Origin of the sequence: Streptomyces sp. NBC_00400 (assembly GCF_036048035.1) — a bacterium.
Taxonomy (GTDB): Bacteria; Actinomycetota; Actinomycetes; order Streptomycetales; family Streptomycetaceae; genus Streptomyces.
On the sequence record NZ_CP107940.1, the window covers coordinates 4656454 to 4769686 of the forward strand.

The 113233-nt window shown below is 70.1% G+C and carries 113 protein-coding genes, 1 tRNA gene and 2 pseudogenes (1 of these 116 cut by a window edge); 91 read left to right on the top strand and 25 right to left on the bottom strand.

Going from position 1 to position 113233, the window contains the following annotated elements; all coding sequences use genetic code 11:
• Positions 1-714: the 5' portion of an adenosine deaminase gene (locus OHS81_RS20335; RefSeq protein WP_328386136.1), read on the bottom strand. The gene continues 330 nt to the left of window position 1, outside the view; only the first 714 of its 1044 coding nucleotides appear in the window; its start codon is at positions 712-714; its stop codon lies off the left edge, out of view.
• Between the two features lie 139 nt (positions 715-853).
• Positions 854-2089: a pyridoxal phosphate-dependent aminotransferase gene (locus OHS81_RS20340; protein WP_311623462.1), complete on the bottom strand. Its 1236-nt coding sequence runs from the start codon at positions 2087-2089 to the stop codon at positions 854-856.
• Positions 2090-2282: 193 nt separating this feature from the next.
• On the opposite strand from OHS81_RS20340, the gene OHS81_RS20345 reads away from it, so the two are divergent.
• The 15 genes from OHS81_RS20345 (at position 2283) to tuf (ending at position 21049) form a co-directional block, all read left to right on the top strand.
• Positions 2283-2355, top strand: a tRNA-Trp gene (locus tag OHS81_RS20345).
• 107 nt (positions 2356-2462) lie between these two features.
• A complete protein-coding gene (gene secE / locus OHS81_RS20350; protein ID WP_042155825.1) occupies positions 2463-2759 on the top strand; it encodes a preprotein translocase subunit SecE in 297 nt (98 codons plus the stop codon).
• Positions 2760-2832: 73 nt separating this feature from the next.
• Entirely contained in the window at positions 2833-3699 is an 867-nt protein-coding gene (nusG, locus tag OHS81_RS20355) for a transcription termination/antitermination protein NusG (RefSeq protein ID WP_328386137.1), read from the top strand.
• Positions 3700-3867: 168 nt separating this feature from the next.
• Entirely contained in the window at positions 3868-4302 is a 435-nt protein-coding gene (gene rplK / locus OHS81_RS20360; RefSeq protein ID WP_030074757.1) for a 50S ribosomal protein L11, read from the top strand.
• Between the two features lie 82 nt (positions 4303-4384).
• On the top strand, positions 4385-5101 hold the full coding sequence (gene rplA, locus OHS81_RS20365; protein WP_030074759.1) for a 50S ribosomal protein L1: 717 nt from the start codon (positions 4385-4387) through the stop codon (positions 5099-5101).
• A 148-nt stretch (positions 5102-5249) separates the two neighbouring features.
• Positions 5250-6122 carry a hypothetical protein gene (locus OHS81_RS20370; protein WP_328386138.1) on the top strand — a complete coding sequence of 291 codons (873 nt, stop codon included), beginning with the start codon at positions 5250-5252 and terminating at the stop codon, positions 6120-6122.
• A 320-nt stretch (positions 6123-6442) separates the two neighbouring features.
• Complete coding sequence (rplJ, locus tag OHS81_RS20375) at positions 6443-6994, top strand: 50S ribosomal protein L10 (protein ID WP_328386139.1); 552 nt, start codon at positions 6443-6445, stop codon at positions 6992-6994.
• Positions 6995-7078: 84 nt separating this feature from the next.
• Entirely contained in the window at positions 7079-7462 is a 384-nt protein-coding gene (gene rplL, locus OHS81_RS20380; protein WP_328386140.1) for a 50S ribosomal protein L7/L12, read from the top strand.
• A gap of 627 nt (positions 7463-8089) precedes the next feature.
• Positions 8090-11575: a DNA-directed RNA polymerase subunit beta gene (gene rpoB, locus OHS81_RS20385; protein WP_328386141.1), complete on the top strand. Its 3486-nt coding sequence runs from the start codon at positions 8090-8092 to the stop codon at positions 11573-11575.
• Positions 11576-11675: 100 nt separating this feature from the next.
• Complete coding sequence (locus OHS81_RS20390; RefSeq protein WP_328386142.1) at positions 11676-15575, top strand: DNA-directed RNA polymerase subunit beta'; 3900 nt, start codon at positions 11676-11678, stop codon at positions 15573-15575.
• Positions 15576-15804: 229 nt separating this feature from the next.
• Positions 15805-16293, top strand: a complete 489-nt coding sequence (locus tag OHS81_RS20395) for a DUF1707 and DUF4190 domain-containing protein (protein ID WP_328386143.1) — start codon at positions 15805-15807, stop codon at positions 16291-16293.
• A 402-nt stretch (positions 16294-16695) separates the two neighbouring features.
• Positions 16696-17067 (top strand): 30S ribosomal protein S12, encoded by a 372-nt coding sequence (rpsL, locus tag OHS81_RS20400; protein ID WP_003948652.1) that lies wholly within the window; start codon positions 16696-16698, stop codon positions 17065-17067.
• Positions 17068-17069: 2 nt separating this feature from the next.
• Positions 17070-17540 (top strand): 30S ribosomal protein S7, encoded by a 471-nt coding sequence (gene rpsG, locus OHS81_RS20405; protein ID WP_085925683.1) that lies wholly within the window; start codon positions 17070-17072, stop codon positions 17538-17540.
• 39 nt (positions 17541-17579) lie between these two features.
• Positions 17580-19700, top strand: coding sequence for an elongation factor G (gene fusA / locus OHS81_RS20410; protein ID WP_328386144.1), 2121 nt, complete (start codon positions 17580-17582; stop codon positions 19698-19700).
• Between the two features lie 155 nt (positions 19701-19855).
• Positions 19856-21049, top strand: a complete 1194-nt coding sequence (gene tuf / locus OHS81_RS20415) for an elongation factor Tu (RefSeq protein WP_159481495.1) — start codon at positions 19856-19858, stop codon at positions 21047-21049.
• Positions 21050-21223: 174 nt separating this feature from the next.
• On the opposite strand, the pseudogene OHS81_RS37470 reads toward tuf, so the two are convergent.
• Positions 21224-21643: pseudogene (locus OHS81_RS37470) on the bottom strand (SUKH-3 domain-containing protein); the annotation flags it as partial.
• Positions 21644-22312: 669 nt separating this feature from the next.
• Between OHS81_RS37470 and rpsJ the strand changes: the two are divergent.
• The 32 genes from rpsJ (at position 22313) to truA (ending at position 40327) form a co-directional block, all read left to right on the top strand.
• Positions 22313-22621: a 30S ribosomal protein S10 gene (rpsJ, locus tag OHS81_RS20420; protein ID WP_014054162.1), complete on the top strand. Its 309-nt coding sequence runs from the start codon at positions 22313-22315 to the stop codon at positions 22619-22621.
• Between the two features lie 14 nt (positions 22622-22635).
• Positions 22636-23280 (top strand): 50S ribosomal protein L3, encoded by a 645-nt coding sequence (rplC, locus tag OHS81_RS20425; protein WP_018090903.1) that lies wholly within the window; start codon positions 22636-22638, stop codon positions 23278-23280.
• 8 nt (positions 23281-23288) lie between these two features.
• Positions 23289-23942: a 50S ribosomal protein L4 gene (rplD, locus tag OHS81_RS20430; RefSeq protein ID WP_328386145.1), complete on the top strand. Its 654-nt coding sequence runs from the start codon at positions 23289-23291 to the stop codon at positions 23940-23942.
• Positions 23942-24265, top strand: a complete 324-nt coding sequence (gene rplW / locus OHS81_RS20435) for a 50S ribosomal protein L23 (RefSeq protein WP_085925686.1) — start codon at positions 23942-23944, stop codon at positions 24263-24265. The genes rplD and rplW overlap by 1 nt, the downstream gene beginning before the upstream one ends.
• Positions 24266-24304: 39 nt before the next feature.
• Positions 24305-25141 carry a 50S ribosomal protein L2 gene (rplB, locus tag OHS81_RS20440; protein WP_088798407.1) on the top strand — a complete coding sequence of 279 codons (837 nt, stop codon included), beginning with the start codon at positions 24305-24307 and terminating at the stop codon, positions 25139-25141.
• 12 nt (positions 25142-25153) lie between these two features.
• Positions 25154-25435, top strand: coding sequence for a 30S ribosomal protein S19 (gene rpsS, locus OHS81_RS20445; RefSeq protein ID WP_018090899.1), 282 nt, complete (start codon positions 25154-25156; stop codon positions 25433-25435).
• 43 nt (positions 25436-25478) lie between these two features.
• Positions 25479-25826 carry a 50S ribosomal protein L22 gene (gene rplV, locus OHS81_RS20450; protein WP_037839423.1) on the top strand — a complete coding sequence of 116 codons (348 nt, stop codon included), beginning with the start codon at positions 25479-25481 and terminating at the stop codon, positions 25824-25826.
• Positions 25826-26653 carry a 30S ribosomal protein S3 gene (gene rpsC, locus OHS81_RS20455; protein WP_030986147.1) on the top strand — a complete coding sequence of 276 codons (828 nt, stop codon included), beginning with the start codon at positions 25826-25828 and terminating at the stop codon, positions 26651-26653. The genes rplV and rpsC overlap by 1 nt, the downstream gene beginning before the upstream one ends.
• A gap of 5 nt (positions 26654-26658) precedes the next feature.
• A complete protein-coding gene (rplP, locus tag OHS81_RS20460) occupies positions 26659-27078 on the top strand; it encodes a 50S ribosomal protein L16 (RefSeq protein ID WP_006604880.1) in 420 nt (139 codons plus the stop codon).
• The gene (rpmC, locus tag OHS81_RS20465) at positions 27078-27302 is read left to right on the top strand and encodes a 50S ribosomal protein L29 (protein ID WP_030074787.1); all 225 of its coding nucleotides are present in this window, start codon (positions 27078-27080) and stop codon (positions 27300-27302) included. Before rplP ends, rpmC begins: the two co-directional genes overlap by 1 nt.
• Positions 27302-27583, top strand: a complete 282-nt coding sequence (rpsQ, locus tag OHS81_RS20470; RefSeq protein ID WP_006604882.1) for a 30S ribosomal protein S17 — start codon at positions 27302-27304, stop codon at positions 27581-27583. The genes rpmC and rpsQ overlap by 1 nt, the downstream gene beginning before the upstream one ends.
• A gap of 107 nt (positions 27584-27690) precedes the next feature.
• Positions 27691-28059 (top strand): 50S ribosomal protein L14, encoded by a 369-nt coding sequence (rplN, locus tag OHS81_RS20475; RefSeq protein ID WP_003992364.1) that lies wholly within the window; start codon positions 27691-27693, stop codon positions 28057-28059.
• A gap of 3 nt (positions 28060-28062) precedes the next feature.
• Positions 28063-28386, top strand: coding sequence for a 50S ribosomal protein L24 (gene rplX / locus OHS81_RS20480; RefSeq protein WP_006604883.1), 324 nt, complete (start codon positions 28063-28065; stop codon positions 28384-28386).
• The gene (rplE, locus tag OHS81_RS20485; RefSeq protein ID WP_086717611.1) at positions 28386-28946 is read left to right on the top strand and encodes a 50S ribosomal protein L5; all 561 of its coding nucleotides are present in this window, start codon (positions 28386-28388) and stop codon (positions 28944-28946) included. The genes rplX and rplE overlap by 1 nt, the downstream gene beginning before the upstream one ends.
• 2 nt (positions 28947-28948) lie before the next feature.
• Positions 28949-29134 (top strand): type Z 30S ribosomal protein S14, encoded by a 186-nt coding sequence (locus tag OHS81_RS20490; RefSeq protein ID WP_004571834.1) that lies wholly within the window; start codon positions 28949-28951, stop codon positions 29132-29134.
• A 239-nt stretch (positions 29135-29373) separates the two neighbouring features.
• The gene (rpsH, locus tag OHS81_RS20495) at positions 29374-29772 is read left to right on the top strand and encodes a 30S ribosomal protein S8 (RefSeq protein ID WP_006604885.1); all 399 of its coding nucleotides are present in this window, start codon (positions 29374-29376) and stop codon (positions 29770-29772) included.
• Positions 29773-29794: 22 nt separating this feature from the next.
• The gene (rplF, locus tag OHS81_RS20500; RefSeq protein ID WP_129295747.1) at positions 29795-30334 is read left to right on the top strand and encodes a 50S ribosomal protein L6; all 540 of its coding nucleotides are present in this window, start codon (positions 29795-29797) and stop codon (positions 30332-30334) included.
• Positions 30335-30337: 3 nt separating this feature from the next.
• Entirely contained in the window at positions 30338-30721 is a 384-nt protein-coding gene (gene rplR / locus OHS81_RS20505; protein ID WP_327156251.1) for a 50S ribosomal protein L18, read from the top strand.
• Positions 30722-30767: 46 nt separating this feature from the next.
• Positions 30768-31370, top strand: a complete 603-nt coding sequence (rpsE, locus tag OHS81_RS20510; protein WP_006604888.1) for a 30S ribosomal protein S5 — start codon at positions 30768-30770, stop codon at positions 31368-31370.
• Entirely contained in the window at positions 31370-31552 is a 183-nt protein-coding gene (rpmD, locus tag OHS81_RS20515) for a 50S ribosomal protein L30 (protein WP_030074796.1), read from the top strand. The genes rpsE and rpmD overlap by 1 nt, the downstream gene beginning before the upstream one ends.
• A 1-nt stretch (position 31553) precedes the next feature.
• Positions 31554-32009: a 50S ribosomal protein L15 gene (gene rplO / locus OHS81_RS20520; protein WP_328386146.1), complete on the top strand. Its 456-nt coding sequence runs from the start codon at positions 31554-31556 to the stop codon at positions 32007-32009.
• Between the two features lie 226 nt (positions 32010-32235).
• On the top strand, positions 32236-33549 hold the full coding sequence (secY, locus tag OHS81_RS20525; protein WP_088798401.1) for a preprotein translocase subunit SecY: 1314 nt from the start codon (positions 32236-32238) through the stop codon (positions 33547-33549).
• Positions 33549-34205, top strand: a complete 657-nt coding sequence (locus tag OHS81_RS20530; protein WP_328386147.1) for an adenylate kinase — start codon at positions 33549-33551, stop codon at positions 34203-34205. Before secY ends, OHS81_RS20530 begins: the two co-directional genes overlap by 1 nt.
• A 125-nt stretch (positions 34206-34330) precedes the next feature.
• Positions 34331-35173 carry a type I methionyl aminopeptidase gene (gene map / locus OHS81_RS20535; protein WP_328386148.1) on the top strand — a complete coding sequence of 281 codons (843 nt, stop codon included), beginning with the start codon at positions 34331-34333 and terminating at the stop codon, positions 35171-35173.
• A 272-nt stretch (positions 35174-35445) separates the two neighbouring features.
• On the top strand, positions 35446-35667 hold the full coding sequence (gene infA, locus OHS81_RS20540; RefSeq protein WP_003956442.1) for a translation initiation factor IF-1: 222 nt from the start codon (positions 35446-35448) through the stop codon (positions 35665-35667).
• A 60-nt stretch (positions 35668-35727) separates the two neighbouring features.
• The gene (rpmJ, locus tag OHS81_RS20545) at positions 35728-35841 is read left to right on the top strand and encodes a 50S ribosomal protein L36 (protein WP_003956441.1); all 114 of its coding nucleotides are present in this window, start codon (positions 35728-35730) and stop codon (positions 35839-35841) included.
• A gap of 198 nt (positions 35842-36039) precedes the next feature.
• Positions 36040-36420 (top strand): 30S ribosomal protein S13, encoded by a 381-nt coding sequence (rpsM, locus tag OHS81_RS20550; protein WP_129295752.1) that lies wholly within the window; start codon positions 36040-36042, stop codon positions 36418-36420.
• Between the two features lie 97 nt (positions 36421-36517).
• Positions 36518-36922 carry a 30S ribosomal protein S11 gene (gene rpsK / locus OHS81_RS20555; protein ID WP_004571845.1) on the top strand — a complete coding sequence of 135 codons (405 nt, stop codon included), beginning with the start codon at positions 36518-36520 and terminating at the stop codon, positions 36920-36922.
• Between the two features lie 26 nt (positions 36923-36948).
• On the top strand, positions 36949-37575 hold the full coding sequence (gene rpsD, locus OHS81_RS20560; RefSeq protein ID WP_311623450.1) for a 30S ribosomal protein S4: 627 nt from the start codon (positions 36949-36951) through the stop codon (positions 37573-37575).
• 108 nt (positions 37576-37683) lie between these two features.
• Positions 37684-38706 carry a DNA-directed RNA polymerase subunit alpha gene (locus tag OHS81_RS20565; protein WP_003956430.1) on the top strand — a complete coding sequence of 341 codons (1023 nt, stop codon included), beginning with the start codon at positions 37684-37686 and terminating at the stop codon, positions 38704-38706.
• 126 nt (positions 38707-38832) lie between these two features.
• Positions 38833-39300: a 50S ribosomal protein L17 gene (rplQ, locus tag OHS81_RS20570; RefSeq protein WP_328386149.1), complete on the top strand. Its 468-nt coding sequence runs from the start codon at positions 38833-38835 to the stop codon at positions 39298-39300.
• A 160-nt stretch (positions 39301-39460) separates the two neighbouring features.
• Positions 39461-40327, top strand: a complete 867-nt coding sequence (truA, locus tag OHS81_RS20575; protein WP_328386150.1) for a tRNA pseudouridine(38-40) synthase TruA — start codon at positions 39461-39463, stop codon at positions 40325-40327.
• A 98-nt stretch (positions 40328-40425) separates the two neighbouring features.
• Here the strand turns inward: truA and OHS81_RS20580 are convergent, their stop codons facing one another.
• Complete coding sequence (locus OHS81_RS20580; RefSeq protein WP_328386151.1) at positions 40426-41298, bottom strand: hypothetical protein; 873 nt, start codon at positions 41296-41298, stop codon at positions 40426-40428.
• Between the two features lie 56 nt (positions 41299-41354).
• Here OHS81_RS20580 and OHS81_RS20585 point away from each other — a divergent pair, with 56 nt between their 5' ends.
• The 4 genes from OHS81_RS20585 (at position 41355) to glmM (ending at position 45853) form a co-directional block, all read left to right on the top strand.
• Positions 41355-42989, top strand: coding sequence for an ABC-F family ATP-binding cassette domain-containing protein (locus tag OHS81_RS20585; RefSeq protein WP_328386152.1), 1635 nt, complete (start codon positions 41355-41357; stop codon positions 42987-42989).
• Between the two features lie 362 nt (positions 42990-43351).
• The gene (gene rplM, locus OHS81_RS20590; RefSeq protein WP_006604900.1) at positions 43352-43795 is read left to right on the top strand and encodes a 50S ribosomal protein L13; all 444 of its coding nucleotides are present in this window, start codon (positions 43352-43354) and stop codon (positions 43793-43795) included.
• 43 nt (positions 43796-43838) lie between these two features.
• Positions 43839-44351: a 30S ribosomal protein S9 gene (rpsI, locus tag OHS81_RS20595; RefSeq protein WP_018090882.1), complete on the top strand. Its 513-nt coding sequence runs from the start codon at positions 43839-43841 to the stop codon at positions 44349-44351.
• A gap of 143 nt (positions 44352-44494) precedes the next feature.
• Complete coding sequence (glmM, locus tag OHS81_RS20600; RefSeq protein ID WP_328386153.1) at positions 44495-45853, top strand: phosphoglucosamine mutase; 1359 nt, start codon at positions 44495-44497, stop codon at positions 45851-45853.
• Between the two features lie 30 nt (positions 45854-45883).
• Here glmM and OHS81_RS20605 read toward each other — a convergent pair whose 3' ends face one another.
• Entirely contained in the window at positions 45884-46822 is a 939-nt protein-coding gene (locus OHS81_RS20605) for a DUF389 domain-containing protein (protein WP_328386154.1), read from the bottom strand.
• Between the two features lie 12 nt (positions 46823-46834).
• Positions 46835-47818, bottom strand: coding sequence for a type I pantothenate kinase (gene coaA, locus OHS81_RS20610; RefSeq protein WP_328386155.1), 984 nt, complete (start codon positions 47816-47818; stop codon positions 46835-46837).
• 276 nt (positions 47819-48094) lie between these two features.
• Here coaA and OHS81_RS20615 point away from each other — a divergent pair, with 276 nt between their 5' ends.
• Positions 48095-48328: a hypothetical protein gene (locus OHS81_RS20615; RefSeq protein WP_328386156.1), complete on the top strand. Its 234-nt coding sequence runs from the start codon at positions 48095-48097 to the stop codon at positions 48326-48328.
• Positions 48329-48508: 180 nt separating this feature from the next.
• On the opposite strand, the gene OHS81_RS20620 is transcribed toward OHS81_RS20615, so the two are convergent.
• Positions 48509-48913, bottom strand: a complete 405-nt coding sequence (locus OHS81_RS20620) for an ATP-binding protein (RefSeq protein WP_328386157.1) — start codon at positions 48911-48913, stop codon at positions 48509-48511.
• Positions 48914-49123: 210 nt separating this feature from the next.
• On the opposite strand from OHS81_RS20620, the gene OHS81_RS20625 reads away from it, so the two are divergent.
• The 12 genes and pseudogenes from OHS81_RS20625 (at position 49124) to OHS81_RS20680 (ending at position 59233) form a co-directional block, all read left to right on the top strand.
• Positions 49124-50002, top strand: a complete 879-nt coding sequence (locus OHS81_RS20625; RefSeq protein WP_328386158.1) for a helix-turn-helix domain-containing protein — start codon at positions 49124-49126, stop codon at positions 50000-50002.
• Entirely contained in the window at positions 49999-50205 is a 207-nt protein-coding gene (locus OHS81_RS20630) for a DUF397 domain-containing protein (RefSeq protein ID WP_328386159.1), read from the top strand. The genes OHS81_RS20625 and OHS81_RS20630 overlap by 4 nt, the downstream gene beginning before the upstream one ends.
• A 10-nt stretch (positions 50206-50215) precedes the next feature.
• Positions 50216-50419: pseudogene (locus tag OHS81_RS20635) on the top strand (Scr1 family TA system antitoxin-like transcriptional regulator); the annotation flags it as partial.
• Positions 50420-50424: 5 nt separating this feature from the next.
• Complete coding sequence (locus OHS81_RS20640; RefSeq protein ID WP_328391292.1) at positions 50425-50631, top strand: DUF397 domain-containing protein; 207 nt, start codon at positions 50425-50427, stop codon at positions 50629-50631.
• 54 nt (positions 50632-50685) lie between these two features.
• Positions 50686-52533 (top strand): glutamine--fructose-6-phosphate transaminase (isomerizing), encoded by a 1848-nt coding sequence (glmS, locus tag OHS81_RS20645; RefSeq protein ID WP_328386160.1) that lies wholly within the window; start codon positions 50686-50688, stop codon positions 52531-52533.
• The gene (locus OHS81_RS20650) at positions 52530-52898 is read left to right on the top strand and encodes a holo-ACP synthase (RefSeq protein ID WP_328386161.1); all 369 of its coding nucleotides are present in this window, start codon (positions 52530-52532) and stop codon (positions 52896-52898) included. The genes glmS and OHS81_RS20650 overlap by 4 nt, the downstream gene beginning before the upstream one ends.
• 141 nt (positions 52899-53039) lie before the next feature.
• The gene (locus OHS81_RS20655; RefSeq protein ID WP_328386162.1) at positions 53040-54464 is read left to right on the top strand and encodes an NAD(P)H-hydrate dehydratase; all 1425 of its coding nucleotides are present in this window, start codon (positions 53040-53042) and stop codon (positions 54462-54464) included.
• Positions 54465-54682: 218 nt separating this feature from the next.
• Positions 54683-55525: a L,D-transpeptidase gene (locus tag OHS81_RS20660; protein WP_328386163.1), complete on the top strand. Its 843-nt coding sequence runs from the start codon at positions 54683-54685 to the stop codon at positions 55523-55525.
• 59 nt (positions 55526-55584) lie between these two features.
• A complete protein-coding gene (gene alr / locus OHS81_RS20665) occupies positions 55585-56772 on the top strand; it encodes an alanine racemase (RefSeq protein ID WP_328386164.1) in 1188 nt (395 codons plus the stop codon).
• The gene (locus tag OHS81_RS20670; RefSeq protein ID WP_328386165.1) at positions 56769-58103 is read left to right on the top strand and encodes an alpha/beta fold hydrolase; all 1335 of its coding nucleotides are present in this window, start codon (positions 56769-56771) and stop codon (positions 58101-58103) included. Before alr ends, OHS81_RS20670 begins: the two co-directional genes overlap by 4 nt.
• Positions 58104-58212: 109 nt before the next feature.
• The gene (gene tsaE / locus OHS81_RS20675; protein ID WP_159481471.1) at positions 58213-58749 is read left to right on the top strand and encodes a tRNA (adenosine(37)-N6)-threonylcarbamoyltransferase complex ATPase subunit type 1 TsaE; all 537 of its coding nucleotides are present in this window, start codon (positions 58213-58215) and stop codon (positions 58747-58749) included.
• A 220-nt stretch (positions 58750-58969) separates the two neighbouring features.
• Positions 58970-59233, top strand: a complete 264-nt coding sequence (locus tag OHS81_RS20680; RefSeq protein ID WP_328386166.1) for a hypothetical protein — start codon at positions 58970-58972, stop codon at positions 59231-59233.
• 49 nt (positions 59234-59282) lie between these two features.
• On the opposite strand, the gene OHS81_RS20685 is transcribed toward OHS81_RS20680, so the two are convergent.
• Positions 59283-59852, bottom strand: coding sequence for a L,D-transpeptidase (locus OHS81_RS20685; protein WP_328386167.1), 570 nt, complete (start codon positions 59850-59852; stop codon positions 59283-59285).
• Positions 59853-59992: 140 nt separating this feature from the next.
• Here OHS81_RS20685 and tsaB point away from each other — a divergent pair, with 140 nt between their 5' ends.
• The 4 genes from tsaB (at position 59993) to OHS81_RS20705 (ending at position 62878) form a co-directional block, all read left to right on the top strand.
• Positions 59993-60652, top strand: coding sequence for a tRNA (adenosine(37)-N6)-threonylcarbamoyltransferase complex dimerization subunit type 1 TsaB (gene tsaB, locus OHS81_RS20690; protein ID WP_328386168.1), 660 nt, complete (start codon positions 59993-59995; stop codon positions 60650-60652).
• Positions 60649-61248, top strand: a complete 600-nt coding sequence (locus OHS81_RS20695) for a GNAT family N-acetyltransferase (RefSeq protein ID WP_443058735.1) — start codon at positions 60649-60651, stop codon at positions 61246-61248. Before tsaB ends, OHS81_RS20695 begins: the two co-directional genes overlap by 4 nt.
• 5 nt (positions 61249-61253) lie before the next feature.
• Complete coding sequence (gene tsaD, locus OHS81_RS20700; RefSeq protein WP_328386169.1) at positions 61254-62390, top strand: tRNA (adenosine(37)-N6)-threonylcarbamoyltransferase complex transferase subunit TsaD; 1137 nt, start codon at positions 61254-61256, stop codon at positions 62388-62390.
• Between the two features lie 122 nt (positions 62391-62512).
• Positions 62513-62878 carry a hypothetical protein gene (locus OHS81_RS20705; RefSeq protein WP_328386170.1) on the top strand — a complete coding sequence of 122 codons (366 nt, stop codon included), beginning with the start codon at positions 62513-62515 and terminating at the stop codon, positions 62876-62878.
• Between the two features lie 30 nt (positions 62879-62908).
• On the opposite strand, the gene OHS81_RS20710 is transcribed toward OHS81_RS20705, so the two are convergent.
• Both OHS81_RS20710 and OHS81_RS20715 read right to left on the bottom strand, forming a co-directional pair.
• A complete protein-coding gene (locus OHS81_RS20710; protein ID WP_328386171.1) occupies positions 62909-64132 on the bottom strand; it encodes a class I SAM-dependent methyltransferase in 1224 nt (407 codons plus the stop codon).
• Between the two features lie 724 nt (positions 64133-64856).
• Positions 64857-66215, bottom strand: coding sequence for an FtsW/RodA/SpoVE family cell cycle protein (locus OHS81_RS20715; protein WP_328391296.1), 1359 nt, complete (start codon positions 66213-66215; stop codon positions 64857-64859).
• A 567-nt stretch (positions 66216-66782) separates the two neighbouring features.
• Between OHS81_RS20715 and groES the strand changes: the two genes are divergently transcribed.
• Together groES and groL are read left to right on the top strand one after the other, a co-directional pair.
• Positions 66783-67091 carry a co-chaperone GroES gene (gene groES, locus OHS81_RS20720; RefSeq protein WP_030089482.1) on the top strand — a complete coding sequence of 103 codons (309 nt, stop codon included), beginning with the start codon at positions 66783-66785 and terminating at the stop codon, positions 67089-67091.
• Positions 67092-67226: 135 nt separating this feature from the next.
• A complete protein-coding gene (gene groL, locus OHS81_RS20725) occupies positions 67227-68852 on the top strand; it encodes a chaperonin GroEL (protein ID WP_328391298.1) in 1626 nt (541 codons plus the stop codon).
• 171 nt (positions 68853-69023) lie between these two features.
• On the opposite strand, the gene OHS81_RS20730 is transcribed toward groL, so the two are convergent.
• A complete protein-coding gene (locus tag OHS81_RS20730) occupies positions 69024-70010 on the bottom strand; it encodes a hydroxyacid dehydrogenase (RefSeq protein ID WP_328391300.1) in 987 nt (328 codons plus the stop codon).
• 260 nt (positions 70011-70270) lie between these two features.
• Between OHS81_RS20730 and OHS81_RS20735 the strand changes: the two genes are divergently transcribed.
• Positions 70271-72346 carry a DUF2264 domain-containing protein gene (locus OHS81_RS20735; protein ID WP_328386172.1) on the top strand — a complete coding sequence of 692 codons (2076 nt, stop codon included), beginning with the start codon at positions 70271-70273 and terminating at the stop codon, positions 72344-72346.
• Positions 72347-72381: 35 nt separating this feature from the next.
• Here OHS81_RS20735 and OHS81_RS20740 read toward each other — a convergent pair whose 3' ends face one another.
• Both OHS81_RS20740 and OHS81_RS20745 read right to left on the bottom strand, forming a co-directional pair.
• Entirely contained in the window at positions 72382-73155 is a 774-nt protein-coding gene (locus tag OHS81_RS20740) for an SDR family NAD(P)-dependent oxidoreductase (protein ID WP_328386173.1), read from the bottom strand.
• Positions 73156-73376: 221 nt separating this feature from the next.
• Complete coding sequence (locus OHS81_RS20745; RefSeq protein WP_328386174.1) at positions 73377-74042, bottom strand: MOSC domain-containing protein; 666 nt, start codon at positions 74040-74042, stop codon at positions 73377-73379.
• Between the two features lie 177 nt (positions 74043-74219).
• Between OHS81_RS20745 and OHS81_RS20750 the strand changes: the two genes are divergently transcribed.
• Positions 74220-75131, top strand: coding sequence for a LysR family transcriptional regulator (locus tag OHS81_RS20750; protein WP_328386175.1), 912 nt, complete (start codon positions 74220-74222; stop codon positions 75129-75131).
• Between the two features lie 79 nt (positions 75132-75210).
• On the opposite strand, the gene OHS81_RS20755 is transcribed toward OHS81_RS20750, so the two are convergent.
• Positions 75211-75543 carry a WhiB family transcriptional regulator gene (locus OHS81_RS20755; RefSeq protein WP_088798371.1) on the bottom strand — a complete coding sequence of 111 codons (333 nt, stop codon included), beginning with the start codon at positions 75541-75543 and terminating at the stop codon, positions 75211-75213.
• Positions 75544-75922: 379 nt separating this feature from the next.
• Here OHS81_RS20755 and OHS81_RS20760 point away from each other — a divergent pair, with 379 nt between their 5' ends.
• From OHS81_RS20760 to OHS81_RS20775, 4 genes are all read left to right on the top strand, one after another.
• Entirely contained in the window at positions 75923-76534 is a 612-nt protein-coding gene (locus OHS81_RS20760) for a response regulator transcription factor (protein WP_003948568.1), read from the top strand.
• Positions 76535-76813: 279 nt separating this feature from the next.
• On the top strand, positions 76814-77389 hold the full coding sequence (locus OHS81_RS20765) for a sigma-70 family RNA polymerase sigma factor (protein WP_043264857.1): 576 nt from the start codon (positions 76814-76816) through the stop codon (positions 77387-77389).
• Between the two features lie 139 nt (positions 77390-77528).
• Positions 77529-79031, top strand: coding sequence for an IMP dehydrogenase (guaB, locus tag OHS81_RS20770; RefSeq protein ID WP_030086061.1), 1503 nt, complete (start codon positions 77529-77531; stop codon positions 79029-79031).
• Positions 79032-79184: 153 nt separating this feature from the next.
• Positions 79185-80312, top strand: a complete 1128-nt coding sequence (locus OHS81_RS20775; protein WP_085925724.1) for a GuaB3 family IMP dehydrogenase-related protein — start codon at positions 79185-79187, stop codon at positions 80310-80312.
• A 510-nt stretch (positions 80313-80822) separates the two neighbouring features.
• Here the strand turns inward: OHS81_RS20775 and OHS81_RS20780 are convergent.
• The gene (locus OHS81_RS20780; protein WP_328386176.1) at positions 80823-82070 is read right to left on the bottom strand and encodes a nucleotide sugar dehydrogenase; all 1248 of its coding nucleotides are present in this window, start codon (positions 82068-82070) and stop codon (positions 80823-80825) included.
• Positions 82071-82294: 224 nt separating this feature from the next.
• Here OHS81_RS20780 and OHS81_RS20785 point away from each other — a divergent pair, with 224 nt between their 5' ends.
• Entirely contained in the window at positions 82295-84001 is a 1707-nt protein-coding gene (locus tag OHS81_RS20785; protein ID WP_328386177.1) for a glycerol-3-phosphate dehydrogenase/oxidase, read from the top strand.
• A gap of 14 nt (positions 84002-84015) precedes the next feature.
• Here the strand turns inward: OHS81_RS20785 and OHS81_RS20790 are convergent, their stop codons facing one another.
• On the bottom strand, positions 84016-85251 hold the full coding sequence (locus tag OHS81_RS20790) for a serine hydrolase domain-containing protein (RefSeq protein WP_443058736.1): 1236 nt from the start codon (positions 85249-85251) through the stop codon (positions 84016-84018).
• 207 nt (positions 85252-85458) lie between these two features.
• Here OHS81_RS20790 and OHS81_RS20795 point away from each other — a divergent pair, with 207 nt between their 5' ends.
• Both OHS81_RS20795 and OHS81_RS20800 read left to right on the top strand, forming a co-directional pair.
• Entirely contained in the window at positions 85459-87714 is a 2256-nt protein-coding gene (locus tag OHS81_RS20795; RefSeq protein ID WP_443058861.1) for a serine/threonine-protein kinase, read from the top strand.
• Between the two features lie 285 nt (positions 87715-87999).
• Positions 88000-90429 carry a protein kinase gene (locus OHS81_RS20800; RefSeq protein ID WP_328386180.1) on the top strand — a complete coding sequence of 810 codons (2430 nt, stop codon included), beginning with the start codon at positions 88000-88002 and terminating at the stop codon, positions 90427-90429.
• A 53-nt stretch (positions 90430-90482) separates the two neighbouring features.
• Here the strand turns inward: OHS81_RS20800 and OHS81_RS20805 are convergent, their stop codons facing one another.
• Together OHS81_RS20805 and OHS81_RS20810 are read right to left on the bottom strand one after the other, a co-directional pair.
• On the bottom strand, positions 90483-91670 hold the full coding sequence (locus OHS81_RS20805) for a winged helix DNA-binding domain-containing protein (RefSeq protein ID WP_328386181.1): 1188 nt from the start codon (positions 91668-91670) through the stop codon (positions 90483-90485).
• A gap of 227 nt (positions 91671-91897) precedes the next feature.
• Positions 91898-93433, bottom strand: coding sequence for a class I adenylate-forming enzyme family protein (locus OHS81_RS20810; protein ID WP_328386182.1), 1536 nt, complete (start codon positions 93431-93433; stop codon positions 91898-91900).
• A gap of 331 nt (positions 93434-93764) precedes the next feature.
• On the opposite strand from OHS81_RS20810, the gene OHS81_RS20815 reads away from it, so the two are divergent.
• The 3 genes from OHS81_RS20815 to OHS81_RS20825 all read left to right on the top strand — a co-directional run bounded on the left by OHS81_RS20815 (position 93765) and on the right by OHS81_RS20825 (position 97004).
• Positions 93765-94949 (top strand): acyl-CoA dehydrogenase family protein, encoded by a 1185-nt coding sequence (locus OHS81_RS20815; protein ID WP_328386183.1) that lies wholly within the window; start codon positions 93765-93767, stop codon positions 94947-94949.
• A gap of 7 nt (positions 94950-94956) precedes the next feature.
• Positions 94957-95994 (top strand): acyl-CoA dehydrogenase family protein, encoded by a 1038-nt coding sequence (locus OHS81_RS20820; protein WP_328386184.1) that lies wholly within the window; start codon positions 94957-94959, stop codon positions 95992-95994.
• A gap of 524 nt (positions 95995-96518) precedes the next feature.
• Positions 96519-97004, top strand: a complete 486-nt coding sequence (locus tag OHS81_RS20825) for an ATP-binding protein (RefSeq protein ID WP_328386185.1) — start codon at positions 96519-96521, stop codon at positions 97002-97004.
• A 409-nt stretch (positions 97005-97413) separates the two neighbouring features.
• On the opposite strand, the gene OHS81_RS20830 is transcribed toward OHS81_RS20825, so the two are convergent.
• Positions 97414-98340, bottom strand: coding sequence for a cyclase family protein (locus OHS81_RS20830; RefSeq protein ID WP_328386186.1), 927 nt, complete (start codon positions 98338-98340; stop codon positions 97414-97416).
• Between the two features lie 107 nt (positions 98341-98447).
• On the opposite strand from OHS81_RS20830, the gene OHS81_RS20835 reads away from it, so the two are divergent.
• The 3 genes from OHS81_RS20835 to OHS81_RS20845 all read left to right on the top strand — a co-directional run bounded on the left by OHS81_RS20835 (position 98448) and on the right by OHS81_RS20845 (position 101863).
• Entirely contained in the window at positions 98448-99356 is a 909-nt protein-coding gene (locus OHS81_RS20835; protein WP_328386187.1) for an SDR family oxidoreductase, read from the top strand.
• A gap of 246 nt (positions 99357-99602) precedes the next feature.
• Positions 99603-100796, top strand: coding sequence for an acyl-CoA dehydrogenase family protein (locus tag OHS81_RS20840; RefSeq protein ID WP_328386188.1), 1194 nt, complete (start codon positions 99603-99605; stop codon positions 100794-100796).
• Positions 100793-101863 (top strand): Zn-dependent alcohol dehydrogenase, encoded by a 1071-nt coding sequence (locus OHS81_RS20845; protein WP_328386189.1) that lies wholly within the window; start codon positions 100793-100795, stop codon positions 101861-101863. The genes OHS81_RS20840 and OHS81_RS20845 overlap by 4 nt, the downstream gene beginning before the upstream one ends.
• Before the next feature lie 110 nt (positions 101864-101973).
• Here the strand turns inward: OHS81_RS20845 and OHS81_RS20850 are convergent, their stop codons facing one another.
• Positions 101974-102699, bottom strand: a complete 726-nt coding sequence (locus OHS81_RS20850; RefSeq protein WP_328386190.1) for a dienelactone hydrolase family protein — start codon at positions 102697-102699, stop codon at positions 101974-101976.
• Between the two features lie 119 nt (positions 102700-102818).
• Positions 102819-103433 (bottom strand): flavin reductase family protein, encoded by a 615-nt coding sequence (locus OHS81_RS20855; protein ID WP_328391302.1) that lies wholly within the window; start codon positions 103431-103433, stop codon positions 102819-102821.
• A gap of 221 nt (positions 103434-103654) precedes the next feature.
• On the opposite strand from OHS81_RS20855, the gene OHS81_RS20860 reads away from it, so the two are divergent.
• Both OHS81_RS20860 and OHS81_RS20865 read left to right on the top strand, forming a co-directional pair.
• Positions 103655-104248 (top strand): RNA polymerase sigma factor, encoded by a 594-nt coding sequence (locus OHS81_RS20860; protein WP_328386191.1) that lies wholly within the window; start codon positions 103655-103657, stop codon positions 104246-104248.
• An 8-nt stretch (positions 104249-104256) separates the two neighbouring features.
• A complete protein-coding gene (locus OHS81_RS20865; RefSeq protein WP_328386192.1) occupies positions 104257-104910 on the top strand; it encodes a hypothetical protein in 654 nt (217 codons plus the stop codon).
• A 94-nt stretch (positions 104911-105004) separates the two neighbouring features.
• On the opposite strand, the gene OHS81_RS20870 is transcribed toward OHS81_RS20865, so the two are convergent.
• The 3 genes from OHS81_RS20870 to OHS81_RS20880 form a co-directional block, all read right to left on the bottom strand.
• A complete protein-coding gene (locus tag OHS81_RS20870) occupies positions 105005-105922 on the bottom strand; it encodes an enoyl-CoA hydratase/isomerase family protein (protein WP_328386193.1) in 918 nt (305 codons plus the stop codon).
• Between the two features lie 148 nt (positions 105923-106070).
• Complete coding sequence (locus tag OHS81_RS20875) at positions 106071-108326, bottom strand: acetate--CoA ligase family protein (RefSeq protein WP_328386194.1); 2256 nt, start codon at positions 108324-108326, stop codon at positions 106071-106073.
• A 151-nt stretch (positions 108327-108477) separates the two neighbouring features.
• The gene (locus OHS81_RS20880) at positions 108478-109542 is read right to left on the bottom strand and encodes an aldo/keto reductase (RefSeq protein ID WP_328386195.1); all 1065 of its coding nucleotides are present in this window, start codon (positions 109540-109542) and stop codon (positions 108478-108480) included.
• Between the two features lie 123 nt (positions 109543-109665).
• On the opposite strand from OHS81_RS20880, the gene OHS81_RS20885 reads away from it, so the two are divergent.
• From OHS81_RS20885 to OHS81_RS20900, 4 genes are all read left to right on the top strand, one after another.
• Positions 109666-110499 carry a helix-turn-helix transcriptional regulator gene (locus OHS81_RS20885; protein WP_328386196.1) on the top strand — a complete coding sequence of 278 codons (834 nt, stop codon included), beginning with the start codon at positions 109666-109668 and terminating at the stop codon, positions 110497-110499.
• A gap of 154 nt (positions 110500-110653) precedes the next feature.
• Positions 110654-111055 (top strand): GNAT family N-acetyltransferase, encoded by a 402-nt coding sequence (locus OHS81_RS20890; RefSeq protein WP_328386197.1) that lies wholly within the window; start codon positions 110654-110656, stop codon positions 111053-111055.
• A 113-nt stretch (positions 111056-111168) separates the two neighbouring features.
• Positions 111169-111642, top strand: coding sequence for a Zn-ribbon domain-containing OB-fold protein (locus OHS81_RS20895; protein ID WP_328386198.1), 474 nt, complete (start codon positions 111169-111171; stop codon positions 111640-111642).
• A gap of 181 nt (positions 111643-111823) precedes the next feature.
• Entirely contained in the window at positions 111824-112312 is a 489-nt protein-coding gene (locus OHS81_RS20900) for a GNAT family N-acetyltransferase (RefSeq protein WP_328386199.1), read from the top strand.
• 28 nt (positions 112313-112340) lie between these two features.
• Here OHS81_RS20900 and OHS81_RS20905 read toward each other — a convergent pair whose 3' ends face one another.
• Positions 112341-113102, bottom strand: coding sequence for a pyridoxine/pyridoxamine 5'-phosphate oxidase (locus tag OHS81_RS20905; RefSeq protein ID WP_328386200.1), 762 nt, complete (start codon positions 113100-113102; stop codon positions 112341-112343).
• Positions 113103-113233 lie beyond the last annotated feature (131 nt).

The following is a 113233-nucleotide window of genomic DNA, read 5'->3' on the forward strand; positions in this document are numbered from 1 at the left end:
CTCCGCGGCCCGTACGCCGTGCCCCACCCGGCCGGCGTGCAGATCGTCCAGGCAGTCCCGGACGCTGGCCGGCCCCGACAGCTCGCCGCCGTGCGGTGCCGCCAGCAGTCCGCCCTCCCGGGCGATGGCGAAGGCACGGTCGAAGTCCCGGGCGAAACCGCGGCGTTCGTCGTTGGACAGCCCGAAACCGATCACCCCCCGGTCGGCGTAGCGCACCGCGAGACGCGCCAGCGTGCGGGCGTCCAGCGGGTGCTTCATGCGGTTCGCTGCGACCACGACACGGATACCGAGCCCGGTGTCACGGGAGGCGCCGTGCACCGCGTCCAGGATGATCTCCAGGGCCGGGATCAGCCCGCCCAGCCGCGGTGCGTACGAGGTCGGGTCGACCTGGATCTCCAGCCAGCGCGACCCGTCGCGGACATCCTCCTCGGCGGCCTCGCGGACCAGCCGCCGGATGTCCTCGGGTTCCCGCAGGCACGACCGCGCGATGTCGTAGAGCCGCTGGAAGCGGAACCAGCCGCGCTCGTCCGTGGCCCTCAGCCGGGGCGGTTCACCGCTCCGCAGCGCCTCGGGCAGATGGACGCCGTACTTGTCGGCGAGCTCCAGCAGGGTCGCGGACCGCATCGAACCGGTGAAGTGCAGGTGCAGATGGGCCTTCGGCAGTCGGCGCAGGTCTCGAAGTGCGGCTCCGCCGCGGGCACGAACGCTCTCCATCCCAAGATCTTGCCGTATGGGGGCGGTGCGCCGGTAGGGCCTTTCCCGAAGGGGTGTCCCCGGGAACGCGCGAACGGGCGCCCGGAAGACTCCGGACGCCCGCCGCTGGGCACCTACGAAAATTCGTAAGTGGATCGGATCACTTCGCCTCGGCCAGCAGCTTCTGCAGCCGCGACACGCCCTCGACCAGGTCCTCGTCGCCCAGCGCGTAGGAAAGCCGCAGGTAGCCGGGGGTGCCGAAGGCCTCACCCGGGACGACGGCGACCTCCGCCTCCTCCAGGATCAGCCCGGCCAGCTCGACGCTGGTCTGCGGGCGCTTGCCGCGGATCTCCTTGCCCAGGAGCTCCTTGACCGACGGGTACGCGTAGAACGCGCCCTCCGGCTCCGGGCACAGCACGCCGTCGATCTCGTTGAGCATCCGCACGATCGTGCGACGGCGGCGGTCGAAGGCGACCTTCATCTCCTCGACGGCCGTCAGATCGCCGGAGACCGCCGCGATGGCCGCGGCCTGCGCGACGTTGGAGACGTTGGACGTGGCGTGCGACTGGAGGTTCGCGGCGGCCTTGATGACGTCCTTGGGGCCGATCGCCCAGCCCACCCGCCAGCCGGTCATCGCGTAGGTCTTCGCCACGCCGTTGACGATGATGCACTTGTCGCGCAGCTCCGGCACGACCACGGGCAGCGACGAGAACTCGGCGTCGCCGTAGACCAGGTGCTCGTAGATCTCGTCGGTCAGCACCCACAGGCCGTGCTCGGCGGCCCAGCGGCCGACCGCCTCGACCTGCTCGCGGGTGTAGACCGCACCGGTCGGGTTCGACGGCGACACGAAGAGCAGCACCTTGGTGCGCTCCGTACGGGCCGCCTCCAACTGCTCGACGGTCACGCGGTAGCCGGTGGTCTCGTCGGCGACCACATCGACCGGGACACCGCCCGCGAGCCGGATCGACTCCGGGTAGGTGGTCCAGTACGGGGCGGGGACGATGACCTCGTCGCCCGGGTCGAGGATCGCCGCGAACGCCTCGTAGATGGCCTGCTTGCCGCCGTTCGTCACCAGGACGTTCGCGGCCTCGATCTCGTAGCCGGAGTCACGCAGCGTCTTCGCGGCGATCGCGGTCTTGAGCTCGGGGAGGCCGCCGGCCGGGGTGTAGCGGTGGTACTTCGGGTTGCGGCAGGCCTCGATCGCCGCCTCGACGATGTAGTCGGGCGTGGGGAAGTCGGGCTCACCGGCGCCGAAGCCGATCACCGGGCGTCCGGCCGCCTTGAGGGCCTTCGCCTTGGCGTCGACGGCGAGGGTGGCGGACTCGGAGATCGAACCGACGCGGGCCGAGACCCGGCGGTCGGTGGGGGACGATGCGGAAGGGGTTGCAGCGCTCATATATGCATCGTTGCAGACCTCTGAGGAGCCCGTTGCACGGGTTTGCGGGCACCACCCGGGAGGACCCGGGGGGATCCTGTTCGACGCCTGGCTCCGAACCACGTACACTCGCTGACCGTTGGCTCCGAACAGGCCGCCGCGGCGCACGCACTTAGTGCAGTCGACCGCATGCGGTAGGTTGGGGGAACCACAAAGGGTCGTAGCTCAATTGGTAGAGCACTGGTCTCCAAAACCAGCGGTTGGGGGTTCAAGTCCCTCCGGCCCTGCTACACGCACTCTCCACCGCAGTGCGTGCACGCGTACGTATGAAATGCACCGCCGTGCGGCTCAACCGGGCGCGGCACGGCCACGACCCGGATTCAGGTGAGGACGAGTGACGGACGCCCTGGGCTCCATCGACATGCCTGAGCGCGGTCGTTCCGAGGACGACACCGCGGAATCCCAGAAGAAGCCCCGCCGTGGCGGCAAGCGCGGCAAGAAGGGCCCCTTCGCGCGGCTCGCGCTTTTCTACCGCCAGGTCGTGGCGGAGCTCCGCAAGGTCGTCTGGCCCACGCGTAGCCAGCTGTCGACGTACACCAGTGTGGTGATCGTCTTCGTTGTCATCATCATCGGTCTCGTAACCGTGATTGACTTGGGAATCAACCGAGTCGTCGGGTACGTCTTCGGCTGATCCCGCGGAGGGCGCCTCAGCGGGCGCCCCTTTCGCATGTTCAACCCCTTGAAGCCAGGAAGAAGCAGCCACCGTGTCTGACCCGAACCTGAACGACGCCGCCGACTCCGCAGAGCCGGCAGCGGCCGACGTTGACGCGGCTGCCTCGGCCGAGGTCGAGGGCGACGACACCGCGCTTGAGATCGTCGAGGCCGCCGACGAGGCCGACGAGCTCGACTCCGAGGACGCCGCCGCCGGCGAGCCCGCCGAAGAGGCTGCGGTGCACGTCGAAGAGGACGCCGAGGCCGCCGCCGAGGTCGCCGAGGACGAGGAGCAGGAGCCGGTCGACCCGGTGGCCGCCCTCCGTGACGAGCTCCGTGGCCTGCCCGGCGAGTGGTACGTCATCCACACCTACGCCGGTTACGAGAACCGCGTGAAGACCAACCTCGAACAGCGTGCCGTCTCGCTGAACGTCGAGGACTTCATCTTCCAGGCCGAGGTGCCGCAGGAAGAGGTCGCGCAGATCAAGAACGGCGAGCGCAAGACCATCCGCCAGAACAAGCTCCCGGGCTACGTTCTCGTGCGCATGGACCTGACGAACGAGTCCTGGGGCGTCGTCCGCAACACCCCGGGCGTCACCGGCTTCGTCGGCAACGCCTACGACCCCTACCCGCTGACGCTGGACGAGATCGTCAAGATGCTCGCCCCGGAGGCTGAGGAGAAGGCCGCCAAGGAGGCCGCCGCGGCCGAGGGCAGGCCGGCGCCGTCGCGCAAGGTCGAGGTCCAGGTGCTGGACTTCGAGGTGGGCGACTCCGTCACCGTCACCGACGGCCCGTTCGCGACGCTGCAGGCGACGATCAACGAGATCAACGCCGACTCGAAGAAGGTCAAGGGCCTCGTCGAGATCTTCGGCCGCGAGACCCCGGTCGAGCTGAGCTTCGACCAGATCCAGAAGAACTAGGTTCTTCCGGAACACCAGCCAAACCGATCAGGTCAGACGGGCTCACAGCCGGTCTGACCTGCTCGGTTTTTGGCCGCACGACTATACCCGTTATCGTTGTGCGGTATGCCTCCATCCGGATGACCGGGTGGATTGGCGAAACACCTCTCACTAGGACCCGGAGAGAGCATGCCTCCCAAGAAGAAGAAGGTCACGGGGCTCATCAAGCTCCAGATCAGCGCCGGCGCCGCAAACCCGGCCCCGCCGGTCGGCCCCGCGCTGGGCCAGCACGGCGTCAACATCATGGAGTTCTGCAAGGCCTACAACGCCGCGACCGAGTCGCAGCGTGGCATGGTCGTGCCGGTGGAGATCACGGTCTACGAAGACCGTTCCTTCACCTTCATCACCAAGACCCCGCCGGCCGCGAAGCTCATCCTGAAGGCCGCGGGCGTGGAGAAGGGCTCCGGCGAGCCGCACAAGACCAAGGTCGCCAAGATCACGCGCGACCAGGTCCGTGACATCGCCACCACCAAGATGCCCGACCTGAACGCCAACGACCTGGACGCCGCCGAGAAGATCATCGCCGGCACCGCCCGTTCCATGGGCATCACGGTCGAGGGCTGATCTCAGCCCCGCAGGCACCACCCGTGGCAGGACCAGGCGCTGGTCCGCACCACGACTCCACCCCACTGCATCAGGAGCAGAAGTGAAGCGCAGCAAGACTCTTCGCACCGCGGACGCGAAGATCGACCGGGAGCGCGTGTACGCCCCCCTCGAGGCCGTCCGTCTCGCCAAGGACACCACGTCCGTCAAGTTCGACGCGACCGTCGAGGTCGCCATGCGTCTGGGTGTCGACCCGCGCAAGGCCGACCAGATGGTCCGTGGCACCGTGAACCTCCCGCACGGCACCGGTAAGACCGCCCGGGTCCTGGTCTTCGCGACCGGTGACCGTGCTGCGGCCGCGGAAGCCGCCGGCGCCGACATCGTCGGCTCGGACGAACTGATCGACGAGGTCTCCAAGGGCCGTCTGGACTTCGACGCCGTCGTCGCCACCCCGGACCTCATGGGCAAGGTCGGCCGCCTCGGCCGCGTGCTCGGTCCGCGTGGTCTGATGCCGAACCCGAAGACCGGCACCGTCACCCCGGATGTCGCCAAGGCTGTCACCGACATCAAGGGCGGCAAGATCGAGTTCCGCGTGGACAAGCACGCGAACCTCCACTTCATCATCGGCAAGGTCTCCTTCGACGAGACCAAGCTGGTGGAGAACTACGCCGCGGCGCTCGAGGAGATCAACCGCCTCAAGCCGTCCGCCGCCAAGGGCCGCTACATCAAGAAGGCCACCATCACCACCACGATGGGCCCCGGCATCCCGCTGGACGCCAACCGCACCCGCAACCTCCTCGTCGAGGACGAGGCCGTCTGATCTTCCTGATCGACGCCTTGTAGCGCGTGATTCGTGCGTCAGGCCCCGTTTCTCCCTGTGGAGAGACGGGGCCTGACGCATGTGCGGTCAGTGGCCTGCACTACAGTCGCCCCGAGGTCGACAAAGCTGATCCAAGGGGGAGCCTCACATGCGTAGCACGCGTATAGCCGCCGCCGTGGCGGGTGCCGTGATTCTGGTGGGCGGTCTGAGCGCCTGCAACAACAACGACGGGGGCAAGGCGTCCGGGGGCGGGAGCAGCAGCACCGGCGGCAGCGACGCGGGCGGGAAGCAGGACCCGGCGCAGAATCCGGCGGACGCGCTGAAGGCGGCCCAGCAGGCGACCAAGGCCAAGAAGACCGCGAAGATCGACGCCTCCACGACCTCGACCCTGCTCGGCAAGCAGATGAAGCAGTCCACCAAGGGCGAGCTGGACTGGTCGCAGGGCATGCGGATGAACGTGGAAAACACCATGGACGTCGGCGGGAGCTCCGGTAGGCCGAGCAAGCCGAGCAAGGCGATCTACGCCGAGGACGCCGTGTACATGAACCTGGGCGCCGCCATGCCGGGTGCCGGCGGCAAGCCCTGGACGAAGTACCCGTACTCCCTCCTGTCGAAGAGGCTGGGCGGCTCGGGCGCCATGCTCCAGGAAGCGCTGCAGAACGCCGACCCGAGTCAGCCGATCGAGCTGCTGGCCGCCTCCGGCTCGGCCAAGGCCGTCGGCAAGGAGGACGTCAACGGTGTCCAGGCGACGCACTACACCGGCACCATCACGCCGGATCAGCTGAGCGGCAAGCTCGGCAAAGACCTCGGTGACATGATCCGCAAGCAGTTCGAGAAGAGCGGCGCAAAGAGCGAGCAGCTCGACGTCTGGATCGACTCGAACAACCTGCTGGTCAAGAAGCGGGAGAAGCTCGGCGGCAAGCAGCCCAGCGACTCCACCGCGCTCTACACGGGCTACGGCACCAAGGCCGACGTGGCGCCGCCGCCGGCGAGCCAGACGACGACCGCGCCCGGCGCCTGAACCGGTACCGCGCACGCGTGACGGCGTGGCCGGGGGCTCTGCGATGTCCCCGCCCACGCCGATTTGCCTGACCGCATCCTGCTCCCGTATCTTTTCCCGGAAGCCAAAGACCGCTGGTTGTCTCTGCGCGTCCGGTCCCGGACGTGTGGTGGCCGAAGGATCCGCTAGCTGCGGACGGCCTGCGCAGGTGTGTATGGATGAACTCCCGGCCGGATTCCGATCCGACCCGGTCGAGTACGCCCCGTGCGCCTGCGCCGGGGCGTTTGTTTTGCCCAGCCCCTTCTGCGCGGTCCTCATCACCCGGAAGGAGGCCGAGGCTCATGGCGACGTCTGACAAGAACGCAGCTGTTGCGGAGATCACTGAGAAGCTCCGTGACTCCAACGCAGCTGTTGTGACTTCTTACACCGGACTGACTGTGGCGCAGCTCAAGGAGCTGCGTCGTTCTCTCGGCGAGAACGCTCAGTACCGTGTGGTGAAGAACACGCTGACCAAGATCGCGGCCAAGGAGGCCGGGATTCAGCTGGACGAGCACCTCAAGGGCTCGACCGCTGTTGCCTTCGTGACCGGTGACCCGGTCACGGCGGCGAAGGGTCTTCGTGACTTCGCCAAGGAAAACCCCGCTCTCGTCATCAAGGGCGGTGTCCTTGACGGCAAGGCGCTGTCCGCCGACGAGATCAAGAAGCTTGCGGACCTCGAGTCCCGTGAGGTTCTGCTCGCCAAGCTGGCGGGTGGCATGAAGGCGTCCATGGTCAAGGCCGCGGCGACCTTCCAGGCCCCCCTCACGAAGTTCGCCCGCACCGCGGACGCGCTTCGCAGCAAGGTCGAGCAGGGCGGTGCCGGTACGCCGGCTCCCGCCGAGGCTGCCGAGTAACCACTCGGACGCCCAGCGGGCCCGTAGTACGCCCGCCAGACATGTACATCCGGCACCAGCCGAATTAGTGGAAGGACCGCCACCATGGCGAAGCTCAGCCAGGAAGACCTGCTCGCGCAGTTCGAGGGCATGACCCTCATCGAGCTCTCCGAGTTCGTGAAGGCGTTCGAGGACAAGTTCGACGTCGAGGCTGCTGCCCCGGTCGCCGTTGCCGCCGCCGGCGTTCCCGGCGCCCCGGCCGCCGAGGTCGAGGAGCAGGACGAGTTCGACGTCATCCTCACCGGTGCGGGCGACAAGAAGATCCAGGTCATCAAGGTCGTGCGTGAGCTGACCTCCCTGGGTCTGAAGGAGGCCAAGGACCTCGTCGACGGCACCCCGAAGCCGGTCCTCGAGAAGGTCGCCAAGGAAGCCGCCGAGAAGGCCGCCGAGTCCCTCAAGGGCGCCGGTGCCTCCGTCGAGGTCAAGTGACCCCACTGAGTCTCTGACTCACGTCCACGGCGCCTGAGGCGCCACGGACACCAGCCAAGGGCGATCACCCATGCGGGTGGTCGCCCTTCGGCGTGCTCGCCACGGCTGCATTCTCTCGCGCCTGCGTGCGAGTATGGTGATCATCGTTGCCCGGACGTGCCCCCATGTGACGATCTCCCAGAGGTGGGGGGCCTTGACGAACCGGACGCGGCGCGCAATTCTCGGGACGCGACGCAGAAGCGATCCAGGGTTCGAGGCATGGATCGCCGACGAAGAGGGAAGCATCGGTGTGCGCCACTGGCGCAGGGCTTTCGGCAGGCGCAGGGCAATGGGCGTAGAGAAGAACAACGAGGAGTTCCTCCGGTGCGGAGGACACGACCTCCCGGAGGGAGAAGATCGGTATCACGGCGTTGAACCGGTCTCCGGAAACTCGCTCTGGACATCAGTGTGCCAAGTGGCTACACTGACCCTTTGCGCTGCCTGTTAGCTGCTCCCTGCCCGTCACCAGGGGCATACCCGAGCCCGAGCAAAGCTGAATGATCTGCCCTGACCTGGGCTTTCCCTCAGTCTGTTCGGTTCGGGACCGGTACGCGCGTAGTGAGTCCGAGCCCTCGGAAGGACCCCCTCTTGGCCGCCTCGCGCAACGCCTCGACTGCCAATACGAACAACGGCGACAGCACCGCCCCGCTGCGCATCTCTTTTGCGAAGATCAAGGAGCCCCTCGGGGTTCCGAACCTCCTTGCGCTGCAGACCGAAAGCTTCGACTGGCTGCTCGGCAATGCCGCATGGAAGGGTCGCGTCGAGGCTGCGCTGGAGAGTGGGCAGGAAGTCCCCACCAAGTCCGGTCTGGAAGAGATCTTCGAAGAGATCTCCCCGATCGAGGACTTCTCCGGGTCGATGTCGCTGACGTTCCGCGACCACCGCTTCGAGCCCCCGAAGAACTCCATCGACGAGTGCAAGGAGCGCGACTTCACGTACGCGGCTCCGCTCTTCGTCACCGCTGAGTTCACGAACAACGAGACCGGCGAGATCAAGTCCCAGACGGTCTTCATGGGCGACTTCCCGCTCATGACGAACAAGGGCACCTTCTGCATCAACGGCACCGAGCGTGTCGTCGTCTCGCAGCTGGTGCGCTCGCCGGGCGTGTACTTCGACAGCTCCATCGACAAGACGTCCGACAAGGACATCTTCTCCGCCAAGATCATCCCGTCCCGGGGTGCCTGGCTGGAGATGGAGATCGACAAGCGCGACATGGTCGGTGTGCGCATCGACCGCAAGCGCAAGCAGTCCGTGACCGTTCTGCTCAAGGCTCTCGGTTGGACGACCGAGCAGATCCTCGAGGAGTTCGGCGAGTACGAGTCGATGCGCGCCACCCTGGAGAAGGACCACACCCAGGGCCAGGACGACGCGCTGCTCGACATCTACCGCAAGCTGCGTCCGGGCGAGCCGCCGACCCGTGAGGCCGCGCAGACGCTGCTCGAGAACCTGTACTTCAACCCCAAGCGCTACGACCTCGCGAAGGTCGGCCGCTACAAGGTCAACAAGAAGCTCGGCGGCGACGAGCCGCTGGACGCCGGTGTGCTGACCACCGATGACGTCATCGCCACGATCAAGTACCTGGTCAAGCTGCACGCCGGCGAGACCGAGACGATCGGCGAGAACGGCACGGAGATCGTCGTCGAGACCGACGACATCGACCACTTCGGCAACCGTCGTCTGCGCAACGTCGGCGAGCTCATTCAGAACCAGGTCCGTACGGGTCTCGCCCGTATGGAGCGCGTCGTGCGCGAGCGCATGACCACCCAGGACGTCGAGGCGATCACGCCGCAGACCCTGATCAACATCCGGCCGGTCGTCGCCTCCATCAAGGAGTTCTTCGGCACCAGCCAGCTGTCCCAGTTCATGGACCAGACCAACCCGCTGTCGGGTCTGACCCACAAGCGTCGTCTGTCGGCGCTGGGCCCGGGTGGTCTCTCCCGTGAGCGGGCCGGCCTGGACGTCCGTGACGTGCACCCCTCGCACTACGGCCGCATGTGCCCGATTGAGACCCCCGAAGGTCCCAACATCGGTCTGATCGGCTCGCTGGCCTCCTACGGCCGGGTCAACGTCTTCGGCTTCATCGAGACGCCCTACCGCAAGGTCGTCGACGGCCAGGTCACGGAGGAGGTGGACTACCTCACCGCTGATGAGGAGGACCGCTTCCTGATCGCCCAGGCCAACGCCAAGCTCAGCGAGGACATGCGGTTCTCCGAGCAGCGTGTGCTGGTCCGCCGTCGTGGCGGCGAGGTCGACCTGGTCCCCGCCGACGAGGTCGACTTCATGGATGTCTCGCCGCGCCAGATGGTGTCGGCCGCGACCGCCATGATCCCGTTCCTCGAGCACGACGACGCCAACCGTGCGCTCATGGGCTCGAACATGATGCGCCAGGCCGTTCCGCTGATCAAGGCGGAGTCGCCGCTGGTCGGCACCGGCATGGAGTACCGCTGTGCGGTCGACGCCGGTGACGTCATCAAGGCGGAGAAGGACGGTGTGGTCCAGGAGGTCTCCGCGGACTACATCACCGTCGCCAACGACGACGGCACGTACACCACGTACCGCGTCGCCAAGTTCACCCGCTCCAACCAGGGCACCTCCTTCAACCAGAAGGTCGTCGTGGACGAGGGCGCGCGGGTCATCGAGGGCCAGGTCCTCGCCGACGGCCCGTCCACCGAAGAGGGCGAGATGGCCCTCGGCAAGAACCTGCTCGTGGCGTTCATGCCGTGGGAGGGTCACAACTACGAGGACGCGATCATCCTGTCGCAGCGCCTCGTGCAGGACGACGTCCTCTCCTCGATCCACATCGAGGAGCACGAGGTCGACGCCCGTGACACCAAGCTGGGCCCCGAGGAGATCACCCGGGACATCCCGAACGTCTCCGAGGAGGTCCTCTCCGACCTCGACGAGCGCGGCATCATCCGTATCGGTGCCGAGGTCGTCGCCGGCGACATCCTCGTCGGCAAGGTCACGCCCAAGGGTGAGACCGAGCTGACCCCCGAGGAGCGCCTGCTCCGCGCGATCTTCGGTGAGAAGGCGCGCGAGGTGCGCGACACCTCGCTGAAGGTGCCGCACGGTGAGATCGGCAAGGTCATCGGCGTCCGCGTCTTCGACCGCGAAGAGGGCGACGAGCTGCCCCCGGGCGTGAACCAGCTGGTCCGCGTCTACGTCGCCCAGAAGCGCAAGATCACCGACGGTGACAAGCTCGCCGGCCGTCACGGCAACAAGGGCGTCATCTCGAAGATCCTGCCGGTCGAGGACATGCCGTTCCTCGAGGACGGCACCCCGGTCGACATCATCCTCAACCCGCTGGGTGTCCCGTCCCGAATGAACCCGGGACAGGTCCTGGAGATCCACCTCGGCTGGCTCGCCAGCCAGGGCTGGAAGGTCGAGGGCGTCGAGGAGGAGTGGAAGAAGCGTCTCCACTCGATCTCCGCCGACGAGGTCGCCCCCGGCTCCAACGTCGCCACCCCGGTGTTCGACGGTGCGCGCGAGGACGAGATCTCCGGTCTCTTCGAGTCGACGATCCCCAACCGCGACGGCGAGCGGATGGTCAAGGGCTCCGGCAAGGCGCGGCTGTTCGACGGCCGCTCCGGTGAGCCGTTCCCGGACCCGATCTCGATCGGGTACATGTACATCCTCAAGCTGCACCACCTGGTCGACGACAAGCTCCACGCGCGTTCGACCGGTCCGTACTCGATGATCACCCAGCAGCCGCTGGGTGGTAAGGCTCAGTTCGGTGGCCAGCGGTTCGGTGAGATGGAGGTGTGGGCGCTGGAGGCATACGGCGCCGCCTACGCCCTCCAGGAGCTGCTGACGATCAAGTCCGACGACGTGACCGGCCGCGTGAAGGTCTACGAGGCCATCGTCAAGGGCGAGAACATCCCCGAGCCCGGCATTCCCGAGTCCTTCAAGGTGCTCATCAAGGAAATGCAGTCCCTGTGCCTCAACGTGGAGGTGCTGTCCTCGGACGGCATGTCCATCGAGATGCGCGACACCGACGAGGACGTCTTCCGCGCAGCGGAGGAGCTCGGCATCGACCTGTCCCGGCGCGAGCCGAGCAGCGTCGAAGAGGTCTGACGGGAGTCCGGCCGGGGAGTCAGCGATGGCTCCCCCGGCCGGCCCCAGGACCCCCGTTTCAGACCCCAAGACTTACAACCCTGAGAGGGATTGACGCATAGTGCTCGACGTCAACTTCTTCGATGAGCTCCGGATCGGTCTGGCCACCGCTGACGACATCCGTCAGTGGAGCCACGGCGAGGTCAAGAAGCCCGAGACCATCAACTACCGCACCCTCAAGCCCGAAAAGGACGGACTCTTCTGCGAGAAGATCTTCGGTCCGACCCGGGACTGGGAGTGCTACTGCGGTAAGTACAAGCGCGTCCGCTTCAAGGGCATCATCTGCGAGCGCTGTGGCGTCGAGGTCACTCGCGCCAAGGTGCGTCGTGAGCGGATGGGCCACATCGAGCTGGCCGCTCCCGTGACCCACATCTGGTACTTCAAGGGCGTGCCGAGCCGGCTGGGCTACCTGCTGGACCTCGCGCCCAAGGACCTCGAGAAGGTCATCTACTTCGCCGCCTACATGATCACGTGGGTGGACGAGGAGCGCCGTACGCGCGACCTGCCCTCGCTGGAGGCGCACGTCTCCGTCGAGCGCCAGCAGATCGAGCAGCGCCGCGACTCCGACCTGGAGGCCCGTGCCAAGAAGCTCGAGACCGACCTGGCCGAGCTGGAGGCCGAGGGCGCCAAGGCGGACGTGCGCCGCAAGGTGCGCGAGGGCGCCGAGCGTGAGATGAAGCAGCTGCGCGACCGTGCGCAGCGCGAGATCGACCGTCTCGACGAGGTCTGGAACCGCTTCAAGAACCTCAAGGTCCAGGACCTCGAGGGCGACGAGCTGCTCTACCGCGAGCTGCGGGACCGCTTCGGCACGTACTTCGACGGCTCCATGGGTGCTGCTGCCCTGCAGAAGCGCCTGGAGACCTTCGACCTCGACGAGGAGGCCGAGCGCCTCCGCGAGATCATCCGTACCGGCAAGGGCCAGAAGAAGACCCGTGCGCTCAAGCGCCTCAAGGTCGTCTCCGCCTTCCTGCAGACCCGCAACAGCCCCAAGGGCATGGTGCTGGACTGCATCCCGGTGATCCCGCCGGACCTGCGTCCGATGGTGCAGCTGGACGGTGGCCGCTTCGCGACCTCCGACCTGAACGACCTGTACCGCCGTGTGATCAACCGCAACAACCGCCTCAAGCGGCTTCTCGACCTCGGCGCGCCCGAGATCATCGTGAACAACGAGAAGCGGATGCTGCAGGAGGCCGTCGACGCGCTGTTCGACAACGGCCGCCGCGGCCGCCCGGTCACCGGTCCCGGTAACCGCCCGCTGAAGTCCCTCAGCGACATGCTGAAGGGCAAGCAGGGCCGCTTCCGTCAGAACCTGCTCGGTAAGCGAGTCGACTACTCGGCGCGTTCCGTCATCGTCGTCGGCCCGCAGCTCAAGCTGCACCAGTGCGGTCTGCCCAAGGCCATGGCGCTGGAGCTCTTCAAGCCGTTCGTGATGAAGCGCCTGGTGGACCTCAACCACGCGCAGAACATCAAGAGCGCCAAGCGCATGGTCGAGCGCGGACGCACGGTCGTCTACGACGTGCTCGAAGAGGTCATCGCCGAGCACCCGGTGCTGCTGAACCGTGCACCCACCCTGCACCGTCTGGGCATCCAGGCCTTCGAGCCGCAGCTGGTCGAGGGCAAGGCCATTCAGATTCACCCGCTCGTCTGCACCGCGTTCAACGCGGACTTCGACGGTGACCAGATGGCCGTCCACCTCCCGCTGTCCGCGGAGGCCCAGGCCGAGGCCCGCATCCTGATGCTGTCCTCGAACAACATCCTCAAGCCGGCCGACGGCCGTCCGGTCACCATGCCGACCCAGGACATGGTGCTCGGTCTCTTCTTCCTCACCACGGATGAAGAGGAGCGCAAGGTCATCGGTGAGGGCCGGGCGTTCGGCTCGACCGCCGAAGCGATCATGGCGTTCGACGCCAAGGAGCTCTCGCTCCAGGCGAAGGTCGACATCCGCTTCCCGATCGGCACCGTCCCGCCCCGCGGCTGGACCCCGCCGGTTCCGGAGGAGGACGAGCCCGAGTGGCAGCAGGGTGACAGCTTCCGCCTGCGGACGACCCTGGGCCGCGCGCTCTTCAACGAGCTGCTGCCCGAGGACTACCCGTTCGTCGACTACTCGGTGGGCAAGAAGCAGCTCTCCGCGATCGTCAACGACCTGGCCGAGCGCTACCCCAAGGTCATCGTGGCGGCGACGCTCGACAACCTGAAGGCGGCCGGCTTCCACTGGGCGACCCGTTCCGGCGTCACCGTCGCCGTCTCGGACATCGTCGTGCCGGAGGCCAAGAAGGCCATCGTCGCGGGCTACGAGGCCCAGGACGAGAAGGTCCAGAAGCAGTACGAGCGCGGTCTGATCACCAAGGACGAGCGCACGCAGGAACTCATCAACATCTGGACCAAGGCGACCAACGAGGTCTCCGAGGCGATGAATGAGAACTTCCCCAAGACGAACCCCATCTTCATGATGGTTGACTCGGGTGCCCGAGGAAACATGATGCAGATGCGGCAGATCGCCGGTATGCGTGGTCTGGTGTCGAACGCCAAGAACGAGACCATCCCGCGTCCGATCAAGGCGTCGTTCCGCGAGGGTCTGTCCGTGCTGGAGTACTTCATCTCCACCCACGGTGCCCGTAAGGGTCTGGCGGACACCGCTCTGCGTACCGCCGACTCCGGTTACCTCACCCGTCGTCTGGTCGACGTCTCCCAGGACGTCATCATTCGCGAGGAGGACTGCGGCACCGAGCGCGGTCTCAAGCTGCGGATCGCCTCGAAGGACGCCGCGGGTGTCCTGCGCAAGGCGGACGACGTCGAGTCCAGCGTCTACGCCCGGATGCTCGCCGAGGACGTCGTCGTCGACGGCAAGGTCGTCGCGCCGGCCAACGTCGACCTCGGTGACGTGCTCATCGACGCGCTGGTCAACGCGGGCGTCGAGGAGGTCAAGACCCGCTCGGTCCTGACCTGTGAGTCCGCGGTCGGCACCTGTGCCTTCTGCTACGGCCGTTCGCTGGCCACCGGCAAGCTGGTCGACATCGGTGAGGCGGTCGGCATCATCGCCGCCCAGTCCATCGGTGAGCCCGGCACCCAGCTGACGATGCGTACCTTCCACACCGGTGGTGTGGCCGGTGACGACATCACCCTGGGTCTGCCGCGTGTCGTCGAGCTCTTCGAGGCCCGTACGCCCAAGGGTGTCGCCCCGATCTCGGAGGCGGCCGGCCGCGTCCGGATCGAGGAGACCGAGAAGACCAAGAAGGTCGTCGTCACCCCGGACGACGGCAGCGACGAGATGGCGTACGGCGTCTCCAAGCGTGCCCGTCTCCTGGTGGGCGAGGGCGACCACGTCACGGTCGGCCAGCCGATGACCGTGGGTGCCGTCAACCCGCACGACGTGCTGCGGATCCTCGGCCAGCGTGCCGTCCAGGTCCACCTGGTCGGCGAGGTCCAGAAGGTCTACAACAGCCAGGGCGTGGCGATCCACGACAAGCACATCGAGATCATCATCCGGCAGATGCTGCGCCGTGTGACGATCATCGAGTCCGGCGACGCGGAGCTGCTGCCGGGCGAGCTGGTGGAGCGCACGAAGTTCGAGGGTGAGAACCGTCGGGTCGTGGCGGAGGGTGGCCACCCGGCCTCCGGCCGTCCGCAGCTGATGGGTATCACCAAGGCGTCGCTGGCCACCGAGTCGTGGCTGTCGGCGGCGTCCTTCCAGGAGACGACCAGGGTCCTGACCGACGCGGCGATCAACGCCAAGTCGGACTCCCTGATCGGCCTCAAGGAGAACGTCATCATCGGTAAGCTCATCCCGGCCGGTACGGGCCTGTCCCGCTACCGCAACATCCGGGTCGAGCCCACCGAGGAGGCGAAGGCCGCGATGTACTCGGCCGTCGGTTACGACGACATCGACTACTCGCCCTTCGGCACCGGCTCCGGCCAGGCGGTCCCGCTGGAGGACTACGACTACGGTCCGTACAACCAGTAAGCCTGGTCCGTACGACAGCAACAGGGCGGCCATCCCTCGCGGGGTGGCCGCCCTGCGGCGTTGTCCGGCCCGCCCGCAGGTTAGGGGCCGCGCGGGGGAACTTGTCCTCCCATTGCTGCGTCTGTGATGAGAAGATGGGGAGAACTGTCGAGCGGGGGAGGTTCGCGAAGTGGCATTCCAGCCGTGGCAGGGCGGGCAGCCGGCTCAGCCGGCGCATCAGGTGCCGGCGATGCGCGCCTCGCACGCTGATCGCGAGCGGGCGGTCGATGTGCTCAAGGCAGGTTTCGCCGAGGGGCGGCTGCAGCAGCCGGAGTACGAGCAGCGGATAGGGCGGGCCTACAAGGCGCAGACCCACGCCGAGCTGCAGATGCTGGTCGCGGATCTTCCACAGGGGCCGGTACCGCAGGCGCAGTTCCAGCCACAGCGGCCCATGGTTCCGGCGACGTTCATGCCGATGCCCATGCAGATGCCGGCGCCGGTGCATACCAACTCCTCGGCGACGGGCGCGCTGGTCTGCGGGCTCATGACGCCGGTGACCTGGGGGCTGACGGCGATCCCGGCGGTGATCCTGGGGCACAAGGCGCGTGCCGAGATCCGCCGCTCGGGGGAGCGCGGGGACGGCCAGGCCATCGCGGGGCTGGTGCTGGGCTGGCTGGGGATCGGCGGCTGGGCGCTGTTTCTGCTGGTCTTCATCCTGTCGGCGGCGGCCAACCTCTGAGTGGTCCGCGGCCCGGGCGGCAGGCGGCCGCGGCGGTGGCACAGCGGCCGTGGTAGCGGGGCGGCGCCTTCTTCCGTACGGTCGTCGAGCGCACTACGGTGGCCGCAACGCCGTGAGGAGTCCGGCGTGTCCTTCGCGTGTGCATTTGTTTTGACCGCAGCCCATGCGGTAGGTACGCTCTGACCTTGTGCCTGGGGTGTCCCTGGGCTGTCGTGCGCGCAATTCTCCGCAGGCTCTGGCCTGGAGAGTCACAGCACGGAAGCCGGGTTCTGACACCGCAATCTGCCGCCACGCTCGTTCCAGCGAGGGTTCGGACTGCAGTATTCGACACACCCGACCGCGTGGGTCGGGGAAGTTCCAGGTTAGCTTTACCGAGACTGGCACACAGAAACCGGAGAAACGGTGCCTACGATCCAGCAGCTGGTCCGCAAGGGCCGGCAGGACAAGGTCGAGAAGAACAAGACGCCCGCGCTCGAGGGTTCCCCCCAGCGCCGTGGCGTCTGCACGCGTGTTTTCACGACCACCCCGAAGAAGCCGAACTCGGCCCTGCGTAAGGTCGCGCGTGTGCGTCTGACCAGCGGGATCGAGGTCACCGCTTACATTCCGGGTGAGGGCCACAACCTGCAGGAGCACTCGATCGTGCTCGTGCGTGGTGGTCGTGTGAAGGACCTGCCGGGTGTTCGGTACAAGATCATCCGCGGCTCCCTCGACACGCAGGGCGTCAAGAACCGCAAGCAGGCTCGCAGCCGCTACGGCGCCAAGAAGGAGAAGTAAGAATGCCTCGTAAGGGCCCCGCCCCGAAGCGCCCGGTCATCATCGACCCGGTCTACGGTTCTCCTCTGGTGACCTCCCTCATCAACAAGGTGCTGCTGAACGGAAAGCGCTCCACCGCCGAGCGCATCGTTTACGGCGCCATGGAGGGTCTGCGCGAGAAGACCGGCAACGACCCGGTCATCACGCTCAAGCGCGCGCTCGAGAACATCAAGCCGACCCTTGAGGTCAAGTCCCGCCGTGTCGGTGGCGCGACCTACCAGGTCCCGGTCGAGGTCAAGCCCGGCCGCGCCGGCACCCTCTCGCTGCGCTGGCTCGTGGGCTACTCCCGCGCCCGCCGCGAGAAGACCATGACCGAGCGCCTCATGAACGAACTGCTCGACGCCTCCAACGGCCTCGGCGCTTCGGTCAAGAAGCGTGAGGACACGCACAAGATGGCCGAGTCCAACAAGGCCTTCGCGCACTACCGCTGGTAGTCGCAACCCACATCGAGACCGAGAGAAGATTGAGCCACTATGGCCACCACTTCGCTTGACCTGGCCAAGGTCCGCAACATTGGGATCATGGCCCACATCGACGCGGGCAAGACGACCACCACCGAGCGGATCCTGTTCTACACCGGTGTTTCGTACAAGATCGGTGAGGTCCACGACGGCGCTGCCACGATGGACTGGATGGAGCAGGAGCAGGAGCGCGGCATCACCATCACGTCTGCCGCGACGACCTGCCACTGGCCGCTGGAAGACGTCGACAACACCATCAACATCATCGACACCCCGGGCCACGTCGACTTCACGGTCGAGGTGGAGCGCTCGCTGCGCGTCCTGGACGGTGCGGTGACGGTGTTCGACGGCGTTGCCGGTGTCGAGCCCCAGTCCGAGACCGTCTGGCGTCAGGCGGACCGCTACGGCGTGCCGCGTATCTGCTTCGTCAACAAGCTCGACCGCACGGGCGCCGAGTTCCACCGCTGCGTCGACATGATCGTGGACCGCCTGGGCGCGACCCCGATCGTGATGCAGCTCCCGATCGGCACCGAGGCGGACTTCAAGGGCGTCGTCGACCTCGTCACCATGAAGGCCCTGGTCTGGTCGGCCGAGGCTGCCAAGGGCGAGATGTACGACACCGTCGACATCCCGGACACGCACATCGAGGCTGCCGACGAATGGCGCGGCAAGCTGCTCGAGGCCGTTGCCGAGAACGATGAAGAGATCATGGAGCTGTACCTGGAGGGCCAGGAGCCCACCGTGGAGCAGCTCTACGCGGCGATCCGCCGGATCACCATCGCTTCGGGCAAGGCCGAGAACACCACCGTCACCCCGGTGTTCTGCGGTACCGCGTTCAAGAACAAGGGTGTCCAGCCCCTGCTCGACGCGGTCGTGCGCTACCTCCCCTCCCCCCTCGACGTCGAGGCCATCGAAGGCCACTCCGTCAAGGACCCGGAAGAGGTCATCAAGCGCCAGCCGTCCGAGAGCGAGCCGCTGGCCGCTCTGGCGTTCAAGATTGCGAGCGACCCCCACCTGGGCAAGCTCACCTTCATCCGCATCTACTCGGGCCGCCTCGAGGCCGGCTCGCAGGTGCAGAACTCGGTGAAGGGCAAGAAGGAGCGCATCGGCAAGATCTACCGGATGCACGCGAACAAGCGTGAGGAGATCGAGTCGGTGGGTGCCGGTGACATCGTCGCCGTCATGGGCCTGAAGCAGACCACCACCGGTGAGACCCTCTGCGACGCTGCCAACCCGGTCATCCTTGAGTCGATGGAGTTCCCGGCCCCGGTCATCCAGGTCGCCATTGAGCCCAAGTCCAAGGGTGACCAGGAGAAGCTGGGTGTCGCCATCCAGCGCCTCGCCGAAGAGGACCCCTCGTTCCAGGTGCACACCGACGAGGAGACCGGCCAGACCATCATCGCGGGTATGGGCGAGCTGCACCTCGACGTGCTGGTCGACCGTATGAAGCGTGAGTTCCGGGTCGAGGCCAACGTCGGCAAGCCGCAGGTCGCCTACCGCGAGACCCTGCGCAAGGCCGTCGAGCGTCTCGACTACACGCACAAGAAGCAGACCGGTGGTTCCGGTCAGTTCGCCAAGGTGCAGATCGCGATCGCGCCGCTCGAGGGCGACGGGTACGAGTTCGAGAACAAGGTCACCGGTGGCCGTATCCCGCGGGAGTACATCCCGTCCGTGGACGCGGGCTGCCAGGAGGCCATGGAGTTCGGTGTTCTCGCCGGCTACCCGCTGACGGGCGTCAAGGTCACCCTGCTCGACGGTGCGTTCCACGAGGTCGACTCGTCGGAAATGGCCTTCAAGATCGCCGGTTCGATGGCCTTCAAGGAGGCCGCGCGCAAGGCCTCCCCGGCCCTGCTCGAGCCGATGATGAAGGTCGAGGTCACCACGCCCGAGGACTACATGGGCGACGTGATCGGCGACATCAACTCCCGCCGTGGTCAGATCCAGTCCATGGAGGAGCGCAGCGGCGCCAAGCTCGTCACGGGCCTGGTCCCCCTGTCGGAGATGTTCGGCTACGTCGGAGACCTCCGCAGCAAGACGTCGGGTCGCGCGAGCTACTCGATGCAGTTCGACTCCTACGCCGAGGTTCCCCGGAACGTCGCCGAGGAGATCATCGCGAAGGCCAAGGGCGAGTAGGTCCGTCTCCCGAGAGCCGGAACACGCTTTAGGCTTGACACCGTCTGATGGGGTAATCCCCGCAAACCGTGAGGATTGCCCCGTCAGCCGGCATCCCAGCAAAGATCACCTGGCGCCGATGAGTAAGGCGTACAGAACCACTTCAGGAGGAACCAGTGGCGAAGGCGAAGTTCGAGCGGACTAAGCCGCACGTCAACATCGGCACCATCGGTCACATTGACCACGGTAAGACGACCCTCACGGCCGCCATTACCAAGGTGCTGCACGACGCGTACCCGGACCTGAACGAGGCCTCGGCCTTCGACCAGATCGACAAGGCTCCTGAGGAGCGCCAGCGCGGTATCACGATTTCGATCGCGCACGTCGAGTACCAGACGGAGAACCGTCACTACGCCCACGTCGACTGCCCCGGTCACGCGGACTACATCAAGAACATGATCACGGGTGCGGCGCAGATGGACGGCGCCATCCTCGTGGTTGCCGCCACCGACGGCCCGATGCCGCAGACCAAGGAGCACGTGCTCCTGGCCCGCCAGGTCGGCGTTCCGTACATCGTTGTCGCCCTGAACAAGGCCGACATGGTGGACGACGAGGAGATCCTGGAGCTCGTCGAGCTCGAGGTCCGTGAGCTCCTCTCCGAGTACGAGTTCCCCGGCGACGACGTTCCGGTCGTCAAGGTCTCGGCGCTCAAGGCGCTCGAGGGCGACAAGGAGTGGGGCGACTCCGTCCTCAAGCTCATGGCCGCCGTCGACGAGTCGATCCCGCAGCCCGAGCGTGACGTCGACAAGCCGTTCCTGATGCCGATCGAGGACGTCTTCACGATCACCGGCCGTGGCACCGTTGTCACCGGTCGTATCGAGCGTGGTGTCCTCAAGGTCAACGAGACCGTCGACATCATCGGCATCAAGACCGAGAAGACCACCACCACGGTCACCGGTATCGAGATGTTCCGGAAGCTCCTCGACGAGGGCCAGGCCGGTGAGAACGTCGGTCTGCTGCTTCGCGGTATCAAGCGCGAGGACGTCGAGCGCGGCCAGGTCATCATCAAGCCGGGTTCGGTCACGCCGCACACCTCGTTCGAGGCCCAGGCCTACATCCTGTCGAAGGACGAGGGTGGCCGCCACACCCCGTTCTTCAACAACTACCGCCCGCAGTTCTACTTCCGTACCACGGACGTGACCGGCGTCGTGACCCTCCCCGAGGGCACCGAGATGGTCATGCCGGGCGACAACACCGAGATGTCGGTCGAGCTGATCCAGCCGGTCGCCATGGAGGAGGGCCTGAAGTTCGCCATCCGTGAGGGTGGCCGGACCGTCGGCGCCGGCCAGGTCACCAAGATCAACAAGTAATTCTGTTGATCCGGTTGATCCGGTTGATCCGGTCGTAGCTCCCCGGAGCTCACAAGGAGCCCCGCTCACCGTCAGGTGGGCGGGGCTCCTTGGCATTCGGGTGGGGGCTTGGGCGGGTCGGCAGAGGTATTCCTCGATGGGCTGAAGGTGCACGGTACGCGGATTGGAAAATGCTTCGTGCATTCCTGTTCCTGCGAAGTAGGCGCCGGGGTGGTGCAGGTAATACATCCGATTATTGGGGTCCATTACCACGAGCCCATTCTCGATTCTTTCCCATCCGATGGGAAATACTGGTTGTTGCGTATCGTCCATGGTTTCAGAGATCTGCTCGGCCTTATTGCTGCAGAATCTTGCGCAGGTGTTGAAGCGGTCTGTGTGCCCGGCGGCAGGGAAGAAGGGCACGTCCAAGAACCCGTACGAGCGCAGGAAGGCCTCCGCTTCCGGGAAGAGTCTGACCTGGCAACCGTGTGCTGCCAGGTCGGCAATGACGAACTCCGCCAATTCCCCGACTCTTTCGGAGACGTCGCGATCGGGGCGCCATCCCGCGTTGGTGAAGAGCTGATCTATCTCTTCCCGTGTCGGCGCGATCACCATATTCAAGCCCCTTTATGCTGTGGATCCGTGGTGCCTGTGAGGCCTGCTGCCCGGCCTGGAGAACAGTGGTCTGCGGGTGCAAGGAGGGTGTTTTCGGCGTGCTCATGTTCCGCTTCGCCGGTATCGACGACCGACCCCGTCGATCCCGGCGAGGGGGAGGAGCGACGGACCGCGGAACACGGAAGCGTCACCGCCGGCCCGATGAGTCACCATCCGGTGCGCGCAGCCCACGGGCCGCCGGTGTGAAGTGAGTTCAGGGTGGTGGCGGCCGAGGGAGCACCCGTTCAGCCCGGTGGTCGGGTAGTGTCTCCCGCTTCAGTTGGCCAGCCCCGTGGCCTGTATGGCACACTGTCCAGGTTGCTCGGTTGAGTGCCGATGTTGCGCGCCTCCCGCCGGGAGGACCGGAAGCGAGTCCCAGGTATTCGTCGTCCCTTCTCAGGGTCGGAAATACGGGAATCTTTCGGGAAGCGTCAGCGGGGTGCCTCAGCCAGGCGCCCGGTGGGTGTCCTACCCCCACGCATTCCTTCCAGAGGGATCCTCCTTGTGGGGATTTACCGGAAGGGGCGCGACACGCCCGACCGCGGGGGTCGGAGGTAGGGCGGTGCTTCTCACGGAGCACAGCACGCCGGGTCCCAGAGCGTTTACGAGAGACAGGACTACGAAGTAGCCATGGCGGGACAGAAGATCCGCATCCGGCTCAAGGCCTACGACCACGAGGTCATCGACTCTTCGGCGAAGAAGATCGTCGAGACGGTGACCCGTACTGGTGCGTCGGTCGCGGGCCCGGTGCCGCTGCCCACTGAGAAGAACGTGTACTGCGTCATCAAGTCGCCGCACAAGTACAAGGACGCGCGCGAGCACTTCGAGATGCGTACGCACAAGCGCCTGATCGACATCCTCGACCCGACGCCCAAGACCGTTGACTCGCTGATGCGCCTGGACCTTCCGGCCGGCGTTGACATCGAGATCAAGCTCTGAGAGGCGCGGAAGAGATGGCTAAGCAGATCAAGGGCATCCTGGGCGAGAAGCTCGGCATGACCCAGGTCTGGGACGAGAACAACCGTGTCGTCCCGGTGACCGTGGTGAAGGCCGGCCCCTGTGTCGTTACCCAGGTGCGCACCAATGACCAGGACGGTTACGACTCCGTCCAGATCGCCTTCGGCGAGATCGACCCGCGCAAGGTGAACAAGCCCCTCAAGGGCCACTTCGCGAAGGCCGACGTCACCCCCCGTCGTCACCTCGTCGAGGTCCGTACCACCGACGCCGGTGAGTACACCCTCGGCCAGGAGCTGACCGCTGAGACCTTCGAGTCCGGCGTCAAGGTGGACGTGACCGGCAAGAGCAAGGGCAAGGGCTTCGCCGGTGTCATGAAGCGTCACGGCTTCCATGGCGGCAAGGCCTCCCACGGTGCCCACCGCGTGCACCGTAAGCCTGGCTCCATCGGTGGCTGCGCCACCCCGGGCCGCGTGTTCAAGGGCATGCGGATGGCCGGCCGTATGGGCAATGAGCGGGTCACCACCCAGAACCTGACCGTCCATGCCGTTGACGCGGAGAAGGGCCTGCTGCTCATCAAGGGCGCAGTTCCTGGTCCGAACGGCGGCCTCGTCCTGGTCCGTACCGCGGCCAAGGGGGCCTGAGGTAACCGATGAGCACCATTGACATCCTTTCGCCGGCAGGCGACAAGGCCGGTAGCGTCGAGCTCCCCACGGAGATCTTCGACGCCAAGGTCAGCGTTCCGCTGATCCACCAGGTCGTTGTCGCGCAGCTGGCCGCGGCCCGTCAGGGCACGCACAAGACCAAGACTCGCGGCGAGGTCCGCGGCGGTGGCAAGAAGCCGTACCGCCAGAAGGGCACCGGCCGTGCGCGTCAGGGTTCGACCCGTGCGCCGCAGTTCGCCGGCGGTGGCGTCGTCCACGGCCCGCAGCCGCGTGACTACTCGCAGCGGACGCCCAAGAAGATGAAGGTTGCCGCCCTGCGCGGTGCCCTCACCGACCGGGCCCGCAACAGCCGTATCCACGTCGTTGCCGGCGTGGTCGAGGGCGACATCTCCACCAAGGCCGCCAAGACTCTCCTCGGCAAGGTCAGCGAGCGAAAGCACGTGCTCCTGGTCGCCGAGCGCAGCGACGAGGCCGCGTGGCTGTCCGCCCGCAACCTGCCCCAGGTGCACATCCTGGAGCCGGGCCAGCTGAACACGTACGACGTGCTCGTCTCCGACGACGTGGTCTTCACCAAGGCCGCCTTCGAGTCCTTCGTGTCTGGCCCCAAGGCCAACGCTGAGACCGAAGGGAGCGACGCCTGATGAGTGAGGCCGTCGTCACCAGCAAGACCTTCTCGGACCCGCGCGACGTGCTCGTCAAGCCGGTTGTCTCGGAGAAGAGCTACGCCCTGCTGGACGAGAACAAGTACACGTTCATCGTCGCGCCGGGCTCGAACAAGACCCAGATCAAGCAGGCCGTCGAGGCGGTCTTCTCGGTCAAGGTCACCGGGGTCAACACGATCAACCGGCAGGGCAAGCGCAAGCGCACCCGCACCGGTTACGGCAAGCGCGCAGACACCAAGCGCGCCATCGTGACCCTCGCCGAGGGCGACCGTATCGACATCTTCGGCGGCCCGGTCTCCTAACGGAGTCCGAGTCGTCCGGAATCGGACGAGGACTGAGAAATGGGTATCCGCAAGTACAAGCCGACGACCCCGGGCCGTCGTGGCTCCAGCGTCGCCGACTTTGTCGAGATCACGCGGTCCACGCCGGAGAAGTCGCTGGTCCGCCCGCTGCACAGCAAGGGCGGCCGTAACAACGCCGGTCGTGTGACCGTTCGCCACCAGGGCGGTGGCCACAAGCGCGCCTACCGAGTGATCGACTTCCGTCGTCACGACAAGGACGGCGTGCCGGCCAAGGTCGCGCACATCGAGTACGACCCGAACCGCACCGCGCGCATCGCGCTCCTGCACTACGCAGACGGCGAGAAGCGCTACATCATCGCGCCCCGTGGCCTGGTCCAGGGTGCTCGGATTGAGAACGGCGCTGGCGCCGACATCAAGCCGGGCAACAACCTGCCGCTGCGCCACATCCCCGTGGGTACGACGATCCACGCGATCGAGCTGCGTCCGGGCGGCGGTGCGAAGTTCGCCCGCTCGGCCGGTGCCTCCGTGCAGCTGCTGGCGAAGGAGGGCCGCATGGCTCACCTTCGTATGCCGTCCGGTGAGATCCGCCTGGTCGACGTGCGCTGCCGCGCCACCGTCGGCGAGGTCGGCAACGCCGAGCAGTCGAACATCAACTGGGGTAAGGCCGGCCGCATGCGCTGGAAGGGCGTCCGCCCGACCGTGCGTGGTGTCGTGATGAACCCCGTCGACCACCCGCACGGTGGTGGTGAAGGCAAGACTTCCGGTGGTCGCCACCCGGTCTCGCCGTGGGGTCAGAAGGAGGGTCGTACTCGTTCGCCGAAGAAGGCGAGCAACAAGTACATCGTCCGCCGCCGCAAGACGAACAAGAAGCGCTAGGAGCGGGTTTAGATGCCGCGCAGTCTCAAGAAGGGGCCCTTCGTCGACGACCACCTTTCCAAGAAGGTGGATGTTCAGAACGATGCCGGCACCAAGAACGTCATCAAGACCTGGTCCCGCCGCTCCATGATCGTCCCGGCCATGCTCGGCCACACGATCGCGGTGCACGACGGCCGCAAGCACGTCCCGGTGTTCGTCACCGAGTCGATGGTCGGCCACAAGCTCGGCGAGTTTGCGCCGACCCGCACCTTCCGCGGCCACGAGAAGGACGACCGCAAGTCGCGGCGTCGTTGATCGGCGGAGTGCGAAGACTATGACTGACACCGAAGGGACAACCATGGAAGCCAGGGCCCAGGCGCGGTACATCCGCGTCACGCCCATGAAGGCCCGCCGCGTGGTGGACCTTATCCGTGGCATGAATGCCACGGAGGCTCAGGCGGTCCTGCGTTTCGCCCCGCAGGCCGCGAGCGTGCCGGTGGGCAAGGTGCTGGACAGCGCCATTGCCAACGCCGCGCACAACTACGACCACACCGACGCCGGCAGCCTCGTCATCTCCGAGGCATATGTCGACGAGGGCCCGACCCTGAAGCGGTTCCGTCCGCGCGCCCAGGGCCGTGCCTACCGGATCCGCAAGCGGACCAGCCACATCACCGTGGTCGTCAGCAGCAAGGAAGGAACCCGGTAATGGGCCAGAAGGTTAACCCGCACGGGTTCCGGCTCGGCATCACCACCGACTTCAAGTCGCGTTGGTACGCCGACAAGCTGTACAAGGACTACGTCAAGGAAGACGTCGCCATTCGTCGCATGATGACGAAGGGCATGGAGCGCGCCGGTATCTCCAAGGTGGAGATCGAGCGCACCCGTGAGCGCGTCCGCGTTGACATCCACACCGCTCGTCCGGGCATCGTCATCGGCCGCCGCGGCGCCGAGGCGGACCGCATCCGCGGCGAGCTGGAGAAGCTGACCGGCAAGCAGGTCCAGCTGAACATCCTCGAGGTCAAGAACCCCGAGACCGATGCTCAGCTGGTGGCCCAGGCCGTCGCCGAGCAGCTGTCCTCCCGCGTCTCCTTCCGTCGCGCCATGCGTAAGAGCATGCAGTCGACGATGAAGGCCGGCGCCAAGGGCATCAAGATCCAGTGTGGTGGCCGTCTCGGCGGCGCCGAGATGTCCCGCTCGGAGTTCTACCGCGAGGGCCGTGTGCCCCTGCACACGCTCCGTGCGAACGTCGACTACGGCTTCTTCGAGGCCAAGACCACCTTCGGCCGTATCGGTGTGAAGGTCTGGATCTACAAGGGCGACGTCAAGAACATCGCCGAGGTGCGTGCCGAGAACGCTGCCGCCCGTGCGGGTAACCGCCCGGCCCGCGGTGGCGGCAACGACCGCCCGCGCCGCGGTGGCGAGCGTGGCGGCCGCGGTGGCCGCAAGCCGCAGCAGCAGACCGCCGCTGCCGAGGCCCCCAAGGCCGAGGCCGCAGCCGCTGCTCCGGCGGAGACCCCCGGAACGGAGGCCTGACCGACATGCTGATCCCTCGCAGGGTCAAGCACCGCAAGCAGCACCACCCGAAGCGCAGCGGTATGGCCAAGGGTGGCACCGAGCTGGCCTTCGGTGAGTACGGCATCCAGGCCGTCACCCCGGCTTACGTGACGAACCGTCAGATCGAGTCCGCTCGTATCGCGATGACCCGTCACATCAAGCGTGGCGGCAAGGTCTGGATCAACATTTACCCGGACCGCCCGCTCACGAAGAAGCCGGCCGAAACCCGCATGGGTTCCGGTAAGGGTTCTCCCGAGTGGTGGGTCGCGAACGTCAAGCCCGGTCGGGTGATGTTCGAGCTGTCCTTCCCGAACGAAAAGGTTGCCAAGGAGGCGCTGACCCGCGCCGCCCACAAGCTTCCGATGAAGTGCCGCATTGTGCGGCGCGAGGCAGGTGAGTCGTGATGGCGGCCGGTATCAAGGCGACCGAGCTGCGCGAGCTGAATGACGAGGACCTCGTCGGCAAGCTTCGTGAGGCCAAGGAGGAGCTGTTCAACCTCCGCTTCCAGGCGGCGACCGGACAGCTCGAGAACCACGGTCGGCTCAAGTCCGTCCGTAAGGACATCGCCCGGATCTACACCCTGATGCGTGAGCGCGAGCTGGGCATCGAGACGGTGGAGAGCGCCTGATGAGCGAGAAGAATGTGACTGAGACGAACGAGCGCGGTTTCCGCAAGACCCGTGAGGGTCTCGTCGTCAGCGACAAGATGGACAAGACCGTCGTCGTCGCTGTCGAGGACCGTGTCAAGCACGCGCTGTACGGCAAGGTCATCCGCCGTACCAACAAGCTCAAGGCGCACGACGAGCAGAACGCTGCCGGTGTCGGCGACCGCGTCCTCCTGATGGAGACCCGGCCGCTGTCCGCCACGAAGCGCTGGCGCATCGTCGAGATCCTCGAGAAGGCCAAGTAATCCCTCCTAGGGGGACCCCCTAGGAACAGTTCCGCCAGGCTCGGCAGGGGCTTCGTCTCGTACGAGGCGGCCCCTGCCGGGAACCGGCAGACACACAGGAGATAGACGTGATCCAGCAGGAGTCGCGACTTCGGGTCGCCGACAACACTGGTGCGAAGGAGATCCTTTGCATCCGTGTTCTCGGTGGTTCCGGTCGCCGCTACGCGGGCATCGGTGACGTCATCGTCGCCACCGTGAAGGATGCGATCCCCGGTGGCAACGTGAAGAAGGGTGACGTCATCAAGGCGGTCATCGTTCGGACCGTCAAGGAGCGCCGCCGTCCGGACGGCTCGTACATCCGCTTCGACGAGAACGCGGCCGTCATCCTCAAGAACGATGGCGACCCCCGCGGCACCCGCATCTTCGGCCCCGTGGGCCGGGAGCTGCGCGAGAAGAAGTTCATGAAGATCATCTCGCTCGCGCCGGAGGTGCTGTAACCGATGAAGATCAAGAAGGGCGACCTGGTCCAGGTCATCACCGGTAAGGACAAGGGCAAGCAGGGCAAGGTCATCCAGGCCTTCCCCCGCGAGGACCGTGTCCTGGTCGAGGGTGTCAACCGGGTCAAGAAGCACACCAAGGCCGGACAGACCGCTCGTGGTTCGAAGACCGGCGGCATCGTGACGACCGAAGCCCCTGTCCACGTGAGCAACGTTCAGCTCGTGGTGGAGAAGGACGGCAACAAGGTCGTCACCCGCGTCGGATACCGCTTCGACGACGAGGGCAACAAGATCCGCGTTGCCAAGCGGACCGGTGAGGACATCTGATGACTGCCACCACCAACGCGCCGCGTCTCAAGACGCGCTACCGCGAAGAGATCGCCGGGAAGCTGAAGGACGAGTTCTCGCTCGAGAACGTCATGCAGATCCCCGGTCTGACCAAGATCGTGGTCAACATGGGTGTGGGCGACGCCGCCCGCGACTCCAAGCTGATCGAGGGCGCCATCCGCGACCTCACCACGATCACCGGACAGAAGCCGGCCGTCACCAAGGCCCGTAAGTCCATCGCGCAGTTCAAGCTGCGTGAGGGCCAGCCGATCGGTGCCCACGTCACCCTCCGCGGTGACCGCATGTGGGAGTTCCTGGACCGCCTGCTGTCGCTGGCGCTGCCGCGCATCCGCGACTTCCGTGGTCTGTCCCCGAAGCAGTTCGACGGTCGGGGCAACTACACCTTCGGTCTCACGGAGCAGGTCATGTTCCACGAGATCGACCAGGACAAGATCGACCGGACGCGGGGCATGGACATCACCGTGGTCACCACGGCGTCCAACGACGATGAGGGCCGCGCCCTGCTTCGTCACCTCGGCTTCCCGTTCAAGGAGAACTGACCGTGGCGAAGAAGGCTCTGATCGCTAAGGCGGCTCGTAAGCCGAAGTTTGCTGTCCGCGCGTACACGCGTTGCCAGCGCTGCGGCCGTCCGCACTCCGTCTACCGCAAGTTCGGCCTGTGCCGCGTGTGCCTTCGTGAGATGGCTCACCGTGGCGAGCTGCCGGGCGTGACCAAGAGCTCCTGGTAATCCCCTAGTTGGGATGACCAGAAGCTCTCGGTAAGCATTCGGCCGGCGGGCGCCCGCCCCCCTTTTCCCGTAGGGTAGAAGGGTTTGGGCGCCCCGCCGTCCGAGACCGACCGCGGGCCGAGCCCGCATAAAGTCGCTTACTACGCCGTAGGTCCCCGCGCCGCACCCGTCCCGACTCTGATCGGGGAGAGGGATGGCGCACATAGGAAACCCCGGCGAGAGAGGCCGAAGGCCAATTCATGACCATGACTGATCCCATCGCAGACATGCTGACCCGTCTGCGGAACGCGAACTCGGCATACCACGACACCGTCGTGATGCCGCACAGCAAGATCAAGTCGCACATCGCGGAGATCCTCCAGCAGGAGGGTTACATCACCGGCTGGCGCGTCGAGGACGCCGAGGTTGGCAAGAACCTCGTCCTCGAGCTGAAGTTCGGCCCGAACCGCGAGCGCTCGATCGCCGGCATCAAGCGGATCTCGAAGCCGGGCCTGCGGGTCTACGCAAAGTCCACCAACCTGCCGAAGGTCCTCGGCGGCCTGGGCGTGGCGATCATCTCCACGTCCCACGGTCTCCTGACCGGTCAGCAGGCCAGCAAGAAGGGCGTGGGTGGGGAAGTCCTCGCCTACGTCTGGTAACCAGGGAACGGAGGAATAGCTAATGTCGCGTATTGGCAAGCTGCCCATCCAGGTTCCCGCTGGTGTGGACGTCACCATCGATGGCCGTACGGTCGCGGTGAAGGGCCCCAAGGGTTCCCTCTCGCACACCGTCGCGGCGCCCATCGAGGTCGCCAAGGGTGAGGACGGCGTCATCAACGTCTCCCGCCCGAACGACGAGCGTCAGAACAAGGCCCTGCACGGCCTGTCCCGCACGCTGGTGGCGAACATGATCACCGGCGTGACCCAGGGATTCAGCAAGGCGCTCGAGATCAGCGGTGTCGGTTACCGCGTCCAGGCGAAGGGCTCCAACCTGGAGTTCTCCCTGGGCTACAGCCACCCGATCCTGATCGAGGCCCCCGAGGGCATCTCCTTCAAGGTCGAGTCCCCGACCAAGCTCAGCGTCGAGGGCATCGACAAGCAGAAGGTCGGCGAGGTTGCGGCGAACATCCGCAAGCTGCGCAAGCCTGACCCGTACAAGGCCAAGGGCGTCAAGTACGCCGGCGAGGTCATCCGCCGCAAGGTCGGAAAGGCTGGTAAGTAAGCCATGGCATACGGTGTGAAGATCGCCAAGGGCGACGCTTACAAGCGGGCCGCCGCGAAGCGGCGCCACATCCGCATCCGTAAGCGGATTTCGGGTACCCCGGACCGTCCGCGTCTGGTGGTGACGCGGTCCAACCGTGGCATCACCGCTCAGGTCATCGACGACATCGCGGGCCACACGCTGGCCTCGGCGTCGAGCCTGGACGCGTCGATCCGTGGTGGCGAGGGCGACAAGAGCGCTCAGGCCAAGCAGGTCGGTTCCCTGGTCGCCGAGCGTGCCAAGGCCGCCGGTGTCGAGGCCGTCGTGTTCGACCGTGGTGGCAAGCAGTACGCCGGGCGGATTGCCGCTCTGGCCGACGCCGCCCGCGAAGCCGGGCTGAAGTTCTAAGCCCCGGTTCCGGAGCTAGCGGACGTAACAGAGAGAGGTAAATCCAATGGCTGGACCCCAGCGCCGCGGGAGCGGTGCCGGTGGCGGCGAGCGGCGGGACCGGAAGGGTCGCGACGGTGGCGCTGCCGCCGAGAAGACCGCATACGTTGAGCGCGTTGTCGCGATCAACCGTGTCGCCAAGGTTGTCAAGGGTGGCCGTCGCTTCAGCTTCACCGCGCTGGTCGTGGTGGGCGACGGTGACGGCACCGTAGGTGTCGGTTACGGCAAGGCCAAGGAAGTTCCGGCTGCCATCGCCAAGGGCGTGGAAGAGGCCAAGAAGAACTTCTTCAAGGTCCCCCGTATCCAGGGCACCATCCCTCACCCCATCCAGGGCGAGAAGGCTGCGGGCGTCGTCCTGCTCAAGCCGGCTTCCCCCGGTACCGGTGTGATCGCCGGTGGCCCCGTGCGTGCCGTTCTGGAGTGCGCGGGCATCCACGACGTGCTGAGCAAGTCGCTCGGTTCGTCGAACCCGATCAACATCGTGCACGCCACGGTGACCGCGCTTCAGGGCCTTCAGCGCCCCGAGGAGATCGCGGCCCGTCGTGGCCTGCCGCTGGAGGACGTTGCTCCCGCCGCTCTGCTGCGGGCGCGTGCCGGGGTGACCGCGTAATGGCGCACCTCAAGATCACGCAGACGAAGTCCTTCATCGGTAGCAAGCAGAACCACCGCGACACCCTCCGTTCGCTGGGCCTCAAGCGGCTCAACGACGTGGTTGTCAAGGAGGACCGCCCCGAGTTCCGCGGAATGGTGCACACCGTCCGCCACCTCGTGACGGTTGAGGAGGTCGACTGACATGGCGGAGACCAACCCGCTGAAGGTCCACAACCTCCGGCCCGCCCCGGGCGCCAAGACCGCCAAGACCCGTGTCGGTCGTGGTGAGGCGTCCAAGGGTAAGACCGCTGGTCGTGGTACCAAGGGCACGAAGGCCCGTTACCAGGTTCCGGAGCGCTTCGAGGGCGGGCAGATGCCCCTCCACATGCGCCTCCCGAAGCTGAAGGGCTTCAAGAACCCCGCCCACAAGCAGTTCCAGGTCGTGAACCTGGACAAGCTGGCCGCGCTCTACCCGCAGGGTGGCGAGGTCACGGTGACCGACCTGGTCGCCAAGGGCGCGGTGCGCAAGAACGAGCTCGTCAAGGTGCTCGGCGCCGGCGAGATCTCCGTGGCGCTGCAGGTGACGGTTGACGCCGTTTCCGGCTCCGCCAAGGAGAAGATCGCCGCTGCCGGCGGCACCGTCACCGAACTCATCTGAGTTCGCTGACTCAACTGACCGGGGATGCCCATCGTTTGGGGCATCCCCGGTTGGTCGTTCCACGGGGGTATGGTCGCCGGTAAGGTGGGATGGACTGTTGTTTTCCGGGCTCTGGCCCGGACCCCCGCCGCGCGGGCCGTGTCCGCGCGGTTTTTGCCCGCTCCGTATTCGTCGATCCTCAAGACCGTCACCTCTCGCACTCAAGGCGGGAGGCGCAGGAGGCACCGTGCTCACCGCGTTCGCCCGAGCGTTCAAGACGCCCGACCTGCGCAAGAAGCTGCTGTTCACATTGGGCATCATCGTGCTCTACCGGATCGGCGCACACGTCCCGGTCCCCGGGGTCAACTATGCGAACGTCGAGACCTGCATGAAGCAGGCCGGCGGGAGCAGCGGGTTGTTCGCCCTGGTGAACATGTTCAGCGGTGGTGCGCTGCTGCAGATCACGATCTTCGCGCTGGGAATCATGCCGTACATCACGGCGAGCATCATCCTCCAGCTGCTGACCGTGGTGATCCCGCGGCTGGAAGCCCTCAAGAAAGAGGGCCAGTCCGGGCAGGCGAAGATCACCCAGTACACCCGCTATCTGACCGTGGCGCTCGCCATCCTGCAGGGCACCGGCCTGGTGGCCACGGCCCGCAGTGGTGCGCTCTTCCAGAGCTGCCCGGTCGCCAGCGAGATCGTCCCCAGCGACTCGATCTTCACCACGATCACCATGGTCATCACGATGACCGCCGGCACCGGCCTGATCATGTGGCTCGGTGAGCTCGTCACCGACCGCGGTATCGGCAACGGCATGTCGATCCTGATGTTCATCTCGATCGCAGCCGGCTTCCCGGGCGCGCTGTGGCAGATCAAGCTCACCGGCAAGCTGGCCGACGGCTGGATCGAGTTCTTCGCGGTGATCGCGGTGGGCCTGGCGATGGTCGCCCTGGTGGTCTTCGTCGAGCAGGCCCAGCGGCGTATCCCGGTGCAGTACGCGAAGCGGATGATCGGCCGCCGGTCCTATGGCGGAACGTCCACTTACATCCCGCTCAAGGTGAACCAGGCGGGTGTGATTCCCGTCATCTTCGCGTCATCGCTGCTCTACATTCCAGCCCTCATTGCACAGTTCAGCGGGTCGAAGGCGGCATGGGCGACGTGGATCGCCACCAACTTCACCAAGGGAAATCACCCGGTTTACATCGTTACGTACTTCCTGCTGATCGTGTTCTTCGCCTTCTTCTACGTCGCCATCAGCTTCAACCCCGAAGAAGTTGCCGACAACATGAAGAAGTATGGTGGCTTCATCCCGGGTATCCGGGCTGGTCGCCCGACGGCCGAGTACCTCAGCTACGTGCTCAACCGGATCACGTGGCCGGGCTCGCTGTACCTGGGGCTGATCGCGCTCGTACCAACAGTGGCGTTGGTGCTTTTCAACGCGAACCAGAACTTCCCGTTCGGCGGGACGAGCATCCTGATCATCGTGGGTGTGGGTCTGGAGACCGTGAAGCAGATCGAGAGCCAGCTTCAGCAGCGCAACTACGAAGGGTTCCTCCGCTGATGCGAATCGTCCTCGTCGGACCCCCGGGGGCCGGCAAGGGTACGCAGGCTGCGTACCTTGCCAAGAACCTCGAGATCCCGCACATCTCCACGGGGGACCTGTTCCGCGCCAACATCAGCCAGGGCACGCCCCTCGGCCGCGAGGCGAAGTCGTACATGGACGCCGGCAACCTGGTGCCCGACTCGGTCACCATTGCGATGGCCGAGGACCGTATGGAGCAGCCCGACGCGGCAGGCGGTTTCCTCCTGGACGGCTTCCCGCGCAACCTTGGCCAGGCCAAGGCGCTGGACGAGTACCTCAAGGACAAGAACCTCAAGCTGGACGCCGTCCTGGACCTGGAGGTTCCGGAGGACGAGGTCGTCAAGCGGATCGCCGGCCGGCGCATCTGCCGCAACGACTCCAGCCACGTCTTCCACGCGGAGTACAACCAGCCGAAGGCCGAGGGCGTCTGCGACGTCTGCGGCGGCGAGCTGTACCAGCGGGACGACGACCGCGAGGAGACCGTCCGCAAGCGGCTGGAGGTCTACCACACGGAGACCGAGCCGATCATCGACTACTACAAGGACCAGGACCTGGTCGTCACCATCCCCGCGATGGGGAAGGTCGACGAGGTCACCCGGCGCTCCATGGCGGCCCTGCCGTCGCGGGACGCGTAGCAGCAGACGGTTCATCCGATACGGCCGCGGTGCCCGCAAGGGGTACCGCGGCCGTATCGTGTACGGGGCGGTCGTGCAGACCGCCGGATATGCGTTGCAGTCGGTTCAGGAAGGCGCCAGCCGTCATGGTGGAGATCAAGACCCCCGAGCAGATCGCGAAGATGCGCGAGGCGGGGCTGGTGGTCGCCGCCATTCACGCGGCGACCCGGGAGGCCGCGGTGCCCGGCGCCACGACCAAGGACCTGGACGACGCGGCACGCAAGGTGCTCGCCGAGCACGGAGCGAAGTCGAACTTCCTCGGTTACGGCGGCTTCCCCGCGACGATCTGCACCTCGGTCAACGATGTCGTGGTCCACGGCATCCCCGACACCGAGACGGTGCTGCAGGACGGCGACATCATCTCCATCGACTGCGGCGCGATCATCGACGGCTGGCACGGCGACGCGGCGTACACCGCCTTCGTCGGCTCCGGCCACTCCGCGGAGCTGGTCGAGCTGAGCCGGGTCACCGAGGAGTCGATGTGGGCCGGTATCGCGGCGGTCGCCAAGGGCAACCGGCTGGTCGACATCTCCAAGGCGATCGAGGGCTACATCCGCCGCCAGCCGCGCCCCAGCAGCGGTAAGTACGGCATCGTCGAGGACTACGGCGGCCACGGCATCGGCTCGCAGATGCACATGGACCCGCATCTGCTGAACTACGTCGACCGCAAGCGCGGCCGCGGCCCCAAGCTGGTGCCCGGCTTCTGCATCGCCATCGAGCCGATGGTCAATCTCGGCACGGCCAAGACCCACGTCCTCGACGACGACTGGACGGTCAAGTCGAACGACGGCAGCTGGTCCTCACACTGGGAGCACTCGGTCGCGCTGACCGAGGACGGCCCGCTGGTGCTGACCGCGCCGGACGGCGGCAAGGCCAAGCTCGCCGAGCTGGGGATCACCGCGGCGCCCGACCCTTCCCCAAGGTCTTAAGGGTCAGGGGGAGACCCCTTCGCCCGACCCGCCCCGGCGCCCTGACACGCCCTGCGCCGGCGCCCTGACATGCCCCGCGCCGGCCGCCTTGACGCGCCCGGGCGACCGGCCCCGGGCGTAAGGATCTCCCCGGGTGGGCAATAATCCTGGATTCGTCTTTTGCTGGGCGCTGACGTAGACTAACGCGTCGGCTCTCGTGCATCCGTATGCCCTCTTGGTCGAGGGTGTGGTGCGGGATAGTCGATCAAGGTAGCCGATTCGAAGGGCGAAGCGTGGCCAAGAAGCAAGGTGCCATCGAGATCGAGGGCACCGTGATCGAGTCCCTCCCGAACGCCATGTTCAAGGTGGAGCTCCAGAACGGTCACAAGGTCCTCGCGCACATCAGCGGAAAGATGCGGATGCACTACATCCGTATCCTCCCGGATGACCGGGTCGTCGTGGAGCTCTCTCCCTACGACCTGACGCGTGGCCGGATCGTCTACCGCTACAAGTAGATCTTGTCGGCGCCCCGCTCCCGTGGGGTGACGGCACTGACCCGGAGAACCTCACATCCCATGAAGGTCAAGCCGAGCGTCAAGAAGATCTGCGACAAGTGCAAGGTGATCCGCCGCCACGGCCGGGTCATGGTCATCTGCGACAACCTGCGCCACAAGCAGCGCCAGGGCTGACGCACGCCGACCACCTGCATTTCGCAGTTTTCGCGCGACGCAAGCACATACGTACATACGCAGTCACCCGACCCCCGCATCACTCGCGTGGGGACGACACCCCCGGCTCGGAGGCCGGGGACCCGGCTCGTAATTCTGCAGAGTCTTACGGGAACGGTGCTGCGGAAGACCTCCGAATAGCCCTCAGGAGCCACATCAATGGCACGCCTCGCAGGCGTTGATCTCCCGCGCGAAAAGCGTGTGGAGGTCGCCCTCACCTACGTCTTCGGTATCGGGCGGACGCTGTCGCAGCAGACCCTCGCCGCCACCGGCGTGGACCCGAACACCCGTGTTCGCGATCTTGCCGAGGAAGACCTCATCAAGATCCGCGAGTTCGTGGACAACAATCTCAAGACCGAGGGTGACCTCCGTCGCGAGATCCAGGCCGACATCCGCCGCAAGGTCGAGATCGGCTGCTACCAGGGTCTGCGTCACCGTCGCGGTCTGCCGGTGCACGGTCAGCGCACCAGCACGAACGCCCGTACCCGCAAGGGTCCGCGTCGCGCGATCGCCGGCAAGAAGAAGCCGGGCAAGAAGTAGTCCTCAGCAGGACGCACTGTGTGCTCCGGGGGACGCCCCCCCGGACCCCTGCAAGCGGTCTTCGCTGTAGGACCGACCACCTCCACGGGAGTAATGAATGCCTCCGAAGGGCCGTACGGCCGGCGCCAAGAAGGTGCGCCGCAAGGAGAAGAAGAACGTTGCCCACGGGCACGCTCACATCAAGAGCACGTTCAACAACACGATCGTTTCGATCACCGACCCCACGGGCAACGTGATCTCTTGGGCCTCTGCCGGCCACGTCGGCTTCAAGGGCTCGCGCAAGTCCACCCCCTTCGCCGCGCAGATGGCCGCCGAGTCGGCCGCCCGCCGCGCGCAGGAGCACGGCATGCGCAAGGTCGACGTCTTCGTCAAGGGTCCCGGCTCCGGCCGTGAGACCGCGATCCGCTCCCTCCAGGCCACCGGCCTCGAGGTGGGTTCGATCCAGGACGTCACCCCCACTCCGCACAACGGATGCCGCCCGCCCAAGCGCCGCCGCGTCTGACCAGCTGAAGTAGGAGACAAAACAATATGGCGCGTTACACCGGGGCCGACTGCAAGCGTTGCCGTCGGGAGAAGCAGAAGCTCTTCCTCAAGGGGAGCAAGTGCGAGAGCGCAAAGTGCCCGATCGAGATCCGTCCTTACCCCCCGGGTGAGCACGGTCGCGGGCGCACCAAGGACAGCGAGTACCTGCTGCAGCTTCGTGAGAAGCAGAAGTGCAGCCGTATCTACGGTGTCCTGGAGAAGCAGTTCGTGAACTACTACAAGGAAGCGAACCAGAAGACCGGCAAGACCGGTGAGAACCTTCTGCGCATCCTTGAGACGCGTCTCGACAACGTGGTCTACCGGGCCGGCTTTGCCAAGTCCCGCGACCACGCGCGTCAGCTGGTCCGTCACGGACACATCACGGTGAACGGCCGCAAGACCGACATTCCGTCAGCTCGCGTGGCCGTGAACGACATCGTCGAGGTCCGCCAGGGCTCTCGGAACCTGACCCCGTTCGCGGTGGCGCAGGCCGAGGCCGGCGAGAGGACCGTTCCGGCCTGGCTGGAAGCGATCCCCTCGAACCTGCGGATCCTCGTGCACAGCATGCCCGAGCGCCAGGTGATCGACACCCAGGTGCAGGAGCAGCTGATCGTTGAGCTCTACTCCAAGTAAGAGCTGACCGGTGGGGGCGGTACGGAGCCGATGGCGCCGTGCCGCCCGTACCCTTGTCAGTACAGCGGGCGTCAAATAGCGGGCGTCCACGACTGAAGGATCAAAACCATGCTGATTGCTCAGCGTCCCTCGTTGACCGAAGAGGTCGTCGACGAATACCGCTCCCGGTTCGTGATCGAGCCGCTGGAGCCGGGCTTCGGTTACACCCTCGGCAACTCCCTGCGTCGGACCCTCCTGTCCTCGATCCCGGGTGCGGCGGTCACGTCCATCCGCATCGACGGTGTCCTGCACGAGTTCACCACCGTGCCGGGCGTCAAGGAGGACGTCACCGACCTCATCCTCAACATCAAGCAGCTGGTCGTCTCCTCGGAGCACGACGAGCCGGTCGTGATGTACCTGCGCAAGCAGGGCCCCGGCCTGGTCACCGCCGCGGACATCGCCCCGCCGGCCGGTGTCGAGGTGCACAACCCGGACCTGGTTCTCGCCACGCTCAACGGCAAGGGCAAGCTGGAGATGGAGCTGACCGTCGAGCGCGGTCGCGGCTACGTCTCCGCCGTCCAGAACAAGCAGGTGGGCCAGGAGATCGGCCGTATCCCGGTCGACTCCATCTACTCGCCGGTGCTCAAGGTCACGTACAAGGTCGAGGCGACCCGTGTCGAGCAGCGCACCGACTTCGACAAGCTGATCGTCGACGTCGAGACCAAGCAGGCCATGCGCCCGCGTGACGCCATGGCGTCCGCCGGCAAGACCCTGGTCGAGCTGTTCGGTCTGGCGCGTGAGCTCAACATCGACGCCGAGGGCATCGACATGGGCCCGTCCCCGACGGACGCCGCCCTCGCCGCCGACCTGGCGCTGCCGATCGAGGAGCTGGAGCTCACGGTCCGCTCGTACAACTGCCTCAAGCGTGAGGGCATCCACTCCGTGGGTGAGCTCGTGGCGCGCTCCGAGGCCGACCTGCTCGACATCCGCAACTTCGGTGCGAAGTCGATCGACGAGGTCAAGGCGAAGCTGGCCGGCATGGGCCTGGCCCTCAAGGACAGCCCGCCCGGATTCGACCCGACCGCCGCCGCCGACGCGTTCGGCGCGGACGACGACGCGGACGCCGGGTTCGTGGAGACCGAGCAGTACTGAGTTCGACCGTCTGTGGTCCGGGGCGCGCCTCGGACCACAGACGTGTGATCTTCCATGGGGCGGCCGCCTCGTGGGAACTGACACCGGTACCTGATACGGCCGGTGCAGCTATGAAGGAGATACACCATGCCGAAGCCCGCCAAGGGTGCCCGTCTGGGCGGCAGCGCTGCGCACGAGCGCCTGATGCTGCGTAACCTGGCCACCTCGCTCTTCGAGCACGGCCGCATCACGACGACCGAGGCCAAGGCCCGTCGTCTGCGTCCGTACGCGGAGCGTCTGGTGACCAAGGCGAAGAAGGGCGACCTTCACAACCGCCGTCAGGTCATGCAGCTGATCTCGGACAAGAGCATCGTGCACACGCTCTTCACGGAGATCGGCCCGCGGTTCGAGAACCGCCCGGGTGGCTACACCCGCATCACCAAGATCGGTAACCGCCGTGGCGACAACGCGCCCATGGCCGTCATCGAGCTGGTGGAGGCGCTGACCGTGGCCCAGCAGGCCACCGGTGAGGCCGAGGCCGCGACGAAGCGTGCGGCCAAGGACGCGGAGGCGGCCCCGGCTGCCGAGGCGGCCGAGGAGTCGAAGGACGCCTGAGTCCTGACCGACGTGTGAGCGGGTCCGCCCTTCGGGGCGGGCCCGCTTTCGCATGCGCGGGCGGGCGGTGGCGGGGGCGGTCCACCGTGCCCCGGACGTCGTGCCCGGGGGAGGGGCCCGTGCGGAACGGCTGCCCGTGGCGTGAGGGAGGATTGCTGTCGTGAGTGACGAAGTGGAGCCCGGGTTCGTCCGGGTGCGGATGGACCTTTCCTACGACGGAAAGGACTTCTCCGGGTGGGCGAAGCAGGCCGGTGGCCGGCGGACCGTGCAGGGGGAGATCGAGGACGCGCTGCGGACCGTGACCCGGTCCGGACAGACCTATGAGCTCACCGTGGCGGGGCGGACGGATGCGGGGGTGCATGCGCGGGGGCAGGTGGCGCACGTGGACCTGCCCGCGGCGGTGTGGGCCGAGCATCAGGACAAGCTGCTGCGGCGGCTGGCGGGGCGGCTGCCCAAGGACGTACGGGTGTGGCGGCTGGCCGAGGCGCCGTACGGGTTCAATGCGCGGTTCTCGGCGATCTGGCGGCGGTATGCGTACCGGGTGACCGATCACCACGGGGGCGTGGATCCGCTGCTGCGCGGCCATGTGCTGTGGCACGACTGGGAGCTGGACGTCGAGGCGATGAACGAGGCCTCGCGGCCGCTGCTGGGGGAGCACGACTTCGCGGCGTACTGCAAGCGGCGGGAGGGCGCGACGACGATCCGCACGCTGCAGGAGCTGAGCTGGGTGCGCGGGGCGGACGGGGTCATCACGGCTGCCGTGCGGGCGGACGCCTTCTGCCACAACATGGTGCGGTCGCTGGTGGGGGCGATGCTGTTCGTCGGCGACGGGCACCGGCCGGTGGAGTGGCCCGGGAAGGTGCTGGCCGCCGGGGTGCGGGACTCCGCCGTCCATGTCGTACGGCCGCACGGGCTGACGCTGGAGGAGGTCGGCTATCCGGCCGACGAGCTGCTGATGGCGCGCAACCAGGAGGCGCGGAACAAGCGGACGCTGCCCGGGGCCGGCGGCGGGGGCGGCTGCTGCTGAGGGGTGGCTCGTGGAGCCTTGCGGTGGCTCGTGGAGCCTTGCGGTGAACCGTGGAGCCTTCGGGGCGCCGCCGGGAAGGGCGGCGCCACCGGAAACGGTCAGGACTTGCCGGCCTTCTTCTGGGCGTCCTTGAGCTGCTGTTCGGCAGCCTTGGCGGCCTGGTCCTTGCCGCGCTGGGTGATCTGGCTGAACGCGTAGGCGCCGCCGTCCCGGGCGATCTGGCGGGCCTTGGTCTCCGCGGCGGTGACGTCCTTGCCGTTGAGGTAGCCGGCGATCGTGAAGTAGACGTAGCGGCCGGTGGCATTGGTCGCCATCCGGCACTTCGTGCCCTGGCAGAAGTCCGAGGGGACCGCGCCGCCGGGCAGCGGCATCAGGTTGGCCTTGTTCTCGTTCATGACCTTGGCGGCCCGGTCGGGCGAGTCGAAGACCGCGATGCCGAGGGTGACCGCGACGCCGCCCTTGGCGTAGGTGGCACGCAGCAGCTGCTTGCAGCCGTTGTGGGACAGCGAGGAGACCAGCGGCCCCTGGGCGGCGGCGGTGCAGTCCTTGGTGGTGGCGGTCTTGGTGCGCGGGTAGGTGTGCGCGCCGACGACCATGCTCTTCTGCGCGAAGAGGGTGGCCGGGGTGAGCGGCGCCCGGTCCTTCTTGGGGTCGGAGATGTAGTCCCGCGGGTTGGGCGGGGGCGGCACGGAGACGTCGGGGAAGGACGGCTGGTCGTCCGGCGCCGCGGCCTGGTCGGACGCCGTGGGCGACGCCGTCGGGTTGCCGCCCGGCGAGCCACTGCCGCCGGCTATGACGGCGAAGGTGACGATGCCGGCCACCGCGAGGGCCGCCAGCGCTCCGCCGCCGATCCACAGCCGGCGTTTGCGGCGGGTCTGTGCCTCGCTCTCCTCGGCGAGTGCACCCCAGTCCGGAGTGGACGACGAAGAACCCCCGGGGCCGTCGAACGGCCCCCCTTGCCCAAAGCTCATGCCGCGCATCCTAATGGGGTTGGTGGAACGCGCGGAGGCCGGTCACAATCCCGCTCATGGGACATCTTGAGGCCGGACATCTGGAGTACTACCTGCCGGACGGGAGGGTCCTGCTGGGAGACGTGTCCTTCCGGGTGGGGGAGGGCGCGTCGGTCGCGCTGGTGGGAGCCAACGGCGCCGGAAAGACGACACTGCTGCGGCTGATCGCGGGGGAGCTCCAGCCGCACGGCGGGGCGGTGACGGTCAGCGGCGGGCTGGGCGTGATGCCGCAGTTCGTGGGCTCCGTACGGGACGAGCGCACGGTGCGCGACCTGCTGGTCTCCGTGGCGCAGCCGCGGATCAGGGCGGCGGCAGCGGCGGTGGACGCCGCCGAGCTGGCGATGATGAGTGCCGAGGGCGACGACGAGGCCGCGCAGATGGCCTATGCCCAGGCGCTCAGCGACTGGGCCGAGGCGCGCGGCTACGAGGCCGAGACGGCCTGGGACATCTGCACGACGGCGGCCCTGGGGATGCCGTACGAGAAGGCGCAGTGGCGGCAGGTGCGCACGCTGTCCGGGGGTGAGCAGAAGCGGCTGGTGCTGGAGTCGCTGCTGCGCGGCACGGACGAGGTGCTGCTGCTGGACGAGCCGGACAACTACCTGGACGTCCCCGGCAAGCGCTGGCTGGAGGAACAGCTCCGGCAGACCCGTAAGACGGTGCTGTTCGTCTCGCACGACCGGGAGCTGCTGGCCCGGGCCGCGGAGAAGATCGTCAGCGTGGAGCCGGGCCCCGCGGGCTCCGACGTCTGGGTGCACGGCGGCGGCTTCGACACCTACCACCAGGCGCGCAAGGAGCGCTTCGCCCGCTTCGAGGAGCTGCGGCGGCGCTGGGACGAGAAGCATGCGCAGCTCAAGAAGCTGGTGGTCTCGCTGCGCCAGGCGGCCTCGGTCAGCCATGAGCTGGCCTCGCGCTATGCGGCGGCGCAGACCCGGCTGAAGAAGTTCGAGGAGGCCGGGCCGCCGCCGGAGCCGCCGCGCGAGCAGGACATCACCATGCGGCTGCGCGGCGGGCGCACCGGGGTGCGGGCGGTCACCTGCGAGGGGCTGGAGCTGACCGGCCTCATGAAGCCTTTCTCCCTGGAGATCTTCTACGGGGAGCGGGTCGCGGTCCTGGGCTCCAACGGGTCGGGCAAGTCCCACTTCCTGCGGCTGCTGGCCGGGGACGAGCAGAACCCCGTTCCGCACACCGGCAGCTGGAAGCTGGGCGCCCGGGTGGTCCCCGGCCACTTCGCCCAGACCCACGCCCACCCCGAGCTGATGGGCCGCACCCTGCTCGACATCCTGTGGACCGAGCACGCCAAGAACAAGGGCCAGGCCATGTCGGCGCTGCGCCGCTACGAGCTGGAGCAGCAGGCCGAGCAGCGCTTCGAACGGCTCTCCGGCGGCCAGCAGGCGCGCTTCCAGATCCTGCTGCTGGAGCTGTCCGGCACGACCGCGCTGCTGCTCGACGAGCCGACGGACAACCTGGACCTGGAGTCGGCCGAGGCGCTGCAGGAGGGGCTGGAGGCGTACGAGGGGACGGTGGTGGCGGTGACCCACGACCGGTGGTTCGCGCGGTCCTTCGACCGGTTCCTGGTGTTCGGCTCGGACGGGCTGGTGCGGGAGACGGCGGAGCCGGTGTGGGACGAGCGGCGGGTGGTGCGGGAGCGGTAGGCCTGTGCGGAGGCGCCGCTGTGGTGCCGGTGCCGGCGCCGGGGGAGCGTAGGGCGGCCGGCACGCACGGTGACCGTGAGGGGGGCGAAGGCCGGTGCCGCGCGCCGGTCCGGGGGGCGTTTTGACCCCACCGGGGCCGGGCCGGTATTCTGCCTGTTCGTTATGCGTATTGGCTTGCTCTATCTCACGTGAGGGGGCCCTTACGCGGTCCACCGGGCCGATGACCAGCGACGGACGATCGGGTTGCGTCACCCGTAGCGCCGCTCCTGCTGGTGTGATCGGCAGCGGTGACCAGTACAGGACCCGTCCCCGAGGCCTCAGGCCCTGGGGATACCCCACCTCTGAAGAAGCGAAGGCTAACCGTGCGTACGTTCAGCCCCAAGCCCGGCGATGTCCAGCGCCAGTGGCACATCATTGACGCGCAGGACGTTGTCCTGGGCCGTCTGGCCACCCAGGCCGCGTCCCTCCTGCGGGGTAAGCACAAGCCCGTCTACGCGCCGCACGTTGACATGGGTGACTTCGTCATCATCGTCAACGCCGACAAGGTGCACCTGTCCGGCAACAAGCGGACCCAGAAGATGGCCTACCGCCACTCGGGCTTCCCGGGCGGTCTGCGCTCCGTCCGCTACGACGAGCTGCTCGACAAGAACCCCGAGAAGGCCGTCGAGAAGGCCATCAAGGGCATGCTCCCCAAGAACACCCTCGGCCGTCAGATGCTCTCGAAGCTGAAGGTCTACGCGGGCGCCGAGCACCCGCACGCTGCGCAGCAGCCGGTCCCGTTCGAGATCACCCAGGTCGCGCAGTAGTTCCGGCCACCCCCTAAGACGACAGAGAATTCTGAGGAGCATCGTGGCCGAGACCACTCCCGAGACCGTCATCGAGAACGACGACGCCGTCGAGGAATACACCACTGAGACCGAGGTCGTGGAGTCGGAGTACACCTCCGAGTCCCTCGCCTCCCGCTTCGGCGACCCGCAGCCGGCCGCCGGCCTGGGCCGTCGCAAGAACGCCATCGCCCGCGTCCGGATCGTTCCGGGCACCGGCCAGTGGAAGATCAACGGTCGCACCCTTGAGGGCTACTTCCCCAACAAGGTGCACCAGCAGGAAGTCAACGAGCCCTTCAAGGTGCTCGAGCTCGACAACCGCTACGACGTGGTTGCCCGCATCTCCGGCGGCGGCATCTCCGGCCAGGCCGGTGCGCTGCGCCTGGGCGTGGCCCGTGCGCTGAACGAGGCGGACGTGGACAACAACCGCGGCGCGCTGAAGAAGGCCGGGTTCCTCAAGCGTGACGACCGTGCGGTCGAGCGCAAGAAGGCCGGTCTGAAGAAGGCCCGTAAGGCGCCGCAGTACAGCAAGCGCTAATCCGCGCTCGCTGCGACATGCAGCACTTGGCGAACGCCCCGGTGGCACGGATTCGTGCTGCCGGGGCGTTCGGCTATCCAGGACCCGGGGCGTATACCTGGACTTAATGCTCTGGTCCAAGCTCATCTACTCGGAGGACACCAGTGGGACGACTCTTCGGCACGGACGGTGTGCGCGGCGTCGCCAATGCGGATCTGACGGCGGAGCTGGCGCTCGGTCTGTCGGTCGCTGCGGCGCATGTACTCGCGGAAGCGGGCACCTTCGAAGGTCACCGGCCGGTGGCGGTGGTCGGACGCGATCCACGCGCGTCCGGGGAGTTCCTGGAGGCCGCGGTCGTCGCGGGCCTGGCCAGCGCCGGTGTGGACGTGCTGCGGGTGGGGGTGCTCCCGACCCCGGCGGTCGCCTATCTGACCGGCTCGCTCGGTGCGGACCTCGGCGTGATGCTCTCCGCCAGTCACAACCCGATGCCCGACAACGGCATCAAGTTCTTCGCCCGCGGCGGTCACAAGCTCGCCGACGAGCTGGAGAACCGGATCGAGCAGACCTACCGCGCCCACAGCGCCGGTGAGCCGTGGGAGCGGCCGACCGGTGCCGGCGTCGGCCGGGTCACCGTCTACGACGAGGGCTTCGACAACTACGTCGCGCATCTCGTCGGCGTCCTGCCCAACCGCCTGGACGGGCTGAAGATCGTCATCGATGGCGCCCACGGTGCGGCGGCGCGGGTCTCGCCCGAGGCGTTCGCGCGGGCCGGCGCCGATGTCATCACGATCGGCACCGACCCCGACGGCCTGAACATCAACGACGGCTGTGGCTCCACCCACCTCCAACTGCTGCGTGCGGCCGTCGTCGAGCACGGCGCCGACCTGGGTGTCGCCCACGACGGCGACGCGGACCGGTGCCTGGCCGTGGACCGCGAGGGCAACGAGGTCGACGGCGACCAGATCCTGGCCGTCCTGGCGCTCGGGATGCGCGAGGCGGGGACGCTGCGCAAGAACACCGTCGTCGCCACCGTGATGTCCAACCTGGGTTTCAAGCTCGCCATGGAGCGCGAGGGCATCGACCTCGTCCAGACCGCGGTCGGCGACCGGTACGTCCTGGAGGAGATGAAGGCACACGGCTTCGCGCTGGGCGGTGAGCAGTCCGGGCACGTGATCGTGCTGGACCACGCCACCACCGGCGACGGCACGCTGACCGGGCTGATGCTGGGTGCCCGGGTCGCCGCGACCGGCCGTCCGCTGGCCGACCTGGTGGGCGTCATGGAGCGGCTGCCGCAGATCCTCATCAACGTCCCCGACGTCGACAGGTCGCGGGTGACCACTTCCCCCGAGCTGACCGCGGCGGTCGCCGAGGCGGAGCGGGAGCTGGGCGCGACCGGCCGGGTGCTGCTGCGGCCGTCCGGCACGGAGCCGCTGGTGCGGGTGATGGTGGAGGCCGCGGACATCGAGCAGGCGCGGGCGGTGGCCGAGCGGCTGGCCGACGCGGTCAAGTCGGCGTTGGGCTGAGCGCTTTCGCCGATTTCCGGGCCTGTCCTCCTAGCGGAGGGCGGGCCCGGTGTCATGCCGGGCCCACAGCAGCTTCTGTGCCGCCAGGGTGAGCGTGCCGGCCAGGACGATGCCCGCCAGGTTCAGCAGCAACTGCTCCATGGAGTGCCAGGCCTGGCCGTACTCCTGGTAGCCGAGCGCCACCGCGGCGTTGGCGGCGGCCGGGACGGTGGTGACGGAGATCGCCACGCCCACCAGGGCGCCAGATTTGGCGGACGTCAGGGACAGCACCCCGGCGATTCCGGCGAGCACGGCGACGACGAAGGAGAACCAGTCGGGCCGGTAGATGAAGTGGGTGTTCGGGCGCGCGGCGTCCAGATCTTCGATGTGGAAGAGGCCCACCGCGTCCATGAAGAGGCTGAAGCCCACGGTGACCGCCATCGCCACCACGAAGCCCACGAGCAGCGCCACCAGGGAGCGCCAGGCCAGCCGTGGGGCCCGCCGGACGAGCGCGGTGCAGATACCGGCCAGCGGCCCGAACTCCGGCCCCACGGCCATCGCGCCGACGATCAGGATCGCGTTGTCGAGGACCACACCGCAGGCCGCGATCATCGTGGCGACCGTCAGGAACGCCAGATAGGTCGCGGAGAGCGTCGACTCCTCGTGGGTGGCGTCGGCCAGCGACTCCCACAGCACGGCGTCGGCGCCCTCGCCCGGTGCCTCGTCCTCCGCCCGGTCCGCCCGGTGGGACAGTGACAGGTCGATGTTCTCGATCGCGATGGAACCGGTCCTGTCCAGGTCCATCGCCCGCAGCCGGGCCAGTAGCCCGTCACCGGCCTCCCGCGCGACATCGCACATCACCACGTCGCCCTGCGGGTCGCGGGCCGCCCCGCTCAGCACCACCAGGTGGGTCACTCCGACGGTGCTCTCCAGCAGCCGGAGGACCTCGTCCGTGTGGTGGGCGGGGACGATCAGGCGTAGATGCAGCACGGTGTGCGACTCCTAGAGCTTGCGCAACGACAGCCGCTGCACCTTGTGGTCAGGACCCTTGCGCAGCACCAGGTTGGCGCGGCCGCGCGTCGGGGCCACATTTTGTTGCAGGTTGGGCTTGTTGATGGTCCGCCACATCTTGCGGGCGTAGTCGAGGGCTTCGTCCTCGGAGACCTGGGTGTACTTGCGGAAGTACGAGAACGGGTTCTGGAACGCCGTCTCGCGCAGCTTGCGGAAGCGGCCGAGGTACCACTTCTCGATGTCCTCGGTGCGGGCGTCGACGTAGACGGAGAAGTCGAAGAAGTCGGCGAGCCCGAGGCGGGTGCGGCCGTCCTTGCCGGGCAACGCCGGCTGCAGGACGTTCAGGCCCTCGACGATGAGGATGTCCGGGCGGTGCACGGTCAGCCGCTCGCCGGGCACGATGTCGTAGATCAGGTGGGAGTAGACCGGCGCGGTCACCTCGGCCTTGCCGGCCTTCACATCCGCGACGAAGCGGGTCAGCGCCCGCCGGTCGTAGGACTCGGGGAAACCCTTACGGGACATCAGGCCGCGGCGGTGCAGCTCGGCGTTGGGAAACAGGAAGCCGTCGGTGGTGACCAGCTCGACGCGCGGGTGCTCGGGCCAGCGGGCCAGCAGCGCCTGCAGCAGCCGGGCCGTGGTGGACTTCCCGACCGCCACACTGCCCGCGACCCCGATGACGAACGGGGTGCCGGGCTGGGGGCCGCCGCCCACATCGCCGAGGAAGGTGTTCAGCGCGCCGCGCAGGTTGCTGGTGGCGCCGACATAGAGGTTGAGGAGCCGGGACAGCGGGAGGTAGACGTCGCGCACCTCGTCGAGGTCGATGACATCGCCCAGGCCCCGCAGCCGTTCGACCTCGTCGGCGGTCAGGGGCAGTGGGGTCTTCTCCCGCAGGGCGCTCCACTGTGCGCGCGTCAGATCGACGTACGGAGAGCTGTCGGCGCGGCGTCGTTGCTGCGGATCGGTCGTCAGGGGCACGCGCCCATTGTGCGCAGCCGCCACCCGCCGTTCATATCGGGGTGTCCGGCGGGGCACCCGGAGATGAACGTCCGGGGTACCCCGGAGGCCGGTCTTGTGGACGTCGGGGCGGTCTTGGGGCTTCTCTGCCCGGGTGTCTGTACCCGAGGGTTTTTGCCCGGTACGGTCGGTAGCGGGGAGAGGCCCGGCTTCGGGCCGAGTTCGATTCAGGGGGTGCGTGTGGGAGCGCGTAGGGCCGGCCTGCTGGGACAGTGGCCGTGGGGGAGGACCGCGAGCGTGACCGGGGGCCGGGCGGCGGATGCCGCTTCGGACGCCGCATCGGACGGATTTGCCGCGCGGGTGTACGCGGAGCTGGCGGAGGAACTGCCGGACGAGGATCTGGGCGAGGATTTAGGCGATTTCCTGGAGCGCCACGAGCCGGGCAGCGAGCTCGGGGCGGACGCGGAGGCGGACGAAGAGTTCCTGGAGACGGTGCGGGAGGCGCACGCGCGGATAGCGCGGGGGTTTTGAGGGCGTTGTGGTCGCGTCGTCGCGTTGTCGTCGCACGGTGCTACCGGTTCGACCGGGCGGGCCGAGCCCGCGCGTTGCTGTTGTGGTAGGCCGTGGTGACCGCTGAGGCGCCTGGGGTGTGAGTGATGAACTCGCAGCCCCACGCGGGCCGGACGACGTGCTTGGGGCGATGAAGCAGGCTCATGGCTGTTCCGGGCGGTTGATCGCCAGGTGTGCCCACACCGTCTTGCCGGGGTCGCGCGGCCGTACGCCCCAGTGCTGGGAGAGGGCGTCCACGATGAGCAGGCCGCGGCCGGAGGGGTCGTCCGGGCCGGGCTTGCGGAGTTCCGGCATGCGCCACTGGTAGGAGTCGGCCACCTCCAGGACCAGGATGCCGCTGCGGCGGCGTAAGGCCAGTTCGAAGTAGTCGCCCGTTCCCTTGGCGTGGGAGACGGCGTTGGTGGTCAGTTCGCTGGTGATGAGGACGCTGTCCTCGATGAGGCCGCCGAGTTTCCAGTCGGTCAGGGTCGTCCTGACGTGGAGTCGAGCGGCGGCGACGGAGTCCTTCCGGACCCGGAACCTCTTGATGCGTGTACGCCCGGACATGTGTCCCCCAAGGGTGTGGGCAGGCGGAACGGGGATCACTTGGCGTTCCCGCCTGGCCACGTCGAGTGACGAAGCCAAGCTAGAGCGAGACTCGGCGCTTATGCAACGCGTCGCGTAGCGGGAATTTGCATGCGACTGTTAGCTCTCAACCACCTGGCGTGTAGCGTCCGTTGCCGTGCAGACTGGTCACACGGGGTAAGAGGAGGGGACATGCCCGCAGGTGGACGGCCTACTGTGCGCAGTAGGCGGCTTGGTGGGGCGCTCAGGAGGTATCGCGAGGCGGCGAAGCTCGATCAGCAGCATGCCGCCGACCACATCGCGGGCTCGAAGGCCAAGATCAGCCGCATCGAGACCGGGCAAGTGACGGCGCGGCCGGGAGACGTGCGGTTGCTGCTGGAGCTCTACGGGGTGGAAGACCGGGAGGTCTATCGCCAGCTTGAGCAGCTTGCCCGGGATTCCAACAAGCGTGGTTGGTGGGTCAATTATCCGTGGGCGTTGGATCCGCAGTACGCCGACTACATCACACTGGAGTCCGACGCTACGTACATCCGCACCTGGCAACCGCTCTTCATGCCGGGGCTCCTGCAGACAGATGGCTACATCCAGGCGCTGCTGGAAGCCGGCGTGACCGCTCCTGAGGCGGAGGCGATTGAAAGGGCGACAACGGGCCGACGGGAGCGCAGGAAGGCGATCGAGGAGGGTGGTGCGCGGTACGCGGCAGTCGTCTGGGAGCCGGTGATCACTGCGCCTATGCCGTCGATGGAGGTGCATCGTGATCAGCTGATGCACCTTACGGACGTTGCTCAGAGGCGGAACGTAAGTCTTCAGGTGCTTCCGCTCTCGGAGTGGCAAGCGGCCCACAGGGCGTCGCATTTCGTCATGTTCAGTTTTGGTGCCGAGCCTGCACCCGAAGCGGTCGCTTTCGACAGTACGACAAGCACGATCTTTGTCGAGGAGCTCGAAGACATGGCGAAGCACTCGGAGATCTTCGAGGAGCTCAGGTCAGCGGCTCTGACGCCTACGCAGACGCTGTCATTCCTGCGCGATCAGCTCGCCGGTCTGCCTGATAGCGAGAAGGACGCGGAATGAAAAGCCAGGAAATAGTCACGCAGTTCAAGAAGTCCAGCTTTTCGCAAGGGGACCAACAGGAGTGCGTGGAGGTCGCCGAGGTTGCCGGCGGCGGGCGGGCTGTCCGGGACAGCAAGGAACCTGACCGGGGGACGCAGTTCCACGCGCCCGGAGCTTGGGCCGCGTTTGTCGGCGCCGTGAAGGCGGGCACGTTCGGCGGATGACGCGCCGTTCTCCACCTTCTCGTTCGGGCCGGAGCCCGCGCCGGAAGCCGTCGCGTTCGACAGTACGACCAGCACGGTGATCATTGAGGATCTGGACGATGTCGCCAAGCATGCCCGCATCTTTGAAGCGCTCCGGTCTGCGGCGCTGAGCCGTAAGCAGAGCCTCACGTTCCTCGACAAAGCGATAGCGAACATGCCGGAGGGTGAGAAGTGACCTCGATAGAGAGCCGTGAGATCGTCACCGGGTTCGTCAAGGCCCGAGCCTCGCAGGGGATCAACCAGGAGTGCGTGGAGGTCGCCCACACCGCCGACGGCGGCCGCGCCGTCCGGGACAGCAAGGACCGTGAGGGCGGGACGCAGTTTCACGCGCCCGGTGCGTGGGCGGCGTTCGTCGGTGCTGTGAAGGCCGGATTCTTCGGCTGGTGACTCGCCGGTACATGCCGCCGCCGGTCGCTCAGGCGCCCGGCGTACCCTGCCCCCATGTGCGGAATCGTGGGATATGTGGGCGGGCAGAGCGCCCTTGACGTCGTCCTGGCCGGGCTGAAGCGGCTGGAGTACCGCGGCTATGACTCGGCGGGTATCGCCGTGCTGGCCGACGGCGGGCTGGCAGCGGCCAAGAAGGCCGGCAAGCTCGCCAATCTGGAGAAGGAGCTGGCCGACCGTCCGTTGCCGGCCGGCTCGACCGGTATCGGGCACACCCGGTGGGCCACCCACGGCGGGCCCACCGACGGGAACGCCCATCCCCATATGGACAACGCCGGCCGGGTCTCCGTCGTGCACAACGGCATCATCGAGAACTTCGCCGGGCTGCGCGCGGAACTCACCGACCGCGGGCACGAGTTGACGTCCGAGACGGATACCGAGGTCGTGGCGCATCTGCTGGCCGAGGCCTACTCGTCCTGCGGGGAGCTGGCCGAGGCGATGCGGCAGGTCTGCCGGCAGCTGGAGGGGGCGTTCACGCTGGTCGCGGTGCATGCCGACGAGCCGGACGTGGTGGTCGGGGCGCGCCGTAACTCGCCGCTGGTGGTGGGCGTCGGGGACGGGGAGGCCTTCCTCGCGTCGGATGTGGCGGCGTTCATCGCGCACACCCGGGAGGCGATCGAGCTGGGGCAGGACCAGGTGGTGGAGCTGCGCCGGGAAGCGGTGACGGTCACCGGCTTCGACGGGGCGCCCGCCGAGGTGCGCGAGTACCACATCGACTGGGACGCCTCGGCCGCCGAGAAGGGCGGCTACGACTACTTCATGCTGAAGGAGATCGCGGAGCAGCCGAAGGCCGTTGCCGACACGCTGCTGGGGCGGATCGACGCCTCGGGGGTGCTGTCCCTGGACGAGGTGCGGATCCCGCCCGCCGAGCTGCGCGAGGTCGACAAGGTCGTCATCGTGGCCTGCGGGACGGCGTACCACGCGGGGATGATCGCCAAGTACGCGATCGAGCACTGGACGCGGATTCCGTGCGAGACGGAGCTGGCGAGCGAATTCCGCTACCGCGACCCGATCCTGGACCGGCGGACGCTGGTCATCGCGATCAGCCAGTCCGGCGAGACCATGGACACCCTGATGGCGCTGCGCCATGCGCGCGAGCAGGGCGCGAAGGTGCTCGCCATCTGCAACACGAACGGCTCGACCATCCCGCGGGAGTCGGACGCGGTGCTGTACACGCACGCCGGGCCCGAGGTCGCGGTGGCGTCGACCAAGGCGTTCCTGACGCAGCTGGTGGCCTGCTACCTGGTGGCGCTGTACGTCGCGCAGGTGCGGGGCACGAAGTGGGGCGACGAGATCCGGGACGTGGTGCGCGAACTGGCGGCCATCGGCACCCAGGTCGAGCAGGTGCTCGGCACGATGGAGCCGGTACGGGAGCTGGCGCGCTCCCTCGCCGACAAGAACACCGTGCTGTTCCTCGGCCGGCACGTGGGCTATCCGGTGGCGCTGGAGGGTGCGCTCAAGCTCAAGGAACTCGCGTACATGCACGCGGAGGGCTTTGCGGCCGGGGAGCTCAAACACGGGCCGATCGCGTTGATCGAGGACGATCTGCCGGTGGTCGTCGTGGTGCCGTCGCCGCGCGGGCGGTCCGTGCTCCACGACAAGATCGTGTCGAACATCCAGGAGATCCGGGCCCGGGGGGCGCGGACGATCGTGATCGCGGAGGAGGGGGACGAGACGGTGGTGCCCTACGCCGACCACCTCGTACGGATTCCGCGGACGCCGGTGCTGCTGCAGCCGCTGGTCTCCACGATCCCGCTGCAGGTGTTCGCCTGCGAGCTGGCCACCGCCCGCGGCAACGAGGTCGACCAGCCGCGCAACCTCGCCAAGTCGGTGACGGTCGAATGATCATCGGGGTCGGGATCGATGTCGCCGAGATCGAGCGCTTCGGCGAGGCGCTGGAGCGTACGCCGGAGCTGGCGCAGCGGCTGTTCCTCGATGAGGAGCTGATACTGCCCAGCGGTGAGCGCCGCGGCATCGCCTCGCTGGCGGCCCGGTTCGCCGCCAAGGAGGCGCTGGCCAAGGCGCTCGGGGCACCGGGCGGGCTGCACTGGAGCGATGCCGAGGTGTATGTCGAGGACAGCGGCCGGCCGCGGCTGCGGGTACGGGGCACCGTCGAGGCCCGGGCGAAGGAGCTCGGGGTCCGGTCGTGGCATGTGTCGCTGAGCCATGACGCGGGGGTCGCCTCCGCCGTGGTGATCGCCGAGGGATGAGGACCGCTGCGGCGCCCGCCCCCCGTTCGTCGGTGGGCGGGCGCCGTCTTTGCGGGAGGAGCCCCGCGAGAGGAAATCCCCCGCGAGGGCCCGCGGGAGAAATGCCGCGTACCCCGTGGGCGAGGGGTGAGACTTGTCGGCATGAGGACTGCCTACAGCGTGGAGACCGTGCGGGCCGCGGAGCGAGAGCTCATGGCCCGGGTGCCCGAAGGGGCCCTGATGCAGCGGGCGGCGGCCGGACTGGCCACGGCGTGCGCGGAGTTGCTGGGGCGGGTGTACGGAGCCCGGGTGGTGCTGCTGGTGGGCAGCGGCGACAACGGCGGGGACGCGCTGTACGCCGGTGCCCGGCTGGCGCGGCGGGGGGCCGGGGTGGCGGCGGTGCTGCTCTCACCCGAAAAGGCGCACCAGGGCGGGCTGGCCGCGCTGCGGGCCGCCGGGGGGCGTGTCTCGGCCGACGCCCGGCGGGACATCGCACGGGCCGCGCTGGTCGTGGACGGGATCGTCGGGATCGGCGGACGGGGCGGGCTGCGCCCGGAGGCCGCCGAACTCGCCCGGGAGGCATGGGAGTCGGCGCCGGTGGTGGCGGTGGACCTGCCCAGCGGAGTGGACGCGGACAGCGGTGAGGTCGCCGGGGACGCCGTACGGGCCGACGCCACGGTGACCTTCGGCGCGTACAAGCCCGGGCTGCTGATCGATCCGGCGCACGAGCGGGCGGGCGCGCTGCGGCTGGTGGACATCGGGCTCACGCTGCCGCCGGAGGCCGACGCCGAGGCCTTGCAGCACGTGGACGTGGCCGGACTGCTGCCGCGTCCGGCGCCCGAGAGCGACAAGTACCGGCGGGGTGTGGTCGGGGTGGTCGCCGGGTCCGCGCGGTATCCGGGGGCGGCGGTGCTCGCGGTGGCGGGCGCGTTGCGGGGCGGCGCGGGGGCGGTGCGCTATGTCGGGCCGGCCGCCGAGGCGGTGCTGGCGCACTTCCCGGAGACGCTGGTGCACGCCGGGCCGCCGGACAAGGCGGGCCGGGTGCAGTCGTGGGTGATCGGCCCCGGCATCGGCGAGGAATTGGACGCCCTGGAGGACGTCCTGGCGGCGGAGGTTCCGGTGCTGGTGGACGCGGACGGGCTGCGGTTCCTGACGCCGCGCCGGGTCGCCGAGCGCCCGGCCCCGACCCTGCTGACGCCGCATGCGGGGGAGGCCGCCGCGCTGCTCGGACGCGGGCGCGAGGAGGTCGAGGCGGCCCGGCTGGCCTCGGTACGGGAGCTGGCGGCGCACTACGGCGCCACGGTGCTGCTCAAGGGCTCGACGACGCTGGTGGCGGAGGCGGACGGACCGGTGCGGGTCAATCCCACGGGCAGCAGCTGGCTGGCGACGGCCGGGAGCGGGGATGTGCTGTCGGGGCTGACGGGCTCGTTGCTCGCCGCGGGGCTCACGGCGCGGGACGCGGGATCGGTCGGTGCGTATCTGCACGGGCTGGCGGCCCGCCGGGCGACCGGACCGGCCGGCGCCCCGATCCTCGCCTCGGAGGTCGCGGACCATCTGGCGGCGGCCTGGCGAGATGTGACGGACTGACAGCACGAGCGACGGCCGGCGGCGGATGACGGGCCGGCAGCGGCCACGGGCCGGCGGCGGACGACGGACCGGCCGCGGACGACGGACCGGCCGCGGACGGCCGGCTGACGGCACGCAACGGACCGGCGTTACGCCCCGCGGGGGAATGGGGCGGGCACCAGGGCGAACCTGGCGTCCGGCGGGCCGAACGGCCGCGGCGCCACGGCATGCGTGAGGGCATGAAACGCACTCTTCCGGCGCTGCTGGTCTGCGCCTCGTTGCTCGTTGTCGCCGGGCCGCCCGCGGTGGCCGTGGCACCGTCGCCCACCGTGGCCGTGAGGCATGCGTCCGCGAGGGCCGTGACGCAGCCGTCCGCCGTGTACGGACCGTCCGACCTGGTCCCCGGTGTCCCGCGCACGGTGCGGGTGCCGGGGCGGCAGCTGCACATCGAGTACGTGCCGCGGTCCGAGGCGCAGCGCCCCGGCACCCGGGCGCTGCGCTGCAGTGCCGCCACCGGGCCCTACCAGCGGCAGGCCGAGCGCTATCTGGGGCGCGAGGTCGACGGGCGGCAGAGTGCGGGGGACTGCCGGGCGATCCGGCGGTTCCAGCAGGCGCACCGCATTGCGCCGGCGTCCGGCTTCGCGGGGCCGGTCACGGGGGCGATGGTGCAGGTGATGCGGGCCAAGAAGGACCCCAACCGGGCCGGTCACTGTCCCGACCGGGCCGAGCGGACCGTGTGCGTCGACCTGAACCGGCAGCTGATGTGGGTGCAGCAGGACGGGCGGGTGATCTTCGACCCGGTGGCGATCCGCTCCGGTGCGCCGACGATGGAGACCCGTACCGGTACGTACCGGATCTATCTGCGGCACCGCCGGCACATCTCCAACCTGTACGGCACCTCCATGCCGTACGCCCAGTTCTTCGACCGCGGGGAGGCGCTGCACGGCGTCTACGAGGACATCTTCTCCGGGGCCGGCTCGCACGGCTGCGTCAACCTCACCATGACGGACGCGCGCAGGGCCTGGGAAGTGCTCGACAAGGGCGACATCGTGCACGTCTGGGGGCGGAAACCCGGCGTGTGAGCACGGTTTTCCCGCCCGTCCCCCGGGGCTGCGCAATGTCGCCTGCGACACTGAGGGGGATGAACGAGACAGTGAAGCGTGCCCGTGCCGCCATCGACGTCGCCGCCGTGCGGTCGAACGTCCGTGCGCTGCGGGACCGTGCACCCCGGGCAGAGCTGATGGCCGTGGTCAAGTCCGACGGCTACGGGCACGGGGCGGTGCGCTGCGCGCGCGCCGCCCGCGAGGCCGGTGCGGGCTGGCTGGGCACGGCACTGCCCGAGGAGGCGTTCGCGCTGCGGGCGGCCGGTGACACCGGGCGGCTGCTGTGCTGGCTGTGGACGCCCGGCGGCCCCTGGGGGCGGGCGATCGAGCAGGACATCGACGTCGCGGTGAGCGGGCTGTGGGCGCTCGACGAGGTGCGGGCGGCGGCCCGGGCGTGCGGCCGCACCGCCCGCGTCCAGCTCAAGGTCGACACCGGCCTGGGCCGCAATGGCTGCCCGCCCGCCGCCTGGCCGGAACTGACCGCCGCGGCCCGTGCCGCCGAGGCCGAGGGCACGGTGAGAGTCACCGGCGTCTGGTCGCACTTCGCCTGCGCCGATGAGCCCGGACACCCCTCGATCGCCGCCCAGCTGGACGTCTTTCACGCAGCGCTGAAGACCGCCGAGACGGCCGGGCTGCGCCCCGAGGTGCGGCATATCGCCAACACCCCGGCGCTGCTGACGCTGCCCGAGGCGCACTTCGACCTGGTCCGCACCGGCATCGGCATCTACGGCATCTCGCCCAGCCCCGAGGTCGGCACCTCCCAGGACTTCGGGCTGCGGCCGGCGATGACCCTGGAGGCCTCGCTCGCGTCGGTCAAGCGCGTCCCGGGCGGTCACGGCGTGTCGTACGGGCACCACTACACGACGTCCGGCGAGACCACCCTGGCGCTGGTCCCGCTCGGCTACGCCGACGGCATCCCGCGGCACGCCTCCGGGGTCGGCCCCGTGCTGGTCGCCGGTGCGTGGCGGACGGTCGCCGGGCGGATCGCGATGGACCAGTTCGTGGTCGACCTGGGCGGCGCGCATGCCGAGCCGGGCGATCCGGCCGTGCTGTTCGGCCCCGGGGACCGCGGTGAGCCGACCGCCGAGGACTGGGCCCGCGTGGCCGGAACCATCGGGTATGAGATCGTCACCCGGATCGGATCCCGGGTGCCACGCGTCTATGTGGACAACGGCACGGGGAGCGAAGCCGAAGGAGACAGCGCGCTCACGGGGGGTACGGCATGACCGAGGGACAGGAAGCCGCCGCGCAGGCGGTCGAGACCGCGGCCGAGGTGGCCGGCAACTGGGCGAAGGCGGGCCGGCACGCGGGTGTCGCCGGCGCCGCGATCGGCGTGGTCGCGGCGGGCGCCGCGGCCGGTGTGGCGATAGAGCGGCTGACGGTCGGCCGCGGGATGCGGCGCCGCGCCCGGCTCGCGCTGGACGCCGCGGGCCCGTACGGCACGCTGCGCGGCACCCCGGGCGCCGCGGTCGCCGAGGACGGCACCGAGCTGTACTACGAGGTCGACGAGCCGGGCCCGCCGGAGAAGGACGACGTGGCGGCCAAGGGCGCGGTGAACGGCAAGCACGGCAAGCACGGCAAGAACGACCGGTCCGCCAAGCCGGTCCGCGGCAAGGAGGCCCGCGCCGCACAGGAGGCCCACGGCGGTCTGCGCAAGCGGCTGACGGCGGCGCTGGGCCGGCGCTCGCCGGCCCCCACGGTCGTCTTCAGCCACGGCTACTGCCTGAGCCAGGACTCCTGGCACTTCCAGCGCTCCGCGCTGCGCGGCACGGTGCGCACCGTCCACTGGGACCAGCGCAGCCACGGCCGCTCCTCGCGCGGCCACGGCCAGATCGACGGCACGGAACCGGTCACCATCGACCTGCTGGGCCGGGACCTGAAGGCGGTGCTGGACGCCGCGGTCCCCGAGGGGCCGATCGTGCTGGTCGGGCACTCCATGGGCGGGATGACGGTGATGGCGCTGGCCGACCAGTTCCCCGAGTACGTCGCGCAGCGGGTGGTCGGGGTGGCCCTGATCGGCACCTCGGCGGGCCGGCTCAGCGAGGTCGGCTTCGGGCTGCCGTCCATGGGCGTCAAGGCCTTCCACTGGCTCGCGCCGGGCGTCCTCAAGGCGCTGGGCTGGCAGCGCGAGATCGTCGAGCGCGGACGGCGGGCCACCGCCGACCTCTTCGCGGGGCTGGTCAAGCGCTACTCGTTCGGGACGCCGGAGAAGGTGGACCCGGGGATCGCCCGCTTCGGCGAGCGGCTGATCGAGGCGACCCCGATCGATGTGGTCGCCGAGTTCTTCCCGGCGTTCGCGGTGCACGACAAGACCGAGGCGCTGGTGGCGTACGACGCGGTGCCCGCGCTGGTGCTCGCCGGGGAGAGCGATCTGATCACCCCGGCCGACCACAGCCGGACGATCGCCGAGGTGCTGCCCGACGCGGAGCTGGTGTGTGTCCCCGGCGCCGGGCATCTGGTGATGCTGGAGCGGCCCGAGCTGGTCAATGAACATCTGGTGTCGCTGGTGGAACGGGCGAGCGTGGCGGCCCGCAGCTCGCGGCACGCCCGCGCCTGAGGCGCCCGGGACCTGGCGCCGGCCGGGCGGCAGGGCACAGCCTGCCGCCCCGCGGCGGCATCACCGAGGGGCGGTGGCCGGGCGACGGGCGGGACGTACCATTTGCGGCATGAGCACCACCGGAGCGATTGCGCATGTCACCGTCAAGTCCCCCGACCAGATGCAGGAGTTGGGCCGCCGGCTGGCCCCGCTGCTGCGCCCCGGCGACCTGGTACTGCTCACCGGTGAGCTGGGCGCCGGCAAGACGACGCTGACCCGTGGCCTGGGCGAGGGGCTGGGCGTCCGCGGCGCCGTGACCTCGCCCACCTTCGTCATCGCCCGGGTGCACCCCTCGCTGACCGGCGGCCCCGCGCTGGTGCATGTCGACGCGTACCGGCTCGGCGGCGGGCTGGACGAGATGGAGGACCTGGACCTCGATGTCTCGCTGCCGGAGTCGGTGGTGGTCGTGGAGTGGGGCGACGGCAAGGTCGAGGAGCTTTCCGAGGACCGGCTGCACGTGGTCATCGGGCGCGCCGTGGGTGCGGATGCGCCCGGTGGTGCGGGCGGGCATCCCGAGGACGACGTGGACGATGTGCGCGAGGTGACGGTCACCGGCCTCGGCGCACGCTGGGCGGACGCCGGCCTGCCCGCGCTGGAGACCTGCTGACGGCCGTCCCGGGAGCCGTCGGCGGCGGTGGCGGGCCAGTCGGCGGCGGACCGGCGGGCGCCGATCCGGACAACACCGCCCGGTAGTTTCCGACAAGCCGTCGGTAAGATGTTGCGTACCCGGTACCGGGCGTGGTGACATGGGAGGAGACCCCAGTTAGGTCAGCCTAAGTAGCGAGCCTAGCTTCTGTCGCTCGTCCCAGGAGCCCCGGGAGGCGTCCATGTCGGCCCACCAGCCCTCCACCACGCCTGAAGGGCGCGGGGGCACCCCCGTCGCGGCGGCCGCGTGCGCCGCGGCCGAGACGCCGACCATGAATGAACTGCTGGCGGCCGGTGCCGCGGCCAGCGCCGTCTCCACACCCCCCGACGCTGCCGAGGAAGCCCGCCGGGACAAGCCCGCGGAGCCGTCCGGCGCGCCCGAAGCGGAGGACGAGGACCAGGACGGGCCCCGGGCCGCGTCCACCCCGGGCCGCGATGCGGCGTAGCCCGTAGGGGCGAATGCGGCGGCCTGCGGAACCGGGCCGGGCCGTGCGGTCAGGAGACCACGACGACCTTGGTGCCGTGCAGGGCGAAGTCCCACATCGCCTTGCCGTCGGTCCGCGACTCACGGATGCCACCGGTCCGCTTCCCCGAGCCCGGGTCGGGCATGGAGCCGTCGACGGCCGCGCTGAAGCCGACGGTGACGCCTTCCACACTCGCGAACCGCACCACATGCTCGATCGCGATGCCGTCCGAGCCCGTGACGCTCACCGAACGCGAGGCGACGGCGTACGCGCCCAGCGGCGGGCCGACCGTGCTCGGCGTGACCGGGTACGTACGCACCGCCTTGCCGTCCGCGCCGACCAGCCAGACCCGCTTGGCGTCCAGCGAGTAGACGATCCGCCGGCCCTTGCCGGACGAGGGCGGGACCGGGGCCACGGCCGGGGCCTTGTCCTTCTTGCCGCCGTGCTCCGGCGGGCTCTTGGGCACGCTGTGGCGGGGGTCCTTGCGGGTCTGGGTGAGGGTGTCCGGAGCGGACGCCGCGGCCTGGTAGCCGAGCACACCGACCACGACCACGGCAGCCGTGGTCAGCGCGGTGACGATCGTGCTGCTCTTAGCGGGCACCGCTGTGCACCTTTCCTCCCTCTCCCTGCCCGGTGGCGGGGAGCCCCGGACCTGGGAATGCCGGGCTGCTTGCTGCTGGGCTACGGGGGCGACGGTAGCACCGCGACAGGTACCTCCGGCCGAGCCGTAGTCTTAAGGACGTGCTGCTGCTAGCTCTTGACACCGCCACCCCCGCCGTCACCGTCGCGCTCCACGACGGCACCCGGGTCCTCGCCGAGTCCCGCCAGGTGGACGCACGCCGCCACGGCGAGCTGCTGCTGCCCGCCGTCGACCGGGTGCTGGCCGAGGCGGGGCTGAAGCTCGATGCCGTCAGCGACATCGTGGTCGGCGTGGGCCCGGGCCCGTACACCGGGCTGCGGGTCGGCCTGGTGACCGCCGCGACCTTCGGGGCGGCCCTCGGCATCCCCGTCCACGGTCTGTGCTCCCTGGACGGCCTCGCCTACGCCTCCGGGCTCACCGAGCCCTTCGTCGTGGCCACCGACGCCCGCCGCAAGGAGGTCTACTGGGCGCGCTATGGCGATGCCCGTACCCGCCTGACCGAGCCCGCCGTCGACCGTCCCGCGGACATCGCCGGCCAGGTGGCCGGCGTCCCCGCGGTGGGCGCGGGCGCGGTGCTCTACGACACGGTCTTCACCGGTCTGCGGCGCGAGGCCCCCGAGCACCAGTCCGCCGGGGCGCTGGCCGCGCTGGCCGCGGACAAGCTGGCCGCCGGCGAGGAGCTGCCGCCCCCGCAGCCGCTGTACCTGCGCCGTCCGGACGCCCAGGTGCCCGCCAATTACAAGGTGGTCACTCCCCGGTGACCACCCGCCCGTCGCCCGACCGGAGCCCCGCGGCGCCCCCGCCGCCCGGCGGGGCCCCTGAGTCCGGCGCGGCGCTGCGCGAGATGCGCTGGTGGGACATCGCGCCGGTGCTGGAGCTGGAACGGGAGCTCTTCCCCGAGGACGCCTGGTCGCCGGGCATGTTCTGGTCCGAGCTGGCCCATGCGCGCGGCCCGTACGCCACCCGCCGCTACCTCGTCGCCGAGCTGGAGGTGCCGCCGCGCAGTGGCGACGATGAGGGGCGGCGGGCAGGCCGGCTGGTCGGCTACGGCGGGCTGGCCGCCGTCGACGGCACCGGCGACATCCAGACCATCGCCACCGCCCGCGAGATGTGGGGCACCGGCCTCGGCGCCCGGCTGCTGACCGAACTCCTCGGTGCCGCGACGGACTTCGAATGCCACGAGGTGCTGCTGGAGGTGAGGGTCGACAACCTACGCGCCCAACGCCTCTACGAGCGCTTCGGCTTCGAGCCGATCGGTTTCCGCCGCGGCTACTACCAGCCCGGCAACGTCGACGCCCTGGTCATGCGGCGCACCACCCAGACCTCCTCCGAAGCACCCTCCGTACAAGGAACTTGACACTCATGGCTGACTCACGCGGCGGACCGCTCGTCCTCGGCATCGAGACCTCCTGCGACGAGACCGGTGTCGGCATCGTCCACGGCCACACCCTGCTCGCCGACGCGGTCGCCTCCAGCGTCGACGAGCACGCCCGCTACGGCGGTGTGGTGCCGGAGGTGGCCTCGCGCGCCCACCTGGAGGCGATGGTCCCCACCATCCAGCGCGCACTGAAGGACGCCGGGGTCGCGGCGTCCGACCTGGACGGGATCGCGGTCACCGCGGGACCGGGCCTGGCCGGTGCGCTGCTGGTCGGCGTCTCGGCCGCCAAGGCGTACGCCTACGCCCTGGGCAAGCCGCTCTACGGCGTCAACCACCTCGCCTCGCACATCTGCGTCGACCAGCTGGAGCACGGCCCGCTGCCCGAGCCGACGATGGCCCTGCTGGTGTCCGGTGGCCACTCCTCCCTCCTGCTGGCCCCGGACATCACCTCCGACGTGCGGCCGCTGGGCTCGACGATCGACGACGCGGCGGGCGAGGCCTTCGACAAGATCGCGCGGGTGCTGAACCTCGGCTTCCCGGGCGGCCCGGTCATCGACCGCTACGCCCGCGAGGGCAACCCCGACGCGATCCGCTTCCCGCGCGGACTGACCGGCCCCCGCGACCCGGTCTACGACTTCTCCTTCTCCGGCCTGAAGACGGCCGTCGCCCGCTGGATCGAGGCCAAGCGGGCGGCCGGCGAGGAGGTGCCGGTGGCGGATGTCTCGGCGTCCTTCCAGGAGGCCGTGGTGGACGTGCTGACCCGTAAGGCCGTCCGGGCCTGCAAGGACAACGGCGTGGACCACCTGATGATCGGCGGCGGGGTCGCGGCCAACACCCGGCTGCGGGCGATGGCCGAGCGCCGCTGCGAGGACGCCGGGATCACCCTGCGGGTGCCGCGGCCCAAGCTGTGCACCGACAACGGCGCGATGGTCGCCGCCCTGGGCGCCGAGATGGTGGCGCGGGGCAGGTCCGCCTCCGCCTGGGACCTCTCCGCCGACTCGTCCCTGCCGGTCACCGAACCGCATGTGCCCGGGGAGACCGGCGAGGAGCCGCCCGCCGTCCCGCACCACCACGACCACGACCACGTCCACGAGATGAGCAAGCACAACCTCTACTCCTGAGGCCGCCGCGAGGGCTCGTTTTGTCGTGTCGCGAGTCCTCGCGCCGTCCCCGGCCCGAGCTCCGGCCATAGGTCTTACCCTGGCAGGCAGCACCGGGCGCGCACGTGGGGAGGCGGCAGGCTGTGGACTGGTTCTGGTGGGTCTTCATCTTCTTCATGGCGGGCGGCTTCGCGAAGGTCGCCGACATCGCCCGCACGGCGCTGCGCACGCGCCACGAACGCAAGATGGAGCGGCTGGAGACCGCCCGTCAGGAGCGGCAGGAGCTGGCCGCCGCGCACCAGCCGCCGCAGCCGGTGTGCGGCTGCACCCACCACCTCGCCAAGCATGACAAAAAGGGCAAATGTCATGAGCTGGTGGAAGTCGCGGTCGCCTGGGACGCCGACCACAAGCCGGTGCAGTACGAGGCGGGCCAGTGCACCTGCCAGCAGTACATCGGCCCGCAGCCGCTCTCCCAGATCTACGCCGAGGACCTCACCGACCTGGCGTGAGCGCCGGCACCGGCCCGGCGTGAGCGCCGGTCAGCAGGCGTCCGCCGCCGGGTGCCCCAGCAGCATCGTCGGGGCGCCGGCGACCCGGGTCAGGAAGATCGTGCAGGAGTTGCGGCCGCCGCCGAGCTTCAGCTTCCTGCGCAGCTCCTCCGGCTCCACCGCCGAGCCGCGCTTCTTGATCACCGCGATGCCGACCTCGCGCTCCCGCAGCAGCGCCTTGAGCCTCTTCATATGGAACGGCAGCACATCGGTGATCGCGTAGGCGGTCGCGTAGGGCGTTTCGGTCAGTCGGTCCGCGGTCAGGTACGCGATCGTCGGATCGATCAGCCGCCCGCCGATCTGCCGGGCGACATCCGCGACCAGATGGGCGCGGATCACCGCCCCGTCCGGCTCGTACAGCCAGTCCCCGACCGGCCCCGGCTCGGGGTCCGGCAGCCCCGCGCCCAGCAGCGAGTCCCCGGCCGGGAGCAGCGTGGCCCGGCGGCCGCCGGGCGTGATGCGGCCCGCCCCGCACTCCGCCGCGTCCTCTGCCGCGCCGAACCACACCACGGCCTCCTTGACGTCGCCCCCGTCCGAGATCCACTCCGTCTCGGCGTCCTCGGGCAGCGCCTCGTGCGGCACCCCCGGCGCGATCTTCAACGCCGCGACGGGAGCCTTGCGGGCCGCCTCGATCGCCCATGACAGCGGCGGCGAGTACGCCTCGGGGTCGAAGATCCGGCCGCCCCTGGCTTTGCCGCGCCGCGCCGGATCCACGAACACCGCGTCATATCCCGCCGTGTCGACCTCCGTCACGTCCGCACAGCGCACCTCGATCAGCTCCGCGAGCCCCAGCGCCTCGGCGTTGGCCCGGGCCGCCGCACAGGCCAGCGGGTCACGGTCGACGGCCAGCACCCGGATCCCGGCCCGGGCCAGCGCGATCGCGTCACCGCCGATACCGCAGCACAGGTCCGCCAGCGTCCGCACGCCCAGCGCCGCGAGCCGCGCGGCGCGGTGGGCGGCGACCGTGGCCCGGGTGGACTGCTCCACGCCGTTCGGCGTGAAGTACATCCGGCCCGCGTCCGCCCCGAACTTCGCTGCCGCGCGCTGTCGCAGCCGCGCCTGCCCGAGCGCGGCGGAGACCAGCGACGCGGGGTGGTCACGGCGCAGCCGGGTGGCTGCCGCCAGCTCGTCCGACGGGGTGTGGTCCCGCAGCTCGGCCAGCAGCGATTGCCCCTCCGGGGCGAGGAGGCCGGCGAAAGCGTCTAGGTCGTTCACGGTGTCATTGTCCTCCCACGTTTTCGGCTTTCCCGCCGTGGGGGCTGCTCGCCGTTTCGCTGCGCTTTGCCTCGGCCCGTTTTCGGCTGTCCCTCCGTGGGGGTTTCTCGCCGTTTCGCCTGGCGGCGGGCGGGGTCCGCTGCGCGGGGCTGTGGGTGCGGTGACGGGCCTGCGGGGCAGGGGTGTGGGACTGCTTCGCTTTACGTCCCACACCCCTGCCCCTCCGGCCCGTCCCCTCCCGTGGGTGAGTAAGTGAACGTGGGTGGGGGCGGGCCACGGGCGTGGCCGTTTTCCCGTGCCGACGAGGTGCGCCGGACCACTCAGGTTCACCCCCACCGGCCTTTTCCCACCCTCCAGCGGGAGGTGACGGGCCGGAGCGGGTGGGGTGCCGGACGTAAAGCGAAGCAGTCCGGCACCCCACCCGCGCAGGCCCGTCACCGCACCCCGACAGCCCCGCGCAGCGGACCCCGCCCCGCGCAGCGGACCCCGCCCCGCGCAGCGGACCCGCCCCGCGCAGCGGACCCGCCCCGCGCAGCGGACCCGCCCCGCGCAGCGGACCCGCCCCGCGCAGCGGACCCGCCCCGCGCAGCGGACCCCGCCCGCCGCAGGCGCAACGGCGGGAAAGCCCAAAGCGGGGCGGAGGCAAAGCGCAGCGGATCGGCCCGCCGCCAGGCGCAACGGCGAGAAACCCCCACGGCGGGACAGCCGAAAACGTGGGAAAAGATCAAGCCGGCTCCCGCCGGCGCTGCGCATGGTCGCTGATCCGCAACAGCAAGGCCACCATGACCCAGTTCGCGACCAGGGAGGAGCCCCCCTTGGCGAGGAAGGGGAGGGCCTTGCCGGTCAGCGGGATGAGGCCGGTGACGCCGCCGGCGACGACGAAGACCTGGAGCAGGAGCGCTCCGGAGAGCCCGACCGCGAGGAGTTTGCCGAACGGGTCGCGGGCGGTCAGTGCCACCCGCAGCCCGCGCTGCGCCAGCAGCACGTACAGCATGATCACGACCATCACCCCGGCCAGCCCCATCTCCTCGCCGACGGTGGTGAGGATGAAGTCGCTGTTGCCGGCGAAGCCGACCAGCTCCGGGTGGCCCTGGCCGAGGCCGCTGCCCGAGATGCCGCCGCTGCCGAAGCTGAACAGCGACTGCGCGGCCTGCTCGGAGATCAGCCCCGGCGGTCGCTGCTTCTCCGGCAGGAAGATGTCCATCGGGTGCAGCCAGGCCATGATCCGGCCCTTGACGTGGGGTTCCGTGGAGCCGACGACCGTGGCGCCGACCGCGGCCATGGCCAGGCCGCAGAGCACCCAACTGGTGCGCTCGGTCGCCATGTACAGCATGATCACGAAGACGCCGAAGAAGATCAGCGAGGTGCCCAGGTCCCGTTCGAAGACCAGCACCAGCAGGCTGATCACCCAGATGGTGAAGATCGGTGCGAGCTGTCGCCCCGGGGGCAGTTGGACGCCCAGGACGCGGCGTCCGGCCAGTGCCAGGGCGTCGCGGTTGACGGTGAGATAGCCCGCGAAGAACACCGAGATCATGATCTTCACGAACTCGCCGGGCTGCAGCGACAGCGGCCCGAGCAGGATCCAGCGCTTGGCGCCGTACATATCGGCGCCGAAGAAGGCCGGGGCCATCAGCAGCACCAGCGCGACCACCATCGTCAGATAGATGTAGCGCTGCAGAATGCGGTGGTCGCGCAGCACCAGCAGGATCGCGATACACACCGCCACCCCGATCACCGTCCACACCAGCTGTCCGCTCGCCGCCTCGGCGATCTTCAGCCGGGGCGTCTGCGCATAGGTGATGTCCAAGCGGTGCAGCAGCACCAGGCCGAGCCCGGTCAGCAGCGTCGCCAGCGGCAGGATCAGCGGATCGGCGCGGGGCGCGAAGCGGCGCAGGACCAGGTGCGGGACCAGCGCCACGAAGAACATGCTGATGGCGAAGCCGGCCAGCCCGCCGGGCAGCCGTCCGGTCATCGACAGGCCGGTGCAGGCGTACCCGAAGTCCGCGATCAGCACGGCGAGGGCGAGCAGCCATGCCTCGGTCCGCCGGCGGTCCGGTGCCTGGGCCAGCGCGGCGAACGTCATGGTGCGCTCGGCGTCGCTCTCCCGCTGCCGGGCCGCACGGGGAACGCTGGTCTGTCCACGCACGGGTTTCCTCCGCCACTGATCGTCGAGGCCGCGGGCCGGCCGGGATGTGCCCGGTTCGTCGGTCGGCAGTCGGGGAGGTAGACGAGGCAGCCGGTGGCGTGGTTGCGAGGGAAGGGGAAGGTGTGTCCGATTTGATGAGAACGTGGCCGTGATTCGGCTTCTGTCCCGTCCCGGCCCCGCCCTGGTCCCCTCCCGGCCCCGCCCCGGTCCCGTCCTGATCCCGCCCCGGTCCCGCCGCGGAAGGCCTGGCCGGCCGGGGTGCGGCCCGTCGTCGGCCGCGGCTCGGGACGGTCCGTCAACCGGAACGGAGGCAAGCGCACCCCGCCGCGCTGGCACTCCGCTTGACCGAGTGCTAACCGCGTCATAGTCTCGGCGTTGGCACTCTCCAGTGGGGAGTGCCAGACACACAGCGACGGGCAGGTCCGGCACCCGCGACGACGGATCGACCTGGTCGCCACCTCAGACAGTTAACCCCGTGAGATCTCCGAAGGGGGAGGTCGGATCGTGACGACCACCAGCTCCAAGGTTGCCATCAAGCCGCTTGAGGACCGCATTGTGGTCCAGCCGCTCGACGCCGAGCAGACCACGGCCTCGGGCCTGGTCATTCCGGACACCGCCAAGGAGAAGCCCCAGGAGGGCGTCGTCCTGGCCGTGGGCCCGGGCCGTGTCGAGGACGGCAAGCGCGTCGAGCTCGACGTCAACGTCGGCGACGTCGTGCTCTACAGCAAGTACGGCGGCACCGAGGTGAAGTACAACAACGAGGACTACCTCGTTCTCTCGGCTCGCGACGTGCTCGCGATCGTCGAGAAGTAAGTCACCCAGTTTTGCCGTGATCTGCGCCCCTGGTTCCCGCGTCTAAACAACCCGGGGCAGGGGCGCAGTTCGTTTGAGCGACAGCGGTCCCCACGTCGTGGCCGAGGATCGCAATGAGAGGACTTGAAGCAACCCATGGCGAAGATCCTGAAGTTCGACGAGGACGCCCGTCGCGCCCTTGAGCGCGGCGTCAACAAGCTTGCCGACACGGTCAAGGTGACGATCGGCCCCAAGGGCCGCAACGTCGTCATCGACAAGAAGTTCGGCGCGCCCACGATCACCAACGACGGTGTCACCATCGCGCGTGAGGTCGAGGTCGACGACCCGTACGAGAACCTGGGCGCCCAGCTCGTCAAGGAGGTGGCGACCAAGACCAACGACATCGCGGGTGACGGCACCACCACCGCCACCGTGCTGGCCCAGGCGCTGGTCCGCGAGGGTCTGCGCAACGTCGCCGCCGGCGCCTCCCCGGCCGCCCTGAAGAAGGGCATCGACGCCGCCGTCAAGGCCGTCTCCGACGAGCTCCTGGCGACCGCCCGCCCGATCGACGACAAGACCGACATCGCCGCCGTGGCCGGCCTGTCCGCGCAGGACAAGCAGGTCGGCGAGCTCATCGCCGAGGCGATGGACAAGGTCGGCAAGGACGGTGTCATCACCGTCGAGGAGTCCAACACCTTCGGTCTGGAGCTGGACTTCACCGAGGGCATGGCCTTCGACAAGGGCTACCTGTCGCCGTACATGGTCACCGACCAGGAGCGGATGGAGGCCGTCCTCGAGGACCCGTACATCCTGATCCACCAGGGCAAGATCGCCTCGATCCAGGACCTGCTGCCGCTGCTGGAGAAGGTCATCCAGGCCGGTGCCTCCAAGCCGCTGCTGATCATCGCCGAGGACGTCGAGGGCGAGGCCCTGTCGACCCTGGTCGTCAACAAGATCCGTGGCACCTTCAACGCCGTGGCCGTCAAGGCCCCCGGCTTCGGTGACCGCCGCAAGGCCATGCTCGGCGACATCGCCACCCTCACCGGTGCGACCGTCATCGCCGAGGAGGTCGGCCTCAAGCTCGACCAGGCCGGTCTGGACGTGCTCGGCACCGCCCGCCGGGTGACCGTCACCAAGGACGACACCACCATCGTCGACGGTGGCGGCAACTCCGAGGACGTCACCGGTCGCGTCGCGCAGATCAAGGCCGAGATCGAGTCCACCGACTCCGACTGGGACCGCGAGAAGCTCCAGGAGCGCCTCGCCAAGCTCGCCGGTGGCGTGTGCGTCATCCGCGTGGGTGCGGCCACCGAGGTCGAGCTCAAGGAGAAGAAGCACCGTCTGGAGGACGCCATCTCCGCGACCCGCGCCGCGGTCGAGGAGGGCATCGTCTCCGGTGGTGGCTCCGCTCTGGTCCACGCCGCCAAGGTGCTGGAGGGCTCCCTCGGCAAGGAGGGCGACGAGGCCACCGGTGTCGCCGTCGTCCGCCGCGCCGTCGTCGAGCCGCTGCGCTGGATCGCGGAGAACGCCGGCCTCGAGGGCTACGTCATCACCGCGAAGGTCGCCGAGCAGGACAAGGGCAACGGCTTCAACGCCGCCACCGGCGAGTACGGCGACCTGGTCAAGGCCGGCGTCATCGACCCGGTGAAGGTCACCCGCTCCGCCCTGGAGAACGCCGCGTCGATCGCCTCGCTGCTGCTGACGACCGAGACCCTGGTCGTCGAGAAGCCCGCGGAGGACGACGCTGCCGAGGCCGGTCACGGCCACGGGCACGCGCACTGACGCACAGCGCCGGGCAGTTCGCTGCCTGACGTACGAGACCCGGTCCCTGCCGTGTGCGGGGGCCGGGTCTTCCGTTTGTGCGGGGCCGGGGCGTGCGTTTGCGCGGGGAGGAACCTCAGGGCCGGGCGGCCCTCCTTTTGGCCGTCGGGGCCGCTTTGGCCCGGGCGGCGGTCAGGCCGAATGGGGCAGCTGCTCCGGCCGTACGGGATCGGTGAACGGCCGTCCCTGGGCATAGCGTTCGAGCTCGTCCAGGGCGTGATCGGCCAGGCGGTGGAGTTCGGTGCCCAGTGACCCCGCCACGTGCGGGGTGAGCAGGACATTCGGCAGCTCGTACAACGGAGAGCCGGCGGCCGGGAGTTCGGGTTCGGTGACGTCGAGGACGGCGTGCAGACGGCCGGAGACCAGCTCGGGGAGCAGGGCCGCCCCGTCGACCAGCGAGCCGCGGGCGGTATTGACCAACGTCGCGCCGTCGGGCAGCAGGGCCAGTTCGCGGGCGCCCAGCAGATGGCGGGTGGCGGGCAGCTGGGGGGCGTGCACGGTGACGATGTCGCTGCCGGCGCAGAGGGCGTCGAGGGGGACCGGCCGTACGCCGAGCCGGGTGGCGTCGGCGTCGGTCACGTAGGGGTCGTGCAGCAGGACGTGCAGATCGAACGGGCGCAGCAGCTCGATGACGCGGCGGCCGGTACGGGAGGCGCCGATGACGCCGACGGTGCGGCGGTAGTTGCCGGCGGCGCCGAGTTCCCGGTGCCAGTCGTGGGCGGTGCGCAGGCCGCGGTAGCGGTGGGCGGCGTGCAGTACGCGTTTGTTGGCGAAGAGGATCGCGGCGAGGGTGTATTCGGCGACCGGGAGGGCGTTGGCGGCGGCGGCCGAGGCGACGGCGATACCGCGCTCCCAGCAGGCGTCGGTGAGGTGGTGTTTGACCGAGCCGGCGGCGTGCACGACGGCGCGCAGCCGCGGGGCCGCGTCCAGCACCGGGCCGGTGAGCCGCGGGGCGCCCCAGCAGGTGAGCAGCACCTCGGCGTCGGCGAGGGCGGCGGCGACCGCGGGGGTGGGGTCGGCCAGCTCGTGTGCGACGAGGTGGGGGTCGGTACGGGCGAGGACCGCGAGACGGGTGTGGTGGCGGGGGTCGAGGAGCCGTTCGGCGATGCCGGGGCCCATCGCCAGGAGCACCGTGGGCCGGTGCGCTGCGCCGGGCGTGCTCACTGCCTCTGCGGCCTGCCCGTTGTGGTGGTGTGCCGGTGGGGTCATGCGCTCTCCTCCTCCGTGTTCCCTGGACGTGCGGCGTTCGTTCGGCGTGCGGCGTGCCCTTGACGGGCGGCGTGCCCTTGACGGGCGGTCAGCCGCACCTGAAGGATTCCCGGCGGCCGGCCGTCTTCCGCCGTCCCGGCCGGCCGTCATCCTCCGCTCCAGGGGACGCCATGCCCGAGCACCCCCGCCATCGTCCCCACCCCCACCCCTTCCCGCTCCCGCCCGAGGACCGCCGCCGCAGTGCGTACACCGGCTGGACCCGCGCCCACTGGGAGGCGGTGGCCGACGGGCTGCTGCACGCCACCGCCCCCTACGCCTCCCCGCGCCACGGCCTGATCACCCTGCCGGGACCCCGCCCCAGCTCCTCAGGACCCCGCTCGGACGGCCTCGAAGGCTTCGCCCGTACGTTCCTGCTCGCCGCCCTCCGCGTCGCCGGCAGCAACGGACAGGACCCGCACGCCCACCTCTCCCGTTACGCCGAGGGCCTGGCAGCGGGCACCCGGCGTCCCACCGACGCACGGGAGCTGACGTCCGCGGACCCCGACTCCTGGCCGCGTATCGGCACCATCCGCCAGGCCCGTGTCGAAGCCGCCTCGCTCGCCCTCGGCCTGCGTCTGACCCGCCCCTGGCTGTGGGACACCCTCGACGAGGGGGTCCGCGCCCGCGTTGCCGACTGGCTGCTGCCCGCCCTCGGCCCGTCCCCCGTGGACAACAACTGGTGGCTCTTCGGCCTCACCGTCGGCGGCTTCCTGCGCGCGGCGGGCATCGAGACCGTCCGCGCGCAGGCCGCCATCGACCGCGCGCTGACCCGTATCGAGGACTGGTACCGCGGCGACGGCTGGTACGCGGACGGCGACAACCGCGCATTCGACCACTACAACGCCTGGGCGATGCACTTCTACCCGGTCCTGCACGCCCACCTCTGCGCCGACCGGACGCTCCTGGCCGCCTACGGAGCCCGCCTGCACGCCCAACTGGACGACTACACCCGCCTCTTCGACGCCAACGGCGCGCCCCTGCCGTTCGGCCGCTCCCTCACCTACCGCTTCGCCGCCACCGCCGCCCCGTGGCTGGGCGCTCTCACCGGCCACACCCCGCTCACCCCCGGCGCCACCCGCCGCCTCGCCTCCGGGACCCTGCGCCACTTCCTGGACCGGGGAGCCGTCACCCAAGACGGCCTGCTACCGCTCGGCTGGTACGGCCCCTACGTGCCGATGCTCCAGCACTACTCGGGTCCGGCCTCCCCCTACTGGGCGGCCAAGGGCTTCCTCGGCCTCCTGCTCCCCGCCGGCCACCCCGCCTGGACCGACCCCGAGGACCCTCTCCCCGCCGAAACCGCGGACACCGCCCGCCCCCTCGGCCCCACCGGTCTGCTCCTGCAGTCCACCGCCTCCGACGGCCTGGTCCGCCTCCACAACCACGGCAGCAACTCCACCGCCGCCGCCCCCGACCCCTACTACGCCCGCTTCGCCTACTCCACCCGCACCGGCCCGACCGCCGACGGCCGGATCCCGCCCGACGCCACCGCCCACGGCCGGCGCCTGTCTGACAGCCGGCCCCTGCGCGACAGCCGGCCCCTGCCCGGCGACCAGCCTCCGTCCGCCGACCGGCCCCCGCCTGAGGACCGGCCCCTGCCCGAAGGACGGCCCCTGCCCGTCGAACAGCCCCTGCCCGACAACCACTTCGGTCTGCTCCTCGGCGGCCGCCTCACCACCCGCGGCCCCGCCACCCCGCACACCACCGGCCCTGACCGGGCCTCCTCCACCCACACACCCCGCCACGCCGACGGCAGTGACCTCCCGGGCATCCGGATCCTGTCCGTCACCCTCGTCCACGGCCGCGCCGAACTCCGCGTGCACCTGGTCACCGGAGCCGCCCCCGGCACCCGCGTATGCCAGACGGGCTGGGCCACCACGCCCGACGGCCCCACCGCGCAACTCCACCCCGTCCACGGCTACGACACCCCGCCCTGCCGCACCCCGACGGGGAGCACCCTCATCGGCCCCGGCACCCGCACCGCCGTCCTGGAGGGCAGCACCGCCTCAGGCCCCGGGGGCACCCTCTTCGCAGCCCTGGCATCCCTGACGGGGGACCCGGATCCCGCCCCCGTACACACCCTGGCGACCACACACTTCACGGGCCACGGCATCCAGGTCACCTGGCACGACGGCACCCGTGCCCACCTGGCCCTGCCCCGCCCGCCCTCGGGAGAGGACGGGCGGGAGGGGCCGGGGCCCGGGAGCTGAGAGGCCGGCCCCGGCCCGCACGACGTCACACCGTGTCAGCGGGGCCCGTACTTCCGGCCCGTACGGGACGTCAGGCCGCCCAGCACGCCACGGGGCGCCAGCTTCACGGCGCCCATGAGCGCCTTGTACCGCGGGTCCGGAACGGAAAGGGACTTGCCCCGCGTCAGATCCTTCATCGCGGCGTCGACCAGCTTGTCCGCGTCCAGCCACATCCACCCGGGGATGTTGTCGGTGCCCATCCCGGCCCGCTGGTGGAACTCGGTCCGCACGAACCCCGGGCACAGCGCCATCAGCCGGACGCCGCTGCCCGCCAGATCCCGCGCGGCGCCCTGGGTGAACTGCACGACCCACGCCTTGCTCGCGCCGTAGGTGCCGCGCGGCACGAACGCCGCCACCGACGCCACATTGACCACCGCGCCCCGCCGGCGGTCCCGCATCCCGCGCACCGCGGCCGTGGTCAGCCGCAGCACCGCCTCGCAGTGCACCTTCAGCATCGTCAGCTCGTCGGCCATCGAGACCTCGAGGTATTCGCCCTTGTTGCCGAACCCGGCGTTGTTCACCAGCAGGTCCACCGGGTGCTTGGGGTCCGAGAGCCGCGCCTCGACGGCGGCGATGCCCTCCTCGGTGGCCAGATCGGCGCTCAGCACCTCGGCCTCGATGCCGTGCCGGTCGTGCAACTCGGTGGCCTGCTCGCGCAGTCGCTTCTCGTCGCGCGCGACCAGCACCACGCTGTGGCCGTCACTCGCGAGCCGCCGGGCGAACGCCGCCCCGATGCCCGCCGTCGCTCCCGTGATCAATGCAGTCGTCATACGGGCACGCTATCCGCCCGGGGCACGCCGCCCGGGCCCCTCCCCCCGGCGACGCGGCTCGCCCGCGCGGACGAGCAACCCGCCCTCCGGCAACCGGGCCGAAGGGCCCGCCGCTCCCGGCCCGCACGGCCCGCTGCCGCCCGGCGCCCCGAGCCCTGCTCCCGGCTCCTGCTCCCGGGACCCCGTCCTGCCCCCACGGCCACCCCGCACCGCCCCCGTGGTCAACCGCCCTGCCGCTCGACGTACTTCAGCGCCTTCCCCCGGGCCTCCTCCCCGAGCGCCCCACCCGCCTCGAGCAGCCGCGGCAGCAGCTCCCGCCGGATGGTCAGCGCCTGGAATGCCAGCCCGATCGTCACCGCGTGATCCGGGCGGTGCACCACCTCCACCGCGTCCCCCGCGCAGATCTCGCCCTCCTCGATCACCCGGAGGAACGCGCCGGGCACCGCGGCCTGGGTGAACCGTTTGGTCCAGCCGTGCTCGCCCATCCACCCGTGGAACGTACGGCAGGGGATCCGCGGTGCACTGACCTCCAGCAGCAGCCGCGGGCCGACCCGCCAGCGTTCGCCGATGAGGGCGCCGGTGACCTCGACGCCCGACGTGGTGAGGTTCTCCCCGAAGTACCCGTTGGCCAGCTCGCGGCCCAGCTCCCGCTCCCACCCGTCCAGGTCCTCGCGCGCGTAGGCGTACACGGCCTGGTCGTCGCCGCCGTGAAAGCGCAGGTCGACCACCGCGTCACCGGCCAGCCCGCTGCCCCCGGTGCCCCGGGGGCCGGGAGCGGTCACCCTCACCGGGCCGTCCACGGGCCTCTTGTCGATGCCCGTGCCGCTCTCGGCACTGGTGTGCTCGGACGGGGCGGGCCGTCCCACATTGACGGTCAGCAGCTTCATACGGTGCTCCGTTGCTCGATCGGCGTGGTGCAGGCGAAAGGAAAAGGAAAGGGAACGGGCCGCCGGGGGCGTCCCCTCCTCACGCATGCCCTCGGTCCGGGGCGGCGCCGGTCCACCCGTCCAAAAGCATGAACTCTTTTTTCCCCGGTCAATCCAAGACTCGCTTATGCTCGAAACATGATCGAGGCCCGTCATCTCCGCGTGCTGCGTGCCGTCGCCACGACCGGCTCCTTCTCCGCCGCCGCGCGCGAGCTGGGCTGCACCCAGCCGGCCGTCAGCCAGCAGATGAAGGCCCTGGAGCAGTCCGCGGGCACCCCGCTGCTGGTCCGGGCGGGCCGCGAGATGAGGCTGACCCAGGCGGGTGAGGCGCTCGTACGCCACGCCGTGGGCATCCTGGCCGGGCTCACCGCCGCCGAGGAGGAGATCGCGGCCATCGCGGGCCTGCGCGCGGGACGGGTGCGGCTGGTGTCCTTCCCCTCCGGCAGCTCGACGCTGGTGCCGACCGCCCTCGCGAAGATGCGCGCCGCCCACCCCGGTACCCGGGTCTCGCTGGTCGAAGCCGAGCCACCGCGCTCCATCGAGATGCTGCGCAACGGCGACTGCGAGATCGCGCTGGCCTTCCGCTACCCGGAGGTGCGCGGCGCGGACCCGGCGGCCGGGGCGGAGTGGGACGACCTGGTGGTCCGGCCGATCCTGGCGGACCGGCTGATCGGCCTGGTGCCGGACGGCCACCGGCTGGCGAAGGCGGGCACCGCGCGGTTCGCCGACCTGGCCGACGAGGCCTGGATCGCGGGCTGTCCCCGCTGCCGCAGGCATCTCGTGGAGGTCTGTGAGAGTGCGGGCTTCACCCCGCGCATCGATTTCGCGACGGACGACTACCCGGCGGTGATCGGCCTGGTCGGCGCGGGCCTGGGGGTCGCCGCGCTGCCGGAGCTCACCCTGGAGTCGGTACGCCCCAAGGGGGCCACGGCGATACGGATGGAGCCCGCCGTGCACCGCGAGATCGTCGCGCTCACGCTGCCGGATCTGGCGAAGGTCCCCGCCGTCGGGGCGACCCTTGACCGGCTGGCGGATGCCGCGGGGCGCTGAGGGAACCGAGCGCGCCCCGCCCGGTCGTCGCCGCCGGGCATGCAGAAACGTTTCTTCAGGGACGGTGCGTTCCTGAAGGTCAGGCGCCGGAGACGCCCGCGGGGCCGGTCATGGAGGACGCGGGGACCAGCCGGTGGCGGGCCCGGCCCATCAGTTCCTCGCGTTCGTCCTCCGTCAGGCCGCCCCACACCCCGTAGGGCTCACGGACGGCCAGCGCATGCGCCGCGCACTCGGCCCGTACCGGGCAGCGCATGCAGACCTCCTTCGCCGATGTCTCACGCGCGCTGCGGGCCGCTCCGCGTTCACCCTCGGGATGGAAGAAGAGGGAGCTGTCCACGCCGCGGCAGGCGGCGAGCAGCTGCCAGTCCCAGAGGTCTGCGTTCGGGCCCGGGAGGCGGGAGAAATCTGCCATTGCTTGTCCCCTCGAAGCGGTGCTGATTCGGCCTCGGTGCTCACGACGGTACATCTACTGTCGAAGTAGATGTAAATATGACTCATTGCGAATCTAGTCATAGTCACCATGAAAATGGAAGAAAGAGAGCCAAATAGGGCATAGGGTGCACGCGCGGATGCCGGTCGCCCGATGAGTCGTCTGCGTATCCGGCTCCTTACGGAGCGTGCTGAACTCGGTCGCCGAAGCCGTAACTCTTTCGGGTGACCGTCGTTGAGAGTGCGGAGGCGATTGGCAGAGGTAGCCGTCGGGCAGATGTCCGAGGCCGCCAATCGCACAGGTGACGATACGTACCAGCCTGGAGGCTCAAGGTGACGCGCATCAGCTGCGGAGGGCGGTCATGACATCCGTCCTCGTCTGCGACGACTCCCCGCTTGCCCGAGAGGCGCTCCGTCGGGCGGTGGCAACCGTGCCCGGCGTCGAGCGTGTGACGACCGCGGCCAACGGCGAGGAAGTCCTCCGCCGCTGGGGTGCCGATCGCTCGGATCTGATTTTGATGGACGTACGGATGCCCGGTCTCGGCGGTGTCGAGACCGTGCGCCGACTGCTGTCCGCCGACCCCGGCGCCCGGATCATCATGCTCACGGTGGCCGAGGACCTGGACGGTGTCGCGCTCGCGGTCGCCGCCGGCGCCCGCGGCTATCTGCACAAGGACGCCTCGCGCGCCGAGCTGCGGGCGACGGTGACCCAGGCGCTCGCCGACCCGACGTGGCGGCTCGCCCCGCGCCGGCTGCGGTCCGCCGAGATGGGTGCCGCGCCGACGCTGACCGCGCGCGAGATCCAGGTGCTGGAGGGCATGAGCCACGGCCGCTCGAACGCCGAGATCGGCCGTGAGCTGTTCCTGTCGGAGGACACCGTCAAGACCCACGCGCGGCGCCTTTTCAAGAAACTCGGCGCCTCCGACCGGGCGCATGCGGTGGCGCTGGGCTTCCGCTGGGGACTGGTCCGCTAAGGCGTTGTGACGTGCAGCGATGCGGGGGAGTGAAGATCCCCGCCCGCCCTGCGGCGGGCGGGGCCGTGGGATGCCCCGCAGGCCGCCGCGTCCTGTGGCGGTCCGATTCCCCGCGCGGTGCCGCATCCTTGAGGTATGGAGTTCCTCGGGGACGGGTCGGTCGGGCACGAGGGGAGGGCGCAGGACATGACAGCCGGCGCACCTGCCGCGCATAACGCTTCGGCGCACAAGTTCGGACCTGATGCCGCGGATCGTGCGGCGCCAAGGCACCATGGTCCGATGCGTGATGACGGGAAGCAGGAAATCGGCGCTCTCGTCGCACGTGCCGTCGAGGGTGACCAGCGGGCCACCCACGATCTGCTGGCTCATGTGCACCCCCTCGCCCTGCGCTACTGCCGCACCCGGCTGTCGAGGCTGCCGGGTGACGCACGGCACTTCGTCGAGGACCTGGCGCAGGAAGTCTGTGTCGCGGTGCTCTGCGCACTGCCGCGCTACCGCGACACCGGCAAGCCCTTCGAGGCGTTCGTCTTCGCCATCGCCGGCCACAAGGTCGCCGATCTGCAGCGCGCCGCGATGCGGCATCCGGGCAGCACGGCCGTGCCGTCCGACGAGATGCCCGAGCAGCCGGACGACTCCCTCGGCCCCGAGGAGCGGGCGCTGCTGAGCAGCGACGCCGAGTGGGCCAAGAAGCTGCTGGCGAATCTTCCGGAGAACCAGCGAGAGCTGGTCCTGCTGCGGGTCGCCGTCGGGCTGACGGCCGAGGAGACCGGGCAGATGCTGGGGATGTCGCCCGGTGCGGTGCGGGTCGCCCAGCACCGGGCGCTGAGCAGGCTGCGGGCGCTCGCCGAGCAGTAGCAGATCCCCGCTGTCCACGGCGGAATATCGCCGTAGAAATACACAAGTGACAAGGCCCTCATCGCTCGTGGATTGGGACACTTCCTTAGGCCGTTAGCATGGGAGTCCGCGCTGAGGCAAGAGCATTGGGGAAGGTGTCATGAGTGACAACGTCGACGGTATGCCCGCCAAATTCGCCATGCTCGGGCTGACATACGACGACGTGCTGCTGCTGCCCGGCGCGTCGGAGGTGCTGCCCAACGCGGTGAGCACCGCTTCCCGGGTCTCGCGCAACGTCGCGGTGAACATCCCGCTGCTGTCCGCGGCGATGGACAAGGTCACCGAGGCCCGGATGGCCATCGCCATGGCCCGGCAGGGTGGCGCGGGCGTCCTGCACCGCAACCTGTCCATCGAGGACCAGGCCAACCAGGTCGACCTGGTCAAGCGCTCCGAGTCCGGCATGGTCACCGACCCGATCACGGTCCGCCCGGACGCCTCGCTCGCCGACGCCGATGCGCTGTGCGCCAAGTTCCGTATCAGCGGGGTGCCGGTCACCGATGCCGCGGGCAAGCTGCTGGGCATCGTGACCAACCGCGACATGGCCTTCGAGATGGACCGCAGCCGTCAGGTCCGCGAGGTCATGACGCCGATGCCGCTGGTCACCGGCAAGGTCGGCATCTCCGGTGAGGACGCCATCGAGCTGCTGCGCCGCCACAAGATCGAGAAGCTGCCGCTGGTCGACGACGCGGGCGTGCTCAAGGGCCTGATCACGGTCAAGGACTTCGTCAAGGCCGAGAAGTACCCGAACGCCGCCAAGGACGCCGAGGGCCGGCTGGTCGTCGGTGCGGCGGTGGGCGTCGGCGACGCGGCGTACGACCGGGCGCAGGCGCTGGTCGAGGCCGGTGCCGACTTCCTCGTCATCGACAGTGCGCACGGCCACAGCCGCGGCATCCTCGACATGATCGCCAAGGTCAAGTCCAACATCAACGTCGATGTCGTCGGCGGCAATGTCGCCACCCGTGACGGCGCCCAGGCGCTGATCGACGCGGGCGCGGACGGCATCAAGGTCGGCGTCGGCCCCGGCTCCATCTGCACCACCCGCGTCGTCGCCGGCGTCGGCGTGCCGCAGGTCACCGCGATCTACGAAGCGGCGAAGGCCGCGAACGCCGCGGGCGTGCCGCTGATCGGCGACGGCGGCCTGCAGTTCTCCGGCGACATCGCCAAGGCCATCGCGGCCGGTGCGGACACCGTCATGCTGGGCTCGCTGCTGGCCGGCTGCGAGGAGTCGCCCGGCGAGATGGTCTTCATCAACGGCAAGCAGTTCAAGTCGTACCGCGGCATGGGCTCGCTCGGCGCGATGCAGTCCCGCGGCCAGGGCCGCTCCTTCTCCAAGGACCGCTACTTCCAGGACAACGTGCTCTCCGAGGACAAGCTGGTCCCCGAGGGCATCGAGGGTCAGGTGCCCTACCGCGGCCCGCTCTCCTCGGTCGCCCACCAGCTCGTCGGCGGCCTGCGCGCCTCCATGGGGTACGTCGGCTCCGCCGACATCCCCGAGCTCAAGGAGAAGGGCCACTTCGTCCGCATCACCTCCGCGGGCCTCAAGGAGAGCCACCCGCACGACATCCAGATGACCACCGAGGCGCCGAACTACTCCCGTCGCTGAGATCCCGGCGAGGGGGTCGGATGACTGCTGAGGCGCGTCACTACACACGTCGCTAGCACGGCCCTACCGTGAAGCCCGCGGCCGCTCCCCGGCCGCGGGCTTCGGTGTGTCGGGGATACTGGAGCCGCAGACGTAGAGGGAAAGGCCACACACGTGACTGAGATCGAGATCGGGCGCGGCAAGCGCGGCCGCCGGGCATACGCATTCGACGACATCGCCGTCGTACCCAGTCGCCGCACCCGCGACCCGAAGGAGGTCTCGATCGCCTGGCAGATCGACGCCTACCGCTTCGAGCTGCCGTTCCTGGCCGCTCCCATGGACTCGGTGGTCTCCCCGCAGACCGCGATCCGCATCGGTGAGCTGGGCGGCCTGGGCGTCCTCAACCTCGAAGGCCTCTGGACCCGGTACGAGGACCCGGAGCCGCTGCTCGCCGAGATCGCGGAGCTGGACGGCCCCACGGCCACCAAGCGGCTCCAGGAGATCTACGCCGCGCCGATCAAGGAAGAGCTGATCGGGCAGCGGATCAAGGAGGTGCGGGACGCCGGTGTGGTGACCGCCGCCGCGCTGTCGCCGCAGCGTACGGCGCAGTTCTCCAAGGCCGTCGTGGACGCCGGCGTCGACATCTTCGTGATCCGCGGGACCACCGTCTCCGCCGAGCACGTCTCCTCCGCGGCCGAGCCGCTGAACCTCAAGCAGTTCATCTACGAGCTGGACGTCCCGGTCATCGTCGGCGGCTGCGCCACGTACACCGCGGCCCTGCACCTGATGCGGACCGGCGCGGCCGGCGTGCTCGTCGGCTTCGGCGGCGGCGCCGCGCACACCACGCGCAACGTCCTCGGCATCCAGGTCCCGATGGCCACCGCGGTCGCCGATGTCGCGGCCGCGCGCCGTGACTACATGGACGAGTCCGGCGGCCGTTACGTCCACGTCATCGCCGACGGCGGTGTGGGCTGGTCCGGCGACCTCCCCAAGGCGATCGCCTGCGGCGCCGACGCCGTGATGATGGGCTCCCCGCTCGCCCGCGCCACGGACGCGCCCGGGCGCGGCCACCACTGGGGCATGGAAGCGGTGCACGAGGACGTGCCGCGCGGCAAGCGGATGGACCTCGGTGCGGTCGGCACGACGGAGGAGGTGCTGTTGGGGCCGTCCACCGTTCCCGACGGCTCGATGAACTTCTTCGGGGCGCTGCGCCGGGCGATGGCGACGACCGGGTACTCGGAGCTGAAGGAATTCCAGCGGGTCGAGGTGACGGTGGCGCCGTCTCAGCACGACAACCGCTAGGTTCCGCCCGTGGCGGCTTTTCCCACGTTGTCGGGTGGCCCCGACGTGGGTTTCCCGCCTTCGGCGGGGGTGGGTGTGTGGGGTGGGGTCCCGGCTGTTGTGGTGGGTGGCGGGTTCGGGGCCTCCGGGGTGGGTGTTCGGACTGCTTCGCTTTACGTCCGAACACCCACCCCTCCGGCCCCGCCCCCTCCCGCCGGTTGTGGGGCTCCACCCCGGTGGGGGAGCAGGAAAAGACAAAGACCAGTAGCCGGGCCCGCACCACGATGCGGGCCCGGCTACTGGTTTTTGAAGACGTTCACCCCCACCGGGCGGGGGTCGCCTCGCCGGGCGGGAGGTGGTGGGCCGGAGGGGTGGGTGTGTGGACGTAAAGCGAAGCAGTCCGCACACCCACCCCGGAGGCCCGCCACCGGCACCCACCACGAACAGCAAGCGGCCCCCGCCCAAACCCCACCCACCCCGCCGGAGGCGACCCACCCCCGCCGGAGGCGAGCCGCAGACGGCGATGGGCGGCTACAACCGATGGGCGGCCCCCGTCGGAGTCGCCCCGCGAGTATCCAGCAGCAACTGCGCCTTCACCGCCAGCCCCTGAAGGTCATACGTCCGGTGCGCCTGCACCAGCACCGTCAGGTCCGCGGCGGCCGCGGCTTCGTACAGGGAGTCGGCCCTGGGCACGGGCCGACCTTGCACGGACCACTGGGGGACGTACGGATCGTGGTACGTCAGGTGCGCGCCGAGTTCCATCAGGCGGGAGGCGATCTCGCGGGACGGCGAGCCCGCCTGGTCGGCGATGTCCGGCTTGTAGGTGACGCCGAGGAGCAGTACCCGGGCGCCCCGGGCGGACTTGCCGTGTTCGTTGAGGAGGGTGGCGCAGCGCTGGATGACGTAGCGCGGCATCCGGCCGTTCACCTCCTGGGCGAGTTCGACCATGCGCAGCGGGTGGCCGAGGGAACGGCCGGTGCCGGCGAGGTGGTTGGGGTCGACGGGGGCGGCGTGGCCGCCCACGCCGGGGCCGGGGCGGAAGGACTGGAAGCCGAACGGCTTGGTTTCCGCGCAGCGGATGACGTCCCACAGGTCGACGCCGATGTCGTGGCAGAAGACCGCCATCTCGTTCATCAGGGCGATGTTGATGTGGCGGTAGTTGGTTTCCAGGAGCTTGGCGGTTTCGGCCTCGCGGGGGCCGCGGGCGCGGACGACCTTGTCGGTGAGGCGGCTGTAGAAGGCGGCGGCGGCCTCCGTGCAGGCGGGGGTGAGGCCGCCGATGACCTTGGGCGTGTTGGCGTACCGGTGGGTGCGGTTGCCGGGGTCGTGGCGGCCGGGGGAGCAGGCGAGGTGGAAGTCGCGGCCGGCGGTGAGGCCCGAGCCCTTCTCCAGGAGGGGGCGCAGGAATTCCTCCGTGGTGCCCGGGTAGGCGGTGGATTCGAGGATCACCGTGGTGTGCGGGCGCAGCTGTGCGGCCAGAGTGCGGGCGGCGTCGGCGAGGGCGGTGAGGTCCAGTGCGCGGTCCTCGCCGAGCGGCGTGGGCGCGCAGAGGACCGCGGTACGGACCCGGCCCAGGGCGGTGGGATCGGTGGTGGTGCGGAAACCGGCGGAGAGCAGGCGGCGGAGTTCGGTGGCGGACAGCGGCCCGTCGGCGCCGGAGAGGGCGGCGGTGTGCGGGTCGGGGTCGTATCCGATGGTGCCGATGCCGGCGGTGGTGGCGGCCTGGGCGAGGGGGAGGCCGAGGTGACCGAGTCCGATGACGGCGAGGTCTGCGGGCATGCTGCGGCCGTCCTTCCCGAGCGACTGCGAATGAACGTGGGCGCATGACGTGAGCGGCTGGCGATCGCGCATAAGTAGACTAAGCGGATATTTGACCCAGAATAGGGATTGATGGATCAAGGCGGCGGGGTGTTGTCGCCACGAGCAGAGGGTGGATACCGGAACGCGGCGCGGACAGAATCGACGGACGGGGGGTGTGGCCCCGATCACAGCGGGAGGCAGCGGTGAAGACAGCGATACTGGGACCGGCGCAGCGGGCCGAGGCGCTCGCCCGAATGGCGGAGCGGGAGCTGGACGTTCTTGTGGTCGGCGGCGGAGTCGTCGGCGCGGGGACGGCGCTGGACGCCGCGACCCGCGGCCTGTCCACCGGACTCGTCGAGGCGCGCGACTGGGCCTCGGGCACCTCCAGCCGGTCGAGCAAGCTCATCCACGGCGGTCTGCGGTATCTGGAAATGCTGGACTTCGCGCTGGTGCGGGAGGCGCTGAAGGAGCGGGGGCTGTTGCTGGAGCGGCTGGCGCCGCATCTGGTCAAGCCGGTGCCGTTTCTGTATCCGCTGCAGCACAAGGGCTGGGAGCGCTGGTACGCGGGCAGCGGTGTGGCGCTGTACGACACGATGTCCATCTCGTCGGGACACGGCCGCGGACTGCCGCACCACCGGCATCTGTCCCACAAGCGGGCCCTGCAGGTGGCGCCCTGCCTGAAGAAGGACGCGCTGGTCGGCGCGCTGCAGTACTACGACGCGCAGATGGACGACGCGCGCTACGTGGCGACGATGGTGCGGACCGCGGCCGCCTACGACGCGCAGGTCGCCAACCGGGCGCGGGTGGTGGGCTTTCTGCGCGAGGGCGAGCGGGTGGTCGGCGCACGGGTACAGGACGTCGAGGGCGGCGGCGAGTACGAGATCCGGGCCCAGCAGGTCGTCAATGCCACCGGGGTGTGGACGGACGACACCCAGGCGCTGATCGGTGAGCGCGGGCAGTTCCATGTCCGGGCGTCGAAGGGAATCCACCTGGTCGTCCCCAAGGACCGGATCCATTCGACGACCGGGCTGATCCTGCGGACCGAGAAGAGCGTCCTGTTCGTCATCCCGTGGGGGCGGCACTGGATCGTGGGGACGACGGACACGGACTGGGATCTGGACAAGGCGCACCCGGCGGCCTCCAGCGCGGATATCGACTATCTGCTGGAGCATGTGAATGCGGTGCTGGCGACCCCGCTGACCAGGGACGACGTGGAGGGGGTGTACGCGGGTCTGCGTCCGCTGCTGGCCGGGGAGTCGGATGCCACCAGCAAGCTGTCGCGGGAGCACACCGTCGCCCATCCGCTGCCGGGGCTGGTGGTGGTCGCGGGCGGCAAGTACACGACCTACCGGGTGATGGCGAAGGACGCGGTGGACGAGGCGGTGCACGGCCTCGACCAGCGGGTCGCGGAGAGCGTCACCGAGGACATTCCGCTGGTCGGAGCCGAGGGCTACCGGGCGCTGTGGAACGCGCGGGCCCGGATCGCGGCGCGCGCCGGACTCCATGTGGCGCGCATCGAGCATCTGTTGAACCGGTACGGCTCGCTGACCGAGGAGCTGCTGGAGCTGGTGGTGGCCGATCCCTCGCTGGGGGAACCGCTGGCGGCCGCGGACGACTACCTGCGGGCCGAGGCGGTTTACGCCTGTACGCACGAGGGCGCCCGTCATCTCGACGACGTGCTGACCCGGCGCACCCGCATCTCCATCGAGACCTTCGACCGGGGCACCCGCAGCGCCCGCGAGGTGGCCGAGCTGATCGCCCCCGCGCTGGGCTGGGACAACGACCAGGTCGAGAAGGAGATCGCGCACTACCGGAAGCGGGTCGAGGCGGAGCGCGAATCCCAGCGGCAGCCGGACGATCTGACGGCGGATGCGGCGCGGCTGGGGGCTCCGGACATCGTGCCGCTGTAGGCCTGAGGCAGGCCCTAGGGGTGCCGGGACGCGCAGAACTCCGCGGTCAGGACCGCGGTGCCGTGTGCCGGGTGGGCCAGGGTGTCGGTGTTGAGGCGGTAGCTGACGATGTGGCGGCCGTCGGCGGTGCCCGCGGTCCGGACGTAGGAGCCGTTGATGTCGCCGTTGTGGCCCCAGACCGTGACGCCGCAGGGCAGCCCGGTCGCGTACAGGCCGAGGCCGTACGCGCCGCCGGTGCGCTTCTCGTTGCGTATCTGGGCCATCTGGCGCGGCGGCAGGAGCCTGCCGCCGAGCAGTGCGGCGAAGAAGCGGTTGAGGTCGCCCAGGGTGGTGACCATCTCGCCGGCCGCGCCCGCCCGGCTGGGGTCCAGGGAGGTGGCGTCCACCCGCCGGCCACCGGCCCGGGAGTAGGCGCGGCCGTGCGGCTCGGGCAAGGCCGGGTCGGTGCCGGGGAAGGAGGTGTGGGTGAGCCGGGCGGGGACGAGGATGCGGCGGCGGATTTCCGTGGCGTACGGGTTTTTGGTGACCGCCTGGATGACCAGGCCGAGCACGAGGTAGTTGGTGTTGGAGTAGGCGTAGTGGGTGCCCGGAGGGGCCGCCGGCGGATGGCTGAGGGCGATCCGCAGCAGCTCGGCCGGGGTGTGGCTGTCGTAGCGGTGGGCACCGAAGCCCTTGCCGAAGAGCTGCCGGGAGAGCCGGGGGTCCTGGGTGTAGTTGAACAATCCGCTCGTGTGGTCCAGCAGCTGGCGGATCGTCACCCTGCGTAGTTCGCTGCGGTCGCCGTCTCCCACGGCGGGCACGCCGGGCGGGAGGTGCGCGGCGGCGCTGTCGTGCAGCGACAGCCGGCCCTCGGCGACGAGTTGCAGGACGACCGTCGCGACCAGGGTTTTGGTGAGGCTGCCGGCCCGGAAGTGGTCCCGCGGGCGCATCGTACGGCCACTGCGCAGATCGGCCACGCCGGCCGTGGCGTAGCGCGGGTCGGGGTAGCCCGCGCGGAGGGTGAGGGAGGCCGCGCCCGGGGCCCCGTCGTCGACCAGCCGGTGCAGCGCGTGCCGCGTCGTCGCGGGCGGCCGGGTGGATGCCTCGCGGGCGAGGGCGGCCGGGCGGGGCGTTGCGGTGCAGGCCGTCAGGGCGAGTACGGTCAGGGCGGCGAGGGCACCCGGACGGAGCACTGCACGACGGCGGCCGGCGACCGGCGGCGCGGGGGGAGGCGCGGCGGTCACGGCCGGGCGAGGTGAGCGCTTCGGCATCGGGACTCCCGTTCGTCGGGGCCATCATGACGGGTACGAGGTGTCGTCCGGCATAGACCCGGGCCTTCCGCATGGCCGCGGATGAGGGAGAATGAAGGCTCTGCCAGGGTGGGTTGTCCGAGTTGGGCCAGTTTGGTGATCGATGGGACGTCGAAGCTGCCAACTCGGCTGGATTGCAGAGGGGATTCAGTGGGCGACGAGGTCGAGATGGACGGCAAAGGGGGCAGGCTGCTCGCCGGGCGGTACCGGCTCGCCGATGTTCTCGGCCGGGGCGGCATGGGCACCGTGTGGCGGGCGCGCGACGAGGTCCTGGGCCGCACGGTCGCGGTCAAGGAGCTGCGCTTCCCGGGCGGGGTCGAGGAGGACGAGAAGCGTCGTCTGATCACCCGCACCCTGCGCGAGGCCAAGGCGATCGCCCGGATCCGGAACAACGGTGCGGTGACGGTCTATGACGTGGTCGACGAGGACGACCGTCCGTGGATCGTGATGGAGCTGGTCGAGGGCCGCTCGCTGGCCGAGGTCGTCCGCGACGACGGCCCGCTCACCCCGCGCCGCGCCGCCGAGGTCGGCCTGGTCGTGCTCGATGTGCTGCGCGCCGCGCACGCCGAGGGCATCCTGCACCGCGATGTGAAGCCGTCCAACGTCCTGATCTCCGACGACGGCCGGGTCGTGCTGACCGACTTCGGTATCGCCCAGGTCGAGGGCGACCCCTCCGTGACCTCGACCGGCATGCTCGTCGGTGCCCCCTCCTACATCTCCCCGGAGCGCGCCCGCGGCCACAAGCCGGGCCCGCCGGCCGACATGTGGTCGCTGGGCGGCCTGCTGTACGCCTGTGTCGAGGGCGTTCCGCCGTACGACAAGGGCTCCGCGATCGCCACGCTGACCGCGGTGATGACCGAGCCGGTCGAGCCGCCGAAGAGCGCCGGCGAGCTGGAAGAGGTCATCTACGGCCTGCTGGTGAAGGACCCGGCCGCCCGGCTGGACGACGCCGGCGCGCGGGCGCTGCTGGAGGACGTGGTCCACGCTCCCGAGGCGAAGACGCCGGAGCCCCCGATGGACGCGACCCGGGCGATGGTGCTGCCGACGGCGCCCCTGGAGCCGGCGGAGCCGAAGGCCGCGCCGAAGCCGAAGACGAAGTCGAAGAACACGCCGAAGTCGAAGGCCGCGCCGAAGTCGCGCATGGCGCGGGGGACGCAGTCCGCCGCCGCCCCGGTGGCGGAGCCGGCCGCCGGGAACGCGAGCACCGGCGGTGGTGGCACGGCGAGTACCGGCACGTCCGCGGGTGCCGGCACGTCCGCGGCTGCCACGGCGGGTAAGAGCACGGCCGGTGGAAGCACGGCCGGCAAGAGCAAGACCGGCGGCAGCAAGGGGAGCAAGGGGGCCGGTGCCGGTGAGGCCGCCGCGGCGAGCGCGCCGGTGCGGACCGGGCGTCCGCAGTCCAAGGCGGCCGGTTCGACGGTCGGTGAGGCGGCCGGCGAGGCGACCGGTTCCGATGCGGCGGATGCCGGCGGTACGGCGGGTCCGGCCGTCCTCGGCACCACCCGTCCGGCGGGCGCCCGGCCCGGGTTCGATGCCGAGGCCGCCAAGGAGAAGGTGCGCGCCGCCCTGCAGTCCGTCCGCAGCGCCGCCGCCGCGATGGCGGCCCGCCCGGACTCCGGATCCGGCGACGGGAGCCGTCCGCCGGCCCGCGCGTCGGTGACCGACGTCGTTCCGCGCCGCACGCTGATCATCGTGGCCGTGGCCGTGGTCGTCGTCCTGGCGGTGCTGGGCACGGTGCTGGCCGTCTCCCTGAGCGACGACTCGGCGAAGACGAGCGGCAAGGCGTCCGGCAAGCCGGACACGTCGTCGTCGGCGAGCCGGGAGAAGCCGTCGACGGACGCGGCCGACACGAGTGGGGCAAAGGGCCAGGCGACGGGCCAGGCGAAGGACGAGGCCCCGCCGAATCTCTCCCCGGCCGAGGACACCGGCGGCAAGGACGACAACGGTGGCAAGGGCGGCAAGGCCGTTCCTGGCGGCTTCACCGAGCTCACCAACGACAAGTTCCACTTCCGTATGGCGATGCCCAAGGGCTTCCACCAGACCGACACCGCGGGGGAGGGCTCCGGCGCCATATACAGCGCTTCGGGCGGCTTCCCGCGCATCCAGATCGACTACAACGCCGAGCCCGGCACCGATGCGGCGGCCTCCTGGCGCAGCCTGGAGCCGGCCGTGCGCTCCTCCAGCGACGACTACCACCTCATCGGCATCAAGTCGGTGAAGTGGCGGGACTATCCGACCGTCGCCGACTGGTCGTTCACCCGTCGGCAGAGCGGCGAGAAGGTACGGGTCCTCGACCGCGGCTTCCGGGCCGATGACCACCACGGCTACGCCATCATGATCACCTGCAAGGCGGATGCCTGGTCGGACAAGCCCTGCCAGCAGATGATCACGACCGCGTTCAAGACGTTCGGGCTGAAGGACTGAGCGCCGGAGGACGGGTGCGCGAGGGCTGAGCGCGGAACGGGGGGCGGGGCCGGCCGGGGGACCTGCGCACGGGCCGGCCGAAGAACGGAGAGGGCGCGCGCGGAGAGGTTGCGCGTCGTTGCGCCGAGCGGGCCACAAGCTCCGATGCGGGCACGTATCGTGAGACGGCGAAGACCGTACGCATCCGCAATCGGCGGGAAGACGACCGGAAGTGACCGGAGGCGCCAGCGCCGACGGGCGGCTCCGGCGCGACGGTAGACACAGTGCGCGCTGCGGGGAGGCGTCGTGGACGAGTACGCGGGAAGGGTGCTCGCCGAGCGTTACCGCCTGCCGTTGCGGCCCCTCGGCGACGACGACTTCACCGAGACCCGGGCGTTCGACACCTTCAGCGGGCAGGAGGTGCTGATCCGTCAGGTGCCGCTGCCGGAGGTCGTCGAAGCGGAGGTCGTCGGGGCGGAGGCCGTGGGGGCGGCGACGGCAGGGCCCGGCGAGCGGGGGCCCGCCGAGCGGAGGCCCGGCGGCGGCCGCTTCGGCGCCGCGCGGGGGACGGCGGAGGGCACGGCCGGGGTTGCCGACCGCAGCCCGCGCGATCCTGCCGTACGACGCGCGCTGGAGGCCGCGACCACGGCCGCGCAGCTGGCCGACCACCCCCGGCTGGAGCAGGTCTTCGACGCCTTTGCGCAGGACGGCAGCCTCTGGATCGTCTCCGAACTCCTCACCGCCCGCCCGCTGTCCGCGCTGCTCGCCGCGCGGCCGCTGTCCCCGCACCGCGCCGCGGAGATCGCCGCGGACCTGCTCACCGCGCTGCGGGTGCTGCATACCAACGGCTGGCTCCACCGCAATATCACCGCCCGCACGGTCCTGGTCTGTGAAGACGGCCGGGCCATCCTGACCGGCCTGGCGGTGGGCGCGGCGCAGGAGGCGCTGTGCGGAGGCGAGGCGTCCGGCGGGGGCGGGAGCGCTTCCGGTGCGTCCGCGGCGGAGCAGCCGGATGGCGACGGGACCGCAGCGGAGGGGCCCGCTTCCGGCGGGGCCGCTTCCGGCGGGCCTGCTTCCGACGGGGCCGGGGCGGGCCGGCCCGCCTCCGACGAGTCTGCTGCGGACCGGCCCGCCTCCGCCGCGACCTCGCTGACCAAGCCCCCGGCTGACGGCGCCGCCACCACCGCATACGGCCGGCCCACCGCCGTGCTCGCCGCCGAGCGGGCCCGGCAGACGCGACTGACCGTCATCGGCCCGGTCACCGAGCGCTGGGCACCGGAGCAGGCCGGACCCGTCCACGAGAACTGGCAGTTGGCGCCGCCGGTCGGCCCGGCCACCGACCTCTGGGCGGTCGGTGCGCTCCTCTACCGGAGCGTGCAGGGGCAGCCGCCGTTCCCGGAGGACAGCGCCGTCGAACTGGCGCAGCTGGTCTGCTCGCAGCCGCCCGCGGTCGCCGAGGAGTGCGGGGCGCTGCGTCCCGTCGTCGAGTCCCTGCTGCGTCAGGACCCCGCCGACCGTCCGGATTTCGAGGAGCTGAGCGGCTGGCTTCACTCGTTGATCCGTACGGCACCGGAGCCGGAGGCCGGCAGCAGGCTGGTGACGATGCCGGCGTCGCAGGGCGCCGATCCGCGGCGGCTGCCGATCGTGCGGCGTCGCGGTGAACTCGTCCGGAAGGGACGCCACAAGAAGACCCGGACGTCGCGGCGGGTACGGCCGCAGCCGGCACCGGCCGTCGCCGGGGCGGACGGGACGCCGGCCGCCGCGGCCGCACCGCCCGTCCCACCGGCGCCGGACCCGGAGCGGTCCGCCCCGCTCGCCGCGGCGCCCCGCACGCCCCGTCCCCCGAAGCAGCCCAAGCCGCTCCGGCCGCCCAGGCAGACCCGGGCGGAGCGGCGTGCCGAGCCGGCTGAGCCCTGGGGGTACGGCGGGGCCGCTGACGGGGAGCTGTATGAGCAGCAGACGCTGGGCGAGGTCGGCCAGGTAGGCCATGTCGGCCAGGGGGGCCCGGGTGACGTGTCGCGCCCGGCGCGCCCGGTGCGTGCGCCGCGCCCGCTCGGCCGGCTGCTGCTGACCGTGATCCTGCTCCTCCTCGTCGGCGCGGTCATCTACGCCATGGCGTTCCTGCCCAAGTCCGGTGAGGACTCCAAGACCGGCGGGGGAGGCGCGGACCGTGCGGGCACCTCGGGCGCGGCGCCCGCGTCCCCCACTCCGCCCAAGGACAAGGGCGAGGGGGACGGCGGCCCGTCCGGCACCGGCGCGCCGCGGGCCAACGGGCCGACGGCGGTCGCCAAGGACTTCGAGGTCCGCACCGACCCCGCGGGCTTCCAGGTCGCGGTCCGCAAGGGCTGGCAGCGGCGCGGGGCGAACGACCGGGGCCAGGTGCGGTACGTCGGCGGGGACTACGAGCTGGTGGTGGTGCCCGGCCGCGACACGACGGCACACTCCGGCACCGACCCGATGGCGTATATGCAGAACAAGGAAGCCGAGCTGGCGCCGTACCGCTCCTCCGGCTGGGCCTCGGCCTCCGGTCTGCAGCGGATCGACGTCGGGAAGACGGCGATGGCCGAGGGCACCTTCTCCTGGCGTGACGGCAGCGGACGCGAGGTGTATGTGCGTAACCTCGCGATGATCCACAACGGCCGCTACCACCTCGTCCTCGTCATCGGCCCGGACAGCGGGCGGCACGAGGTGGACGAGCTGTACGAGCAGGCCACGAGCGCCTACCGGCCGCGCTGAGGCGGCCGGCCGGGGCCGTCACCCGTTCACCCCCGGCCACCCGTTCACCCCCGTCAGCCGCTCAACTCCCGTTCCAGCGGAGTCCGTATGCGCGGGGTGACGCGGACGTCCCCGATCCAGGCCGCCAGCCGGGCCGCCTCGGCCGTCACCGCCGCGGCGGCCTCGCTGCCCCCACCGTCCGTCAGCAGCCGCCAGACGATCTCGCCGTCCGCGCGCTGGGCCCAGCCGCCGATGATCCGGCCGCACCACCACACCGTCGGCCCGATGTTCCCGTTGCGGTCGAAGAGCTGCGGTACGTGGTCCGGGTCGAGGTACCAGTCGCGGTTCTTCCAGCCCATCGCGGTGGGGTCGAGGGCCGGCAGCAGGGCGGCCCAGGGTTCGGGTGCGTCGACCGGTGCGAGGTCACCGGGCAGCGCGACGCCCAAGGTGCCGTCGTCCAGGTCCACCTCGGCGGCACCGGCGGCGGCCAGTGCCTGCCGGGTGGCGGTGAGCGTCCAGCCCGTCCACCACTTGAGATCGTCGACGGTCGCCGGCCCGTACGAGGCGAGCCAGCGGCCGGCGAGGGCGGCGCGCGCCTCGGGAGCCGGCGGGGCGGGCAGCTCGGCGAACGCGGTGCCCGGCCGCCAGCGGTAGGAACTGCTGGTCCAGCCGCCGCGCGGCCGCCCGCGCCGGATGCGGCCCTCGGCGGCCAGTACCCGCAGAATCCGGCTGGAGACGGCGACCGTGGCCTGGTACGGCTTGCCGGGGGAGTTCACGATGGTGTCGCGCAGGTCGGGCACCTCGGCGGCGAGTTCGGCCGCGGTCGCCTCGCCGTGTGCGCTCAGCGCGGCCAGCGTCCGCGCCTCTACACCGGCCAGCCGCCGTTCGTCCCAGCCCGGGGCGCCCTCGGCGAGCCACTTGACCATCCCCGCCCGCTCCCTGGCGGCGATCGTCTTCGCGGTGGACGAGGCGACGACCGGTGCGAGCTCGGCGCTGACCGCGAAGAGCGTGCGGCGCATGCACAGCAGCCGGACCAGCGACCCCTCGTCGTACAGCGCGCGCTCCACGTCGGCCGGGTCCGGAGCGGTCAGCCGGGCGCAGGCCGCCAGATGGACGGTCGCCGGATCGGTGGCATGCAGCCCCACGACCGCATCGGCCACCTCCTCGGTACGGTCCGCCCGGTACGCGGGCGCGAGCAGGTGCCGCCGCCCCAGGCGGGCACGGCGCGCGGCGGTGTCGATACGGGGTCGCGAGTGACTCATGGGGTGACCGTAGAGGGTGAGGAGGACAGCAGGTGTCGGCATGGGGGCCCGCGGCGGACACCCGGCGCACTCGTGGAGGGGCGGGTCACGGGGTTATCGGGAGAGACGGGACAAGGCGGTGTTCGCCTTCATCAGCGCGCGGCGGTGGACGGACGGGGCGGTAGGCGTGTGCGCGGTCATGGAATCACTCCTGGGCCCTGGTCACCGTCGTCCGCCACCTCACACGGTCATGACACGTCCCGACGCCGCCCCGCCACCGCCCCGAACCGCTCCCGCAGCTCCCCTTTGAGCACCTTGCGCAGGGTCGCCCCGCGCGGCAGGGCGGCCAGCACCTCCAGCTGCTCCGGGAGTTTGTGCGGGGCAAGGTCCTGGGAGCGGAGGTGGGCCAAGACCGTGTCGAGCGTCAACTCCGCTGCTCCCGGCGGCTGTTCGACGACCGCGCAGACGCGTTCCCCGCGCTCCGCGTCCGGCAGTCCGATGACCGCGGCATCGGCCACGCCCGGATGCCGGTGGAGAAGTTCCTCGATCTCCTGGGCGGAGATGTTCTCGCCCTTGCGGATGATGATGTCTTTGAGGCGGCCGGTGATGACGAGGTGGCCGGTGGGGGTGAGGTGGCCGAGGTCGCCCGTGGGGAGAAAGCCGTCGGGGTCGAACGGGTCGGGCTCGTCGAGGTAGCCACGGCAGACGGCCGGGCCGCGCACGGATATTTCGCCGGTGCCGGGGGCGATACGGATCTCCATCCCGGCGGGTGGCCGGCCGTCGGTGGTGGCGAGGTGTTCGGCGCTGTCGTGCGGATCGCCCATGGTGACCATCGGGGCCTCGGTCATGGCGTAGCCGTGGGTGAGTTGGCAGCCCAGTCCGGCGACGGCCTCGTGGTAGAGGCCCGGGGGTTTGGGCGCCCCGCCGCCGGCCAGCAGTCGTAGCGACGGCAGCAGCCGGCGTCCCGGCGGCAGCTTGCGCGCCTCCGCCAGGAACAGGGAGTAGAAGGCGGTGGAGCCGCCGGCGACGGTGACGTGGTGGCGGCGGTAGGCGGCGAGGGAGCCGGGCAGCGCGAAGTGTTCCAGCAGGACGGCCGGGATGCCGTGCAGCAGGAGCAGGACGGTGTACTCGGGGCCCGCGACATGGGCGTACGGAAAGGCCATCGAGCCGATGTCGGTGGGGCGAAGGCGCAGCGCGTCGGCCAGGCAGCGGCCGGCCGTGCGCAGGCTGTGGTCGGTGTGCAGGACGCCCTTCGGGCCCGCGGTGGTGCCGGAGGTCCAGAAGATCCACCGGACCTCGCCGGCGTCGGTGGGCGGTGGGGGCAGGACGGCCGGGTCGGCGTCGGGAAGGGTGTCGTACGCGTCGATGACGGTGAGCGGCCCGGGCAGAGCGGCGGCCAGCCGGTGCGCCATCGCGCGGTGGTCGAAGCCGCGCCAGGTGCCGGGGACGGCGAGGAACGCGGCACGAGTGCGGCGCAGCACCTGGCCCGCCTCGTGGTCGCGGTAGAGCGGGACGACCGGGCTCTGGACGGCGCCGATGCGGGCCAGGGCGAGGCTGAGCAGCACGGTATTGAGGCAAGTCGGCAGTTGCCAGACGACCCGGCTGCCGGGTCGTACGCCTCGCTCGTACAGGCCGGCCGCGACCCGTTCCGCGCGCCGGTGCAGGGCGCCGAAGGTGAGGTGCCGCTCGTGCCGGGCGGACGCGGCGCCCTGGATGAGGGCGGTGGCGCCGGGGGTGCGGCGGGCGCGCCAGGCGACCAGGTCCCAGAGTGTGGTGCCGGTCATCCGGCCCTCCTCGGGCCGGTCATCCGGCCCTCCTCGCGGCATAGCTGACGCATCGTCAGACCTGGCGTCGAGAGTAGGGGCCGGTGCCTTGCCGGTCCAGAGGGGGCGGGGTTAGCCTTTTTCTGACGGTCCATCAGAATCTCGGTGAGGGGACAACGATGGGGAACGTGATGGAGCTGCCGCGCGGCGGGATACGCGAGCCGGTTCCCGAACCGCCCGCCGCCTCCTGCGCTTCCGCCGCGTCCTGCACTCCCGCGGCGTCCTGCGCTCCCGCCGACGGCGATCCGCCCGGCCGGCGTCCCCTCTGCCGCTTCTTCCGCAGGTAGCCCCCATGGACCTCACGTACACACCGGAAGAGGAAGACTTCCGGGCCGGGCTGCGCACCTGGCTCGGCGAGGTGCTGCCGCGGCTCCCCGAGAAGCCCGCCGCGGCCGACTGGCCCGGCCGGCGGGCGTATGACACCGCCTGGCAGCGGATGCTGTACGACGCCGGATACGCGGGCCTGCACTGGCCGCGGGACGCCGGCGGGCAGGGTGCCACGGCCACTCAGCACCTGATCTTCCTGGAGGAGACCGAGCGTGCCGGGGCGCCCTATGTCGGCGCGAACTTCGTCGGGCTGCTGCACGCGGGGCCGACCCTCGCCGTCGAGGGCAGCGCCGCACAGCGCGCCCGCTGGCTGCCGCCGATCCTGCGCGGCGAGGAGACCTGGTGCCAGGGCTTCAGCGAACCGGACGCCGGCTCCGACCTCGCCGCGCTGCGGACCAGGGCCGTACGCGACGGGGACAGCTACGTCGTCAGCGGCGCCAAGATCTGGACCTCGCACGCCGAGGTCGCCGACTGGTGCGAACTCCTGGTCCGCACCGACCCGGCCGCGCCCCGGCATCACGGCATCAGCTGGCTGGCGATGCCCATGGACGCACCGGGCGTGACGGTCCGGCCGCTGCGCACCCTGGCCGGCTCGACGGAGTTCGCCGAGATGTTCCTCGACGAGGTGCGGGTGCCGGTCGGCAACCGCGTCGGCGCGGAGAACGACGGCTGGCGGGTGACGATGGTGACGCTGTCCTTCGAACGCGGCACCGCCTTCGTCGGCGAGGTGGTGGCCTGCCGCCGGGTGCTCGGCGCGCTGGCCCGGGCCGCGCGCGCCAACGGCCGCTGGGACGATGCCGTGCTGCGCCGCAGGCTGGGCCGGCTGCATGCGGAGTTCGCCGCGCTGTGGCGGCTGATCCAGTGGAATGTCAGCGAGGCCATGGGGGGCCCGCCGGGCGCCGGAGGGCGGGCGGGCGGCGGTGGCGTCCCGGGAATCGGCGGCTCGGTCTTCAAGCTCCGCTATTCGCACGTCCGCCAGGAGCTGTACGACACGGCGGCCCAGGTGCTCGGGGCCGGCGCGCTGGACGCGGACCACGAGTGGGCCGCGGACCGGCTCTCGTCCCTCTCGTACACCATCGCGGCCGGTACCTCGCAGATCCAGCAGAACATCGTCGCCGAGCGGATCCTCGGCCTGCCGAAGGGGCGGTGACCGGGCGGTGGACTTCCAACTCACCGATGACCAGCGGGCGTTGCAGAACGGCACCCGCGAGCTGCTGGCCGGGCGGTTCGGCCGGGAACGGCTGCGGGCCGCGGTGGACGAACCGGCGCTGGACCGCGCGCTGTGGCGCGAGCTGGGAGAGGCCGGGTTCTTTGCGCTGCGGCTGCCGGAGGAGGCCGGCGGGGTGGGGCTCGGGCTGCCGGAAGCGGTGCTGGTCTTCGAGGAGGCCGGGCGCGCGCTGCTGCCGGGGCCGCTGGTGGCGTGCCAGCTGCTGGCCGGGGCGGTGGACGGGGTCGCGGCCGGCGAGAAGACCGTCGGGCTCTGCGAGGCGGAGCGGGATCCGGTGCTGTGGGAACACCCGGCGGAGTGCGATGAGTTGATCTTTGTGGAGGGGGGAGTGGAGGGCGGACGCGGTGACGGGCCCGGGGGCCGGCTCGGGGGTGGGGCCGGGGACGAAGTCCGGGGTGAGGTCAGGGGCGCGCACGGGCGCACGGGCGGCGCCTACCGGAGCGCGCCGGACCAAGTGGTCTGCGCCCCGTTCACCTCCATCGACCCCCTCACCCCGCTCGCCCGCGTCATGGATCTGCCCCGTACCGCGCCGCTGGCCCTGGATGTTCCCCGGCTCCGCCGCGAGGCCGCGCTGCTCACCGCTGCCCAGCAACTGGGAAGCGCGGCCCGCACGGTCGAGATGGCGGTGGACCACGCCCGCGTGCGCGAGCAGTTCGGTGTGCCCATCGGCTCGTTCCAGGCGGTCAAGCATCTGTGCGCGCAGATGCTGGTACGGGCGGAAATCGCCCGAAGTGCGGTATATGCGGCGGCGGTCACGGAACGTGTTCTCGATGTCGCGGCCGCGAAGCTGCTGGCCGACGAGGCCGCGGTGGGTAACGCACGGGACTGTCTGCAGGTCCACGGCGGAATGGGCTTCACCTGGGAGGCCGATGTTCATCTGCATCTCAAGCGGGCCTGGTTGCGGGCCGAGCGCTGGGAAGTGGCGTGTGAGGCGGAAGAACTGCTGGCGGCGGGCTTGATCGCCTGACGGCGGCGGCGCGAGGGCCGCGGAGGTGGTGCTTGGTGGTGCGCGGGGGTGCGTGGTGGTGGGTGGCGGTATGGGGTGGTGCGTGATGCCCGGCGATGTCAGGTCGTGACAACGCGTATGCGATATGTCGGACTCGCCATGCAGAAGTGGTCACGGAGGGTCGATATCGGGTTGTGTCCTAGGCGTGACTCGTCACAGGGGGGAGTCGGTGTTCCGCTCGGGTACCCTCCGTGGGGTGCGAGTGGTTCTGTGGCGCAACGGGCCCGGTGTCGTCGGAAAGACGGCTCCGGGGTACGGACTGCGCGCCGCTCGCCCTTGGGCGGGGCCCGATCGCCCCCCCCTGTTCGACTCCCCGCAAAGTGCGTCGCACAGTATGCAGGATGCATACTCCCTTGCGCTGGAATATGCCCGAAGCGCTTGTTGGGGTGACTCAACGTCAACCATGCTGTGCTCCACCGGGGTCACGCACCGTGACTCCGTGGAGGCGCGAGGCGATGTTTCCGCCGGTTCGGATGGTGTGAGCGGTGCAGGTGCTTCAGGTTCAGTTGGACGTACGGCCCGACCCCGCGGAGGTGGGGAGGGCCCGGCGGTGGGCCAGGTCGCGGCTCGTGGGTTCCGGTATAGGGGCCGACGAGCCACTTGCGGAGACGCTGATCCTTTTGATCTCCGAGCTCGTCACCAACGCCGTGGTGCACACCGGCGCGGCGGCCGAGCTGCGGATGTGTTTCTCCGGATCGGGTGCCGTGGTCGGGACGGTCCGGGTCGAAGTGGTGGACGCCAGCGCCCGCCCGCCGCGCCAGCGGCACGCCGACGGCGACGACACCAACGGCCGCGGCCTGGAACTGGTCGACGGTTTGGCCGACCGCTGGGGGTGGCAGCAGGAGGGCGGCGGCAAGCGGATCTGGTGCGAGGTGGACCGCGGCCAGCCGCTGCTGCTGGCGTCAGGGTCCGATCTGGGGGCCTATGAAGCCTCTCGCGCAGCGACGCGCGCCGTGACGCACCAGGCCTGACCGCTTCGGGCCGTGCCGAGGCGCGGCGTTGTTTTGCCGGTGGACGCGGCAGGTGCGACAGAAACGGCAAAACGGGTGTAGCGGAATCAATCCGGACCAGGTGTTGACGTGGCGTGACCAGTTGATCACCCTTGGGTGAAGCGATGCGCCGCGAGGGGACGCCGAGGCCGTGGGGGGCCGGGCTTCTGGTCCAGGGTCTTGGCGAGTGCGGATCGCGGCCCGGCAGGCCCCGTAGCGGCGGGGACGGGTGGCGGTCCGCGGTGCCGTGCTCGGGGCGCGCACGAGCGCATCGCCACCTGGCCGGCCGGGCGCCGTCGGGCCGCCGGCCGTCGGAGCCGGCGGCCCGGTGCGGCCCCGGTCCCAGGCTTGAGGAGTGCCGCGGCCCGGCCAGAAGATCGTCAACGGCTGGTCAGAGGATCGCCACGGGCGCTACCGGCGCCCCGGAGCCTCCGACGAACGGTTCGGCCACCGCGGACAGCAGGAACGTCCAGCGTCCCGCCTCCGTGCAAGCTGTGGCCAGCTCCTCCAGATTCCAGTTCTGGCCCTGCGGCATGCCCATCTCGACGAGATCGAGCGCATGGACCGGCATCCACAGGTTCTCGATTTCCGGCGGGAAGATCTCGAAGGTCAGGGTGTCGTTGGCGACCGCCGCGACGTCGCGCGCGTGGAACCACTCCGGGGTGCGCAGCGACAGGCCGGGTGAGGGGAATGCGTAGGCCTGCCGGTCGCCGGCCAGGTAGTGCCGCAGCTGCCCGGTCCGTACGAGGACGATATCGCCGGCCCGTACCTCCGTTCCGGCCTGTCCCTCGGCGGCGTCCAGGTCTTCCGGTGTGACGGCGTGACCGCCGGGCAGTTGCTCGGTGCGGTGGGCGCGGGCCACGTCCAGGAGGACTCCGCGGGAGACGATCGGGGTGGCCTTCTCCATGCCGAGGCAGGTGGCGCCGTGGTGGGCGGTGACCGAGTCGGCGGGGCGGTTGTTGTAGAGCCGTCCGGAGTGGGAGACATGGGCGAGGCCGTCCCAGTGGGTGGCGGCCTGGAGGCCCATGGTGACCGCGTCGTCCGTCGTCGCGACCGTACCGGGGCCGAAGATCTCCTGGTTGATGGCGGTCATGGTGTGCAGCGGGTTGACCCGGCCGGGGATCACGCCGGTCTGTACGCCGTCCTGCCGGAGCGGGAGGGCGAGCGGGATGCGGCGGCCGCTGCGGACGCAGCCGGCGGCCTCCCGTACGGCCTGTTCGGTGATCAGATTGAGGGTCCCGATTTCGTCGTCCGGGCCCCAGCGCCCCCAGTTGTTCACGCGCCCGGCGATGTCATGGAACTCCTGCGGCAGGGTCATGGGCCCTCCTCGGGATGGCCGGGTTCGGTGCGCCCCGGGTCTTGTGTTCGTCCGGTGTCTGCTCAAAAATCTAACGGTCCGTCAGAAACTGCGGGAAGGGTCACGGCATGGGGAACTTCTTGGCCGGCAAAGTGATCGCCGTAACGGGGGCGGGCCGCGGTATCGGCCGGGCGGTGGCTCTCGCCTGCGCGGACCAGGGCGCCAAGGTGATCGTCAACGACTACGGGGTCTCCGTCGACGGCGCCGGACCCAGCAGCGAGGTTGCCGCATCGGTGGTGAAGGAGATCGAGGCCGCCGGGGGCGTGGCGGTCGCGGTGGCCGACGACGTGTCCACCATGGCCGGCGGGCAGCGGATCGTGGACACCGCGCTGGCGCAGTACGGACGGATCGACGGTGTGGTGTGCGTGGCCGGGATCCTGCGGGAGCGGATGCTCTTCAACATGTCCGAGGAGGAGTGGGACCCGGTGGTCGCCACCCACCTGAAGGGGACGTTCACGGTCTTCCGGGCGGCATCGGCCGTCATGCGCCGGCAAGGTTCGGGCACCCTGGTGGGCTTCACCAGCGGGAACCATCAGGGCTCGGTGTCCCAGGCCAACTATGCGTCCGCGAAGGGCGGGATCATCTCGCTGGTGCGGAGCGCCGCGCTGGGGCTGCACAAATACGGGGTGACGGCCAACGCGGTGGCTCCGGTGGCGCGGACGCGGATGTCGGCGAACGTACCGATGAAGCTGACGGAGATCGGCGAACCGGAGGACGTGGCGGCGCTGGTCGTCTATCTGCTGAGTGACCGGGCCCGGGAGGTCACCGGGCAGGTGTACACGGTTGCCGGGCCCAAGATCGCCGTGTGGGCCCAGCCGAGGGAGCTTCGCTCCGTGTACGCCGACGGGGGCGGCTGGACGCCGGAGCGGGTGGCGGAGGTGCTGCCGGGGTCGGTCGGGGTGGACCCCATGCCGATGCTGGCGCAGGTTTCGGAGATGGCGCGGGCGGCGGGGGCGGAGGGGCGGCCCAACGTGTAGGGGGCTTCCCACGTTGTCGGCCGTCCCGCCGTTTCGCTGCGCTTTGCCTCCGCCCCGTCTTTGGCTTTCCCGCCGTTGCGCCTGCGGCGGGCGGGTCCGCTGCGCGGGGCTGTGGGTGCGGTGACGGGCCTGCGGGGCAGGGGTGTGGGACTGCTTCGCTTTACGTCCCACACCCCTGCCCCTCCGGCCCGTCACCTCCCGTGGGTGAGTAAGTGAAGGTGGTGGGGGCCGGTGTAGGAGGTCGTTGTGGACTTTGAGTTCGGGAGTGGGGACGAGGGGTTCCGGGCGGAGGCTCGTGAGTGGCTGGCGGGGCATCTCGTCGGGGCCTTCGCCGAGTTGGCGGGGTGTGGGGGGCCGGGGAGTGAGCACGAGGGGGGCGAGGGGCGGCGGGCGTGGGAGCGGGAGTTGGGGGCCGGTGGGTGGATCGGGCTCGGGTGGGAGGGGGGCGAGGGGGCGTATGGGAACCGTACGGCGAGCCTGACCCAGCAGGTGGTGTGGGCCGAGGAGTATGCGCGGGCCAGGGCGCCGGGGCGGGTGGGGCACATCGGGGAGAACCTGTTGGCGCCGACGCTGCTCGCGTACGGGGACGAGGCGCAGCGGCGGCGGTTTCTGCCGGCCATCGCCCGGGGGGAGGAGCTGTGGTGCCAGGGCTACAGCGAGCCGGACGCGGGGTCGGATCTGGCGGGGCTGCGGACGGTGGCGGTCCGGGACGGTGCCGGCTATCGCGTCAGCGGGCAGAAGATCTGGACGTCGCTGGCCGGCGAGGCCGACTGGTGCTTTGTGCTGGCGCGGACGGATCCGGCCGAGCGGCGCCATCGAGGGCTCTCGTTCCTGCTGGTGGCGATGGATCAGCCGGGGCGCATCGAGGTGCGGCCGATCCGGCAGATGTCGGGAACGGCGGAGTTCAACGAGGTGTTCTTCGACGGGGCGGTGGCCGGGCATGTGGTGGGCGGCGAGGGCGCGGGCTGGCGGGTGGCCATGGGGCTGCTCGCGCGGGAGCGCGGGGTGTCCACCCTCGTCCAGCAGATCGGGTTCGCGGCGGAGCTGGCCGAGGTCGTCGGGGAAGCGGTGCGCTGCGGTGCGCTGCGGGACCCGGTGCTGCGTGACCAGCTCGTCCGGCAGTGGGCCGAGTTGAAGGTCATGCGGTGGAACGCGCTGCGGACCCTGGGGGCGGCCGGGGACGCCGGTGCGCCGAGTGTGGCGAAGCTGCTGTGGGGTGGCTGGCACCAGCGGCTCGGGGAGCTGGCGATGCGGGTGCGCGGGGCCGCCGCGGCGCTGGGGCCCGCCGACTGGACCGCGCAGGCGCCGTACGAACTCGACGCGCTGCAGCGGCTGTTCCTGTTCACCCGGGCCGACACCCTCTACGGCGGCTCGGACGAGATCCAGCGCAACATCATCGCCGAGCGGGTGCTCGGCCTGCCCAGAGTGGAGCGGATATGAGGGGCGTCATCTTCGACGGCGAACAGCCCCGGGTCGTGGACGATCTGGAGGTGCGCGATCCGGGCCCGGGCGAGGTGCTGGTCGGTATCCGGGCCGCGGGGCTGTGCCACAGCGACCTGTCGGTGGTCGACGGGACCATTCCGTTCCCGGTGCCGGTGGTGCTGGGGCACGAGGGGGCGGGGGTGGTCGAGGCCGTGGGTGCGGGCGTCGGCCATGTGGTGCCCGGCGATCATGTCGCGCTGTCGACGCTGGCCAACTGCGGGGCGTGCGCGGAGTGTGACCGGGGGCGGCCGACGATGTGCCGACAGGCGATCGGGATGCCCCAGAAGCCGTTCCGGCGGGGCGAATCCGAGCTGTTCAGCTTCGCGTCGAACTCGGCGTTCGCGGAACGTACGGTCGTCAAGGCGGTGCAGGCGGTGAAGATCGCCGAGGACATTCCGCTGACGTCGGCCGCGCTGATCGGGTGCGGGGTGCTGACCGGGGTCGGGGCGGTGCTCAACCGGGCGAAGGTGGACCGGGGTGACTCGGTCGTGGTGATCGGGGCGGGCGGTATCGGCCTCAATGTCCTCCAGGGGGCACGGATCGCCGGGGCGTCGGTGATCGTGGCGGTGGACGCCAACCCGGCGAAGGAGGCGGTGGCGCGGCAGTTCGGGGCGACCCACTTCATCGACGCGTCGGCGGCGCCGGACGGCGTCAAGGCGGTGAAGGAGATCCTGCCGACCGGCGCCGACCATGCCTTCGAGTGCGTGGGCAGCACCCGGCTGATCCGGCAGGCCGTCGACCTGCTGGACCGGCACGGCCAGGCGGTGCTGCTCGGGGTGCCGCCGGCCACCGCGGAGGCCTCGTTCCGGGTGTCGTCGATGTATCTGGACAAGTCGATCCTGGGCTGCCGTTACGGGTCGGCCCGCCCGCAGCGGGACATCGCGCTCTACGCCCGGCTCTACCGTGAAGGGCGGCTGCTGCTCGACGAGTTGGTGACGAAGACGTATCCGGTGGAGGACTTCGCGAAAGCGGCGGACGACGCCCATCACGGGCGGGTGGCGCGGGCGGTGCTGACCTTCGGGTGAGGTGTGCTGACCGGCTCCGGCCCGGTCCTGATGAGCTCTGGTCCACGGCCACTCGTTCCGCCCGGGGGCGTGGATGAAGCGGCAGGCGTGAGCGTCCGGAGCCGGCCGGATCACTCCGTTACGGGCAGGCACTCGGCGAGCAGGGCGACGATGTCGCGCCAGGCTCGCTGCGCGTGCTGTGGGTGGTAGCCGACGCCGGGACGCACGGTGTGGTCGACCGGTGGGTGGTGAAAGGCGTGCAGCGCTCCGCCGTAGACCGCGAGGCGCCAGTCGACGCCCGCGGCCTGCATCTCGGCCGTGAACGCCTCCCGTTGCGCGGGCGGCATGATCGGGTCTTCCGACCCGACCCCGGCCCACACCGGGCAGCGGATGCGTGCCGCCTCGCCCGGCCGGCCCGTGGTCAGTGCGTTGACCGTCCCGATCGCGCGCAGGTTGACGCCGTGGCGCCCGAGTTCCAGCGCAATTGCACCCCCGGTGCCGTAGCCGACAGCGGCGATCCGGTCGGGGTCGGCCCGCGGTTCGGCACGCAACACGTCGAGCGCCGCGTGGCCGATACCCCGCATCCGGTCGGGGTCGGCGAGCAGCGGCATGCAACGGGCCAGCATCTCCTCGGGGTCGCCCAGATAGCGCCCGCCGTGGAGGTCGAAGGCCAGCGCCACGTATCCCAGCTCGGCCAGGGCATCGGCCCGGCGGCGCTCGACGTCGCTGAGCCCCGTCCCCTCGGGCCCGATCAGGACCGCGGGCCGGCGGCCGGCACCGGCGGGGAGCGCGAGGTGCCCGGTCATCGTGAGGGCGTCGGCCGGGTAGGTGACCGTACGCGTGGTGATCGTCGTCATGAGGCCGGACGGTAGTGACCGTCGGGCCCGGTCGGACCGGTGTTCACTGCGGGCGGACGGTGGGACCCCAGGTACCCGCCGCGCACCGGTGCTTCAGTGCGCCGCCACACCGGCCGCGGTCACCCGCGGAGCTGCCCGAAGGTGCCCCGGTGGAAGAGCAGCGGGCCGTCCTCGGCGGCGGCCGGGTCCGTACCGAGGGCTTCGACCCGGCCGACCACGATCAGGTGGTCGCCGCCGGTGTGCACGGCCTGGACCGTGCAGTCGATCCAGGCGGGAACGTCCGCCAGCCGAGGCGAGCCGGTCGCGGGGGCGGCCCCGTAGCGGACCCCGGCGAACTTGTCGCCGCCGCTGACCGCGAACCCCCGGCAGAGCTCGCCCTGTCCGGCGCCGAGGATGTTGACGCAGAACGCCCCGGCACGGGCGATCCGCGGCCAGGTCGTCGACGTACGCGCCACCATGAACGTCACCAGCGGCGGGTCGAGGGAGAGCGAGGCGAAGGACTGGCAGGCGAAACCGGCCGGCTCCGGCTCGCCGGGGGACGTGATGACCGTGACGCCGCTGGCGAAGTGCCCCAGGACCGAGCGGAATGCGGCCGGGTCCAAGGGGGCGCGCTCGTCGTCGCGTACGGCCCGCAGTGCGGGGCGCGGGCGTGGCCCGGCGGGTGCGGTGGCCGGTGCGGCGGCCGTGGTGGGCGCGCCGACGGAACGCAGGTACCGCACGGCCGTGGCCGCCATTGCAGCGTGTCCCATCATGCCTCTATTGAATCTGATGGATCGTCAGGTGTGAAGGTGTGCGGGGTGCCGGCCACCCACACGTGTGGTTTGCCGGGAGACCGGGGGCGATCTCGGGGGATTCGCGGGAGATTGGGGAGCAGATTCCTGATTGCGTGTCGATCGCACGGGTAGCGTCCACCTCGGCCGCGTCCGTAGCCGAACACGGGGGAGAGTTCCGGTACATGGCCGATGCGACACCGTCGTCAGCTTCGTCTGCCGCGTCACCACCCACCTTCGACGAGGTCTTCTGCGGGCTGTTGCCCCGGCTCTACCGACGGGCGGTGATGCTGGCCGGATCGAGACAGTCCGCGGAGGATGTGGTGCATGAGGCGTATCTCAAACTCGCCGCCCGTCCACAGCGCTTCCTCGCCCATCCGGAGCCGTACGCCTACGCCTTCACCGCCGTACTCAACGTCGCCCGGGACGCCTACCGCAAGGACCGGCGCCAGGTGCTGGTCGACGGGATGGACGGGGTCGAGGAATCCGGGGCGGGCGGGGCGGGCGGCGGCGGTGCGGGATCCGGTGTGGTCCCCGGCGGCTGGGACGGCGGGGTGGAGCGGCGGCAGGCCGAGATCGAAGCGGTGCGGCTGCTGGGGAAGCTGTCGCACCGGCAGGCCGGGATCGTCATCCTGGTCGACCTCGACGGCTACACCCTCGACCAGGCCGCGAAGATCATGAAGGTGCACCGTGGTACCGCCGCCCGCCATCGCGCCCGTGCGCTGGACAGGCTGCGCGCCTACCTCGTGGCATCGGAGCACGGGCAGGCGGGGAGGTGAGCGGCGCGGTGGGAGTGGGGCCACGGTACGACGGCGGTGCGGGCTCGGCGGGCGGCGGCCGGGACTTCGGCGGGGGCGGCCGGGGCGGCGGCGCCGGGGACGACGCCGAGGCGCTGCTGCGGGCGCGGCTGCGGCTCGCGGACGAACAGATCGAGACACCGCCCGGCCTGTGGGACCGCATCAGGGACTCCGGCACCGCTCCGGCGCCCGCCGTGGTCGCCCTGCCCCGGAGACGGCCGTACGCGGTCGCGCTCGTGGTGGCGGCGGCGGTGGCCGTGGTGGCGCTGGGGGTGTGGTGGCTGGTGCGTCCCGGGCCCGTCACGCTGCAGCCGGCGGGCCCGCCGCCGACGGTGAAGGTCACGGTCTACAACAGCGAACAGGCCTGCCGTACGGGCCGCTCCCTGGAATGCGCCCTACGGCTGGCCAGGGACCCGCGCGCCGAGTACGCCGCGCGCGGCAACTCCGCCGGCCGGGTCTGGCACGGCGATGACCTGGCCGCGCACTGCGTGGTGACCGACGGCCGGCTGGTCCGCGACGAAGTCGGCGTCACCTCCACCCGCTGGTATCTGGTCACCAGCGGGCAGGGGGTGCGGGGATGGCTGCCGGGGGTGCGGACACGGAACACCCGTGAGGTGCCGGAGTGTCCGGCGGGGCAGAAGTAGGCGGGGCGGTTGCCTGCGCGTCGGGCTCGGGGCTTCGGTCCCTGCATCTGGCGGATCCGGCTCGGTGCTTTGTTCCTGGCGTGTCCGGCTCGGGTCACCGTCCCCGGTAGGCCGGGTTGCGTCGCTGCACGAAGGAGGCGACCCCCTCCTGTGCGTCCGCCGTCGTCATGTTGATCTCCTGGGCAGTGGCCTCGGCGGCGAAGGCCGCGGCCCGGTCGGCGTCGAGCGAGGCATTGACCAGCGCTTTGGTCAGGGCCAGTGCCCGGGTCGGGCCCGCCGCCAGCCGCTCTGCCCACTCCCGGGCCGTCTTCGCCAGCTCGCCGTCCGGGACCACGCGGTTGACCAGTCCCAGCCGGGCTGCCTCGGCGGCCGGTACGGCGTCGCCGAAGAACATCAGCTCCTTGGCACGCTGTGGGCCGATCAGCCGGGGCAGGAGGTAGGCGCCGCCGCCGTCCGGGACCAGGCCGCGGCGTACGAACACCTCGATGAAGGAAGCCGATTCGGCAGCCAGTACCAGATCGCAGGCGAGTGCGAGATGGGCGCCGAGCCCGGCCGCGGTGCCGTTGACGGCGGCGATGACCGGCTTCTCGCAGTCCAGCACCGCCGCGATGAGCCGCTGGGCGCCGTCGCGGATCATCCGGGCGACATCGCCGGCGACCCGTTCGCCCGACGACGGCGATCCACGGAGATCCGCGCCCGCACAGAAGCCCCGGCCGGTCGCGGTGAGGACCACGGCCCGTACGTCCGGGTCGGCGGAGGCCTCGGCGAGCCGTGCGATGAGGTGTTCGCGCTGCTCACGGGTGAGGGCGTTCATTGCCTCCGGCCGGTTGAGGGTGATCCACGAGACGCCGTTGTCAGTGGCGTGCAGTATCAAGGAATCGACGGGGGCCGCGCGGTCGGGGGGACCGACACGGGCGGTGCCGTCGGCCGGCCGGCTGGGCCCGGCGGGCTCGACGCGGTCTGCGGGCCCGGCGGCGGGGGGAACGGAAGCGGGGGACGGTGAGGGCGTCATGGGGGAACGGCTCCCAAGGGTGCGGTCGTGGTGTGGACGGCGGGCCGCGGCGTGGCGGGTGCGGGTGCGGGTGCGGCGGCGGTGGCAGTGGCCGTTACGCCTGCGTCTGAGTCTGTGCTTGCGCCCGCGGTTGCGGTTGCGTGGGCGGTCAGGGACAGATGGCCAGCGCGTCGAGGGCCACGGCGCCCTCCCCGCGTGGCAGGACCACCAGCGGATTGATGTCCAACTCCGCCAGCTGACCGTCGAGTTCGAGCGCCATCCGCTGCACCCTGAGCACGACCTCGACCAGCGCATCGATATCCGCGGGCGGTGCGCCGCGTACACCGTCCAGGAGGGCGCGGCCGCGGAGCTCGCCGAGCATCGCGCGCGCCTGGTCCTCACCGAAGGGCGGGATGCCCACCGCAACGTCCTGCAGGACCTCCACGAGCACCCCGCCGAGGCCGACCGTGACCGTCGGCCCGAAGAGGCTGTCGTGGGTGATGCCGACGACCGTCTCGACGCCTCGCTCGATCATCTGGCAGACCAGTACACCGTCCAGCGGGATGTCCTCGTAACGGGCGATGTCGGTGAGCTCGCGGTACGCGTCCCTGATCTGGCTGGCCGAGGTCAGTCCGACCTTGACCAGGCCGAGTTCGGTCTTGTGCGCCAGCTGCGGCCCGGAAGCCTTCATCACCACGGGGTAGCCGACCAGGCTCGCCGACCGTACGGCCGCCGCCGCGCTGGTCACCAGCTGTTCGCGCGGGACCCGGATGCCGTAGGCGCGCAGCAGCTGCTTGGCCGCGTGCTCGCTGAGCGGCTCGCCCGGGCGCATCAGGGCCTGTGCCTTGCGCGCGGACGGGGACGGGATGCGGGGGGCGTCCTCGAAGGGGGAGCGGTAGCCGGCCGTGAAGCGGTGGTGGTCCAGATAGGCGCGGACGGCGGTGATGCAGTTGGCGAAGGTGCGGAAGGTCGCCACCCGCGAGGAGCCGAGGAGGGTGCTGCGATAGGCGTCCTCGGTGCCGACCGGCGAGCCCCACACCACACACACCAGCTTGTCGGTCTGCTCCGCCGCATCCACCAGATCCCGGGCGAGCTTGTCGCTCATGGGCGGGAAGGGGCCGGTGATCGGGCAGATCAGCACGCCGATGGACGGGTCGGCCAGGATCGCGTCGATGATCTTGCGGCCGCGCCAGTCGCCGACCGGGTGCCCGCCGTTGTCGACCGGATTGGCGACGCTCAGGTAGTCCGGTATCCACTGGTGCAGCTCGGCCTGCTTTGCCTCACCGAGGGTGGGCAGCGACAACCCCGCGGCCGTCGCCAGGTCGGAGAAGTGGGCGCCGGTGCCCCCGGAGATCGAATAGACGGCTACGCCCTCCGCGGTGGGCTTCTTGGCGCGGGCCAGCAGCGCCGCGGTGTCCTGCAGCTCGTCGAGCCCGTCCACCCGGATGACGCCGAACTGCCGCATCGCCGCGTCCACGACGCTGTCGGCGCCGGTGAGCTTGCCGGTGTGCGAGAGGGCCGTGCGGGCGCCGGTCTCGGTGCGTCCGACCTTGACGGCGACGACGGGCACCCGGTGGCGGGCGGCGCGGTCGGCGGCCAGCAGGAAGCTGCGGCCGTCCTTGAGGCCTTCCACGTACGCGGCGATGGCGCCCACCTCGGGGCGGGTGGCGAAGTAGGAGAGGAAGTCGGCGGTCTCCAGATCGGCCTCGTTGCCGGTGGGGGCCCAGTGCGAGAGGCGGATGCCCAGTTCCTGAAGGCTGAAGACGGGGCGGCCCTGGTGGCCTGACTGCGTGATCAGGGCGATGGCCGGACCGTCCAGGTCCTCGCGGAACCGCTCGAAGGCGTTGAGGTTGGTGTTCGGCCCGAGCAGCCGCAGACCGGAGCGCTCGACGACCTCGGCCAGCCGGGCCTGGGCGGCCGCGCCGCGTTCGCCGGTCTCGGCGAATCCGGAGGCGAAGGCCACGGCGAACTTCACCTTGGCCGCTCCGAGTTGTTCGATGACCGGAAGGGGGTCGCCGACGAGGAGTACGGCGAGGTCGACGGTCTCCGGCAGCTCGGCGACGGCCGCGTGGCAAGGCCGCCCGAAGACCTGGACGCGTCCCGGATTGACGAGGTGGAGCCGGGCGCCGACGCGCTCCGCCCAGGCGATCAGCTGGCGGGTGATCCCCGTGTTGGGGCGGCCCTCGCTGTCCGAGGCGCCGATCACGGCCACGGACTCGGGCCGGAAGAACCGGTCCAGGTCGAGAGCCGGGGCGTGCAGCGGGCGCCCGCTGACATCGCGGTCGATCACCCCGGCGCCCTGTCCGCCGTCGCCGGGGTGCGGTTCACTGATGCCGTGGACGGTATGTGGTGGTTGCTCCCCACAGGCCATGACGCGGGCCGGCCGGGAGTGAGTGGTGAGGGTGCCGTGAGTCGATCCAAGCATCGCAGACGCCCGCTCCTGTGTGAGGCCTCTCGTTCTCATAACTGACGCATAGTCAGATTACTGAACTGACGCCACGTCAGGAATGGGTGTGCACGGTAAAGCTTGCGGGTGCGGGGCTCGTGCGGGGCTCGTGCGGGGCTCGTGTGGGGCCTCAGCGGCGGGTTTCGACCTTCAGGTCGCCGTGGGTCACCCCGCGCATCCTGTCGCCGGCGAGCATGCTGTGCGGAAAGCCGAGCTCGATCGCTCCGGCCTCGTCGAGGCGGGCCAGCTGGGAGGCCGTGAAGCCGACCTCCAGGGCGCCCAGATTGTCCTCCAGCTGTGCGAGAGTGCGGGCGCCGATGAGCGATGCCGTCACACCCGCATTCCGCAGGGTCCAGGCCAGCGCGACCTGGGCGGTGGTGCGGCCCAGCTCCGTGGCGACCTCCTTCACGACATCAGCGATGTCCACGTTGCGTTCGGTGAGCGCGCCGTTGGCGATGTTGACATTCCTACGGGTGCCGTCGTTGACCGCGGCGCTCGTCGCGGTCAGGTCGTCGCGGCTGTACTTGCCGGTGAGCACCCCGCCGGCCAGCGGCGAGTACGGCACCACGCCCAAACCCATCTCGCGTGCCATGGGGATCAGGTCACGTTCCCCCGTACGCTCGGTCAGGTTGTATTCGATCTGCAGCGCGACCAGCGGCGACCAGCCGCGCAGGTCGGCGATGGCCTGCATGCGCGACACCTGCCAGGCCGGGGCGTTGGAGATCGCCACGTACAAGACCTTGCCCTGCCGGACCAGATCGTCCATGCCGCGCAGGATCTCCTCGACCGGTGTCGTGAAATCCCACACGTGCAGGTAGAGCAGATCGATGTAGTCCGTATGCAGCTGTCGCAGACTGGCTTCCACCGACGCGAACAGACTCTTGCGGTGCGGGCCCCCGGAATTCGGATCGCCGGGCCGCCGCAGCGTCGTGTATTTCGTTGCCAGCACCAGGCTTTCGCGGTTGTCACGGGCGAATTCGCCCAGCAGACGCTCGGAGCTGCCCTGGGTGTAGGTGCTGGCGGTGTCGATGAAGTTGCCGCCGCGCTCGACGTAGAGGTCGAACAGCTTGCGTGCCTCGTCCTGCTCGGCGCCCCAGCCCCACTCGGTGCCGAAGGTCGCCGTGCCCAGCGCCAGCGGTGAGACCCGCAGCCCGGAGCGGCCCAGCAGCCGGTAGGTGTCGAGGGTGAGCGACATCGTGTCCTCCTGTGCTTGTGCTCGTGATCCGTTGTCGAGAACAAGTCTGTGACCGCCGCGAGCCGGGGATAAGGGAAAGAAGTTCCTGGGAACGCCAGTCCTACCCTGGTTGTTGGATCGGACATGACGACCCGCACCGTGGACACGACACAGGAGCTGGCCGCGTTCCTGCGGACCCGGCGCGAACGCCTGGACCCGCACGATTTCGGCCTGCCGTCGCGTCGGCAGGCCCGCCGGACCCCGGGCTTGCGCCGTGAGGAGGTCGCCGAACTGGCCGGCGTCAGCACCGACTACATCGTGCGGCTGGAACAGGGCCGCGGGCTGCGGCCCTCGGTGAACGTGGTGGAGGCGCTGGCCCGGGCGCTGCGCCTGGCCCCCGACGAACGCGCCTACCTCTTCAACCTGGCCCAGCAGCGCCCCCGCAATGCCGACAAGCCCGCCACCACTGCAGCACCGCCGTTGGCCCGGCTGGTCGCTGACCTGTCGCCGCTGCCGGCCATGCTGATGAACCACCGCTACGACATCCTGGCCTGGAACGACGAAATGTCGAGGCTGCTACTGGATTTCGACACCCTGCCACCGCCGCAGCGCAACGCGATGTGGCTGTGTCTGATGCATCCGGAGATGCGTGAGTTCTATGTCGACCGCGAACGCGTGGTGCGGGAGGGGATCGCCCACCTGCGCGCTGCGTGGGCCGCGCATCCGGAGGACCAGGCATTGACCGGCCTCATTGCCGAATGCGCCACCCGTGACGAGAACTTCGCGCGACTGTGGGCCGAGCGGGACATCAAGGTCAACGGCCGCGGGCGCAAGGTGATACGGCATCCTGACGTCGGTGTGCTCGCAGTGCACTTCGAAGTGCTCACGCCACTTCAAGACCCGGACCACCGGTTGGTGATCTACCGCGCCGCGGACGAGGAGAGCCGGTCGGCATGGGACCGGTTGTGTGCAGGGTGAGGTGTTCCGGACCCGCCGGAAGGCCTTCGACCACCTTGGCATCCGGCTGTCCGAGCAGATCGTGCACGGGGTCACCAGATACTGCACGAATGCCCCTTACGTCATATTCGTGAGATTGCCACAGTTTGGCGACCTGCGCTGCGATGCTCGGGCCATGTCTTCGACGTCTGACACGAACCCCTGGCCCGCCGGCATCAGCACGTCCAGGCTCCTGCTGCGTCCCGCTGAGCCCACCGACGTGCAGGAGTTCACGCGGCTCTGGACGGATCCCGAGGTCCGGCGCTTCCTCGGCGGGCCGTTAGCCGAGCAGGAGCTTCGCTTCTACCGGCAGCATTTCGCGCATCGGCCGAACCTGTTCACGGTGACCACGCGGGAGGGCGCGACCGTCGTCGGCTCTGTGGTGATCGATCCGGCGTCCCGGTTCGACGACCGGCGGGAGGTGTCCTATGGGCTCCTGCCCGAACACTGGGGACAGGGGTACGCCCGGGAAGCCGTGGCCGCCGTCGTCTGGTGGATTGTGCCGGTCCCCTTGCGCACCGAGTTCTGTATCGGCTGAACTGACGTATCGTCAGATGTGGTGGGAGTGGAACGGGTGGGGGTGCTCGCGTAATGGCCGGGACTGCTGGGACGAGAGGGACGCAGGGTGCCGTGCCGCGTGGTGCGCGGAGTGTGGTGCAGAGCGCGGCGCGTTTCGATCTGCCGGAGGTGGATGCCTTCACCAGGCCGTACTGGGACGCGGCGGCCGAAGGGCGGCTGCTGCTGCGTCGCTGCCGGGCGGAGGGGTGCGGGGCGGCGCATCACTACCCGCGTGAGTTCTGCCCGTACTGCTGGAGCGAGGATGTCGGCTGGGTACCGGCCGCCGGACGCGCCGCTCTCTATACCTGGTCCGTCGTGCACCGTAACGATCTCCCGCCGTTCGGCGAGCGGGTTCCGTACGTCGCGGCCGTGGTCGATCTCGTCGAAGGCCCCCGGATGATGACCGAGATCACCGACTGTCCGGAGTCGGAACTGCGGATCGGGATGCCGCTTGCGGTGCACTTCCGTCGTGAGGGGCAGGGGCAGGGGCAGGGGGATGGCGGGGGCGAAGGTGAGGGTGAGGGTGTGGGCGGGGGGATTGCCATCCCTGTCTTCCGGCCCGCGTGATGCCGGCGCGCCCCTGAGTCCCCGCCCCTCGCCTGAGTCCCCGCCCCTGGCCTCTGGGTTCGCGCGTCGCCGTCCCTGAGCCCCCGGACGCGGTCCCTGGGCCCGCGCGTCCCCGTGCCGCCGTTCAGGGCCGCGGCGAATTCCGGTGGCGGGCCCGCCGGGTCCGCGGGATGCTGTGGCCGTGTTGATTCGTGAGGCGACCGCGGGTGACTGGCCCGCCATCTGGCCCTTCCTCCACGCCATCGTGGCGGCCGGGGAGACCTATACCTACCCGCGGGACCTCGATGAGGCGGCGGCCCGCGAGATGTGGATGCTGACAGCGCCCGGCCGCACGGTCGTCGCCGTCGACGAGTCCGGCACGGTGCTCGGTACGGCCAAGATGAACCCCAACCACATGGGCGGCGCCGCGCATATCGCCGGTGCGAGCTTCATGGTCGATCCGCAGTGCGGCGGACGCGGCGTCGGCCGGGCTCTGGGGGAGCACGTACTGGCCTGGGCCCGCGCCGAGGGCTATCGCGCGATGCAGTTCAACGCCGTCGTGGAGACCAACACCGGCGCCGTCGCCCTCTGGGAATCCCTGGGCTTCCGGATCATGACGACCCTCCCCGAGGGATTCCTGCACCCCGCCAAGGGCTATGTGGGGCTGCACATCATGTATCGGCAGCTGTGAGGGAGAGCCGGCCGGCTCGCTGCGTGGCTCATGGCCAGAGCAGTTCCTTCCGCCAGCCGTCGGCCTCGTAGCGGTAGTGGAGACGTACATGACGGCGCTGGGCATCGCCCTGAAAGAACTCGACCTCCTCGGCGCGCAGCACATACAGCGTCCAGCTCGGCACCGGCGCCTCCGGCTCGCGACGGGCGTGCTCCCACGCGGCCTCCGAGGCGCGCGCCAGCTCCGCCGTCGAGCCGAGCACCTCGCTCTGCCGGCCGACCAGCGCCGCGGCCAGCGCACCCGCGGAACGACGGTGCAGATCGGCCGCGCTCTCCTCGGGACCCGCCGCGGTCACCGACCCCCGCACCCGCACCTGACGGCCGACCGCCGCCCAGTAGAAACCGAGCGCCGCCCGCGGCCGTACGGCCAGTTCGCGGCCCTTGCGGCTGCCGCGATGTGAGGCGAAGTGCCAGCCGCGCTCATCGGCGTCGTGCAGCATCAGGGTCCGTACGGAGGGGGCACCGGCCGCGTCCGCCGTGGCGAGCGTCATGGTGTGGGGCTCGGGGACACCGGCCTCGGCGGCCTCCCGCAACCACTGCCGGAACAGCGGCAGCGGGTCGTCCGGTGCTGCGGTCACGTCGAACGCCGGCAGTTCGACGTCCCAGACCCGCAGCCCGCGCAGCAGTTCCCGGAACGCACGGGCCTCCGCGGCCTCTCCAGTGCCCCCGGCGTCCGCGGCGTCGGAGTGGTGCGCGGTGGCGCCGGCGGGAACGGCATCCGGCGTGTGCCGGTACCCGGGCTGATCAGTCATGTCAGGCAGCGTACGCGGGCCGTGCGGCGGCCGGAGCGGGACCGGCGGCACCGACCGTAGCGGATAGTGCCGGATGGTTCTTGAGCGTGATCGCGTTGGCTCCACGCTGAATGTCCTCGGCGAGGGAACTC

Bases quoted from the DNA above. Each gene is read 5' to 3' on its own strand.
- OHS81_RS20340 (WP_311623462.1), bottom strand. From the start codon at position 2,089: ATGAGCGCTGCAACCCCTTCCGCATCGTCCCCCACCGACCGCCGGGTC.
- rplK (WP_030074757.1), top strand. From the start codon at position 3,868: ATGCCTCCCAAGAAGAAGAAGGTCACGGGGCTCATCAAGCTCCAGATC.
- OHS81_RS20370 (WP_328386138.1), top strand. From the start codon at position 5,250: ATGCGTAGCACGCGTATAGCCGCCGCCGTGGCGGGTGCCGTGATTCTG.
- rplJ (WP_328386139.1), top strand. From the start codon at position 6,443: ATGGCGACGTCTGACAAGAACGCAGCTGTTGCGGAGATCACTGAGAAG.
- rplL (WP_328386140.1), top strand. From the start codon at position 7,079: ATGGCGAAGCTCAGCCAGGAAGACCTGCTCGCGCAGTTCGAGGGCATG.
- OHS81_RS20395 (WP_328386143.1), top strand. From the start codon at position 15,805: ATGCGCGCCTCGCACGCTGATCGCGAGCGGGCGGTCGATGTGCTCAAG.
- rpsG (WP_085925683.1), top strand. From the start codon at position 17,070: ATGCCTCGTAAGGGCCCCGCCCCGAAGCGCCCGGTCATCATCGACCCG.
- fusA (WP_328386144.1), top strand. From the start codon at position 17,580: ATGGCCACCACTTCGCTTGACCTGGCCAAGGTCCGCAACATTGGGATC.
- rpsJ (WP_014054162.1), top strand. From the start codon at position 22,313: ATGGCGGGACAGAAGATCCGCATCCGGCTCAAGGCCTACGACCACGAG.
- rplC (WP_018090903.1), top strand. From the start codon at position 22,636: ATGGCTAAGCAGATCAAGGGCATCCTGGGCGAGAAGCTCGGCATGACC.
- rplD (WP_328386145.1), top strand. From the start codon at position 23,289: ATGAGCACCATTGACATCCTTTCGCCGGCAGGCGACAAGGCCGGTAGC.
- rplW (WP_085925686.1), top strand. From the start codon at position 23,942: ATGAGTGAGGCCGTCGTCACCAGCAAGACCTTCTCGGACCCGCGCGAC.
- rplB (WP_088798407.1), top strand. From the start codon at position 24,305: ATGGGTATCCGCAAGTACAAGCCGACGACCCCGGGCCGTCGTGGCTCC.
- rpsS (WP_018090899.1), top strand. From the start codon at position 25,154: ATGCCGCGCAGTCTCAAGAAGGGGCCCTTCGTCGACGACCACCTTTCC.
- rplV (WP_037839423.1), top strand. From the start codon at position 25,479: ATGGAAGCCAGGGCCCAGGCGCGGTACATCCGCGTCACGCCCATGAAG.
- rpsC (WP_030986147.1), top strand. From the start codon at position 25,826: ATGGGCCAGAAGGTTAACCCGCACGGGTTCCGGCTCGGCATCACCACC.
- rplP (WP_006604880.1), top strand. From the start codon at position 26,659: ATGCTGATCCCTCGCAGGGTCAAGCACCGCAAGCAGCACCACCCGAAG.
- rpmC (WP_030074787.1), top strand. From the start codon at position 27,078: ATGGCGGCCGGTATCAAGGCGACCGAGCTGCGCGAGCTGAATGACGAG.
- rpsQ (WP_006604882.1), top strand. From the start codon at position 27,302: ATGAGCGAGAAGAATGTGACTGAGACGAACGAGCGCGGTTTCCGCAAG.
- rplX (WP_006604883.1), top strand. From the start codon at position 28,063: ATGAAGATCAAGAAGGGCGACCTGGTCCAGGTCATCACCGGTAAGGAC.
- rplE (WP_086717611.1), top strand. From the start codon at position 28,386: ATGACTGCCACCACCAACGCGCCGCGTCTCAAGACGCGCTACCGCGAA.
- rpsH (WP_006604885.1), top strand. From the start codon at position 29,374: ATGACCATGACTGATCCCATCGCAGACATGCTGACCCGTCTGCGGAAC.
- rplF (WP_129295747.1), top strand. From the start codon at position 29,795: ATGTCGCGTATTGGCAAGCTGCCCATCCAGGTTCCCGCTGGTGTGGAC.
- rplR (WP_327156251.1), top strand. From the start codon at position 30,338: ATGGCATACGGTGTGAAGATCGCCAAGGGCGACGCTTACAAGCGGGCC.
- rpsE (WP_006604888.1), top strand. From the start codon at position 30,768: ATGGCTGGACCCCAGCGCCGCGGGAGCGGTGCCGGTGGCGGCGAGCGG.
- rpmD (WP_030074796.1), top strand. From the start codon at position 31,370: ATGGCGCACCTCAAGATCACGCAGACGAAGTCCTTCATCGGTAGCAAG.
- rplO (WP_328386146.1), top strand. From the start codon at position 31,554: ATGGCGGAGACCAACCCGCTGAAGGTCCACAACCTCCGGCCCGCCCCG.
- OHS81_RS20530 (WP_328386147.1), top strand. From the start codon at position 33,549: ATGCGAATCGTCCTCGTCGGACCCCCGGGGGCCGGCAAGGGTACGCAG.
- map (WP_328386148.1), top strand. From the start codon at position 34,331: ATGGTGGAGATCAAGACCCCCGAGCAGATCGCGAAGATGCGCGAGGCG.
- rpmJ (WP_003956441.1), top strand. From the start codon at position 35,728: ATGAAGGTCAAGCCGAGCGTCAAGAAGATCTGCGACAAGTGCAAGGTG.
- rpsM (WP_129295752.1), top strand. From the start codon at position 36,040: ATGGCACGCCTCGCAGGCGTTGATCTCCCGCGCGAAAAGCGTGTGGAG.
- rpsK (WP_004571845.1), top strand. From the start codon at position 36,518: ATGCCTCCGAAGGGCCGTACGGCCGGCGCCAAGAAGGTGCGCCGCAAG.
- rpsD (WP_311623450.1), top strand. From the start codon at position 36,949: ATGGCGCGTTACACCGGGGCCGACTGCAAGCGTTGCCGTCGGGAGAAG.
- OHS81_RS20565 (WP_003956430.1), top strand. From the start codon at position 37,684: ATGCTGATTGCTCAGCGTCCCTCGTTGACCGAAGAGGTCGTCGACGAA.
- rplQ (WP_328386149.1), top strand. From the start codon at position 38,833: ATGCCGAAGCCCGCCAAGGGTGCCCGTCTGGGCGGCAGCGCTGCGCAC.
- OHS81_RS20580 (WP_328386151.1), bottom strand. From the start codon at position 41,298: ATGAGCTTTGGGCAAGGGGGGCCGTTCGACGGCCCCGGGGGTTCTTCG.
- OHS81_RS20585 (WP_328386152.1), top strand. From the start codon at position 41,355: ATGGGACATCTTGAGGCCGGACATCTGGAGTACTACCTGCCGGACGGG.
- OHS81_RS20620 (WP_328386157.1), bottom strand. From the start codon at position 48,913: ATGTCCGGGCGTACACGCATCAAGAGGTTCCGGGTCCGGAAGGACTCC.
- OHS81_RS20625 (WP_328386158.1), top strand. From the start codon at position 49,124: ATGCCCGCAGGTGGACGGCCTACTGTGCGCAGTAGGCGGCTTGGTGGG.
- OHS81_RS20630 (WP_328386159.1), top strand. From the start codon at position 49,999: ATGAAAAGCCAGGAAATAGTCACGCAGTTCAAGAAGTCCAGCTTTTCG.
- glmS (WP_328386160.1), top strand. From the start codon at position 50,686: ATGTGCGGAATCGTGGGATATGTGGGCGGGCAGAGCGCCCTTGACGTC.
- OHS81_RS20650 (WP_328386161.1), top strand. From the start codon at position 52,530: ATGATCATCGGGGTCGGGATCGATGTCGCCGAGATCGAGCGCTTCGGC.
- OHS81_RS20655 (WP_328386162.1), top strand. From the start codon at position 53,040: ATGAGGACTGCCTACAGCGTGGAGACCGTGCGGGCCGCGGAGCGAGAG.
- OHS81_RS20660 (WP_328386163.1), top strand. From the start codon at position 54,683: ATGAAACGCACTCTTCCGGCGCTGCTGGTCTGCGCCTCGTTGCTCGTT.
- alr (WP_328386164.1), top strand. From the start codon at position 55,585: ATGAACGAGACAGTGAAGCGTGCCCGTGCCGCCATCGACGTCGCCGCC.
- OHS81_RS20670 (WP_328386165.1), top strand. From the start codon at position 56,769: ATGACCGAGGGACAGGAAGCCGCCGCGCAGGCGGTCGAGACCGCGGCC.
- tsaE (WP_159481471.1), top strand. From the start codon at position 58,213: ATGAGCACCACCGGAGCGATTGCGCATGTCACCGTCAAGTCCCCCGAC.
- OHS81_RS20680 (WP_328386166.1), top strand. From the start codon at position 58,970: ATGTCGGCCCACCAGCCCTCCACCACGCCTGAAGGGCGCGGGGGCACC.
- tsaD (WP_328386169.1), top strand. From the start codon at position 61,254: ATGGCTGACTCACGCGGCGGACCGCTCGTCCTCGGCATCGAGACCTCC.
- OHS81_RS20715 (WP_328391296.1), bottom strand. From the start codon at position 66,215: ATGACGTTCGCCGCGCTGGCCCAGGCACCGGACCGCCGGCGGACCGAG.
- groL (WP_328391298.1), top strand. From the start codon at position 67,227: ATGGCGAAGATCCTGAAGTTCGACGAGGACGCCCGTCGCGCCCTTGAG.
- OHS81_RS20730 (WP_328391300.1), bottom strand. From the start codon at position 70,010: ATGGGCCCCGGCATCGCCGAACGGCTCCTCGACCCCCGCCACCACACC.
- OHS81_RS20735 (WP_328386172.1), top strand. From the start codon at position 70,271: ATGCCCGAGCACCCCCGCCATCGTCCCCACCCCCACCCCTTCCCGCTC.
- OHS81_RS20740 (WP_328386173.1), bottom strand. From the start codon at position 73,155: ATGACGACTGCATTGATCACGGGAGCGACGGCGGGCATCGGGGCGGCG.
- OHS81_RS20745 (WP_328386174.1), bottom strand. From the start codon at position 74,042: ATGAAGCTGCTGACCGTCAATGTGGGACGGCCCGCCCCGTCCGAGCAC.
- OHS81_RS20750 (WP_328386175.1), top strand. From the start codon at position 74,220: ATGATCGAGGCCCGTCATCTCCGCGTGCTGCGTGCCGTCGCCACGACC.
- OHS81_RS20755 (WP_088798371.1), bottom strand. From the start codon at position 75,543: ATGGCAGATTTCTCCCGCCTCCCGGGCCCGAACGCAGACCTCTGGGAC.
- OHS81_RS20760 (WP_003948568.1), top strand. From the start codon at position 75,923: ATGACATCCGTCCTCGTCTGCGACGACTCCCCGCTTGCCCGAGAGGCG.
- OHS81_RS20765 (WP_043264857.1), top strand. From the start codon at position 76,814: ATGCGTGATGACGGGAAGCAGGAAATCGGCGCTCTCGTCGCACGTGCC.
- guaB (WP_030086061.1), top strand. From the start codon at position 77,529: ATGAGTGACAACGTCGACGGTATGCCCGCCAAATTCGCCATGCTCGGG.
- OHS81_RS20780 (WP_328386176.1), bottom strand. From the start codon at position 82,070: ATGCCCGCAGACCTCGCCGTCATCGGACTCGGTCACCTCGGCCTCCCC.
- OHS81_RS20790 (WP_443058736.1), bottom strand. From the start codon at position 85,251: ATGCCGAAGCGCTCACCTCGCCCGGCCGTGACCGCCGCGCCTCCCCCC.
- OHS81_RS20795 (WP_443058861.1), top strand. From the start codon at position 85,459: ATGGACGGCAAAGGGGGCAGGCTGCTCGCCGGGCGGTACCGGCTCGCC.
- OHS81_RS20805 (WP_328386181.1), bottom strand. From the start codon at position 91,670: ATGAGTCACTCGCGACCCCGTATCGACACCGCCGCGCGCCGTGCCCGC.
- OHS81_RS20810 (WP_328386182.1), bottom strand. From the start codon at position 93,433: ATGACCGGCACCACACTCTGGGACCTGGTCGCCTGGCGCGCCCGCCGC.
- OHS81_RS20815 (WP_328386183.1), top strand. From the start codon at position 93,765: ATGGACCTCACGTACACACCGGAAGAGGAAGACTTCCGGGCCGGGCTG.
- OHS81_RS20830 (WP_328386186.1), bottom strand. From the start codon at position 98,340: ATGACCCTGCCGCAGGAGTTCCATGACATCGCCGGGCGCGTGAACAAC.
- OHS81_RS20835 (WP_328386187.1), top strand. From the start codon at position 98,448: ATGGGGAACTTCTTGGCCGGCAAAGTGATCGCCGTAACGGGGGCGGGC.
- OHS81_RS20845 (WP_328386189.1), top strand. From the start codon at position 100,793: ATGAGGGGCGTCATCTTCGACGGCGAACAGCCCCGGGTCGTGGACGAT.
- OHS81_RS20850 (WP_328386190.1), bottom strand. From the start codon at position 102,699: ATGACGACGATCACCACGCGTACGGTCACCTACCCGGCCGACGCCCTC.
- OHS81_RS20855 (WP_328391302.1), bottom strand. From the start codon at position 103,433: ATGGCGGCCACGGCCGTGCGGTACCTGCGTTCCGTCGGCGCGCCCACC.
- OHS81_RS20860 (WP_328386191.1), top strand. From the start codon at position 103,655: ATGGCCGATGCGACACCGTCGTCAGCTTCGTCTGCCGCGTCACCACCC.
- OHS81_RS20870 (WP_328386193.1), bottom strand. From the start codon at position 105,922: ATGACGCCCTCACCGTCCCCCGCTTCCGTTCCCCCCGCCGCCGGGCCC.
- OHS81_RS20875 (WP_328386194.1), bottom strand. From the start codon at position 108,326: ATGCTTGGATCGACTCACGGCACCCTCACCACTCACTCCCGGCCGGCC.
- OHS81_RS20880 (WP_328386195.1), bottom strand. From the start codon at position 109,542: ATGTCGCTCACCCTCGACACCTACCGGCTGCTGGGCCGCTCCGGGCTG.
- OHS81_RS20885 (WP_328386196.1), top strand. From the start codon at position 109,666: ATGACGACCCGCACCGTGGACACGACACAGGAGCTGGCCGCGTTCCTG.
- OHS81_RS20890 (WP_328386197.1), top strand. From the start codon at position 110,654: ATGTCTTCGACGTCTGACACGAACCCCTGGCCCGCCGGCATCAGCACG.
- OHS81_RS20905 (WP_328386200.1), bottom strand. From the start codon at position 113,102: ATGACTGATCAGCCCGGGTACCGGCACACGCCGGATGCCGTTCCCGCC.